Source organism: Streptomyces sp. NRRL F-6492, assembly GCF_001280125.1.
GTDB lineage: Bacteria > Actinomycetota > Actinomycetes > Streptomycetales > Streptomycetaceae > Streptomyces.
On sequence record NZ_LGEG01000057.1, the window covers coordinates 1 to 100431 of the forward strand.

At 72.9% G+C, this 100431-nt stretch carries 97 protein-coding genes and 3 pseudogenes; 55 read left to right on the forward strand and 45 right to left on the reverse strand.

The window, feature by feature from the left end:
• Positions 1-41 precede the first annotated feature (41 nt).
• From ADL08_RS07060 to sucD, 3 genes are all read left to right on the forward strand, one after another.
• Positions 42-1202, forward strand: coding sequence for a VWA domain-containing protein (locus tag ADL08_RS07060; protein WP_063885253.1), 1161 nt, complete (start codon positions 42-44; stop codon positions 1200-1202).
• A gap of 409 nt (positions 1203-1611) precedes the next feature.
• Complete coding sequence (gene sucC, locus ADL08_RS07065; RefSeq protein WP_053641200.1) at positions 1612-2805, forward strand: ADP-forming succinate--CoA ligase subunit beta; 1194 nt, start codon at positions 1612-1614, stop codon at positions 2803-2805.
• Positions 2806-2824: 19 nt separating this feature from the next.
• Positions 2825-3709 (forward strand): succinate--CoA ligase subunit alpha, encoded by an 885-nt coding sequence (gene sucD / locus ADL08_RS07070; RefSeq protein WP_053641201.1) that lies wholly within the window; start codon positions 2825-2827, stop codon positions 3707-3709.
• 118 nt (positions 3710-3827) lie between these two features.
• Here sucD and ADL08_RS07075 read toward each other — a convergent pair whose 3' ends face one another.
• On the reverse strand, positions 3828-5210 hold the full coding sequence (locus ADL08_RS07075) for a helix-turn-helix domain-containing protein (RefSeq protein WP_053641202.1): 1383 nt from the start codon (positions 5208-5210) through the stop codon (positions 3828-3830).
• A gap of 119 nt (positions 5211-5329) precedes the next feature.
• Here ADL08_RS07075 and ADL08_RS07080 point away from each other — a divergent pair, with 119 nt between their 5' ends.
• Positions 5330-6907 (forward strand): DUF6350 family protein, encoded by a 1578-nt coding sequence (locus tag ADL08_RS07080; RefSeq protein ID WP_053641203.1) that lies wholly within the window; start codon positions 5330-5332, stop codon positions 6905-6907.
• Positions 6908-6922: 15 nt separating this feature from the next.
• Here ADL08_RS07080 and ADL08_RS07085 read toward each other — a convergent pair whose 3' ends face one another.
• On the reverse strand, positions 6923-7675 hold the full coding sequence (locus ADL08_RS07085; protein ID WP_053641204.1) for a hypothetical protein: 753 nt from the start codon (positions 7673-7675) through the stop codon (positions 6923-6925).
• Between the two features lie 275 nt (positions 7676-7950).
• Between ADL08_RS07085 and purN the strand changes: the two genes are divergently transcribed.
• From purN to ADL08_RS07100, 3 genes are all read left to right on the forward strand, one after another.
• Entirely contained in the window at positions 7951-8580 is a 630-nt protein-coding gene (purN, locus tag ADL08_RS07090; RefSeq protein WP_053641205.1) for a phosphoribosylglycinamide formyltransferase, read from the forward strand.
• Positions 8555-10120 (forward strand): bifunctional phosphoribosylaminoimidazolecarboxamide formyltransferase/IMP cyclohydrolase, encoded by a 1566-nt coding sequence (gene purH, locus ADL08_RS07095; RefSeq protein ID WP_053641206.1) that lies wholly within the window; start codon positions 8555-8557, stop codon positions 10118-10120. The genes purN and purH overlap by 26 nt, the downstream gene beginning before the upstream one ends.
• A gap of 111 nt (positions 10121-10231) precedes the next feature.
• Positions 10232-11719, forward strand: a complete 1488-nt coding sequence (locus ADL08_RS07100; RefSeq protein ID WP_053641207.1) for a DUF2079 domain-containing protein — start codon at positions 10232-10234, stop codon at positions 11717-11719.
• Between the two features lie 86 nt (positions 11720-11805).
• On the opposite strand, the gene ADL08_RS07105 is transcribed toward ADL08_RS07100, so the two are convergent.
• On the reverse strand, positions 11806-12462 hold the full coding sequence (locus ADL08_RS07105) for an RDD family protein (RefSeq protein ID WP_053641208.1): 657 nt from the start codon (positions 12460-12462) through the stop codon (positions 11806-11808).
• A 250-nt stretch (positions 12463-12712) separates the two neighbouring features.
• On the opposite strand from ADL08_RS07105, the gene ADL08_RS07110 reads away from it, so the two are divergent.
• The 7 genes and pseudogenes from ADL08_RS07110 (at position 12713) to ADL08_RS07140 (ending at position 19954) form a co-directional block, all read left to right on the forward strand.
• Entirely contained in the window at positions 12713-13573 is an 861-nt protein-coding gene (locus ADL08_RS07110; protein WP_053641209.1) for a bifunctional methylenetetrahydrofolate dehydrogenase/methenyltetrahydrofolate cyclohydrolase, read from the forward strand.
• 34 nt (positions 13574-13607) lie between these two features.
• Positions 13608-14003: pseudogene (locus ADL08_RS07115) on the forward strand (DUF3017 domain-containing protein); the annotation flags it as partial.
• Positions 14004-14248: 245 nt separating this feature from the next.
• The gene (locus ADL08_RS38680) at positions 14249-15454 is read left to right on the forward strand and encodes a helix-turn-helix domain-containing protein (RefSeq protein ID WP_053641211.1); all 1206 of its coding nucleotides are present in this window, start codon (positions 14249-14251) and stop codon (positions 15452-15454) included.
• 180 nt (positions 15455-15634) lie between these two features.
• Positions 15635-16624: a malate dehydrogenase gene (locus tag ADL08_RS07125; RefSeq protein WP_053641212.1), complete on the forward strand. Its 990-nt coding sequence runs from the start codon at positions 15635-15637 to the stop codon at positions 16622-16624.
• 232 nt (positions 16625-16856) lie between these two features.
• Positions 16857-18644 (forward strand): hypothetical protein, encoded by a 1788-nt coding sequence (locus ADL08_RS07130; protein WP_053641213.1) that lies wholly within the window; start codon positions 16857-16859, stop codon positions 18642-18644.
• A complete protein-coding gene (locus ADL08_RS07135; protein WP_053641214.1) occupies positions 18637-19017 on the forward strand; it encodes a hypothetical protein in 381 nt (126 codons plus the stop codon). Before ADL08_RS07130 ends, ADL08_RS07135 begins: the two co-directional genes overlap by 8 nt.
• A gap of 1 nt (position 19018) precedes the next feature.
• Entirely contained in the window at positions 19019-19954 is a 936-nt protein-coding gene (locus ADL08_RS07140; RefSeq protein ID WP_053641215.1) for a hypothetical protein, read from the forward strand.
• Between the two features lie 37 nt (positions 19955-19991).
• Here ADL08_RS07140 and ADL08_RS07145 read toward each other — a convergent pair whose 3' ends face one another.
• Positions 19992-20489, reverse strand: coding sequence for a carboxymuconolactone decarboxylase family protein (locus tag ADL08_RS07145; RefSeq protein WP_053641216.1), 498 nt, complete (start codon positions 20487-20489; stop codon positions 19992-19994).
• Between the two features lie 91 nt (positions 20490-20580).
• Entirely contained in the window at positions 20581-21249 is a 669-nt protein-coding gene (gene catA, locus ADL08_RS07150) for a type A chloramphenicol O-acetyltransferase (RefSeq protein ID WP_053641217.1), read from the reverse strand.
• Between the two features lie 69 nt (positions 21250-21318).
• Here catA and ADL08_RS07155 point away from each other — a divergent pair, with 69 nt between their 5' ends.
• On the forward strand, positions 21319-22722 hold the full coding sequence (locus tag ADL08_RS07155) for a PLP-dependent aminotransferase family protein (RefSeq protein ID WP_053641218.1): 1404 nt from the start codon (positions 21319-21321) through the stop codon (positions 22720-22722).
• A 157-nt stretch (positions 22723-22879) separates the two neighbouring features.
• Complete coding sequence (locus ADL08_RS07160) at positions 22880-23251, forward strand: ClpX C4-type zinc finger protein (RefSeq protein WP_053641219.1); 372 nt, start codon at positions 22880-22882, stop codon at positions 23249-23251.
• 168 nt (positions 23252-23419) lie between these two features.
• On the opposite strand, the gene ADL08_RS07165 is transcribed toward ADL08_RS07160, so the two are convergent.
• Positions 23420-24157 carry a 3-keto-5-aminohexanoate cleavage protein gene (locus tag ADL08_RS07165; RefSeq protein ID WP_053641220.1) on the reverse strand — a complete coding sequence of 246 codons (738 nt, stop codon included), beginning with the start codon at positions 24155-24157 and terminating at the stop codon, positions 23420-23422.
• A 33-nt stretch (positions 24158-24190) separates the two neighbouring features.
• On the reverse strand, positions 24191-25075 hold the full coding sequence (locus ADL08_RS07170; RefSeq protein WP_078968577.1) for a hypothetical protein: 885 nt from the start codon (positions 25073-25075) through the stop codon (positions 24191-24193).
• A 129-nt stretch (positions 25076-25204) separates the two neighbouring features.
• Here ADL08_RS07170 and ADL08_RS07175 point away from each other — a divergent pair, with 129 nt between their 5' ends.
• Complete coding sequence (locus tag ADL08_RS07175; RefSeq protein WP_053641221.1) at positions 25205-25507, forward strand: hypothetical protein; 303 nt, start codon at positions 25205-25207, stop codon at positions 25505-25507.
• A gap of 14 nt (positions 25508-25521) precedes the next feature.
• Complete coding sequence (locus tag ADL08_RS07180) at positions 25522-26706, forward strand: glutathionylspermidine synthase family protein (RefSeq protein WP_053641222.1); 1185 nt, start codon at positions 25522-25524, stop codon at positions 26704-26706.
• Positions 26707-26724: 18 nt separating this feature from the next.
• Here ADL08_RS07180 and ADL08_RS07185 read toward each other — a convergent pair whose 3' ends face one another.
• Both ADL08_RS07185 and rocD read right to left on the reverse strand, forming a co-directional pair.
• Positions 26725-27420 carry a polysaccharide deacetylase family protein gene (locus ADL08_RS07185; RefSeq protein WP_053641223.1) on the reverse strand — a complete coding sequence of 232 codons (696 nt, stop codon included), beginning with the start codon at positions 27418-27420 and terminating at the stop codon, positions 26725-26727.
• A gap of 264 nt (positions 27421-27684) precedes the next feature.
• Positions 27685-28899, reverse strand: a complete 1215-nt coding sequence (gene rocD / locus ADL08_RS07190; RefSeq protein WP_053641224.1) for an ornithine--oxo-acid transaminase — start codon at positions 28897-28899, stop codon at positions 27685-27687.
• Positions 28900-29169: 270 nt separating this feature from the next.
• Here rocD and glyA point away from each other — a divergent pair, with 270 nt between their 5' ends.
• The 3 genes from glyA to ADL08_RS07205 all read left to right on the forward strand — a co-directional run bounded on the left by glyA (position 29170) and on the right by ADL08_RS07205 (position 32450).
• Positions 29170-30474 (forward strand): serine hydroxymethyltransferase, encoded by a 1305-nt coding sequence (gene glyA / locus ADL08_RS07195; RefSeq protein WP_053641225.1) that lies wholly within the window; start codon positions 29170-29172, stop codon positions 30472-30474.
• Positions 30475-30735: 261 nt separating this feature from the next.
• Positions 30736-31746, forward strand: coding sequence for a tryptophan--tRNA ligase (gene trpS / locus ADL08_RS07200; protein ID WP_053641226.1), 1011 nt, complete (start codon positions 30736-30738; stop codon positions 31744-31746).
• A gap of 107 nt (positions 31747-31853) precedes the next feature.
• Positions 31854-32450, forward strand: coding sequence for a 2'-5' RNA ligase family protein (locus tag ADL08_RS07205; RefSeq protein WP_053641286.1), 597 nt, complete (start codon positions 31854-31856; stop codon positions 32448-32450).
• Positions 32451-32466: 16 nt separating this feature from the next.
• Here ADL08_RS07205 and ADL08_RS07210 read toward each other — a convergent pair whose 3' ends face one another.
• On the reverse strand, positions 32467-33222 hold the full coding sequence (locus tag ADL08_RS07210) for a decaprenylphospho-beta-D-erythro-pentofuranosid-2-ulose 2-reductase (RefSeq protein WP_053641227.1): 756 nt from the start codon (positions 33220-33222) through the stop codon (positions 32467-32469).
• Between the two features lie 204 nt (positions 33223-33426).
• A complete protein-coding gene (locus ADL08_RS07215; protein WP_053641228.1) occupies positions 33427-34815 on the reverse strand; it encodes an FAD-binding oxidoreductase in 1389 nt (462 codons plus the stop codon).
• A gap of 212 nt (positions 34816-35027) precedes the next feature.
• On the opposite strand from ADL08_RS07215, the gene ADL08_RS07220 reads away from it, so the two are divergent.
• A complete protein-coding gene (locus tag ADL08_RS07220) occupies positions 35028-35972 on the forward strand; it encodes a YihY/virulence factor BrkB family protein (protein WP_053641229.1) in 945 nt (314 codons plus the stop codon).
• On the opposite strand, the gene ADL08_RS07225 is transcribed toward ADL08_RS07220, so the two are convergent.
• Positions 35908-37164, reverse strand: coding sequence for a D-alanyl-D-alanine carboxypeptidase family protein (locus ADL08_RS07225; RefSeq protein WP_234352033.1), 1257 nt, complete (start codon positions 37162-37164; stop codon positions 35908-35910). The genes ADL08_RS07220 and ADL08_RS07225 overlap by 65 nt on opposite strands.
• A 289-nt stretch (positions 37165-37453) precedes the next feature.
• Here ADL08_RS07225 and ADL08_RS07230 point away from each other — a divergent pair.
• Positions 37454-37783, forward strand: a pseudogene (locus ADL08_RS07230) (recombinase family protein); the annotation flags it as partial.
• Between the two features lie 65 nt (positions 37784-37848).
• Positions 37849-38028, forward strand: a pseudogene (locus tag ADL08_RS37550) (transposase family protein); the annotation flags it as partial.
• 77 nt (positions 38029-38105) lie between these two features.
• Here the strand turns inward: ADL08_RS37550 and ADL08_RS37970 are convergent.
• Positions 38106-38345, reverse strand: coding sequence for an SCO4848 family membrane protein (locus ADL08_RS37970; RefSeq protein WP_053641231.1), 240 nt, complete (start codon positions 38343-38345; stop codon positions 38106-38108).
• Positions 38346-38585: 240 nt separating this feature from the next.
• Here ADL08_RS37970 and ADL08_RS07245 point away from each other — a divergent pair, with 240 nt between their 5' ends.
• Together ADL08_RS07245 and ADL08_RS07250 are read left to right on the forward strand one after the other, a co-directional pair.
• Positions 38586-39878, forward strand: coding sequence for a metallophosphoesterase (locus tag ADL08_RS07245; RefSeq protein ID WP_053641233.1), 1293 nt, complete (start codon positions 38586-38588; stop codon positions 39876-39878).
• 194 nt (positions 39879-40072) lie between these two features.
• Positions 40073-41626 (forward strand): ABC transporter substrate-binding protein, encoded by a 1554-nt coding sequence (locus ADL08_RS07250; RefSeq protein ID WP_053641234.1) that lies wholly within the window; start codon positions 40073-40075, stop codon positions 41624-41626.
• 51 nt (positions 41627-41677) lie between these two features.
• On the opposite strand, the gene ADL08_RS07255 is transcribed toward ADL08_RS07250, so the two are convergent.
• The 3 genes from ADL08_RS07255 to ADL08_RS07265 are packed head-to-tail and all read right to left on the reverse strand — an operon-like array spanning position 41678 to position 43340.
• Entirely contained in the window at positions 41678-42415 is a 738-nt protein-coding gene (locus ADL08_RS07255) for a TetR/AcrR family transcriptional regulator (protein WP_053641235.1), read from the reverse strand.
• A gap of 10 nt (positions 42416-42425) precedes the next feature.
• Complete coding sequence (locus ADL08_RS07260) at positions 42426-42899, reverse strand: DCC1-like thiol-disulfide oxidoreductase family protein (protein ID WP_234352034.1); 474 nt, start codon at positions 42897-42899, stop codon at positions 42426-42428.
• Positions 42900-42905: 6 nt separating this feature from the next.
• On the reverse strand, positions 42906-43340 hold the full coding sequence (locus tag ADL08_RS07265; protein ID WP_053641237.1) for a hypothetical protein: 435 nt from the start codon (positions 43338-43340) through the stop codon (positions 42906-42908).
• Between the two features lie 125 nt (positions 43341-43465).
• Here ADL08_RS07265 and ADL08_RS07270 point away from each other — a divergent pair, with 125 nt between their 5' ends.
• Positions 43466-44245, forward strand: a complete 780-nt coding sequence (locus ADL08_RS07270) for an alpha/beta fold hydrolase (RefSeq protein WP_053641238.1) — start codon at positions 43466-43468, stop codon at positions 44243-44245.
• 15 nt (positions 44246-44260) lie between these two features.
• Here the strand turns inward: ADL08_RS07270 and ADL08_RS07275 are convergent, their stop codons facing one another.
• Entirely contained in the window at positions 44261-45481 is a 1221-nt protein-coding gene (locus ADL08_RS07275) for an MFS transporter (RefSeq protein ID WP_053641239.1), read from the reverse strand.
• Between the two features lie 102 nt (positions 45482-45583).
• Here ADL08_RS07275 and ADL08_RS07280 point away from each other — a divergent pair, with 102 nt between their 5' ends.
• On the forward strand, positions 45584-46129 hold the full coding sequence (locus ADL08_RS07280; protein ID WP_053641240.1) for a MarR family winged helix-turn-helix transcriptional regulator: 546 nt from the start codon (positions 45584-45586) through the stop codon (positions 46127-46129).
• Between the two features lie 30 nt (positions 46130-46159).
• Here ADL08_RS07280 and ADL08_RS07285 read toward each other — a convergent pair whose 3' ends face one another.
• From ADL08_RS07285 to ADL08_RS07310, 6 genes are all read right to left on the reverse strand, one after another.
• Positions 46160-46738 carry a hypothetical protein gene (locus tag ADL08_RS07285; protein ID WP_053641241.1) on the reverse strand — a complete coding sequence of 193 codons (579 nt, stop codon included), beginning with the start codon at positions 46736-46738 and terminating at the stop codon, positions 46160-46162.
• Positions 46739-46840: 102 nt separating this feature from the next.
• On the reverse strand, positions 46841-47599 hold the full coding sequence (locus ADL08_RS07290; protein WP_015035718.1) for a succinate dehydrogenase iron-sulfur subunit: 759 nt from the start codon (positions 47597-47599) through the stop codon (positions 46841-46843).
• Positions 47599-49353 carry a succinate dehydrogenase flavoprotein subunit gene (gene sdhA, locus ADL08_RS07295; RefSeq protein WP_053641242.1) on the reverse strand — a complete coding sequence of 585 codons (1755 nt, stop codon included), beginning with the start codon at positions 49351-49353 and terminating at the stop codon, positions 47599-47601. Before sdhA ends, ADL08_RS07290 begins: the two co-directional genes overlap by 1 nt.
• 24 nt (positions 49354-49377) lie before the next feature.
• Positions 49378-49854: a succinate dehydrogenase hydrophobic membrane anchor subunit gene (locus tag ADL08_RS07300; protein WP_053641243.1), complete on the reverse strand. Its 477-nt coding sequence runs from the start codon at positions 49852-49854 to the stop codon at positions 49378-49380.
• Positions 49855-49862: 8 nt separating this feature from the next.
• Positions 49863-50243: a succinate dehydrogenase, cytochrome b556 subunit gene (gene sdhC, locus ADL08_RS07305; RefSeq protein WP_078968206.1), complete on the reverse strand. Its 381-nt coding sequence runs from the start codon at positions 50241-50243 to the stop codon at positions 49863-49865.
• Between the two features lie 192 nt (positions 50244-50435).
• Positions 50436-50909, reverse strand: coding sequence for a 2-oxo-4-hydroxy-4-carboxy-5-ureidoimidazoline decarboxylase (locus ADL08_RS07310; RefSeq protein ID WP_107092027.1), 474 nt, complete (start codon positions 50907-50909; stop codon positions 50436-50438).
• Between the two features lie 442 nt (positions 50910-51351).
• Here ADL08_RS07310 and ADL08_RS07315 point away from each other — a divergent pair, with 442 nt between their 5' ends.
• The 3 genes from ADL08_RS07315 (at position 51352) to ADL08_RS07325 (ending at position 54382) form a co-directional block, all read left to right on the forward strand.
• Positions 51352-52968 carry a beta-N-acetylhexosaminidase gene (locus ADL08_RS07315; RefSeq protein WP_053641246.1) on the forward strand — a complete coding sequence of 539 codons (1617 nt, stop codon included), beginning with the start codon at positions 51352-51354 and terminating at the stop codon, positions 52966-52968.
• 123 nt (positions 52969-53091) lie between these two features.
• A complete protein-coding gene (locus tag ADL08_RS07320) occupies positions 53092-53730 on the forward strand; it encodes a DUF4328 domain-containing protein (protein WP_053641247.1) in 639 nt (212 codons plus the stop codon).
• A gap of 67 nt (positions 53731-53797) precedes the next feature.
• Complete coding sequence (locus ADL08_RS07325; RefSeq protein ID WP_053641248.1) at positions 53798-54382, forward strand: hypothetical protein; 585 nt, start codon at positions 53798-53800, stop codon at positions 54380-54382.
• A gap of 122 nt (positions 54383-54504) precedes the next feature.
• Here the strand turns inward: ADL08_RS07325 and ADL08_RS07330 are convergent, their stop codons facing one another.
• On the reverse strand, positions 54505-55254 hold the full coding sequence (locus ADL08_RS07330; protein WP_053641249.1) for a Clp protease N-terminal domain-containing protein: 750 nt from the start codon (positions 55252-55254) through the stop codon (positions 54505-54507).
• Positions 55255-55636: 382 nt separating this feature from the next.
• Here ADL08_RS07330 and ADL08_RS07335 point away from each other — a divergent pair, with 382 nt between their 5' ends.
• Together ADL08_RS07335 and ADL08_RS07340 are read left to right on the forward strand one after the other, a co-directional pair.
• On the forward strand, positions 55637-56317 hold the full coding sequence (locus ADL08_RS07335; RefSeq protein ID WP_053641250.1) for an RNA polymerase sigma factor: 681 nt from the start codon (positions 55637-55639) through the stop codon (positions 56315-56317).
• The gene (locus ADL08_RS07340) at positions 56317-57480 is read left to right on the forward strand and encodes a hypothetical protein (protein ID WP_053641251.1); all 1164 of its coding nucleotides are present in this window, start codon (positions 56317-56319) and stop codon (positions 57478-57480) included. Before ADL08_RS07335 ends, ADL08_RS07340 begins: the two co-directional genes overlap by 1 nt.
• 151 nt (positions 57481-57631) lie before the next feature.
• On the opposite strand, the gene ADL08_RS07345 is transcribed toward ADL08_RS07340, so the two are convergent.
• Entirely contained in the window at positions 57632-58573 is a 942-nt protein-coding gene (locus tag ADL08_RS07345; protein WP_053641252.1) for a L,D-transpeptidase family protein, read from the reverse strand.
• 187 nt (positions 58574-58760) lie between these two features.
• On the opposite strand from ADL08_RS07345, the gene leuE reads away from it, so the two are divergent.
• Together leuE and ADL08_RS07355 are read left to right on the forward strand one after the other, a co-directional pair.
• Positions 58761-59417, forward strand: a complete 657-nt coding sequence (leuE, locus tag ADL08_RS07350; RefSeq protein ID WP_053641253.1) for a leucine efflux protein LeuE — start codon at positions 58761-58763, stop codon at positions 59415-59417.
• 61 nt (positions 59418-59478) lie between these two features.
• Entirely contained in the window at positions 59479-60300 is an 822-nt protein-coding gene (locus ADL08_RS07355; RefSeq protein WP_053641254.1) for a MerR family transcriptional regulator, read from the forward strand.
• A 124-nt stretch (positions 60301-60424) separates the two neighbouring features.
• Here ADL08_RS07355 and ADL08_RS07360 read toward each other — a convergent pair whose 3' ends face one another.
• On the reverse strand, positions 60425-61768 hold the full coding sequence (locus ADL08_RS07360) for a polysialyltransferase family glycosyltransferase (RefSeq protein ID WP_053641255.1): 1344 nt from the start codon (positions 61766-61768) through the stop codon (positions 60425-60427).
• Positions 61765-62793 (reverse strand): glycosyltransferase family 2 protein, encoded by a 1029-nt coding sequence (locus ADL08_RS07365; RefSeq protein ID WP_053641256.1) that lies wholly within the window; start codon positions 62791-62793, stop codon positions 61765-61767. Before ADL08_RS07365 ends, ADL08_RS07360 begins: the two co-directional genes overlap by 4 nt.
• A gap of 219 nt (positions 62794-63012) precedes the next feature.
• Here ADL08_RS07365 and ADL08_RS07370 point away from each other — a divergent pair, with 219 nt between their 5' ends.
• The 12 genes from ADL08_RS07370 (at position 63013) to ADL08_RS07425 (ending at position 77099) form a co-directional block, all read left to right on the forward strand.
• The gene (locus ADL08_RS07370; protein WP_053641257.1) at positions 63013-64302 is read left to right on the forward strand and encodes a DUF6716 putative glycosyltransferase; all 1290 of its coding nucleotides are present in this window, start codon (positions 63013-63015) and stop codon (positions 64300-64302) included.
• Positions 64302-65567, forward strand: a complete 1266-nt coding sequence (locus ADL08_RS07375) for an acylneuraminate cytidylyltransferase (protein WP_234352035.1) — start codon at positions 64302-64304, stop codon at positions 65565-65567. The genes ADL08_RS07370 and ADL08_RS07375 overlap by 1 nt, the downstream gene beginning before the upstream one ends.
• A gap of 12 nt (positions 65568-65579) precedes the next feature.
• Positions 65580-66473, forward strand: coding sequence for an N-acetylneuraminate synthase family protein (locus ADL08_RS07380; RefSeq protein WP_053641258.1), 894 nt, complete (start codon positions 65580-65582; stop codon positions 66471-66473).
• Positions 66470-67666 carry a hypothetical protein gene (locus ADL08_RS07385; protein ID WP_053641259.1) on the forward strand — a complete coding sequence of 399 codons (1197 nt, stop codon included), beginning with the start codon at positions 66470-66472 and terminating at the stop codon, positions 67664-67666. Before ADL08_RS07380 ends, ADL08_RS07385 begins: the two co-directional genes overlap by 4 nt.
• Before the next feature lie 162 nt (positions 67667-67828).
• Complete coding sequence (locus tag ADL08_RS07390) at positions 67829-69040, forward strand: amidohydrolase (RefSeq protein ID WP_053641260.1); 1212 nt, start codon at positions 67829-67831, stop codon at positions 69038-69040.
• A gap of 346 nt (positions 69041-69386) precedes the next feature.
• Positions 69387-70445, forward strand: coding sequence for a BMP family lipoprotein (locus ADL08_RS07395; RefSeq protein ID WP_053641261.1), 1059 nt, complete (start codon positions 69387-69389; stop codon positions 70443-70445).
• Between the two features lie 107 nt (positions 70446-70552).
• The gene (locus ADL08_RS07400; protein WP_053641262.1) at positions 70553-72268 is read left to right on the forward strand and encodes an ABC transporter ATP-binding protein; all 1716 of its coding nucleotides are present in this window, start codon (positions 70553-70555) and stop codon (positions 72266-72268) included.
• Positions 72265-73383: an ABC transporter permease gene (locus ADL08_RS07405; RefSeq protein ID WP_053641263.1), complete on the forward strand. Its 1119-nt coding sequence runs from the start codon at positions 72265-72267 to the stop codon at positions 73381-73383. Before ADL08_RS07400 ends, ADL08_RS07405 begins: the two co-directional genes overlap by 4 nt.
• Complete coding sequence (locus tag ADL08_RS07410; RefSeq protein ID WP_053641264.1) at positions 73380-74642, forward strand: ABC transporter permease; 1263 nt, start codon at positions 73380-73382, stop codon at positions 74640-74642. Before ADL08_RS07405 ends, ADL08_RS07410 begins: the two co-directional genes overlap by 4 nt.
• A complete protein-coding gene (locus ADL08_RS07415) occupies positions 74639-75043 on the forward strand; it encodes a cytidine deaminase (RefSeq protein WP_053641265.1) in 405 nt (134 codons plus the stop codon). Before ADL08_RS07410 ends, ADL08_RS07415 begins: the two co-directional genes overlap by 4 nt.
• Before the next feature lie 82 nt (positions 75044-75125).
• On the forward strand, positions 75126-76403 hold the full coding sequence (locus tag ADL08_RS07420) for a thymidine phosphorylase (protein ID WP_053641266.1): 1278 nt from the start codon (positions 75126-75128) through the stop codon (positions 76401-76403).
• Between the two features lie 105 nt (positions 76404-76508).
• Positions 76509-77099: a Uma2 family endonuclease gene (locus ADL08_RS07425; protein ID WP_053641267.1), complete on the forward strand. Its 591-nt coding sequence runs from the start codon at positions 76509-76511 to the stop codon at positions 77097-77099.
• Here ADL08_RS07425 and ADL08_RS07430 read toward each other — a convergent pair.
• Complete coding sequence (locus tag ADL08_RS07430; protein ID WP_078968207.1) at positions 77096-77755, reverse strand: HAD family hydrolase; 660 nt, start codon at positions 77753-77755, stop codon at positions 77096-77098. The genes ADL08_RS07425 and ADL08_RS07430 overlap by 4 nt on opposite strands.
• Positions 77756-77818: 63 nt before the next feature.
• On the opposite strand from ADL08_RS07430, the gene ADL08_RS07435 reads away from it, so the two are divergent.
• On the forward strand, positions 77819-78109 hold the full coding sequence (locus ADL08_RS07435; RefSeq protein WP_063885251.1) for an STAS domain-containing protein: 291 nt from the start codon (positions 77819-77821) through the stop codon (positions 78107-78109).
• A gap of 121 nt (positions 78110-78230) precedes the next feature.
• Here ADL08_RS07435 and ADL08_RS37555 read toward each other — a convergent pair whose 3' ends face one another.
• From ADL08_RS37555 to ADL08_RS07465, 7 genes are all read right to left on the reverse strand, one after another.
• The gene (locus ADL08_RS37555) at positions 78231-78557 is read right to left on the reverse strand and encodes a hypothetical protein (RefSeq protein WP_199836966.1); all 327 of its coding nucleotides are present in this window, start codon (positions 78555-78557) and stop codon (positions 78231-78233) included.
• A 343-nt stretch (positions 78558-78900) separates the two neighbouring features.
• Positions 78901-80097 carry a methyltransferase, FxLD system gene (fxlM, locus tag ADL08_RS07445; protein ID WP_063885252.1) on the reverse strand — a complete coding sequence of 399 codons (1197 nt, stop codon included), beginning with the start codon at positions 80095-80097 and terminating at the stop codon, positions 78901-78903.
• 10 nt (positions 80098-80107) lie between these two features.
• Complete coding sequence (locus ADL08_RS07450; RefSeq protein WP_053641268.1) at positions 80108-81259, reverse strand: lanthionine synthetase C family protein; 1152 nt, start codon at positions 81257-81259, stop codon at positions 80108-80110.
• The gene (locus ADL08_RS07455) at positions 81252-84260 is read right to left on the reverse strand and encodes a lantibiotic dehydratase (protein WP_053641269.1); all 3009 of its coding nucleotides are present in this window, start codon (positions 84258-84260) and stop codon (positions 81252-81254) included. The genes ADL08_RS07450 and ADL08_RS07455 overlap by 8 nt, the downstream gene beginning before the upstream one ends.
• Positions 84261-84331: 71 nt before the next feature.
• A complete protein-coding gene (locus ADL08_RS35195; protein ID WP_078968209.1) occupies positions 84332-84457 on the reverse strand; it encodes an FxLD family lanthipeptide in 126 nt (41 codons plus the stop codon).
• A 735-nt stretch (positions 84458-85192) separates the two neighbouring features.
• Complete coding sequence (locus ADL08_RS36480; protein WP_053641270.1) at positions 85193-85549, reverse strand: hypothetical protein; 357 nt, start codon at positions 85547-85549, stop codon at positions 85193-85195.
• Positions 85537-85968, reverse strand: coding sequence for an ATP-binding protein (locus ADL08_RS07465; RefSeq protein WP_159043081.1), 432 nt, complete (start codon positions 85966-85968; stop codon positions 85537-85539). The genes ADL08_RS36480 and ADL08_RS07465 overlap by 13 nt, the downstream gene beginning before the upstream one ends.
• A 205-nt stretch (positions 85969-86173) precedes the next feature.
• Here ADL08_RS07465 and ADL08_RS07470 point away from each other — a divergent pair, with 205 nt between their 5' ends.
• From ADL08_RS07470 to ADL08_RS07480, 3 genes are all read left to right on the forward strand, one after another.
• A complete protein-coding gene (locus tag ADL08_RS07470) occupies positions 86174-87055 on the forward strand; it encodes a helix-turn-helix domain-containing protein (protein ID WP_053641272.1) in 882 nt (293 codons plus the stop codon).
• Entirely contained in the window at positions 87045-87293 is a 249-nt protein-coding gene (locus ADL08_RS07475) for a DUF397 domain-containing protein (protein ID WP_420709611.1), read from the forward strand. Before ADL08_RS07470 ends, ADL08_RS07475 begins: the two co-directional genes overlap by 11 nt.
• Positions 87294-87591: 298 nt before the next feature.
• Complete coding sequence (locus ADL08_RS07480; RefSeq protein WP_053641273.1) at positions 87592-87897, forward strand: hypothetical protein; 306 nt, start codon at positions 87592-87594, stop codon at positions 87895-87897.
• A 12-nt stretch (positions 87898-87909) separates the two neighbouring features.
• Here ADL08_RS07480 and ADL08_RS35205 read toward each other — a convergent pair.
• The 4 genes from ADL08_RS35205 to ADL08_RS07505 form a co-directional block, all read right to left on the reverse strand.
• Positions 87910-88766 (reverse strand): IS5 family transposase gene (locus ADL08_RS35205; protein WP_234352036.1). Its coding sequence is split into 2 segments (ribosomal slippage): positions 87910-88427 and positions 88427-88766, totalling 858 coding nucleotides; the frame shifts between segments, so codons are not numbered across the junction.
• A gap of 37 nt (positions 88767-88803) precedes the next feature.
• A complete protein-coding gene (locus tag ADL08_RS07495) occupies positions 88804-89775 on the reverse strand; it encodes a sigma-70 family RNA polymerase sigma factor (RefSeq protein WP_053641274.1) in 972 nt (323 codons plus the stop codon).
• An 82-nt stretch (positions 89776-89857) separates the two neighbouring features.
• Positions 89858-90565 (reverse strand): L,D-transpeptidase family protein, encoded by a 708-nt coding sequence (locus ADL08_RS07500; RefSeq protein WP_053641296.1) that lies wholly within the window; start codon positions 90563-90565, stop codon positions 89858-89860.
• Between the two features lie 100 nt (positions 90566-90665).
• Positions 90666-91925 (reverse strand): MFS transporter, encoded by a 1260-nt coding sequence (locus ADL08_RS07505; protein WP_053641275.1) that lies wholly within the window; start codon positions 91923-91925, stop codon positions 90666-90668.
• Between the two features lie 62 nt (positions 91926-91987).
• On the opposite strand from ADL08_RS07505, the gene ADL08_RS07510 reads away from it, so the two are divergent.
• Positions 91988-92959 carry a LysR family transcriptional regulator gene (locus ADL08_RS07510; protein WP_078968211.1) on the forward strand — a complete coding sequence of 324 codons (972 nt, stop codon included), beginning with the start codon at positions 91988-91990 and terminating at the stop codon, positions 92957-92959.
• Here the strand turns inward: ADL08_RS07510 and ADL08_RS07515 are convergent.
• Positions 92945-93718, reverse strand: a complete 774-nt coding sequence (locus ADL08_RS07515; RefSeq protein WP_053641277.1) for a dienelactone hydrolase — start codon at positions 93716-93718, stop codon at positions 92945-92947. The two genes, ADL08_RS07510 and ADL08_RS07515, sit on opposite strands and share 15 nt — an antisense overlap.
• 186 nt (positions 93719-93904) lie before the next feature.
• Here ADL08_RS07515 and ADL08_RS07520 point away from each other — a divergent pair, with 186 nt between their 5' ends.
• Together ADL08_RS07520 and ADL08_RS07525 are read left to right on the forward strand one after the other, a co-directional pair.
• Positions 93905-95059 (forward strand): adenosine deaminase, encoded by a 1155-nt coding sequence (locus ADL08_RS07520; RefSeq protein ID WP_053641278.1) that lies wholly within the window; start codon positions 93905-93907, stop codon positions 95057-95059.
• Positions 95060-95237: 178 nt separating this feature from the next.
• Positions 95238-95615 carry a hypothetical protein gene (locus tag ADL08_RS07525; protein WP_053641279.1) on the forward strand — a complete coding sequence of 126 codons (378 nt, stop codon included), beginning with the start codon at positions 95238-95240 and terminating at the stop codon, positions 95613-95615.
• A gap of 85 nt (positions 95616-95700) precedes the next feature.
• On the opposite strand, the gene ADL08_RS07530 is transcribed toward ADL08_RS07525, so the two are convergent.
• The 5 genes from ADL08_RS07530 to afsQ1 all read right to left on the reverse strand — a co-directional run bounded on the left by ADL08_RS07530 (position 95701) and on the right by afsQ1 (position 99479).
• Positions 95701-95904 carry a PspC domain-containing protein gene (locus ADL08_RS07530; protein ID WP_053641280.1) on the reverse strand — a complete coding sequence of 68 codons (204 nt, stop codon included), beginning with the start codon at positions 95902-95904 and terminating at the stop codon, positions 95701-95703.
• Positions 95905-95994: 90 nt separating this feature from the next.
• Positions 95995-96576, reverse strand: a complete 582-nt coding sequence (locus tag ADL08_RS07535; RefSeq protein ID WP_053641281.1) for a VanZ family protein — start codon at positions 96574-96576, stop codon at positions 95995-95997.
• A gap of 49 nt (positions 96577-96625) precedes the next feature.
• Positions 96626-97279: a hypothetical protein gene (locus ADL08_RS07540; RefSeq protein WP_053641282.1), complete on the reverse strand. Its 654-nt coding sequence runs from the start codon at positions 97277-97279 to the stop codon at positions 96626-96628.
• Positions 97276-98805: a sensor histidine kinase gene (locus ADL08_RS07545; RefSeq protein ID WP_053641283.1), complete on the reverse strand. Its 1530-nt coding sequence runs from the start codon at positions 98803-98805 to the stop codon at positions 97276-97278. Before ADL08_RS07545 ends, ADL08_RS07540 begins: the two co-directional genes overlap by 4 nt.
• Complete coding sequence (afsQ1, locus tag ADL08_RS07550) at positions 98802-99479, reverse strand: two-component system response regulator AfsQ1 (RefSeq protein WP_017239746.1); 678 nt, start codon at positions 99477-99479, stop codon at positions 98802-98804. The genes ADL08_RS07545 and afsQ1 overlap by 4 nt, the downstream gene beginning before the upstream one ends.
• Before the next feature lie 169 nt (positions 99480-99648).
• Between afsQ1 and ADL08_RS07555 the strand changes: the two genes are divergently transcribed.
• Positions 99649-100395: a SigE family RNA polymerase sigma factor gene (locus tag ADL08_RS07555; RefSeq protein ID WP_053641285.1), complete on the forward strand. Its 747-nt coding sequence runs from the start codon at positions 99649-99651 to the stop codon at positions 100393-100395.
• The last annotated feature ends 36 nt before the right edge of the window (positions 100396-100431 follow it).

The following is a 100431-nucleotide window of genomic DNA, read 5'->3' on the forward strand; positions in this document are numbered from 1 at the left end:
CCTCCACGCCCCCCACGCCCGCCCTCCCCGCCGACGAGCGGCTGCGCCGCTGGCGGCTCGTCCTCGGCGGGGACGACGCCGACGGCACCGGGCGCGCGCTCACCGGGACCGACGCCGCCGTGGACAGGGCCCTCACCGCCCTCTACGGCCGGAGCCCGGACGACCGCGACCGCGACCGGGACCGCGACCGGGGCCGGGACGCCGCCGGGCGGGGCCGCACGGCCGGGCTCGGCGCCTCCGCGCCCTCCGTCGCCCGCTGGCTCGGCGACATCCGCACGTACTTCCCCGCCTCCGTCGTCCAGGTCATGCAGCGCGACGCGATCGACCGGCTCGGTCTCGCCACCCTCCTCCTGGAGCCCGAGATGCTGGAGGCCGTCGAGCCCGACGTGCACCTCGTCGGCACCCTCCTCTCCCTCCGCGAGGCCATGCCCGAGACGACCCGGGAGACCGCCCGCGCCGTCGTGCGCAAGGTCGTCGACGACCTGGAGAGGCGCCTCGCCGCCCGCACCCGCGCCACCCTCACCGGCGCGCTCGACCGCTCCGCCCGGACCGCCCGGCCCCGCCACCGGGACATCGACTGGGACCGCACCATCCGCGCCAACCTCAAGAACCACCTGCCCGAGCACGGCACGGTCGTCCCCGAGCGGCTCGTCGGCCACGCCCGCGCCGCCCGGGGGGTGCGCAAGGAGGTCGTGCTCTGCGTCGACCAGTCCGGCTCCATGGCGGCCTCCGTCGTCCACGCCTCCGTCTTCGCCGCGGTGCTCGCCTCGATGCGGACGATCGCCACCCGGCTCGTCGTCTTCGACACCGCCGTCGTCGACCTGACCGACCGGCTCGGCGACCCGGTCGACGTCCTCTTCGGCACCCGGCTCGGCGGCGGCACCGACATCAACCGCGCCCTCGCCCACTGCCAGGCGGGCATCACCCGCCCCGCCGACACCGTCGTCGTCCTCGTCAGCGACCTGTACGAGGGAGGCATCCGCGACGAGATGCTCGGGCGGGTCGCGGCGATGAAGGCCTCCGGCACGCAGTTCGTGGCCCTGCTCGCGCTCTCCGACGAGGGCACCCCCGCCCACGACCGCGACCACGCGGCGGCGCTCGCCGCGCTCGGCGTCCCGGCCTTCGCCTGCACCCCCGACCTCTTCCCGGAGATCATGGCGGCCGCCCTGGAGAGGCGCCCCCTGCCGATACCCGCCGCCTGATCCCGGAGGCGCCCCGGGGTGCGGAATCCGTCGCCGCGGACCACCCGCACGAGTGGACGGAGAGCGACTGAGTTCCATATCACAGCGCCCCCCGGACGGCCCTCACTCCGCCGCCCCGCGCGCCGTGAGCGGCCGGAACCCCGGGCCCCGCCTGCCACGACCGCCGCGGGCGGCCCTCCCGCGCCCCCCGCGGCCCGTCCCGCCGCCCCTACGGTCTGTGACCCGTATCACCGCTCTCCTGTGATCTGCGATTTAGGGACCCACGGCACACGGCGATAACCTGCGAGACGGACATGCCGCGTCCACGGACACCGTGTACGCCTCCCTTGTGACAGAGCAGTCACGTTGCCCTTCGCGGCACGCCCACGCAGACAACGAACCGCGATCATCAGAAAAGGGACGGACGCGCGTGGACCTGTTCGAGTACCAGGCGAGGGACCTCTTCGCCAAGCACGGTGTACCGGTGCTGGCCGGTGAAGTCATCGACACGCCTGAGGCGGCGCGCGAGGCCACCGAGCGTCTTGGCGGCAAGTCGGTCGTCAAGGCGCAGGTGAAGGTCGGCGGCCGCGGCAAGGCCGGCGGCGTGAAGCTGGCGGCGAACCCGGACGAGGCCGTCGCCCGCGCGACGGACATCCTCGGGATGGACATCAAGGGCCACACGGTCCACAAGGTGATGATCGCCGAGCTGTCCCCGGAGATCGAGGCGGAGTACTACGTCTCGTACCTCCTCGACCGCACCAACCGCACCTTCCTCGCGATGGCGTCGGTGCAGGGCGGCATGGACATCGAGGAGGTCGCGGAGAAGACCCCCGAGGCCCTCGCGAAGGTCCCGGTCAACGCCGTCGACGGCGTGAGCATCGAGAAGGCCCGCGAGATCGTGGCCCTGGCGAAGTTCCCGGCCGACGTGGCCGAGGGCGTTGCCGAGGCCCTGGTCACCCTGTGGAAGACCTTCGTCGCCGAGGACGCGCTCCTCGTCGAGGTCAACCCGCTGGTGAAGACCAAGGACGGCCGCATCCTGGCCCTGGACGGCAAGGTGTCCCTCGACGAGAACGCCGACTTCCGCCAGCCCGACCACGAGGCGCTCGAGGACAAGGCCGCGGCCAACCCGCTCGAGGCCGCGGCCAAGGCCAAGAACCTCAACTACGTCAAGCTCGAGGGCGAGGTCGGCATCATCGGCAACGGTGCCGGTCTGGTCATGTCGACCCTGGACGTCGTCGCGTACGCCGGTGAGGCGTACACATCGGCGAACGGCGGCGGCGTGAAGCCGGCCAACTTCCTCGACATCGGCGGCGGCGCCTCCGCCGAGGTCATGGCGAACGGCCTGGAGATCATCCTGGGCGACCCGGACGTCAAGTCCGTGTTCGTCAACGTCTTCGGTGGCATCACCGCCTGTGACGAGGTCGCCAACGGCATCGTCCAGGCCCTGGAGCTCCTCGCCTCCAAGGGCGAAGAGGTCACCAAGCCGCTGGTCGTGCGCCTCGACGGCAACAACGCGGAGCTGGGTCGCAAGATCCTGTCGGACGCGAACCACCCGCTCGTGCAGCGTGTGGACACCATGGACGGCGCGGCCGACAAGGCCGCCGAGCTCGCGGCTGCGAAGTAAGGGACGAGGTCAGAACACCATGGCTATCTTCCTGACCAAGGACAGCAAGGTCATCGTCCAGGGCATGACCGGTGCCACGGGCATGAAGCACACCAGGCTCATGCTGGGTGACGGCACCAACATCGTCGGCGGCGTGAACCCGCGCAAGGCCGGCACGACCGTCGACTTCGACGGCACCGAGGTCCCGGTCTTCGGCTCCGTCGCCGAGGCGATGAAGGAGACCGGCGCCGACGTCTCGGTCCTCTTCGTCCCGCCGGCGTTCGCGAAGGCCGCCGTCGTCGAGGCCATCGACGCCGAGATCCCCCTCGCGGTCGTCATCACCGAGGGCATCGCCGTCCACGACTCCGCCGCCTTCTGGGCGTACGCGCAGGCGAAGGGCAACAAGACCCGCATCATCGGCCCGAACTGCCCCGGTCTCATCACCCCGGGCCAGTCCAACGCCGGCATCATCCCGGGCGACATCACGAAGCCGGGCCGCATCGGCCTGGTCTCGAAGTCCGGCACGCTGACGTACCAGATGATGTACGAGCTCCGCGACATCGGCTTCTCGTCCGCCGTCGGCATCGGTGGCGACCCGGTCATCGGCACCACGCACATCGACGCCCTGGCGGCCTTCGAGGCCGACCCGGAGACCGACCTGATCGTGATGATCGGCGAGATCGGCGGCGACGCCGAGGAGCGTGCGGCCGACTTCATCAAGGCCAACGTCACCAAGCCGGTCGTCGGCTACGTCGCGGGCTTCACCGCGCCCGAGGGCAAGACCATGGGCCACGCCGGCGCCATCGTCTCCGGCTCCTCCGGCACCGCCCAGGCGAAGAAGGAGGCCCTGGAGGCCGCGGGCGTCAAGGTCGGCAAGACGCCGACCGAGACGGCCAAGCTGGCGCGCGCGATCCTCGCGGGCTGACGCCGCCACCGCACAGCGAGTGGGCCCCGCCCCCTCCCGGGAAACCGGGCGGCGGCGGGGCCCACTCGCGTACGGGGACGGTGCGGGGCCCACTCGCGTACGAGGCGGGGCCGGGCGGCTATCCGGCCACCGGGACCAGCCGTTCGGGGCCCGGGTTCGGTTCGGAGCGCAGCCGGTCGCGGAGCTTCAGGTCCTCGGGCCTGAGCTTCTCCGGGCCGCCGCGCACCGGCACCCCGTTGACGGTCTCGCCGGGGGCGTTCACCGGGATGTAGCGGGTCGGCGCGGTCACCGCCGTGACGCCGGTCATCACGACGAGGACGGCCGTCACGCCGACCACCGCCCGCGTCCAGGCGCGGATCCGGCGCTCGCTGCCGGTCCGGACCGCGCGCGCCGCCGGGAGCGCCGCCTCCGGCACCTCCGTGACCAGCGCGTTCAGCCGCCGGTGCAGCTCCTCGGTGTCGGCGAGGTCGGGGTCCCGCCGCCCGAGGACCGTGCGCGCGTGCAGCAGCCGGTTGGCGGCGGCGGGGGTGCTCGCCTCCGTCTCGGCCGCCGTGTCCGGCAGGTCGAGGCCGAGCCCGTCGTAGAGCAGCACGGTGCGGCGGTACGCCGGCGGCAGTTCGAGCAGCGCGGAGAGCAGCTCCCGCTCCCCGCGGCCCGCCTCGGCCGGCGGGGCGTCGGGGTGCTTGTGGGCGCGGCGCAGCCGGTGCCAGGGGGAGAGGGCGTACTCGTACGCCGTCGCCCGCAGCCAGCCCACCGGGTCCGCGTCGACCGCGACCTCGGGCCAGCGCTGCCACGCCTGCTGGAAGGCGCGCTCGACGGCCTCGCGGGAGAGCGCCCGGCGCCCGGTGAGCAGGTACGTCTGGTGGACGAGGCCGGGCGCGGCGTGCGCGTAGAGCGCGTCGAACGCCTCCTCGGGGGTGAGGCCCGGCACGGCGGGGCCCTCGGCCGGTTCCGCGGCCTCCGGCTCCGGAGCGCCCGGTTTCAGGCGCTCCGCCGGCATGGAGACCCCGTCACCGGCCGGGACGGCGGGCGGCGGGGAGGAAACCGGGGAGGAGGGGGCCGAAGGAGTGAGAGCGGCCCCGGACACGGCCGTCTCCGCCGCCTCCGACGCCTTCTCCGACGTCTTCTTCGACGCCTTCTCCGACGTCTTGGCCGCGGGCGCCGCTTCCGCTCCGGCCGCCGGGCGCGGGGCTTCCGCCTGCCGCGCCTCCGCTCCCGGTGCTTCCGTCCGCCGGGCCTCCGTACGCCCACCGGGCTTCGGGGACGTGGACGGGGGCGCCCCGTCGGGCCCGCACGCGCCGAGCAGCCTCGCGTACGCCTCGCGCTTGCGGCCCCGGGGCGCCGAACGCCCGGCCTCCCACGCCTTGACCGTGGCCTTCGTGACGCCCACGGCCTCGGCGACCTGCTCCTCGCTCAGGGCGAGGGCCTCGCGCAACCTGCGCCGCTCCCCGGGGGCCGGCAGGGTGACGGAGGAAGGGGAATCCGCGGTGCTCCGGCTCATGGGCGTCGACCTCCCGCAGAGCTTCTCTGGGCGGAAAAGTACATAAACGTATCTTGAGCGACACAACGGATGTTTGCCTGTTACGCGGCGAAAGCGCGTGTCGTTGGGAGCATGGCCCCGTGACCCACGTGACCGAGCAACCCCTGGTCCAGGGCGGGCGCTCCGCCGCCCTCGCCGCCGCCTGCGTCCGGGGCGGGGCCGCCGCCGGACTCGGCCTCGGCGCCCTCGCGGTCCTGGTGATCGCGGCCTGGGTCAGCTCCCCGTTCCCCGACGGCGGCCCCGGCGACGTCCTCCACGCCGCCGCCGGGCTCTGGCTGCTCGCCCACGGCGTGGACCTGATCCGTACGGACACCCTCTCCGGCCTGCCCGCGCCCCTCGGCGTCGTCCCGCTCCTCCTGACCGTCCTGCCCGTCTGGCTCGTCCACCGGGCCGCCCGCGACACCCTCGATCCGGGCGTCGGGGCCCGGGACCGGCCGCGCCCCTCCCCGAGCGGCGCGGCCGCCTCGGTCGCCGGGGGATACCTGCTGGTCACGGCGGCGGTCGTGCTCTACAGCGAGAGCGGTCCGTTCCCCGCCGACCTGGTCACGGCGGGGCTCTGGCCGCCCGTCGTCGTCGCCGGCGCGGCGGGGGCGGGGGTCTGGACGGCGCTCGGCCGCCCCTTCCCCGGGCAGCGGTGGGCGGTCCTCGCGCGCGCGACGGGGCTCGGGCTCGTGACGCTCCTCGTCGGCGGCGCGACGGCCGCGGCGGTCTCGACGGCCTGGCACGCGAGCCGGGCGCAGGCCGCCTTCCTGGGCCTGGCGGGGGAGTGGTCGGGACGGGCCGTGGTCCTGCTGCTCGTCCTGGCACTGCTGCCGAACGCCGCCGTGTGGGGGGCCGCGTACGGCCTCGGGCCCGGCTTCGCCCTCGGCACGGGCGCCCTCGCGACCCCGCTGGGCCTCGCCGGGGACCCGGCCGTACCGCCCTTCCCGCTCCTGGCCGCCGTGCCCGCCGAGGGGCGCGGCGCCTGGCTCCACTGGTCGGCCGCGGCGGTCCCGCTGGTCGCGGCCGTGGTCCTGGGGCACCGGGTGGGCCGCTCGGCGCGGACCTGGACGGCCCGGGACACGGCGTTGGCGGTCCTGGGCGCGGCCGGGGCGTGCGGGACGGCCGTCGCCGCCCTCGCGGGGGCGGCGGGCGGCCCGCTGGGCTCCGGCCGGCTGTCGGCGTTCGGCCCGGTGTGGTGGCAGACGGGCGCGGCGGCGGTGCTGTGGGGGGCCTGCGTGGGCGTCCCGGCCGCTCTGGGGGCACGGGCCTGGGGCCGCCGCTCCCCGCGCCCGGAGCGCGTACCGGCTCCGGCTCCCGCGCCGGACGCTCCGGACGCTCCGGCCTTCGAGGAAACGGGGGCGGAGACGACCGACGGCCGGGAGCCCTCCCGGAAGCGGAAGCGGAAGTGGCTCCCGGCCCGGAGCCCGAGCCTGCTGAAGAGCGGCCGCCTCCGGCGGACCGGAGCGGCGCCCGGGACGCCGTCCCCCGGCGGCGGCTCGCACGGGGACGTGTACGACGACCTGTACGGGAGCGCGTACGGCGGCTCGTACGGCGACCCCTTCGGCGACACCGGCTACGAGCCGTACGACTTCCTCCCGGCGGCCTGGGAGCCCTCCCCGAAGCCCCGGCCGCAGTCGCATCCGCAGCCGAGGCCGGAGCCGCAGCCGGGCGAATAGACCCGCCGGACCCGACTACTCCCGGACCCCGAAGCCCGCCCGCAGCGGCTTCGGCAGGAGGTCGTTGCAGGCCAGCCGGCCCGCCTGGGTGAGGGCGTCGTCGCGGCACTCGTAGAAGTCGCGGTAGACGAGCTGCATGGTGAAGGCGCCCGCCACGATCGCCAGGGCCACGCTCGACGCGACCAGACCGCTGATCGCGGCCGTCCGCATCGCGCGCAGCGGGGCGGTCGCCGGAGAGGCGCCCTGCCCCGGGGTCCGTCCCGAGGACTGGGACGCCGGCTGTGACGTCGGCGACACCGCACCGGCCTCGCCGCCGGTCCCGTCCACCGCCCGCGGCCCGTCCTGCTCCGGCTTGGTGCGCAGCGAGCTGATCGCCCAGTAGAGGCCGAGGGCGCCGAGGAGCAGCGCCAGCTCGGGGATCTCGAAGAGGGCGAAGAAGAAGCCCCACATGCCGGCGAGGATCGCGTACCGCGCCCGCCGCTGCGCCGGGTCCTTCGGGTCCCAGCGGAGCCCCGGGCCGCGCCCGGATCCGCCCTGACCCGGCCCGTCCTGGCCGCCCTGGCGCTCGGGTCCGCGGCCGAAGCCGTCCTGGGAGGGGCCCGGCTGGCGCGGGCTCCAGCGGCCGTCGGACGGGCCCGACGGATCCGGGGCCCCGGACGCGTCGTCGTCCTGGCCCTCCGGGCGCCGCGGCTGCCACGGCTGGTCCGGCCGGCCCTCGGGCGGCGGCGCGAACGGGTTGTTGTCGTCCGTGGACTGGCGTTCCGGCATCTGCTGAACGTCTTCCCTCTGTCGTCTCGACCACGGCCGCACCCGTGGTCTCCGCTGCTGTCTCGTGCTGACTCGTGCTGTCTGCGTGTCGCCCGGTCCCCCGACCGGGTCCGGCCCGGGACCCTGACGCTACCGCCCGGCTCCGCCCCCGTCCCGTGGGGGCCGTCCGGTGTGCCGGTATCGTTGCTGACGGTCGAGCCATTCGTAGGGTTCCCCGTATCGAGCGGCACGATTCGTTCGTACGACCGCACAAACACCACGGAAAGAGTGACCCAGTGGCTGCCGCCCGCCTCGTCGTCCTGGTCTCCGGTTCCGGTACCAACCTGCAGGCCCTCCTCGACGCCGTCGCCGCCGACCCCGAGGGGTACGGCGCCGGGATCGTCGCGGTCGGCGCCGACCGCGACGGGATCGCCGGTCTGGAGCGCGCCGAGCGCGCCGGGCTCCCCACCTTCGTGTGCCGGGTGAAGGACCACGCGAGCCGCGAGGAGTGGGACCGCGCCCTGACGGAGGCCACGGCCGCGTACGAGCCCGACCTCGTCGTCTCGGCCGGCTTCATGAAGATCGTCGGCAAGGAGTTCCTCGCCCGCTTCGACGGCCGGGTCGTCAACACCCACCCGGCCCTGCTGCCCAGTTTTCCCGGTGCCCACGGGGTGCGTGACGCCCTCGCCTACGGCGCGAAGGTCACCGGGTGCACCGTCCACTTCGTCGACGACGGCGTCGACACCGGCCCGATCATCGCCCAGGGCGTGGTCGAGGTGCGGGAGACGGACGATGAAACCGCTCTGCACGAGCGCATCAAGGAAGTCGAGCGCTCGCTGCTCGTCGACGTCGTGGGGCGTCTCGCCCGGCACGGCTACCGCATTGAGGGACGAAAGGTTCATGTCGGTGAACACGGACACCGTTAAGCCCATCCGCCGCGCGCTGGTCAGCGTCTACGACAAGACGGGGCTCGAAGAGCTGGCCCGCGGTCTGCACGAGGCCGGTGTCGAGCTCGTCTCCACCGGCTCCACCGCCGGGAGGATCTCCGCCGCCGGGGTTCCCGTCACCAAGGTCGAGGAGCTGACCGGCTTCCCCGAGTGTCTGGACGGGCGCGTCAAGACCCTGCACCCGCGCGTGCACGCCGGCATCCTCGCCGACCTGCGCCTGGAGTCGCACCGCGAACAGCTCGCCGAGCTGGGCGTGGAGCCGTTCGACCTGGTCGTCGTGAACCTCTACCCGTTCCGCGAGACGGTCGCCTCCGGCGCCACCCCGGACGAGTGCGTCGAGCAGATCGACATCGGCGGCCCGTCGATGGTCCGCGCCGCGGCCAAGAACCACCCGTCCGTGGCGATCGTCACCAGCCCCGAGCGGTACGCCGACGTGCTCGCCGCCGTCCAGGGCGGCGGCTTCGACCTGACCGCCCGCAAGCGGCTCGCCGCCGAGGCCTTCCGGCACACCGCCGCGTACGACGTGGCCGTGGCCTCCTGGTTCGCCGACGAGTACGCGGCGGCCGACGACAGCGGCTTCCCGGACTTCCTGGGCGCCACCTACGAGCGGAAGAACGTCCTGCGGTACGGCGAGAACCCGCACCAGGGCGCCGCGCTCTACGTCGACGGGACGGGCGGCCTCGCCGAGGCCGAGCAGTTCCACGGCAAGGAGATGTCCTACAACAACTACACGGACACCGACGCCGCGCGCCGGGCCGCGTACGACCACGACGAGCCCTGCGTCGCGATCATCAAGCACGGCAACCCGTGCGGCATCGCGATCGGCGCCGACGTCGCCGAGGCCCACCGCAAGGCGCACGCCTGCGACCCGGCGTCCGCGTTCGGCGGCGTCATCGCCGTCAACCGCCCGGTGACGGTCGAGCTGGCCGAGCAGATCGCGGAGATCTTCACCGAGGTCATCGTCGCCCCGGCCTACGAGGACGGCGCGGTCGAGGTCCTGGCCAGGAAGAAGAACATCCGCGTGCTGCGCGCCGAGGGCGCCCCGGCCAACCCGGCCGAGGTCAAGGCGATCGACGGCGGCGCCCTCCTCCAGGTCACCGACCGCCTCCAGGCCGACGGCGACGACCCGGCGAGCTGGACCCTGGCGACCGGCGACGCCCTCTCCGCCGAGGAGCTGGCCGAGCTGTCCTTCGCCTGGAAGGCCTGCCGCGCGGTCAAGTCCAACGCGATCCTGCTCGCCAAGGACGGCGCCTCGGTCGGCGTCGGCATGGGCCAGGTCAACCGCGTCGACTCCGCGAAGCTGGCCGTCGAGCGGGCGGGCGAGGGGCGGGCGCGCGGCTCGTACGCCGCCTCCGACGCCTTCTTCCCCTTCCCGGACGGCCTGGAGATCCTCACCGCGGCCGGCGTGAAGGCGGTCGTGCAGCCCGGCGGCTCGATGCGTGACGAGCTGGTCGTCGAGGCGGCGCGGAAGGCCGGCGTGACGATGTACTTCACCGGCACCCGCCACTTCTTCCACTGAGCCGTCGGCAGGTGAGCGGACCACCCGTTCGGCCGATCGATCGATCGGCCGAACGGGTGGTCTCTGGTCTAATGGGTTGCTCTTCTGTCGGCCGCCGGTAATGGGGACGTGATGTTGGACGTAGGGAACAAGTCCCCCGAGGAGGCCGTCGCGGGCACCCCCGCCGCCGGCGTCCCCGCTCCCGCCGTCTCCCCCGAATCGGGCGGCTCCGGAGCGCCGGACGGCCTCGCCCCCGCGCCCCTCCGTCCGTACCTGATCGTCGCGGGCGTCCTGTGCGTCCTCTACTTCCTGTACTCCTGGGTGCAGTACGCGCACTTCCGGACCCCCTCCTGGGACCTCGGGATCTTCGGGCAGTCCGTCCGCGCGTACGCCGAGCTCCGGGCGCCGGTCGTCGACATAAAGGGGCCCGGCTTCCCGATCCTCGGGGACCACTTCAGCCCGGTCACCGCCCTGCTCGCGCCGCTGTACTGGATCTGGCCCTCGCCGGTCGCCCTGCTCTTCGCGCAGGCCGCGCTCTTCGCCGCCTCCGCCGTCGTCGTCGGCCGCACCGCGCAGCAGGTGCTCGGCAGCCGGGCCGCCGGCCTCGGGCTCGCGATCGCGTACGGGCTCTCCTGGGGGCTCCAGGAGGCGGTGAAGTCCGACTTCCACGAGATCGCCTTCGCCGTCCCGCTGCTCGCCCTGACCTGCCGGGCCCTGGTCCTGGGCCGCTGGACGGCGGCCGCCGCCTGGTCCGCCCCGCTCGTCCTGGTCAAGGAGGACATGGGGCTCACCGTCGCCATGGTCGGCGCGGTCCTCTTCCTCAAGGGCGCCCGACAGCTCGGCGCCGCCCTGGCCGGCTTCGGCGTCGCCGCCTTCGCCCTCACGGTCCTGGTCCTGATCCCGGCGGCGAGCAGCCTCGGCCAGTACGACTACTGGTCGAAGCTGGAGAAGACGGGCGAGGGGACCGGCACCTCCTTCGGGCAGGTCGTCGGCGACGCCCTCGCCTCGGGCGAGCGCTGGGAGATGGTCCTCCACCTGCTCGCGATCACCGGCTTCCTCGCCCTGCGCTCCCCGCTGCTCCTGCTCGTCCTGCCGACCCTGGGCTGGCGCTTCCTCTCCCAGGACCCCAACCACTGGGGGATGCTCTGGCACTACAGCGCGATCCTCATGCCGGTCGTCTTCCTGGCCCTCGTGGACGGCGCCCGCGCGGTGCGCACCTCGCCGCGCGCCTGGCTCGTCTCGTACGGGAGGGTCGTCGTCCCGGTGGCGACGGCGGTCGCGCTCGTCCTCGCCGCGAACCTGCCGCTGAGCGAGCTGCTGAAGCCGGAGACGTACCGGGCGGACGCGCGGGTCGCGCAGGCGCGGGCCGCCGTGGCCGCGGTGCCGGAGGGGGCGAGCGTGGAGACGGACGTCTCGCTCCTCGCCCACCTCACGGCGGACCACCGGGTCTACTGGGCCGGCTCCTCACGGGACGTCGACCCCGACTACCTCGTCTACGACCTGCGCGGCTGGTCGCAGCAGGGCTCGGACCCGGTGCAGCTGGCTTCGCAACTGCATCCGGGGGCCCGGTACGAGCTCACGCACCGCTCGGACGGATTCGCGGTCCTGAAGCGGCGGTGACGCGCGGCGGCGAAACGCCGCGGCCGTGCGGGAGGCCCCGGACATCGGTCGATGTCCGGGGCCTCCCGCACGCGAAGGGGCCGGTGTCAGCCGTTCTCCTTGACGACCAGCGTGCTGCAGACCTTGTCCGCGAAGGTCTGCTTCTTGGAGTCCCAGATCGGCCAGAGGTAGCCGATGTAGCAGGCGATGCCGTCGAGGAAGTGCGCCAGCTGGCGCACGAACGCCATGCCGAAGCCGAGCGGGCGGCCGTCCGACTCGCGCAGCGTCCGGGTGCCGACGATCTTCTTGCCGAACGTCTGGCCCGTCGCGCCCTCCTTGTAGAACTGGAAGAAGAACATGAAGACGAGGTAGACGAAGCCCACCAGGGTGAGGATCACCGCGAGGCCGTTCTCGCCGTCGCTGTTGCTGCCGCTGGTGCTGCCCATCGAGGCGCCGACGCCCGCGAGGATGTAGTACGGCACCAGCATGATGGCGCTGTCGATCAGCCGGGAGAGGACGCGCCAGCCCCAGTGCGCCAGCGGCGGAACGTTCCCGTAGCCGCCCGCGCCCGGGTAACCGCCACCGGCGTACGGGGAGACCGGCGGGGCGGCCGGGTAGCCGTAACCCTGCTGCGGCGGCACGCCCTGCGGGGCCTGCTGGGGGTAGCCGTAGCCGGGCTGCTGGCCCTGCGGGTAGCCGTACCCGGGCTGCTGGCCCTGTCCCTGGGGCTGACCGTAGGGGTTGTTCGGGTCGCCGAAGCTCATCGCGGGATTCCTCCGTGAAATTTCTCTGTGCGGGGACGACGCGGCCGCGCGGAGGACTTTCACGGCATCTCAGCGGATTTCCCCCCGGCACTTTCCGCGGTACTGCGCGGATCATCGTCGTCGTAGCGTCGACTTCTTGTCCAGTCGGTACGTCGCGGAGTTGTGCAAGTGCAACCTTCCGTCCCGCGGCCCGGAGCCCTCGGTGCGAGCGAATTGGAACAAGGCGGGGGACATCCGGGAAGATGGCTCCATGAGCGCCCAGATTCTCGATGGCAAGGCCACCGCAGCCGCGATCAAGTCCGATCTGACCGTCCGTGTGGCGGCCCTCGGGGAGAAGGGCGTCACGCCCGGCCTCGGCACCCTCCTCGTCGGCGACGACCCGGCCAGCCAGAAGTACGTGGCCGGAAAGCACCGCGACTGCGCGGAGGTCGGCATCGCCTCCCTCCAGCGCACGCTGCCCGGCACCGCCACCCAGGAGGAGATCGAGGCGGTCGTGCGGGAGCTCAACGAGGACCCGGAGTGCACCGGTTACATCGTCCAGCTGCCGCTGCCCAAGGGCATCGACGAGAACCGCGTCCTGGAGCTGATGGACCCGGAGAAGGACGCGGACGGGCTGCACCCCACCAACCTCGGCCGCCTGGTGCTCAACGAGCCCGCCCCGCTGCCCTGCACGCCCAACGGCGTCATCACCCTGCTGCGCCGCCACGGCGTCGAGATCAACGGCGCCGAGGTCGTGGTCGTCGGGCGCGGCGTCACCATCGGGCGCTCGATGCCGCTGCTGCTCACCCGCCGCTCCGAGAACGCGACCGTGACCCAGTGCCACACCGGCACCCGGGACCTCGCGGCGCACCTGCGGAACGCCGACATCGTCGTCGCGGCGGCCGGCGTGCCGCACCTGATCAAGCCGGAGGACGTCAAGCCGGGCGCGGCCGTCCTCGACGTCGGCGTCTCGCGCAACGCCGAGGGGAAGATCGTCGGCGACGTGCACCCGGGCGTCGCCGAGGTCGCCGGCTGGATCTCCCCGAACCCGGGCGGCGTGGGCCCGATGACCCGCGCGCAGCTCCTCGTCAACGTCGTCGAGGCCGCCGAGCGCGCGGCCGCGGCGCTCTGACGTGGCGTCCGGGAGCCTCCGGATGCGCCGCGGACCGCGCCGACGGCCGCCCCTCGTCACCACCGACACCGCGCGCCCCGAGGGCGGCGGGCGCGCCGCGCCCGGCGCCGCCCCGGCGCCCGCGCGCCAGTGGCCGCTGCTCACGGTCCTCTGCGTCGCCGGGGCCGGACTGCTCGTGGTGGGCGCGGACGCGTTCCCGCAGTCCTTCCGCGTGGGGACGATCCTGGTCGGGACCGCGCTCCTGCTCGGCGCCGTGATGCGGCGGACGGTGCCGTCCGTGGGCATGCTGGCGGTCCGGTCCCGCTTCACCGACATGATCACGTACGGGGTGATGGGCGGCCTGATCGTGCTGCTCGCGCTCATGGTGCAGCCGGGGCCCTGGCTGCGGATCCCGTTCCTGGAGGACATCCTCCACCTGACGGTGACGTAGGCCTCCGGCCCCTTCCGACGACGGTGCGGCGCCCGCCCTCTCCCCCGTGGGAGGGCGGGCGCCGACGTGATCAAGGGTCATGTACGTGCCAACGCCGGTTCAAGGCCCGTCGGCGCGCTGTGGCACGGAAGTGACCATTCCGGTACCTCGTCCTCCTCATGGGGGCGCGCATCGCCCCCGGAGCTGCCATCCTTCGACGTGGCGGACGGGGCAGGGGACGAGAGCAGGGGACGAGGGGGCCGCACATGCCTGGCTGGAAGGCGCTTCCGGAGGAACTCGACCCGGAAGTCCGCGCGTTCACGGAGCTGATCCGCCGGCTGATCGACCGCAGCGGCCTCGGCGTCGTGGCCGTCGCCGAACGCGCCGGCCACGAACGCGCCGTGTGGGACGCGTATCTGAACGCCCGTCGGCCGATGCCCCGAGGAGCTGTCATCGCCCTCGCGGAGGTGACCGGCGCGGACCCGGCCGACCTCGCGACCCGGTGGGAACGCGCGAGGGGGCGCTTCGCGCCCGGAGCGGTGGATGGCGGCGTTCCCGGGGGCCCGGCCGCCGAAGGCCCCCGCACGGAAGACCCGCGGGGCGAGGCCTTGTACGGGGGTGCTTCCGGCGGCCCGGCGACCGGCGGTCTCGCGACCGGCGGTCCGCGCGGCGGCGTTCCCGGGGGCCCGGCCGCCGAAGGCCTGAACGGCGGTGTTTCCGGGGGGCCGGCCCCCCGGAGCCTCCCTGACCACGCCGACCGACCCGGTGACGGCCTCCCCGGTGACGACCGCACCATGCGGATCCGGCGCGTCGACCCGCCGGGCCCGGCGGAGGCGCCCGTCCCGGCGGAGGCGCCTACCCCGGCGGCCGTACCCCCGCCGGGAGGTGGCCGGCCCGCCCCCTCCCGTCCTCCTGGCGGGGCGCCCCCCGCCCGCCGTCGCCGCACCACCGTGCTCCTCTACGCCGCCGGGATCCTCGGCGCCCTGCTCGTCGTCACCGCCGCCCTCCTCCTCGTCGACCTGGGCGGCGGCGGCGACGGGACGGACGGCGCGGACGGGCGCGCGGCCGCCCCGCCCACCACCACCGCCCCGAGCCCCGCGCCCCGTACCGACCTCCCCGGGGGAGTGAAGTGCTCCGGGGCCGACTGCGCCGGACGGGACCCCGAGGCCATGGGGTGCGGCGGGCCCCTCGCCGTCACCGTCGACCGCGTCCGCGTCGGCACCGCCCGCGTCGAGGTCCGCCACAGCGCCACCTGCGCGGCCTCCTGGGCCCGGATCACCGGCGCCGCCCCCGGCGACACCGTCTCCGTCGAGGTCGCGGGCGCGACCGAGCGCGCCACCGTCCCCGAGGGCGCCGACCCGGCGGCGGAGACCGACGCGTACACCCCGATGCTCGCCGTCGCCCCGCGCGCGGCCGCGCGGGCCTGCGGCACCCTCGCGGACGGCACCGAGCGCTGCACGGCGGGCCGCTGACCGCACCCGCTCGGACGGGTGGCAGTGAGCCGGACCACAACGGGGTGGGGGTTCGGGGGTGCCCGGGTCGGATAGCCTGACCGCTGGATATCTCTTCACGTCGAGACACCGATCGATCAAGAGGGGTATCCCGCACCAGGGGCAGGGACCCCCACCGCCAGCTGTCTTACGGAGATCGCCATGACCCGCACTCCCGTGAATGTCACCGTGACCGGCGCGGCCGGCCAGATCGGCTACGCGCTGCTCTTCCGCATCGCCTCCGGCCACCTGCTCGGCGCGGACGTGCCGGTCAAGCTGCGCCTCCTCGAGATCCCGCAGGGCGTCAAGGCCGCCGAGGGCACCGCCATGGAGCTCGACGACTGCGCCTTCCCGCTGCTCAAGGGCATCGACATCTTCGACGACCCGAGCCAGGGCTTCGAGGGCGCCAACGTCGCGCTGCTCGTCGGCGCCCGCCCCCGTACCAAGGGCATGGAGCGCGGCGACCTGCTCGCGGCCAACGGCGGCATCTTCAAGCCGCAGGGCAAGGCCATCAACGACCACGCCGCGGACGACATCAAGGTCCTCGTCGTCGGCAACCCGGCCAACACCAACGCCCTGATCGCCCAGGCCGCCGCCCCGGACGTGCCGGCCGAGCGCTTCACCGCGATGACCCGCCTGGACCACAACCGCGCGCTGTCGCAGCTGGCGCAGAAGACCGGCGCGTCCGTCGAGGACATCAAGCGCCTCACCATCTGGGGCAACCACTCCGCGACCCAGTACCCGGACGTCTTCCACGCGGAGATCGCCGGCAAGAACGCCGCCGAGGTCGTCGACGACCAGGCGTGGCTGGCCGACACCTTCATCCCGACCGTCGCCAAGCGCGGCGCCGCGATCATCGAGGCCCGTGGCGCGTCCTCCGCCGCCTCCGCCGCGAACGCCGCCATCGACCACGTCCACACCTGGGTCAACGGCACCGCCGAGGGCGACTGGACCTCCATGGGCATCCCGTCGGACGGCTCCTACGGCGTCCCCGAGGGCCTCATCTCCTCCTTCCCCGTCACCACCAAGGACGGTAAGTACGAGATCGTCCAGGGCCTGGAGATCAACGACTTCTCCCGCGCCCGCATCGACGCCTCCGTGCAGGAGCTCGCCGAGGAGCGCGACGCGGTCCGCGAGCTCGGCCTCATCTGAGTCCGGCCTCATCCGAGTCCGGTCTGATCCGAGTCCGGCTCCACCCGAGCCCGGCCCCCTCCGGGTCCGGTTGCTCCCCACTCCCGGCGCCCCCGGCCCGTACGACCGACCGTACGGACCGGGGGCGCCGTTTTTCCCGCCGACAGGGCCCTCCCGCCTCGCCTATGCTGTGCCACCGGCTCCCGGGCAACTCTCCGGGAGCGTCGGACAGTTCCACACCATCGGGGGAGCCTTGGCGCAGTCGTTCGTACCTCAGCAGCCCGGACAGCCACCCAGTACGCCGCCACCCAGTACGCCGCCGCCCGGCACTCCACCGCACGGCACTTCGCCGCCGGGCGCCCACCCGGCCACCAGCGAGGCGACCCGGCTGCTCTGCGCCGGCGCGTACCTCGACGACGGCTTCCGCGACGCGGTCATCGACGAGCTGTACGTCCACGAGGAGCGCTTCGCCGCCCCCTCCCTCGGCTACGACGCGAGCCGCGTCCTCGCCCACGCGCTGCGCGCCCGCCGCGTCGAACTCGGCTGGGCCGCGGGCGTCCTGGCCCTCTGGATCGTCGCGTTCCCGCTCACCAAGGGCCTGGTCGTCCTCCTCGTCGTGCCCTTCCTGGTGCTCGGCATCGCCCGCTGGATCCGCGGCCGGGCCGTCGCCGCCGTCACCCCGATCTACCGCCTCGTACCCGCCTTCCTCCTGCGCTGGTACGGCCGGATCATGCTCTTCCAGGGCGCGCTGTTCCTCCTGCTCCTCGCCCTGGGCGACGAGGAGTCCCGGTGGGAGCTGCTCGGCGACCTCTCCGAGGCGGGCGAGGTCCTCGGCTTCCTGGCCCTGCTCGCCGCCGAGGAGGTGTGGGGCGTCGGCCGGCTGGAGGCGTGGATCACCATCGCCGTGCCGCTGCTCGTGGCCTGGGCGGTGGCGGTCCAGCGCGGCCAGTTCGCCCGCGCGCTCACCCAGGAGCTCTCCAAGGAGCGCTTCCCCGACCAGCGCGCCGACCCGGCCGAGCAGGCCGAGGGCGCCCGCTCCCGCCGGCTGCGCGACCGCATCCGGATCGAGCAGCACGCGCGGCTGGTCATGTACGGCGCCGACGACCCGTTCTGCGGCGCCGGCGAACCGTACGAGCCCTGGTCGCTCTCCATCGAGCTGCGCCCCCGGAAGGACCTCGACGGCAAGGCGCCCGAACCGCTCGACAACAGCGCCATCATGCGGCACGTCGTCCCGCTCGTGGAGGCGCTGCGCGTGCCCTCCCCGCACGGCTCGCCGCAGATCCAGGCGGCCGTACGGGACCGGCTGCGCGACCTGGAGATCGACGAGGTGGTCTTCCTGCCCGTCGACGGCCTCCCGGCCCGCACCGCCGCCCCGTACACCCCGGAGGGCTTCGAGGCGCACCGCTCGGGCTCCATCGAGGAGGGCGGCGAGACCCGCCGCCACTTCCTCCGGATCCGGGTCGGCGGCTGGGGCGAGGAGATCGTCACCACCGTCTTCGTCCGCGTCCACACGCAGGGCGGCATGCTGATGCTGGAGGTCGCCCCGCACGTCCTGCGGCCCGTGAAGCCGCTCTACCGGTACGCCGACCGGATCGCCCACCGCTACCGGCACAACCACCACTTCGGCAAGGCCGTCTGGGCCCTCGGCCAGACCCCCCGCTCCGCCGGCCAGGCCGTCGTCACCCTCTGGCGCGCGCTCGGCCACGCCTGGCGGCTGCTCACCGCGGGCCACGCCCACGCGCTGCCCGAGGGGCCCGCGGTCTCGGTCCGCGAGCTCGGCTCCGACGACGACGCCTCGCTGTTCCAGGAGATGGACGTCAGCCGCTACCTGAAGAGCGTCCAGGACCGGGTCGCGAACGGCGTGACGGTCGCGCTCCGCGAAGCCGGCTACGAGACGGCCGAGTTCGAGCAGAAGATCGTCCACGTCGCCGAGGGCGGCACCTTCATCGAGAACACCAAGGGCAACGTCACCCTCGGCAACCACAACACCGTCACCAACAAGTCCTTCACCACCTCGACGCCCGGAGGCAACCGTGGCTGACACCGACAACACCCCGCGCCGCGACGGCATCCGGGTCTCCAACACCGGCGGCAACGTCACCATCGGCGACCACAACACCGTCACCAGCACCGTGACCGGGAACCAGCCGTCCCGCGACCCCCTCCAGGAGGAGCTGCTCCAGGCGATCCGCCGGCTGCGCACCGACCTGGGAGGCGTCGTCGCCTCCGAGCGGACGACCGCCCTGGACGCCGAACTCTCCGACGCGGAGGACGAGATCGAGGGCACCGGCCGCGCGGACACCGGCCGCCTCACCCGCCTGCGCCGCGCCCTCGCGGACGCCGGCGCCGTGACCGGCATCCTCGCCTCGGGCGTGGCCGTGGGCCAGGCCGTCGGCGCCCTCCTCGGAGGATGAGATGAGCGGGTACGGGGGAGGCGGGGGCGGCGGGGCCCGCTGGAACGACGAGACGCAGAGCTGGGAGACGGGCGCTCCGGGGGCCGGGCCCGCGCCCGGCCCGGCCGGCGGGAGCGGCCCGCTCCTCCCGCCGCTGCCGCCGCCCCCGCCACCGTCAGCGCCGGACCACACCCTCGCGTACGGACCGGAGCACGGGCCCCAGGACGGACCCCGGTACGTACCGGAGACGGGCGACTGGCAGTACGCGCCGCCCCCGCCCCCGCCGCCCCGGTCCTCCGCGCGGGCGGCGGTCGCGGCCGGGGCGGCCGTGGCCGTCCTGGCGGCGGGTTCCGTCGCGGGCTGGCTGCTCTGGGGCGGGGACGACGGGAAGGCCCCGGCGGCGGGCCCGCCGGCCTCGGTGTCGGCCTCGGACCCGGCCCCGGAGGAGACGCCTTCCGACGCCCCGCCCTCGTCGTCCTCCACCGTCGCCACCCCCGCGGACGACGTGCCCCCGCCCGGCTACCGGGCGGTGAAGGACCTCAAGAGCTTCACGATCGCGATCCCCGAGGACTGGCACCGCACCGAGTCCGACCAGGGCGTCTTCTACAACGCGCCGGACGGCCGGAGCCTCCTCCAGGTCTTCGTGGTCACCGAGGACGGCCTGACGCCGTACGAGGCCCTGCGCGGGACCTCGCGGGACGGCATGGCCAACAAGCCCGGCTACGAGGAGATCAGCCTCGAACGGGTCACCGGCGAACCGGACGTCCCGGCCGACACCGTCGAGCTGGTGTACGTGTACGACCGCGACGGGGGCCGCCGCAAGGTGGTCGACCGGGCGTTCACGGCGGCGGACGGCACCCACTACGCGATCCTGGCGGCGGGCCCGGAGTCGGACTGGCCGAAGCAGCGCGAAGTACTGCGGGTGGCCCTGGAGTTCTTCGAGCCGGGCCCGTACTGACCCCGGGAACGGCCCCGGGAACGGCCCGGGGGACTGCCTAGGGGGCGGGCGGGGCGTAGTGGCCGGGCGTCATCCGGGTGGTGACGCCGATCCGGTTCCAGGCGTTGATGGCGATGATCCCGGCGATGACCCGGGCCAGCTCGGTCTCGTCGAAGTGCTCGGCGGCGTGCGCGTACACCTCGTCGGGCACGAAGCCGTCGGTGAGGACGGTGACGGCCTCGGTCAGGGCGAGCGCCGCGAGCTCCCGCTCGGTGTAGAAGTGCCGGGACTCCTCCCAGGCGGAGAGCTGCACGATCCGCTCGACGCTCTCGCCCTCCGCGAGGGCGTCCTTGCTGTGCATGTCGACGCAGAACGCGCAGTGGTTGATCTGCGAGGCCCGGATCTTGATCAGGTGGTAGAGGACGGGGTCGACGTCCTTGGCGGCGGCCGTCTCCAGGCGGATCATCGCCCGGTAGAACTCGGGGGCCCGCTCGGCGAAGGCCATCCGGGGCGCGTGCTCGTGGGCGCGTTCGGCGGTGGTGTGCGTACTGGTCATGCGTCCACCGTAGGAGCCGGTTGGCGCAGGGGTGTGGGCCATTTCCACGGCAGGCGACCGGGCCACTTCGGGAGCGCCGGAGAGCCCGGGTTCAGGACGCCGGGCCCTCCTCCACCCAGGACGGGTCCGCGAGGAGCGCCTGGAGCTCGTTCACGAGCCGTGCCGTGTGGAACCCGTCCGCGGCGGCGTGGTGCACCTGTACGGCGAGGGGGAGCAGGACCCGGCCCTCCCGCTCGCCGTACCGGCCGAGCGTGAAGATCGGCGCGAGGTGGTCCCAGCCGCCGCCGATGTTCAGGTTGAACCCGGTGAACGACGTCCACGGCAGGCTCGACACGTCGAACGCGTTGGGCGGCAGGTCCCCCTGCGGGAAGAAGTCGGTGGCGCGGCCGTGCTCCGCGAGCAGCGGGGCGGCCACGTCGTGGAACGCGCCGAAGTCGGGGTCGTGGGGCGCCCACGCGCACGCGAACGTCTCGCGCTCCGGATGGAAGACCGTGAAGGCCGGGTGCACGACGGGCCAGACGGCCGGCCCGCCCGCCGCGGTGAGGCACATCCTGAACTCCTCGTGGCGGTTGACGACCGTGGAGAGCGCCCAGACCTGCGCGAGGTAGGTCTTGCGCGACGACCCGCGCAACGCGGCGGCGAACGCGGTGACGTCGAGCTCCACCGTCATCGAGTACGTGCACGGGACGGTCCGGCGGTAGTGCTCGAAGTGCTGCCTGCGCGGCCAGGTGTCGAGGTCGATCGGGGCGGGGGCGTCCATCCGCCCATCCTGTCAGCCGCCGGAAAACGGCGAAGGGGCTTTTCCGGCGCGGGGGTATGGTCCGTTCCCATGGCGAACGACTGGGCCGCCTTCGGGGCCGACCTCCATCTGGAACTCCGAGGGACGCGCCTGCGCGCGGGACTCATGGACGCCCTGCGGGAGGCGGTGCGCAGCGGGCGCCTGGCGGCGGGGACCCGGCTGCCGTCCTCCCGCTCGCTCGCCGCCGACCTCGGCACGGCCCGCAACACGGTCGCCGACGCGTACGCCGAGCTGGTCGCCGAGGGCTGGCTGACCGCCCGGCAGGGCTCGGGCACGCGGGTGGCCGGCCGCGCGGAGCCCCGGGACCGTCCGCGCCACCGGCCCCCCACCACCCCTCCGGCCAGGGCCACCCCCACCCACAACCTGAAGGCGGGCACCCCGGACCTCGCCTCCTTCCCGCGCGCCGACTGGCTCAAGGCGTACCGGCGGGCGATCACCGCCGCCCCCGACGAGGCCTTTGGGTACGGGGACCCGCGCGGCCGCCCCGAACTGCGCGCCGCGCTCGCCGAGTACCTGGCCCGCGCGCGGGGCGTGCACGCCCGGCCCGGACGGATCGTGGTCTGCGCCGGGTTCGTGCACGGCCTGACGCTGATCGGCCGGGTGCTGCGGGACCGCGGGGCACGGGCCGCGGCCGTGGAGTCGTACGGCCTGAAGGTGCACGCCGACGTCCTGGCCGGCGCGGGCCTGACCACTCCGCCCCTGCCCTTCGACGAACGGGGCACGGTCGTGGAGGAGCTGTCGTCCCTGGCCGGCTGCGGGGCGGTCCTCATGACGGCGGCCCATCAGTTCCCGCTCGGCGGGGCCCTGCCCCCGGACCGGCGGGCGGCCGTGGTCGACTGGGCGCGGGCCTCGGGCGGGCTGGTCCTGGAGGACGACTACGACGGCGAGTTCCGCTACGACAGACAGCCCGTGGGGGCCCTCCAGGGCCTCGACCCGGAGCGGGTCGTGTACCTCGGCACCGCGAGCAAGTCCCTCGCCCCCGGCCTGCGCCTCGCGTGGATGGTCCTGCCGGAGGGCCTGGCGGACGAGGTGGCGGCGGCGAAGGGGGCCGTGGACTGGGTGTCCGGCGCGACGGACCAGCTGGCGTTCGCGGAGTTCCTGCGCTCGGGGGCGTACGACCGGCACGTCCGGGCGATGCGGCTGCGCTACCGGCGCCGCCGCGACCAGCTCGTGGCGGCGGTGGCCGCGCACGCGCCGGAGACCCGGGTCGGCGGCATCGCGGCGGGCCTGCACGCCGTCCTCACCCTCCCCCCGGGCACCGAAGGCCCGACCCTGCGGGCCGCCGCCCGCCACGGCCTCGCCGTCCAGAGCGTCTCCCACTACCGCCGCCCCACCGCCCTCCCGGCCCCGCCCGCCCTGGTCGTCGGCTACGCCACCCCGTCGGACAGCGCGTGGCCGGGGGCGCTGGAGGCGCTGTGCCGGGTGCTGCCCTGAGGACGGGGGGCCGGAGGGGGTTCCCCGGTCCGCCTCCGGAGGAACCCCTCCGTCCGGACCGCCGCACGGCCTCTCCTTGTCAGGCCGCCCCTGACGCTCCTATCCTGCGTGTCAGGGTCGGCCTGACGGACGGGCCGCCGGTGGAGGAGGGTTCGCGATGCTCCCCGAAACGACGGACCACGACGGCCGGGCGTGCTCGTTCTGCGCCAAGCCCGAGGCCGAGGCGACCAAGCTGGTCGCCGGTCCCGGGGTGAACATCTGCACCGACTGCGTGGACCTGGCCGCCTCGATCGTCGCCGAGTACCGCCCGGGTCCGACCGAGCTGCGGATGCCGATGTGGAGCGAGCTGACCGATGCCGAGATGCTGGAGCGGCTGCCCCGGGTCGCGGCACTCGCCGACCAGATCGAGGCCGATCTGCGCATGTGGGTCACGGAGCTCCGGCGTCGCGGCGTGACCTGGGCCGGGGTCGGCCGGGCGCTGGGCATCACCCGCCAGTCGGCCTGGGAACGCTTCTCCGGGGAGCGGTGACCGGGAGGCCGGCCCCGCCCGTCCCGCCGACCCGGCCCGCGGGAACGAGCGCGTCGCGGCCGGCCGGGCGCGTGCCGGGGCGCGTCGGCGGCGCTCAGGGGGCGCCGGAGGCGGTGCCCGGCCCCCGGCCCGTCGTCGGCCGCACCGGCCCCACGCGCTCGCGCGGGATCAGGGCCGCCGGTCGCCGTGCTCGACGAGGATCTCCCGGGCCGCCCGCACGAGGTGCGCGTTGTCCCGCGCGGTCGAGCCGTCGGGCAGCGCGAGTACGTCCTCCAGGCCGATCCTGGTGGCCAGGCCCAGGCCGGCCGCCGTGCGCAGTACGGGCCAGGCGCCGCCGTCCTCGCCGTGCAGCAGCAGGGGGGACACGAGGTCGTCCCCCAGTTCTCGCAGCAGGGCCGCGGCCGTGGCCGCCGCCGTGGCCGGGTCGGTGTCGGTCACCTCGACCAGGACCCGCAGCACCCGGTGGGCCGACGCCCAGGTGCGGAACCGGCGGGCGCCGTCGGTGCCCGACCAGACACCGGCCTCGACGCCGATCCCGCGCTCCAGCAGCGCGTCGGCCACCGCCTCGGCGCCCTCCTCGTGCCAGTTCACCGAGGCGTGGTCGGGCAGCACCGTCCACGACCGGATCAGCTCGATCCGCTTCCCCGGGTCCGGGACCGCCCAGGCCCCGGTGGTGACCCCGACCCGCACCCCTTCCGGCACGGCGGCACGCACCGCGCCCACCGCCTCGGCGACCACCCGGGGCTCCAGCGAGTCGAGACCGTCGGCTCCTCTGGGGTGGAGGTGGACGTCCTCCGCCCCGGCCTCCACGGCGCGTGCCGCCTCGGCCGCCAACTCCCCGGGGGTCACCGGGACCCGGCGGTTCTCGCTCCGGTTCCGTGCTCCGTTCAGACACACCTGCAACATGCGCCGCACTCTGCCAGGCGCCACGGGCATCCTTCACGGTCCGCGCCGACGGGACCGGAACGGGTCGGCGCCCCGGTCCCCGGAGCCGCTTGACGCCCCAGGGGGTGACACCGGCTCCGGCGCCTCCCCGAAGCGGGCCAGGGTCAGAGAGCCCGCCACCGCCACCGCGAAGCCGGTGACCGCCAGCCAGCCGAGGCCGGGGCGGGTGGTGTCGCCGAGCCAGGCCACGCCGACCGCCGCCGGGCCGATCGTCTCGCCGAGCACCATGCCCGCCGTCGCCGTCGTCACCGAGCCCCGCTGGAACGCCGAGGTCAGCAGGAGGAACGCCGCCCCGCCGCCCGCCAGGAGGGCGTACAGGGCCGGGTTCGTGAGGTCGATCCCGTCGATCAGGCGGACCGCCACCTCCACCACCCCGAAGCCGAGGCCCGCGCCCAGGCCGAGGGCGAGCGCGCGCGGGCGGTCCGGGAGCCTCCCGGCCGCCGCGCCGAGCAGCAGGATCCCGAACGCGACGGCCAGGAGCGCCCAGTCCAGGGCCTCCGGGCCCGCCCGGTGGCCCTCCCGGCCCGAGGCGAGGGCCAGCATCGCGAGCCCCGCGCAGACCACGGCCACGGCCGTCCACTCCACCCGGCTCAGCCGCACCCGCAGCACCCGCGAGGCGACGACCGCCGTCACCGCCAGGCTCGCGGCGAGGGCCGCGCCCACCACGTAGATGGGCAGCGTCCGCAGGGCCACGATCTGGAGGACGAACCCCAGGCCGTCCAGACAGAGACCGGCGAGATATCGCCATTGCCGCACCGCCCGCCACAGCAGCGCGACGTCGACCCCGCCGCCGCTGCCCGGCTCCGCCGCGCGGGCCGCCACCGCCTGGAGGACGGAGGCCGTGCCGTAACAGATGGCTGAAGCAAACGCACAAATCATCCCGAGGAGCACGAAACGACTTTAGGGCGTGCAGCCGGAAAGCACCGGACTGGACTGGCGGTCTCGGCATGTGTGACCGTGAGGGCGCGGCCGTGAGGATCGCGACCGCGAAGGGGGAGGGTGACAGGCATGCGGAGGCTGAGGTCGAGCACGGTGGTGCTCGGCGGAATGGGCCTGCTGGCGGCGACGATCACGGCGTGCGGTTCCGAACCGGACAAGCGCTGCGTGGACCGGCTGAGCCGGGAGCAGCTGCCCCGCTACGAGTGCGAGAGCGGCGGCAGCGGGAGCGGCAGCGGCACCAGCACCACCACTCCCCGCGGCTCGTACTACTACGGCGGCTCCGTCAGCGACAAGAAGGTGAGCGGCGGCAGCTTCGACAAGGCCGCCGTCGACAGCGGCGGCTTCGGCTGCTCCCGCACCGGCGGCGGCTGAGGCGGGCCGGAAGCATGGAACGCCACACCGTCGAACCCCGCCCGGACTGGCAGCGGACGGTCGAGGAGCAGGGGCTCGTCTATCCGCTCACCCGCCACCCGGACGGTTCGCTGCGCCCGTACTGGGACGAGAGCGCGTACTACTCCTTCTCCCTGCCCGAGGTCGAGGCGCTGGAGGAGGTCGTCGAGGAGCTGCACGCGATGTCCCTCGCGGCCGCCGCGCACATCGTCGGGAAGGATCGTTTCGCGGACCTCGGCGTCACCGACCCCCGGCTGGCCGGCCTCATCGCCGAGTCCTGGCGGCGGCGCGACGAACTCCCCTCGATCTACGGGCGGTTCGACCTCCGGTACGACGGCACCGGACCGGCCAAGATGCTGGAGTACAACGCCGACACCCCGACCTCCCTCGTGGAGGCCGCGAGCCCGCAGTGGTTCTGGATGGAGGAGCGGTTCCCCGGCGCCGACCAGTGGAACTCCCTCCACGAGCGGCTCGTCGACGCCTGGCGGCGCCAGGCCCACCTGCTGCCGCCCGGCCCCGTCCACTTCGCCCACTCGGACGGCGACGAGCTCGGCGAGGACCTGATGACGGTCGCGTACCTGCGCGAGACCGCCCAGCAGGCCGGACTGGAGACCGAGGCGCTCTCCGTCGAGCAGATCGGCTGGGACCGGCTCTCGGGCCGCTTCGTCGACGACCGGCTCCGCTTCCTCCGCAGCTGCTTCAAGCTCTACCCGTGGGAGTGGCTGACCACCGACCGCTTCGGCCCGCACGTCCTGGACACCCTCGACAACGGCGGCGGCACCGGCACCACCTGCTGGATCGAGCCCGCCTGGAAGATGCTGCTCTCCAACAAGGCGCTGCTCGCGATCCTCTGGGAGCTGTACCCCGGCCACCCCAACCTGCTGCCCGCCTACCTCGACGGGCCGCGCGAACTCGCCACCACCACCGGCTGGGTCGCCAAGCCGCTGCTCGGCCGCGAGGGCGAGGGCGTCACCCTGCACGAGGCCGGCACGGAACTCCCCGTGCGCGACGGGGAACCCCTCTGCTACCAGGGCCTCGCCCCGCTGCCCGACTTCGACGGCAACCGGGTGGTCCTCGGCGCGTGGGTCGTCGGGGACGAGGCGGCGGGCCTCGGCATCCGGGAGTCGGCGGGCCCCGTCACCGACGAGTACGCCCGCTTCCTCCCGCACGTGATCCTCTGACCGCCCCGCCGCGGCGGGCTACTCGGGGACGTAGTCCCTCAGCGGCGCGGGCCTCAGGCCCGCCGCCGCGGCCAGGTCCAGGGCCCTCTCCAGGTCCTGCTCCAGGGTCTCGTTGAAGTGCAGCAGGACGATGTCGCCGGCCTTGAGCTCCGGGGTCGGCGGCGTCCACTGGCCCCAGGTGGTGAGGTCGTGCGTCCAGGTCACCACGGCCTTCGCCCCGCAGGCGCGCGCGGTGGCCAGGGTGGTCGCGTCGTACGTGCCGTACGGCGGGCGCAGCAGCCGCGGGCCGTCGCCGAACCGGGCGAGGTGCTGGTCCCTGGCCCCGCAGAACTCCGCCTTCTGCCCAGCGGCGTCGAGCGTCGTCAGGTCCGGGTGGTTGACGGTGTGGTTCTCGACGCGGGAGGGCCCGTGGTCGAGCAGGGTCCGGAAGTAGCCGGAGTCGTACGAGTAGGCGCCGGGGAGCAGGAAGAGCGAGGCGGGCACCCGCCGGTCGAGCAGCAGCTTCGCGGCGGCGGGGTCGTGGAACCAGCCGTCGTCGATGGTGATGAAGACGACCGGGTCGGTGGTCTCGACGTGCGAGACCACCGGGACGGGAGCGGGCCAGGCCGTCTCCGGGACGGCGTGCGCGGGCCCCGTGACCGCGCCGACGAGCGCGAGCGGGACGAGGGCGGCGAGCGCGGCACGCACGGCGTGACGCGAGCGGGGTCTCGGCATGGCCGCATCATTGGCCTAGACCAACTGCCGTGTCAATGGTCCGTGTTGCCCTGCCTGGACCGGACTGTCCGGGCCGGGCTGTCCGGACCGCCCTGTCCGGACCGCCCTGTCCGGGCGAGGGCTGGCCGGGCCGTCCGGGCGGGCCCGCACGGACCTGGTCCGTACGGGCCGAGCCCGCCTCGACCGGATGACCGGGAAGCGCACCGGCACGCGCCCGCCCCGCACCGGCCCGCCCCGCGCCCGCCCGGTCCACGATCCCGGCCGTCAGACGCGTCCCTCCGACAGCACCCCCCTCAGCTGTTCGAGACCCCAGTCCAGGTCCTCCTTCGAGATCACCAGCGGCGGGGCGATCCGGATCGTCGAGCCGTGGGTGTCCTTCACCAGGACCCCCCGGTCGAGCAGCCGCTCCGAGATCTCCCGGCCCGTGCCCTTCGACGGGGCGATGTCCACGCCCGCCCACAGCCCGCGCCCCCGCACCGCCTCCACCGCGCCGTCGCCCACGAGGAGGCCCAGCTCCGCGTGGAGGTGCTCGCCCAGCTCCGCCGCCCGCTCCTGGTACTCGCCCGTCCGCAGCATCGCGACCACCTCCAGGGCCACCGCGCAGGCCAGCGGGTTCCCGCCGAAGGTCGACCCGTGCTCGCCCGGCCGGAAGACCCCGAGCACGTCCCGGTCGGCCACCACCGCCGACACCGGCACCACCCCGCCGCCCAGCGCCTTCCCCAGCAGGTACACGTCCGGCACCACGCCCTCGTGGTCGCACGCGAACGTCCGCCCGGTGCGGCCGAGTCCCGACTGGATCTCGTCCGCCACGAACAGCACGTTCCGCCGCCGGGTCAGCTCCCGCACCCCCGGCAGATAGCCGGCCGGCGGCACCAGGACCCCCGCCTCGCCCTGGATCGGCTCCAGGAGCACCGCCACCGTGTTCTCGGTGACCGCCGCCTCCAGCGCCGTCAGGTCCCCGTACGGCACGATCTCGAACCCCGGCGTGTACGGCCCGAAGTGGTCCCGCGCCTCGTGGTCCGTGGAGAAGCTCACGACCGTCGTCGTCCGGCCGTGGAAGTTGTTCGCCGCCACCACGATCTTCGCGTGCCCGTCCGGCACGCCCTTCACCTCGTACCCCCACTTCCGGGCCGTCTTCACGGCCGTCTCCACCGCCTCCGCCCCCGTGTTCATCGGCAGCACCGCCTCCTTGCCGCACAGCTCCGCGAGCCGCGTGCAGAAGTCGGCGAACCGGTCGTGGTGGAAGGCCCGCGAGGTCAGCGTCACCCGGTCCAGCTGGGCCTTCGCCGCGTCGATCAGACGCCGGTTGCCGTGCCCGAAGTTGAGCGCCGAGTACCCGGCGAGCAGGTCCAGGTACCGACGCCCCTCGACGTCGGTCATCCAGGCGCCGTCCGCCGAGGCGACGACGACCGGAAGGGGGTGGTAGTTGTGGGCGCTGTGCGCCTCCGCGGAAGCGATGGCGTCTTCTGTCCTCGACACGGGATCTCCGTTCGTCCTGCGGCCCGGGGCGGGTGCGGCCCCTTTTCCTATCGTCGCTCGCATGCCGGACGGGGAAACCTCCGACACGTCGCGCCCGCTAGGGTGGCGGCACGCACGGCGACTGGCGTACGGGGAAGCGACCCCGGGGAAGTCGTGCGCGGCAGACCACACGAGGCGCCGCCCGCCTGGGCGTCCCGGGACCGAAGTCCCGCGTGGCGCCGCGCCTCACGCAGTGCCCCGGGACCCCGCCCACGCCCGGAGGACACCACCGTGACCACCACCGCCGTTGGAACCACCACCACCGCCGTTGGAACCGCCGCCGCCCACCCCGCCCTCGCCGCCGCCGACCCCGAACTCGCCGCCCTCGTCGGCGCCGAGGAGCGGCTCCAGGCCGACACCCTGCGCCTCATCCCCAGCGAGAACTACGTCTCCGCCGCCGTCCTCGAAGCCTCCGGCACCGTCCTCCAGAACAAGTACAGCGAGGGCTACCCCGGCCGCCGCTACTACGAGGGCCAGCAGAACGTCGACCGGGTCGAGACCCTCGCCGTCGAGCGCGCCAAGGCCCTCTTCGGCGTCGACCACGCCAACGTCCAGCCCTACTCCGGCTCCCCGGCCAACCTCGCCGTCTACCTCGCCTTCGCCGAGCCCGGCGACACCGTCATGGGCATGGCCCTGCCCATGGGCGGCCACCTCACCCACGGCTGGGGCGTCTCCGCCACCGGCTCGTGGTTCCGGGGCGTCCAGTACGGCGTCCGCGCGGACACCGGCCGCGTCGACCTCGACGAGGTCCGCGAACTCGCCCTGAAGGAGCGCCCGAAGATCATCTTCTGCGGCGGCACCGCCCTGCCCCGCACCATCGACTTCGCCGCCTTCGGCGAGATCGCCCGCGAGGCCGGCGCCGTCCTCGTCGCCGACGTCGCCCACGTCGCGGGCCTGATCGCGGGCGGCGCCCACCCCTCCCCGGCCGGCCACGCCGACGTGATCTCCACGACCACCCACAAGACCCTGCGCGGCCCGCGCGGCGCCATGCTCCTGTCCCGCGAGGAGCACGCCAGGGCCCTCGACAGGGCCGTCTTCCCCGGCCTCCAGGGCGGCCCGCACAACCAGACCACCGCCGCCATCGCGGTCGCCCTGCACGAGGCCGCCCTGCCCTCCTTCCGCACCTACGCCCACGCCGTCGTCGCCAACGCCGAGGCCCTCGCCGAGGCCCTCCTCGCCCGCGGCTTCGACCTGGTCTCCGGCGGCACCGACAACCACCTGATCCTCATGGACCTCACCTCCCGGCAGGTCCCCGGCAAGACCGCCGCCAAGGCCCTCGACCGGGCCGGCCTCGTCGTCAACCACAACACCGTCCCCTTCGACCCCCGGAAGCCCTTCGACCCCTCCGGCATCCGCATCGGCACCCCCGCCCTCACCTCCCGCGGCCTCGGCACGGAGCACATGGACCGGGTCGCCGACTGGATCGACCGGGGCGTCACGGCCGCCGCCGGGGGCGACGAGGACGCCCTCGCCGCGATCCGCGCCGAGGTCGCCGACCTGATGGCCGCCTTCCCGGCCCCGGGCCTGCCGGTCTGATCCCGCCTGATCCGGCCTGATCCCGCCTGATCCGGCGACCCGCCGACAGCGCCGGAGCGGGGGCGCGGACCGTCGCGCGCGCTGTGTTCCTGGTCTCATCCACCCCAGGTCACGGCCGCCGCGACCGGAACCGCGCCCCCGCGCGCGTACCACTGACGCATCGGTCGGGCGGGGACCGGTCCCGCACCTGAGAGAATGATGTGCATGGCCTTTGACAGCCCGCCCGTCGCCCACCACCACCCTCAGGGGAATGGCTCCGCCATGCAGCATCGTCCGCGCGTGCTCTCCGGAATCCAGCCCACCGCCGGCTCGTTCCACCTCGGCAACTACCTCGGCGCCGTCCGCCAGTGGGTCGCCCTCCAGGAGACCCACGACGCCTTCTACATGGTCGTCGACCTGCACGCGATCACGGTCCCGCAGGACCCGGCCGAGCTGCGCGCCAACACCCGGCTCGCCGCCGCCCAGCTGCTCGCCGCCGGCCTCGACCCGGACCGCTGCACCCTCTTCGTCCAGAGCCACGTCCCCGAGCACGCCCAGCTCGGCTGGGTCATGAACTGCCTCACCGGCTTCGGCGAGGCCTCCCGCATGACGCAGTTCAAGGACAAGTCCGCCAAGCAGGGCGCCGACCGCGCCACCGTCGGCCTCTTCACGTACCCGATCCTCCAGGTCGCGGACATCCTGCTCTACCAGGCGAACGAGGTCCCGGTCGGCGAGGACCAGCGCCAGCACATCGAGCTGACCCGCGACCTCGCGGAGCGGTTCAACGGGCGCTTCGGCGACACCTTCACGATCCCCTCGCCGTACATCCTGAAGGAGACGGCGAAGATCTACGACCTCCAGGACCCCTCGGTCAAGATGAGCAAGTCGGCGTCCACGCCGAAGGGCCTCATCAACCTCCTGGACGACCCGAAGGTCACCGCGAAGAAGGTCAGGAGCGCCGTCACCGACACCGACACGGTGATCCGCTTCGACCCGGTGGAGAAGGCCGGCGTCTCCAACCTCCTCGGCATCCTGTCCACCCTCACCGGCACGAGCGTCGCCGACCTGGAGAGGGACTACGAGGGCAAGATGTACGGCGCCCTCAAGACGGACCTCGCCGAGGTGATGGTGGACTTCGTCACGCCGTTCCGGACCCGCACCCAGGAATACCTGGACGACCCGGAGACGCTGGACTCGGTCCTGGCCAAGGGCGCCGAGAAGGCCCGCGCGGTCGCCGCCGAGACCCTCGCGCAGACGTACGAGCGGATGGGCTTCCTGCCCGCCAAGCACTGAGTCCGAGGACCCTGGCCACGAGGGTGGTGCAGGCCGCACACTGGCGGCTGCACCACCCGTACACGAGACGCACCGGACAGACGCACCGGACGACGGAGGAGAACGACGTGGGGACCGTAACGCTCGGCGTTTCGATCGCGGTCCCGGAGCCCTACGGCAGCCTGCTCCAGGAGCGGCGCGCCGGCTTCGGGGACCGGGCCGCGCACGGCATCCCCACCCACGTCACCCTCGTCCCGCCGACCGAGGTCCCCCGGGAGCTGCTGCCGGAGGTCGAGGCCCACCTCGCGCGCGTGGCCACCGGATACCAGCCCTTCCCGGTGCGCCTGAAGGGCACCGGGACCTTCCGGCCGCTCTCCCCGGTGGTCTACGTCAAGCTCGCGGAGGGCGTCACCCCCTGCGACCGGCTCCAGCAGCGGATCAGGGACGAGGCCGGGCCGCTCGTGCGCGCGCTCCAGTTCCCGTACCACCCGCACGTCACCGTGGCGCACGGCATCTCCGAGGAGGGGATGGACCGGGCGTTCGAGGAGCTCGCCGGCTACGAGGCGGCCTGGACCTGCCGCTCCTTCGCCCTGTACGAGCAGGGCGCGGACGCGGTGTGGCGGAAGCTGTGCGACTACGAGTTCGGCAGCGGCCACCCGACCCGCGCCGTCCCGGCCCAGGGCGGCAGCCCGGTCGACACCCCGACGACGACGCCGAGCGCCTGAGACCGGGCCCGGGGACCTACACCGGCAGCCGCCGGTACAGCGGCCTCGGCACGTGCCGCACCGCCGACGTCACCATCCGCAGCGCCCCCGGCACCCACACCGTCTCCGAGCGGCGCCGCAGCCCCAGCTCGATCGCGCCCGCGACCGCCTCCGGGGTGGTCGCGAACGGCTCCTCCGGGCGCCCCGCCGTCGCCCGCGAGCGCACGAACCCGGGCCGCACCACCATCACGTGCACCCCGGTGCCGTACAGCGCGTCCCCGAGCCCCTGGGCGAAGGCGTCGAGCCCCGCCTTCGAGGAGCCGTAGATGAAGTCGGCGCGGCGGGCCCGCTCGGCCGCCACCGAGGAGAGCACCACGAGCGAGCCGTGCCCCTGCGCCTGGAGCGCGCCCGCGCACACCAGGCCCGCCGAGACGGCGCCGGTGTAGTTGGTCCCGGCGACCCGGGCGGCGGCGACCGGGTCGGACTCGTCGCGCGCCTGGTCGCCCGGCACCCCGAAGGCCAGCAGCACCACGTCGACGTCGCCCTCCGCGAAGACCGGGCCGAGCCGCTCCTCGTGCGACCCGGGGTCGAGCGCGTCGAAGGGCACGGTCCGCACCTCGGCCCCCAGCGCCCGCAGCGACGCGGCGGCGGCGTCGAGGGCGGGGGAGGGGCGGCCGGCCAGCCGGACCGTACGGGTGCGCCGGGCGATCATCCGGCGGGCCGTGGCGAGCCCGATCGCGGACGTGCCGCCGAGGACGAGCAGGGACTGCGGTGCGCCGAAGGCGTCCTTCACGATCAGCTCCTAGGGGGTGTCTTGTCGATCGGGCCGGATCAGGGAGCGGCGTCCGGTGCCGTGCGTCGCAGGGCGGAGGAGGGAGTCGACGCGGTGGGGGCACCTCCCGTGCCCGAAGGGCTACGGCGGAGTCGGCGAGTGACGGCGACGCGGCGAGGCGCGGTGCCGGGCGCCGCGAGCCCGGCACGGTCGGCAAGACACCCCCTAGAGACCGAGACGGCGGGAGAGGTCCGAGACGAGGACGGACCGGGGGTCGAGCGCGGCCCGCAGCTCCCGGAACGCGCCGAGCCGCGGATACATCGCGGCCAGGACCTCCGGCCGCGCCCGCGCGTCCCCGGCCAGGCTCACCCGGCCGCCCGCGTCCGCGACCTCCTCGTCGAGGGCGTCGAGGAAGGCACCGAGCCCGGGAAGCCCGGTGGGCAGCTCCAGGGCCAGGGACCAGCCGGGCAGGGGGAAGGAGAGGAGGCCAGGACCGCCCGGACCGAACCGCTTGAGGACGGCGGGCAGGACCGGCCAGCGCCGCTCCGCGATCCGCCGCACGATCCCCCGGAGCGTCTCCTCCCGCCCGTACGGGAGGACGAACCGGTACGGGACGCGGCCCTCGGGCCCGTACAGCCGGTTCCAGTGCGGGACGGCGTCGAGGGGGTGGAAGACGCCGGACAGCGGCCGGAGCCGGCCGGTGGCGGCGCGGGGCGCGGCCCGGTGCCAGAGCGCGCCGAAAAGCCCCGCGGAGGCGCCGCCGAGCAGCCCGCCGGGGACGTGCGGCGGCGGGGCGGGCAGCCGGACGGGCCGGAAGGCGAGCGGCGCGCGGCGGGCCGGGTGCCGGCGGGGCAGCGCGTCGTACGGGGTGGGGTTCCCGCGCGTCAGGACGGCGCGGCCGGTGGCGGCGCCCCGGGCGAGCAGGTCGATCCGGGCGGTGGAGTGCTGGTGGCGGTGGTCGCCCCCGGCGAGCAGGGCGAGGAGGGCGTCGAGGTCGCGGGCGCGCTCGGTGTCCACCGTCATCAGGGACGTCTCGACGGCCGGCAGCCGCAGGACGGCGGAGAGGACCACGCCGGTCAGGCCCAGACCGCCGGTGGTGGCGTCGAAGAGCGGGGTGCCGGGCAGGACGGTCCTGACCTCCCCGTCGGCGGTGAGGAGTTCGAGCGAGACCACGTGCCGGCCGAAGGAGCCGGCGACGTGCTGGTTCCCGCCGTGGACGTCGCCGGCGATCGCGCCGCCGACCGTCACGTACCGGGTGGCGGGCACGACCGGGACGAACCGGCCGAGCGGCAGCAGGACCTCCATCAGCCGGTGCAGGCTGACGCCCGCCTCGCAGACGACGAGCCCCGCGCGCGGGTCCACGGCGCGGATCCGGTCGAGACCGGTCATGTCGAGGACGGTGCCGCCGGCGTTCTGGGCGGCGTCGCCGTGGGCGCGCCCGAGACCGCGCGCGATCACGCCCCGGGCGCCGGGGGCCCGGAGGGCGGCGGCCACCTCGGCGACCGCCTCGGCGGGGCCGCGGGGCCGGTGCACGCGCGCGAGGGTGGGGGCGGTGCGGCCCCAGCCGGTGAGGGCTTCGCAGTCGTCGTCCGGGACGCGGGTCTCGACAGCCATGGAGCGACCGTATAGGCGTCGGTGCCCGTTATGTCGGCATTGCTCCGCACGGCTCGACGGTTCGCCGAAAGGGTGATGATCCGACAGGGAGGGGTCCGGAGGGGAATCCCGGCCCCCGTCGCCATGTCGATCACGCATACACCGCCCCGATGGGGGGATTCTCGTACTCCGGTCACCCGCGCAGCGCACGGATCGAGGGGTACACCCATCACATGGACTGGCTGACCAAGCTCCCCGTCATCGGCCCCTGGGTCGCCCGTTTCATGCGCACCCACGCCTGGCGCGCCTACGAGACCCTCGACCGGGCCCACTGGACCCGCCTCGCCGCCGCCATCACCTTCCTCTCCTTCCTCGCCCTCTTCCCGCTCATCACCGTCGCCGCCGCGGTCGGCGCCGCGCTCCTCAGCGACGAGCAGCTCGACCGGATCGAGGACAAGATCGGCGAGCAGGTCCCGGGCATCTCCGACCAGCTGAACATCGGCGCGCTCGTCGACAACGCCGGCACCGTCGGCATCGTCGCCGGCGCCCTGCTCCTCTTCACCGGCATCAGCTGGATCGGCTCCATGCGGGAGTGCCTGCGCGCGGTGTGGGGCCTCGACGACATCGAGGGCAACCCGGTCCTGCTCAAGGGCAAGGACGCGATCGTCCTCGTCGGCCTCGGCGGCGTCGCCCTCGCCTCGCTCGCCGCCTCCTGGCTCGGCTCCACCGCCGTCGGCTGGAGCGCCGAGCGGATCGGCGTCTCCGAGGGCGGGGCGGGCGGCGTCCTCCTCCAGACCGCCGCCGTCCTCGTCGGCGTCGTCGCCGACTTCCTGATCCTGATGTACGTCCTGTCCCTGCTGCCCGGCGTCGAGCCGCCCCGCCGGGCGCTCGTGGTGGCCGCCCTCATGGGCGCGGTCGGCTTCGAACTCCTCAAGCTGCTGCTCGGCGGCTACATGAAGGGCGTCGCGGCGAAGTCGATGTACGGGGCGTTCGGCGTCCCCGTCGCCCTCCTGCTCTGGATCAACCTCACCGCGAAGCTGCTGCTGTTCTGCGCGGCCTGGACGGCCACGGCCGCGGACCGGAAGAAGGAGGCGGACCCCGGCCTTCCGGAGGCTACCGACCCTCGCCCCGGTCCCGGCGACGCACCGCCGCCACGGCCAGCGGCCAGCGGCGGTTGACCAGGAAGCCGGCGCCCGCGAGGAACACGAGGACCCCGCCCGCCACGGCCAGCGCGGTCCCGACCCCGCCGGTCCGCCCGGCCGCGACCGCCTGGACGGGCCGCGCCGAGGCGTCCCCGCCGGACGTGGGGTCCGCGCCGACCGGCGCGGACGTCTGCGTACGGGCCGAGCGCGGCGGCACCAGCTCGCCCACCGGCTTCACCTTCCCGAGCGCGGCGAAGCCCCAGTCGAACAGCCGGGCGGTCTCCCGGTAGACCGCGTGCTGCTCCTTCGAGGACGGGTTCATCACGGTGACGAGCAGCACCCGGCCGTTGCGCTCCGCGACCCCCGTGAAGGTCGCGCCCGCGTGCGTGGTGTTGCCGTTCTTGACCCCGGCGATGCCCTGGTAGGGCGGGACGCCGAAGTCGCCCGTGAGCAGCCGGTTGGTGTTCTGGATCTCGAAGGACTCGCGCTTCTTCTCGCCCGGCTTCTGTATGCCGGGGAAGACGGCGCGGGGGGTGGCGGCGTACTCGCGGAAGTCCGGCTTCGTCATGCCGTTGCGGGCGATGAGGGTGAGGTCGTACGCGGAGGAGACCTGGCCCGGGGCGTCGTAGCCGTCCGGGGTGACCACCTTGGTGTCGAGCGCCTGGAGCTCGGCGGCGTGGTCGTTCATGTCCTTCACGGTCCGCGCGAGCCCGTGGTTCATGTTCGTCAGGACGTGCACGGCGTCGTTGCCGGAGCGCAGGAAGACGCCGAGCCACAGGTCGTGGACGCTGTAGGTCTGCTTCTCCTTGACGCCGACCAGGCTGGAGCCCTCCCCTATGCCCGCCAGGTCCTGAACGGTGACCAGGTGGTTCTGCGTCTTGGGGAACTTGGGCAGCAGGGCGTCCGCGAAGAGCATCTTCAGGGTGGAGGCCGGGGCGAGCGGCCAGTGCGCGTTGTGCGCGGCGAGGACCTGGCCGTTCTCCGCGTCCGCCACGATCCAGGACCGGGCCGACAGCTCCTTCGGCAGCACCGGGGCCCCGGCCCCGAGCCGCACCTGCGTACCGGGCACGCCGAGCAGGGCGCCACCGACCTCGGACATGACGAGGGGCGGCTTGGGCTGCGTGTCCCGGGCGTCCTTCCCGTCCGCGTGGGCGGCGGGCGCGGCGAGGACGAACGGCAGGAACACGGCGGCGGCGACCGCCCAGGCGGCCTTCTTCGAAGCAGACACGGTCGTGAACGTACAGGTACGGAACAGAGATCCGAACTCCGGCAGGCGGTTCGAACCCCCTCGTCCACCCGGACGCGGGGGGCGGAGGGCCGACGGCGATACGGAGGGCATGAAGCTCAGCCGTCGCGTCTCCTGGTTCCCGCTCGGGTTCGGGGTGTGGAGCTGGTTCATCTGGATCACTTTCTACATGCGGCTGACCATTAGGGCTTCAACGACAGAGAAGAGCAGGTGAGAGAGCTTGACCCCCTTCGTTTCGCCCGTGGGAGCCGAGCATCTGGACACGGTGCGGGTGGCTGTCTACGCCCGGCAGCCCAAGGCGCGCCCCGACTCGTCCGAAGCGTCGCCGGAGGCGCAGGTGGCAGCCGGCGAGGCGCTGGCCGTCAGCCGGGGTTGGGAGGTCGTTCACACGTTCAAAGACGTCGGTAGGTCCGGTTGGGATCCCCATGCCGTGCGTCCGGCTTTCGAAGACCTCATGTCCGCCGTGCGCGCGGGTGAGGTCGACGTGGTGGTGGTCAACGAACCGTCCCGGCTGACTCGCAAGGGCGCGCACGACGCGCTGGAGATCGACAAGGAGTTCAAGAAGTACGGAGTCCGTTTCGTCTCCGTACTGGAGCCCTTCCTCGACACCTCGAACCCGATCGGCGTCGCGATCTTCGCGCTGATCGCGGCACTCGCGAACGCCTTCCCGGCGGGGCCCTCACCGCGACCCAGCAGCCGATCAACCGGGTCCTGTCGGCGGCCCGGGCACCGGTCGAACGCAGCAACGCACGGCTGAAGTCGTGGCGGATCTTCCGCCGGGCCCGCTGCAGTCCCCATCGCATGACCGCCATCGCCGCTGCGGTCCCCACCCTGGAGCGTCAACGCCGAAAAGGCTCACCGAGCGGGACGACTCCCCGGCGGCCACGTCTGTGCGCTTCCCCCGCGACGCAGGGGCGGGGTTCCTACCTGCCCGCGTTCGCTCGCACGCCCCTCAGTCCGATCACGCCGACGGCTGTCCCCAGGACGAACGACGTGACGGCGAGGGCGAGGTGGACCCAGAAGTACGCCGTCGGATCCCCCGCGTCGTCGAAGGCGAGACCGCTCCCGTCCTTCCAGAGGTTCTTCGCGAAGGTCACCCAGATCACCCAGGACCAGACGCCGAACGCGAGCAGGAACCAGGAGACGCGGCGGCTGAGCTTCATGGGGTGTCCTTCGGGGAGGGCGGGGCATTCCTTGCCAGTATCGAACGGCCCCCGCCGGGCTCCGAAGGCGGGTCTCTGTACGCTGGGCCCGGCTGCGCGCGGATCGACTTCATCGAGAACCCCCGGGACGACGGGAGCGGCCTCGCCTTCGACGAAGCGGGCGATCCGGCGGCCCTGCGTCCACGGGCCGCGTGGGGTGCGCGCCGCGCGGGCGCCTAGAAGAAGAAGGAGTTCCGGGGCGTGGTCGTCTTCCTGCTGGTCCTGGTCGTGGTCCTCGCGCTGCTCGGCGCCGTCCACTGGTACGTGTGGCGGCGGCTCGTCCGCGACGTGACGGCGCCCGGCGGCCTGCCGCGCCGGCTGGGTACGGCCGCCCTCGTGGCCCTGCCGCTGCTCTCGCTCGCCGCCCTGGTCTCCGCCCGCGCGGGCGTGCCCTTCCGGCTCCAGCAGGTGATCGCCTGGCCGGGGCAGATGTGGCTCGCCGTGCTCCTGTACCTGGTCCTGGCCCTGGTGGTGGGCGAGGCGGTCCGCCCGCTCCTGCGCGCCGGGCTCGCCCGCCGGGCGCCGGGCGCCCCCGCTCCGGCGGTCCCCGAGCCCGTACCCGTGGCGGTGGCCGCCCCGGACGCCCCGACCGGTCCGGTGGACCCGGTCTCCCCGATGGACCCGTCCGCCCCGGCCTTCCCGGACGCCCCGCCCGCCCCCGCCGACCCCTCCCGGCGGCTCTTCGTCTCCCGGGTCGTCGGCGGCGCCGCCGCCGCCGTCGCGCTCGGGACCGTCGGGTACGGCACGTACGGCGTGCTGCGCGGGCCCCGGGTCAAGCGGGTCACCGTGCCGCTCGCCAGGATCCCGCGGGCCGCGCACGGCTACCGGATCGCCGTCGTGTCCGACGTCCACCTGGGGCCGATCCTGGGCCGCGCCCACACCCAGCGCATCGTGGACACGATCAACTCCACCCAGCCCGACCTGATCGCGGTCGTCGGCGACCTCGTCGACGGCACCGTCGAGGACCTCGGCCCCGCCGCCGAGCCGCTCGCCCGGCTCCGCGCCCGCCACGGCTCCTTCTTCGTGACCGGCAACCACGAGTACTTCTCGGGCGCCGACGCCTGGGTCGACCACGTGCGCGAACTCGGCCTGCGTCCGCTGCGCAACGAGCGCCTGGAGATCGCGGCCGGCTTCGACCTCGCGGGCGTCGACGACGTCGCGGGCGAGAGCGAGGGCGGGGGTCCCGACTTCGTCCGCGCCCTCGGCGACCGCGACCGGGCCCGCGCCGCCGTCCTCCTCGCGCACCAGCCGATCGTCGTCCACGACGCCGTGCGCCACGGGGTGGACCTCCAGCTCTCCGGCCACACCCACGGCGGCCAGCTCTGGCCCGGCGAGTACCTCGCCGATCTGGCCAACCCGACCGTCGCCGGGCTCGAACGGTACGGCGACACCCAGCTGTACGTCTCGCGGGGCGCGGGCGCCTGGGGTCCCCCCGTCCGGGTCGGCGCCCCCTCCGACATCACCGTCGTCGAACTCGCCTCGAAACAGGCGTAAAAGGGGCCGGTCACTCCGTGCACCGAGAGTGATACGTGCTGCTCATCGACTTAAATTCTCATATCCCGGACATATACCTGTGGTGTGAAAGTTTTCTCTTCCGCTTGTGAAGACCGTGTGATGGGATGACGCCATCGCGACGTTTCCGGGGGGCCGTCGCACCTGGGGCGGCACCAAAAAAAGGAAGCACGGCAATGCGGTCGACGGTCCGTCTGCGGATCCTCATCACTTGTGGAGTACTGGTGGCGGCCGGAGTGGGGGGCTGGCAACTCCTGCCCTCCGACGGCGTCAGGACCGATCCGATCGCCGTCGGCACCACCGACGAGATCACCTCCCTCGACCCGGCCGGCGCCTACGACGCCGGCTCCTGGGCGATCTACAGCAACGTCTACCAGTCGCTCCTGACGTTCAAGCAGGGCTTCACCGAGCCGGTCCCGGACGCCGCCGAGAGCTGCGGGTTCGCGGGCTCCGGCCTCACCACGTACCGGTGCACGCTCCGCGACGACCTCACCTTCTCCAACGGGCGCAAGGTGACCGCCGAGGACGTCGAGTACTCCTTCGAGCGGATGCTGGGGATGAAGACGGACGTCGGTCCGCAGCCGCTCTTCCCGACCCTGAAGAGCGTCGACTCCGAGGACCGCACCGTCACCTTCCACCTCAGCGCCAAGGACGTCACGTTCCCGCTGAAGCTGGCCACCGGCGCCGGTTCGATCGTGGACCGCGAGCACTACCCGGAGAAGAGGCTGCGTCCCGACGACGCGGTCGACGGATCGGGGCCGTACGTCCTCAAGGAGTACAAGCCCGGCGAGTCCGCCCTCCTGGAGCCCAACCCGCACTACAAGGGCGCCGTCACCAAGGCCGGCCGCCCGGTCCTGGTGAAGTACTACGCCAAGTCCGAGGAGCTCGCCGACGCCTGGAAGGCGAAGGACGTCCAGGTGACGCACCGGCAGCTCCCGCCGGACTTCGTCTCCGGGCTGGAGACCTCGGACGGCACCCGGGTCACCGAGGCCGAGAGCGCCGAGATCCGCAACATCAACTTCAACGTCCGGTCCGGCTCGCCCATGGCGGACAAGGCCGTCCGGCAGGCCGTCGCGGCGGTCCTCGACCGCCCGGCGATCACCACCGGCGCCTACAAGGGCACGGTCGAGCCGCTGTACTCCCTCATCCCGCAGGGCTTCGTCGGCCACAGCACCGCGTTCTACGACCGCTACCCGGAGCCGAGCGGGAAGAAGGCGGAGCAGATCCTGGAGGCCGCCGGGGTCAAGACGCCGGTGGCGTTCACCTTCGGCTTCCGCAAGGACGACACCTACGCCGCCGAGACCACCGAGATCAAGCGGCAGCTGGAGGAGACCGGCCTCTTCGAGGTCGAGACCGTCGAGGTCAAGTGGGAGGACTTCCAGAAGCGGTACGCGCAGGGCGCCTTCGACGCGTACACCGTCGGCTGGCTCCCCGACTTCCCCGACTCCGACAGCTTCACCGCGCCGCTCGTCGGCACCGGGAACACCCTGCACAACGGGTTCTCCAGCAAGCGGATCGACTCCCTGATCGCCTCGACGCAGCAGCTCAGCGACCGTTCCAGGGCGACGGGCGACTTCAAGGAGATCCAGAACGAGGTCGCCGCCGACGTCCCGCTCGTGCCGCTGTGGCAGAAGAAGGACTACGTCCTGTCCACGGAGGCGGTCGCGGGCTCCCAGGCCCTGACGGACGGCACCGGCATCTGGCGCCTGTGGGAACTGAGCTGGATCTAGCGGATCCTCCGTGGGGCCGTGCTCGTGCGAGTGCGGCCCCACGGGCGTTCCCTACGGCTTCGCGCCGGCCCGCTTCGGCTTGCCCGAGGCCGCCATCCCGGCCGCCGTCGGCATGAAGTCGGCGAGCAGCTCGTGGGTCTCCTTGACCAGCGGGCGCAGGATCCGGAAGCGGGAGAGCGAGATCGCGCGGGCGGTGACCGGCGCGAGCCGCTCCACGAGCCGCCGGCTGTTGGCGGCCCCCTCCGACCGGTCGTACACCCAGAAGAGCACCAGGCCCATCTGCTGGAGCCACAGCAGCTGCGGCAGCGCCTCGGCCAGTTCCGGGTCGACCTTCACCGAGGCGCCGGAGATGACGCGCCGGTGCACCTCGATCGCAGCCTCGCGCGGCCCCTCCGACTCGGGCGAGAACGGGCTGAGCGGGCTGTCCGGGTCGGCGGCGTTCTTGAAGAACTGGGCCGCGAACTCGTGGTACGGCTCCGCGATGTCCAGCCAGCCGAGGTAGACCCCGCGGATCCGGGCCGTCAGGTCCTTCTCGCTGCCGGTCAGGATGGGCTCGACGGTCGCCTGGTGCTCTTCGGCGATCCGGTCGTAGAAGCCCTGGACCAGGTGTTCCTTGGAAGAGAAGTAGTAGTACGCGTTGCCGACGGAGACCCCGGCCTCCTGGGCGATGGCCCGCATCGTCGTCTTGTCGTAGCCGCGGTCCCTGAACAGCCGGAGCGCGGTCTCCAGGATGAGCGTGCGGGTCTGCTCGCTCTTGGGGGCCTTCTTCTCTTCCTTCACGTCCTTCACGGGGCCGAGCCTAACCGGGCGGGCCGGGCGCCTCGCAGCGCCCGTCCCCGCAGCCGTCCGGACCCGGGCCTCCGCCGGGACCCTTGAGGGCCTCGCGCCACTTCGCGGCGGCCAGGACGGTCATCCGGGCGAAGGGCTGTCCGGCGGGGGTGGCCAGCCAGTGGGCCCTGGGCCGGTGCTCGGCCAGTGCCCAGAGGCAGACGATCCAGGCGGCGGTCTCCCGGTAGACCTGGCCCCGGTCCCCGACCACGGTGATCTCCCGCAGGGTGGCGGCGTGGTCGAGGGCGGGGAAGCGGCGCCGGGCCTCCTGGGACCCGGCCGGCACCAGGTCGAGCGGGACGAGCTGCCGCTGCCGCAGCAGCCAGTGCCGCAGGTGCACGCAGAGCGGGCAGTCGGCGTCGTACAGCACGGTCAGGCGCTTCACGGGCGTCCGGGGGGCGGGCGCCGCCGGTGCGGGGGCGCCCTGTCCGGGTGCGGTCGGCACGGCGGTTCAGCCCTGCGGCGCGGGCGGGGCCCAGGGGCCGCCCTTGGGGGCCGCGGTCCAGCCCTGCGGGCCGACGGGCGGCACCTGCTCGCGCTCCATGACCCCGCGCCGGCGGATCTTGTTGAGCACGTAGACGTTCCCCAGGTGCATCACGCCGAGGACGAGCAGGACGACCCCGAGCTTGACGGAGAGGGCCTCGAAGAGCGCGCGGGCGTCGAGGACGGCGTCGTCCTGGCTCAGGTAGAGGGCGACGAAGCCGAAGTTGACGAGGTAGAAGCCGACCACCAGGAGGTGGTTGACGGCCTCCGCGAGCTTCTCGTTCCCGTGCAGCACGTCGGCCAGGAAGATCCTTCCGTTGCGGCTGAGGGTGCGGGCGACCCAGATGGTGAGGGCCACGCCGATCAGCAGGTAGACGATGTACGCGACGACAGTGAGGTCCATGCCCCACCCTCCCTTGAACACGTTCAAAAGCTGGCGGTCCTGACTGTAGACCTCCTCTTGAACGTGTTCAAGTCCTGGGGGGAAAGTGGTGGCCGCCCCCGTTCCGGGCGTCTAGGGTCCGGGGGGTGACGCTCTCTCATGACCTGGCCGGCACCGGCCCCTCGACCGTCGTCCTGCTGCACTCCGGGGTCTGCGACCGCCGGATGTGGGACGTGCCGTTCTCCGCGCTCGCCGAGGCGGGACACCGCGTCGTCCGCTGCGACCTCCGCGGCTTCGGCGAGACCCCGGTCGACGCCCCGCACACCCACGCGGAGGACGTCCGCGACCTCCTCGACCACCTCGGCGCCGACCGCGCCGCCGTCGTCGGCTCCTCCTTCGGCGGCGAGGTCGCCCTGGAGTTCGCCGCCCGCCACCCCGGCCGCGTCTCGGCCCTCGCCCTGCTCGGCTCCGGCCTGCCCGGCAGGGAGCCGGGCGAGGAGCTGCGGGCCTGGGGCGACCGCGAGGACGCGCTCCTCGACGCGGGCGACGTCGACGCCGCCGTCGAGCTCAACGTCGGCACCTGGCTCGGCCCCGAGGCCGGACCGGAGGCCCGCGCCCTCGTCCGGGAGGCGCAGCGCCACGCCTTCGACGTGCGGCTCGCCGCCCCCGAGGAGTACGGCCCGGTCGACCCCGGGGTCACCCGGGACGAGATCGCCCGCGTCCGGGTCCCCGCCCTGGTGGCCGTCGGCGCCCACGACCTCCCCGACTTCCGGGCGGTCGCGGACGAGCTGACCCGTCTGCTCCCCGCCGCCCGCCGCGTCGACCTCGACTGGGCCGGCCACCTCCCCGCCCTGGAGCGCCCCGAGGAGACCGCCCGCCTGCTCACCGGCTTCCTGGCGGAGGCCCTGGCGCCGGCCGCGCCCTGAGCCGAACCCCGGGCCCTACGTGAACTTCCGTACGCCCGGCACCAGCGCCGTCCCCAGGCAGCAGCCGCCCACCACCACCGCGGCGGCGAGCAGGGGCACTTCGGGACCCCAGGCCGAGGCGGCGAGCGGGGCCAGGGCGTAGCCGAGGGGCATCGCGGCCAGCGAGAGCAGCCAGTCGTACGAGGTGACGCGGGCGAGCGCGTGGGCGGGCACCGCGCGCTGGACGGCGGTCTGCCAGACCGGCGACAGGAAGCCGAGGCCCGCCTGCGCGAGCCCGTAGGCCGCGATCGTCACCGGCGCGGGCGCGGCGACGGCGAGCAGGACCAGCGGCAGCGCGTACGTGGCGAGCCCGAGGTTCGCGGCCAGGACCGGGCGCCGGGGGGTGAGGCGGTCGGCGAGCAGCGCCCCGACGAGGAAGCCGACGGCGCCGACCTGGAGGAGGACGACCCAGGTGGTGCCGCCGCCGAGCCGCTGCACGGCGATCGCGGGCCCGAGGGTCATCAGGACGGCCGCGGCGCCGTTCCAGGCGCCGTGGCCGACGAGGCTGGTCCAGTACCAGTCCCGGGAGCGGACCTCCCGCCAGCCCTCGACGAGGTCGGCGCGGAGCGAACGGCGGGGGATCGGCACCCGCTTCACCCGGACGGCGGTCAGGAGCAGGGCGCTGGCGCCGAAGGTCGCCGCGTCCAGGACGAACGCCCAGCCGGCACCCACCGTGAGCACCAGCGTGCCCGCGAGCGCCGGGCCCGCGAGGCGGGTGGCGCTCTGGGCCACCCCCATGGCCGCGTTGGCGCGGTGCAGCGCCCCGGTCTCCACCGTGCCCTTCACCAGGGGCGCGCCGGTCGGCACGGCGAAGGCCCCGGCGGCCCCGCCGAAGGCCTCGGCGACCGCGAGCACGGCGAGGCCGGGGGAGCCGCCGAGGAGCTGGAGGCCGACGAGGAGCTGGGTGGCGCAGCGCACGAGGTCGGTGGTGAGCGCGACCGTCCGCGCGTCGAAGCGGTCGCCGACGACGCCGCCCAGCGGCAGCAGGAGCAGCTTGGGGACCATCGCGCAGCCGAGGACCAGGGCGAGCGCCGCGGTGGAGCCGGTGGCCTCCAGGACGGCGAGGGCCAGGGCGGCGGGGATGGCGGCGTCACCGAGGAGGGAGAGGGCGCGGCCGGCGAAGAGGAGGCGGAAGGGGCGGGTGCGCAGGGGGTGGGGGACGGGCGCGGGCGCCGTGGCGGCGGGAGCGGCGGTCATGGCCCGAAGAGTATTTCGGTACCGAATGATTCGTCAACGAAATATTCGGTACCGAAGCATCTGGAGGGGGAGGTGTGCCCCGTCCCGACGTACGATCGCCCCATGGACCCCACCCCCGCGCTTCCCGTCCCCCCGGAACGGCGCGACTGGACCGACGGGCACGTCACCCGCTGGCAGCCCGTCCTGCCCGGCCTCGACCCCGTCGTCGAGGGCGCGGTCACCCGGATGAAGAAGCTCTCGGTCCATCTGCGCCGGGTCAGGGAGCAGTCGCTCGTCGACTTCGACCTGGAGCGCCACGAGTTCGACACGCTCCACAAGCTGGCCGGCCGCGGCGGCAGCGCCGCCCCCTCCGAACTCGCGCAGGACCTCGACCTGGCCCCCGCCTCCGTCTCGGGCCGCCTCGACGCCCTGGAGAAGCGGGGCTTCGTCCGCCGCACCCAGTCGACCACCGACCGGCGCCGGGTCGTCGTCGAGCTCACCGCCTCCGGCCGCGAGACCTGGCTCGGCGCGATGGACGTCCTCGGCCACGAGGAGTACCGGCTCCTGGGCGTCCTCAGCCCCGAGGAGCGCACCCTGCTCAACGACATGCTGCGCAGGGTGATGGTCGCCGCGGAGTCGGGGGACGCCCCCGGCTCCTGGCACGGCTAGACGCTCGCGGGCGGCTCGCGGGACGCCCCGTCAGACGCTCAGCGAGCGCGCGAAGTTGACCTGGCCCATCACCCAGTGGATGGTGTCCGGGCCCGTCGCCGGGATCATCGTCGCGTGGTGGCGGCCCCCGCTGGTCACGGTGACCTGGATGAAGCCCGTGGTCCTCTTCTCCTTCATCAGGAGGAACAGCAGGCCCACCAGGCACAGCAGCGCGAAGACGATCGCGAGCACGATCGCGGCCGTCGGGATCTTCTCCTCGGTCCGCGACATGTCCATCGCGTTCCACACCGCGCCCTTCAGGGGCATCGCCCCGGCCGGCGTGATGATCTGGTCCCCGACCACCGTGATGTCACCGATCGCGAGCACCGGCGCGGCCCCGGCCGGCGGGAACTGCTGCGGCACGGGCGGCACGGCCACGCCCTCGGCCAGCGTCGGCTGGTACCCGGGGGTCTGCGGGTACCCGTACGCCGGGGTCGCGCCCTGCGGGTAGCCGTAGCCCGGGGCCGGCGGATACCCGTACGCCGGGGTCCCGGGCGCGCCGCCCTGGCCCGGCGCCTGCCCCGGTCCCCACTTGTACTCGCCGTCCGCGTAAGGGTTCGGCTCGCTCATCAGTCCCCGCTCTCCACAACGACACACGTGCGCGTGCGGTACGGAAAGGCCCGCCTCCGCACGTCGAGCGTACAGAAGCGGGCCCAACCGCCGTGCCGTGGTTCAGAAGCGACGCGTGATCAGCGCGCGCTTCACTTCCTGGATCGCCTTGGTGACCTCGATGCCACGCGGGCAGGCGTCCGTGCAGTTGAACGTCGTGCGGCAGCGCCACACGCCGTCCTTGTCGTTCAGGATCTCCAGGCGCTGCTCGCCCGCCTCGTCGCGCGAGTCGAAGATGAAGCGGTGCGCGTTGACGATCGCGGCCGGACCGAAGTACTGGCCGTCGTTCCAGAAGACCGGGCAGGACGACGTGCACGCGGCGCACAGGATGCACTTGGTGGTGTCGTCGAAGCGCTCGCGGTCCTCGGCGGACTGCAGGCGCTCGCGGGTCGGCTCGTTCCCCTTGGTGACCAGGAACGGCATGACGTCCCGGTACGCCTGGAAGAACGGCTCCATGTCCACGACCAGGTCCTTGAGGACCGTCAGGCCCTTTATGGCCTCGACCGTGATCGGCTTCTCGGGGTTGATGTCCTTGATCAGCGTCTTGCAGGCGAGCCTGTTCTTGCCGTTGATCCGCATCGCGTCCGAGCCGCAGATGCCGTGCGCGCACGACCGGCGGAAGGTCAGCGTGCCGTCGACGTCCCACTTGATCTTGTGGAGGGCGTCGAGCACGCGCTCCTTGGGGTCGATCTCGATCTGGAAGTCCTCCCAGACCGACGCGTCCGACACCTCGGGGTTGAAGCGGCGGATCCGCATCGTGACCGTGATGTACGGGGAGGCGGCGGAGTCCTTCTCGACCTTGTCCAGTACGGGAGTAGCCATCAGTACTTACGCTCCATCGGCTGGTAGCGGGTCGTGACGACCGGCTTGTAGTCGAGACGCACGGTCTCGGAGCCGTCCTTGCCGACCTCGCGGTACGCCATCGTGTGGCGCATGAAGTTGACGTCGTCGCGGTTCGGGTAGTCCTCGCGGTAGTGACCGCCGCGGGACTCCTTGCGCGCCAGGGCCGAGACGGCCATGACCTCGGCCAGTTCGAGCAGGTTGCCCAGCTCGATGGCCTCCAGGAGGTCGGTGTTGAAGCGCTTGCCCTTGTCCTGGATGGACACGTTCTCGTAGCGCTCGCGCAGCTCGGCGATCTTGTCGACGGCCGTCTTGATGGTCTGCTCCGTGCGGAACACCATCACGTTGGCGTCCATCGTCTCCTGGAGCTCGCGGCGCAGGTCGGCGACCCGCTCGCTGCCCGTGGAGTTGCGCAGCTTCTCGATCTGCGCGACGACGAGGGACTCCGGGTTCTCCGGCAGCTCGACGTAGTCGGCCTTGGCGGAGTACTCGGCCGCGGCGATGCCGGACCGCTTGCCGAAGACGTTGATGTCGAGCAGCGAGTTGGTGCCGAGGCGGTTGGCGCCGTGCACCGACACGCAGGCGACCTCGCCGGCCGCGTACAGGCCCGGGACGACGGTGGTGTTGTCCGAGAGGACCTCACCCTCGACGTTGGTCGGGATGCCGCCCATGGCGTAGTGCGCGGTGGGCTGGATCGGGATCGGGTCCGTGTACGGCTCGATGCCGAGGTACGTACGGGCGAACTCGGTGATGTCCGGCAGCTTGGCGTCCAGCTGCTCCGGCGGGAGGTGCGTCAGGTCCAGGTAGACGTGGTCGCCCTCGGGACCGCAGCCGCGGCCCTCGCGGATCTCCGTGTAGATGGAGCGGGAGACGACGTCACGGGACGCGAGGTCCTTCATGACCGGCGCGTACTTCTCCATGAAGCGCTCGCCGTCCTTGTTGCGGAGGATGCCGCCCTCACCGCGGGCGCCCTCCGTCAGCAGGATGCCCATGCGCCAGATGCCCGTCGGGTGGAACTGGAAGAACTCCATGTCCTCCAGGGGCAGGCCGCGGCGGTAGCAGGCGGCCTGGCCGTCACCGGTCAGGGTGTGCGCGTTGGAGGTCACCTTGAAGAACTTGCCGGTGCCGCCGGACGCGTAGATCACGGCCTTGGCCTGGAAGATGTGGATCTCGCCGGTGGCCAGTTCGTAGGCGACGACGCCCGCGGAGTGCTTGACCCCGTCGACCTCGGTGATCAGCTGGTCCAGGACGTAGAACTCGTTGAAGAACTCCACGCCCTCCTTGACGCAGTTCTGGTACAGCGTCTGGAGGATCATGTGGCCGGTGCGGTCCGCGGCGTAGCAGGACCGGCGGACCGGGGCCTCGCCGTGGTTGCGGGAGTGGCCGCCGAAGCGGCGCTGGTCGATGGTGCCGTTCGGGGTGCGGTTGAACGGCAGGCCCATCTTCTCCAGGTCGAGGACGGCGTCGATGGCCTCCTTCGCCAGGATCTCGGCGGCGTCCTGGTCGACCAGGTAGTCACCGCCCTTGACCGTGTCGAAGGTGTGCCACTCCCAGTTGTCCTCCTCCACGTTCGCGAGCGCGGCGGCCATGCCGCCCTGCGCGGCGCCCGTGTGGGAGCGGGTGGGGTAGAGCTTGGTGAGCACGGCGGTGCGGCTGCGCTTCGTCGCCTCGATGGCGGCGCGCATGCCGGCGCCGCCGGCGCCGACGATGACGGTGTCGTACTTGTGGATCTTCATGAGTGGATTACCTCAGCCCCGTGCCTAGCGGATGTTCGGGTCGAAGGTGAAGATCACCAGCGTGCCCAGAAGGATGGTGAACACCGTGGCGGTGTACAGCAGGCCCTTGAGCCACAGGCGCGTGTTGGCCCGCTCCGCGTAGTCGTTGATGACCGTACGGAGACCGTTGGCGCCGTGCAGCATGGCGAGCCAGAGCATCAGCAGGTCCCAGACCTGCCAGAACGGGGACGCCCAGCGGCCGGCCACGAAGGCGAAGCCGATCTTGGAGACGCCGCCGTCCAGGAAGAGCTGGATCAGCAGGTGGCCGATGACCAGGACGACGAGGACGACGCCCGAGAGGCGCATGAAGAGCCACGCGGCCATCTCGAAGTTGCCGCGGGTCGCGCGCGGGGTCTTGCCGGTGCGCTTGCGGGGGGCCTCGATGTACGGCGCGGGGTTGTCCACGTCGTAGTGGGGGCCGCCCTCGACGGGGCCGATCGCGGAGGTGGTGTCAGTCGACATGTCTGGCGTCAGCTCCCGAACAGTTCACGTGCGGCGTGCCCGAGGATGGGGTACAGCGAGCCCGCCATCAGCACGACCCAGATGCCCACGACGGTCCAGAGCATCTGCTTCTGGTAGCGCGGGCCCTTGGACCAGAAGTCCACGGCGATGACCCGGAGGCCGTTCAGCGCGTGGAAGAGGATGGCGGCGACGAGGCCGTACTCCAGCAGAGCGACGATCGGCGTCTTGTAGGTCGCGACGACCTCGTCGTACGCCTCGGGGGAGACACGGACGAGAGAGGTGTCGAGCACGTGTACGAACAGGAAGAAGAAGATGAGGACGCCGGTGACTCGATGAGCCACCCAGGACCACATTCCTTCCCGGCCGCGGTACAGCGTTCCAGCCGGCACGGAAAAACCCTCCGGGAGCGGGGATCAGGGTCGGCCGGCTTCAGTGTCGGTCTGACCCGGCCGGGTACGGTCCACCGGCCCCGGTCATCGTAGCGACGAGTTGTCGGTTCGCTCGCGCGGGGTCCATAGGTGTGATCAAACAGGCACGGACGGGCTATCGCACGAGCCGGAATCACCGCATTGCGGACGGAATCACGCGTCGGAGTGTCGGGGTGTGCGCCCCTCGGCCAGCCGGAAGGCCAGCCGGGCGCGGGCGAGCCGGCGCAGTTCCTCGGCCGCGATCACCCGCTCCTCCTCCCGTTCGTTGCCGAGACGTGACCGGATTCCGGCCAGGACCTGGTCGAGCCGCTCCCCGGGACGCACCCCGTCGAGGCTGATCACGAACGCGTGTCCGAAGCTGCTCTCGTACGCGGCGTGCGCGGCCCGCAGCGCGGTCCGGGCGGCCGGCGGGGCGCCGGGGTGCGGCAGCGCGGAGGACTCGGCGGCCAGGGCGCCGTCGAGATCGGTGCGCGACAGGTCGTAGCCGGCCTCGTCGGCGGCGGCGAGCAGCGCGTCCACCGTGGGATAGGGGCGGTGGGCCGCCACCCGTTCGGCCCAGCGGAGGCTGTGGCAGCAGGAGAGCAGCAGGGCCACGGCCTCGGCGGGGGCCGCCGCGTTGAACCCCACGAGACCGCCGGCGCGCCGGGGCGCGGAGTGCTGGACGGGTATGGCAGGCGTGTCCGCGGAGCCCGGTTTCCGGTAGGGGGTGTGGGTGTCGCTGCTCAGCGTGGGCTCCGGTTACTCCGGGACGGGTGGGGTGGGCGTGACGCAACGTTATCGACGGGACGGGGGAAGTGTCCGACGGATGCGCGATTTTCACCCGGAAGGGAGAGTTTCGGAACACCTGATGGACTCCGGGATTCCGCTCGCCCGACGGTGGGTGAACACGGCGTGTCGATCGGCCCCGTCGTGGGGGGCGTCGTGGGGGTTGACGGCATCGGGGCCTCCGGCGTTCCCTCCGCGCCGGACGCGGCGATCCGGACGCGAGGGTTCCGGTGGCGCCGTCCTCCCCGGCCCGTCCCGTCGCCCGATTGGCCGGACCGTCATCCGTGGGGGAGGATTTCGATTGATGCGGTACTCCATACGAGGGCCCCGGCGCGGCCCCGCACTCCTGGCGACCTCGGTGGCACTGGCCACCGTGGCGGCCTGTTCCGGCGGCTCCGCGGCGGGCCCCTCCTCCGCCCCGTCCCCCGGCTCGGCCACGGCCGCCGCGCCCACGAGCGCGCCGCCCCCGCCGACACCGACGCCGACCCGCACGTACCCGCTCTCCAGCGCGCCCCGCACGGTCCCGGCCGTCCGCGCCCACGAGCCCGCCCGCGGCCCCGGCTGGAAGCCGGCGCCCACGGGCGGGGTCGTCATCGCCGCGAACAGCGGGGGCCTCGCCGACGAGGGGAAGCTGATCGCGGGCGAGCTGGGCATCCCGTACCGGGGCGCCGTCGCCGCCGGACCCGGGGACGTCGAGCTGGCCCTCGGCGGGACGGGTGCCCCCGAGTCGTACACCCTCGTCGTCCAAGGCGACCGGGTGCGGATCAGCGGGCCCGACGAGGCCGGGGTCTTCTACGGCACCCGCACCCTCAAGCAGTCGGTGAAATCGGCCGGCACGATGCCCGAGGGGACGGTGAACGACCGGCCGGCCAAGCCGCAGCGCGGGCTGAACGTCGACACCGCCCGCAAGCACTTCACGGCCGCCTGGATCGAGGACCGCATCCGCGAGATGGGCGACCTCAAGCTCAACCAGCTCGGACTGCACTTCTCCGACGACCAGGGCTTCCGGATCGAGTCCGACAGCCACCCCGAGGTGGTCTCCGCCCAGCACCTCACCAAGGCCGAGGTGCGGCGGATCCTCGCCCTCGCCGCCGAGCGGCACGTCACCGTCGTCCCCGAGATCGACTCCCCGGGACACCTCGGCGCCGTCATCGCCGCCCACCCGGACCTCCAGCTCCGCAGCGCGACCGGCCGGGCCCCGCGCGGCGCCGTCGACATCGCGAACCCGGCCTCGGCGAAGATCGTCGACGACCTGCTGCGCGAGTACTCCCGGCTCTTCCCCGGCGCGTACTGGCACCTCGGCGCCGACGAGTACGTGGCCCTCATGGCGAAGGACCCCGAGGCCACCTACCCGGAGCTGGCGCGGGCCGCGAAGGCGAAGTACGGGCCCTCCGCCCGGGTCCAGGACCTGGCCACCGGCTGGCTCAACGACCGCGCCGCCGTCGTCCGCCCCACCGGCAAGACCCTCAAGGCCTGGAACGACGGCTTCTTCACGGGCGGCGTCGTGAACGCGGCGAAGGACCTGGAGGTCGAGTACTGGACGGGCAAGGAGATCGGCGCCCGGCCGCCCGTCTCCCACCTGAGCCAGGGCCGGAAGATGGTCAACCTCAACGACGAGTACCTCTACTACGTCCTCGGCGAGCCCAACGACTTCGCGTACCCCACCGGCCGCCGGATCTACGAGCAGTGGACCCCGCTCGTCGTGCGCGGCACCAGCCCCGTCCCGGCGAAGTACGACGCCCAGATCCTCGGCGCCCGCTTCGCCGTCTGGTGCGACCTGGCGAACTCCCAGACCCCGGCCCAGGTGGCGGCCGGCATCCGGCTGCCCCTCGCGGCCCTCTCCCAGAAGGTCTGGAACCCGGCGAAGCCGACGGCGGGCTGGGACCAGTTCCGGGCGCTGGCGGAGCGGGTGCGCGGCTGAGCTGCGCTTTTGACGTGGACGTACCGACTTCGCATCGCGTACGTTCCCCCGGCGGCGGCCGCTCGGCCGCCGCCGGTGCCTCGGGGAGGGGCGCCGACCTTCCCCGGGGGGACCCCTGTCTTCATGCTCCGCAATCCGAACGGCCTTTCGCACGCCGTCGTGGCCCTGCTCGCGGGCAACATCGCCTTCGACGTCCTGTTCGCCGTGATCGAGCTGCGCTTCCTGCTGACCGACGTCGCCGCGGACTCCTTCGACCCGGCCGTCTTCGGCACCCTCGACCTGAACGTGGCCTACAGCATGGCGTTCACGCTGTACGTGGCGACCGGGATCGTCTTCGTCGTCTGGTTCCACCGGCTGCGGAAGAACGCCGAGGTCTGGGCCGGCGACCTCCAGGGCCGGAAGCCCGGCTGGGCCATCGGCGGGTGGTTCGTCCCCATCGCCAACCTGTGGATCCCGCGGGGGATCGCCGCCGACATCTGGCGGGCCAGCCGGTGGCAGCCGTACGCCGCCGACGCCGCGCGGGAGCTGGCGCTCCTCAACGCCTGGTGGACGTTCTGGGTCGCCGACGTGGTCGTGGACAGGATCGCCACGCAGCTCTACAAGGGGGCCGAGACTGCCGGGGCCTACACCACCGCGGCCTCCTGGTCCCTCGCGGGCTACCTGCTCGACATCGCCGCCGCCGTCCTCGCGATCCTCTTCGTCCGGCGCCTCACCTCTATGCAGCACGCCAAGGCCAATGGCATGATTCCGGCCACACAGTGACGAAAAGGCGACTCCCCGCGACGTAAGGGGAAGCGCCGCGTCCGTATCGGGTGGCGAGGAGGCGTCCATGACGTCGGGGAAGCCGGGGAACGACCGGAGCCTGCGGGAGCTGATCGACGGGGCCGACGAGCGGGGACTGGCCGCGGCCGGCCTCGCCTGCCTCGACCGCTGCCTCCCGCTGCTCGCCGCCGACCGGGACGACGCCCTGCGACCCGCCTGGGCGGCCGTCGCGCGCGCCGACGGCGCGGCGTGGGCCGAGGCCGTCGCCGAGGCCCGCGTCGAGCTGGACGCCGGGGACGGCGGGGACGGCGGGGACGCGGCGGAGGCCGTGCGCGGCATGCTGGCGTCCGCCCCCGAGGCCTGGTCGCCGGAGTCCCTGCGCGCCTGGGTCGGCGCGTGCTCCGGCACCGCCCTCGCCCTGCACGGACGGTACGACGCGGCCGGCGCCGACGAGGGACTCGTCGAGCGCTGCCGCGCCGGGGACGAGGACGGCGCGGGCCCGCTGCTCGCCGGGGAGCTCCGCCGTCAGCGGGCCGTCCTCGAATCGGTCGCCCACGGCCCGACCGGACTGCGCCGGGCCCGCGAGCTCTCCGTCGAGGGCGGCCGGGTGCTGCGCGCGGTTGTCTCCCGCCGGGCCCGCACCACCGCCTGAGGAGACCGCCCGAGGAGACCGCCTGAGGAGACCGTCGCCCTGGGCGTACCACCGGCCGAGGAGGCCACTGCCCGAGGCGACCGCCGCCCGAGGGCGACCGCCGCCCACCGTCCGAGGCGCGGTCAGGCCCCCGTTTCCGCCTCCGGGGCCTGGATCGCGATCGAGGCGACCGCCTCCGAGATCTCCCGCTCCGCCGTCGCCTTGTCGAGGCCGAGCCCGCTCAGCACGCCCTCCCCGTCCTCGTGCTCCAGGAGCGCGAGCAGGACGTGCTCGGTGCCGACGTAGTTGTGTCCGAGGCGCAGGGCCTCGCGGAACGTCAGTTCCAGGACCTTCTTCGCCGCCGCGTCGTACGGCACGAGCGCGGGCGGTTCCTCGACGGCCGGCGGCAGGGTCGCGGCCGCGGCCTCGCGCACCCGGTCGAGGGCCACGCCCCGCGAGGCGATCCAGTGCGCCGCGAGCCCCTCGGGCTCGGCGAGCAGGCCGAGCACCAGGTGGGAGGGGGTGATCTCGGCGTTGCCCACGGCCGTGGCCTCGTTCTGGGAGGCCATGACCACGTTCCGGGCGCGGGGCGTGAAGCGGCTGAACCCGGCGTTCGGGTCCATCTTCTCGGTGTCCGGTTCCTTGGGCACGAACCGCTTCTGGGCGGCCTGGCGGGTGACGCCCATGCTGTGGCCGATGTCGGTCCAGGAGGCGCCGGAGCGCCGGGCCTGGTCCACGAAGTGGCCGATGAGGTGGTCGGCGACGTCGCCGAGGTGGTCCGCCGCGATGACCGCGCCGGAGAGCTGCTCCAGGGCGTCGGGGTGGACCTTCTTGATGGCTTCGATGAGTTCGTCGAGACGGACGGGAACGGTCGGACCGACTGGATTCGTCATGAGGCAACCCTAGGTTGACACCCGAGGGGTGTCAACTGTCGGTTGACATGCATGAGGGCGCACCGCGCCCGGGAGGATCCGGCGGCCGGAGAAAGGGGAAAGGGGGAGGGAAAAGGAGAGACGACCGAGGCCGCCACCCCCCACAGGAGAGGCCCCGGTCGTCCTCCACGGAGCCGCAGCACGGCTCCGTACTCCTTTCAGCGCCGGGAGTGCGCTTTCTGTCACACCGGATCCGGCCACTGGAAGGTTGCAAGTTGTACAAGGGGGGGACGCCGCGTGGACGAGGTGCCGGAGCACCACGTAGCGTGCTCGTGTGTTGGACAGCGTGGCGGCGGTGACCGGCCGTGACGAGACGACGCGACCGACGAACAGGGTTTGGGGAGTGCTGGGGGACGACGCGGAGCTGACGGCCGCGGTGCTCGCCGCACAGCACGGGGACGAGGACGCCTTCCGTGCTGTGTATCGCGCCGTGCACCCCCGGCTGCTCGGCTACATACGCACACTGGTCGGCGACGGCGACGCGGAGGACGTGGCCTCCGAGGCCTGGCTCCAGATCGCGCGCGACCTCGACCGCTTCGGCGGCGACGCGGACCGCTTCCGCGGCTGGGCCGCCCGGATCGCCCGCAACCGCGCCCTCGACCACATACGGATGCGCGGCCGGCGCCCCGTCGTCGGCGCGGACGAGACCGAACTCACCGACAAGCCCGCCGAGTCCGACACCGCGAGCGAAGCCCTGGAGGCCCTGGCCACCGGCCGCACCATGGACCTGATCGCCCAGCTCCCGCAGGACCAGGCCGAGGCCGTCGTGCTGCGCGTCGTCGTCGGCCTGGACGCCAAGAGCGCCGCCGACACCCTGGGCAAGCGCCCCGGCGCCGTGCGCACCGCCGCGCACCGCGGCCTCAAGAGGCTCGCCGAACTCCTCGGGGTCGAGGGCGCCCAGGACGGCACCGGCGGGACCGTCGTCCCGCTGGACGGCGTGCCCCCGCAGCGCGGCCGGACACCGGGAGCGGTGGCGCCCGGTCGTGTGACGCAATCGCGTCCGCGTACGCAGAAGGACATGTGATGGCCGACGAGCGGTACCAGTGGCTCGACGCGGAGGCCGCGGAGCGACTGCTGCGCGGCGAGCCCGCCGCCCCCGCCGACGACCTCGCGCGCCTGCGGGCCGAACGCCTCGCGGCGGCCCTCGACGCGGTCCGCGCCCCGGCCGCGGACGCCGCACTGCCGGGAGAGGCGGCGGCCCTCGCCGCCTTCCGCGAGGCCACGGCCGCCCGGGCCGCCGCGGCGCCGGGAAGCACGAGGTCCGCGGCCGGGAGCGCCGCCGGGAACCCCGCCGACCTCGGCCGGGTGCGCCTCGCCCGCGTCGCCGCCCCGCCGCGCCGCTGGGGCCGCTCCGCCCGGTACGGGCTCGCCGCCGCGGTCGCCGCCGTCGCCGTCGGCGGGGTCGCCGTCGCCGCGGGCACCGGCGCCCTCCCGCTGGTGGGCCCCGCGCCCGCCAGCTCCGTCTCGGCCGGGGACACCGCCCGGCCGCTCCTCTCGCCGGAGCCCGACGGCATGCGCGAGGACCTCGGGATACCCGGGCCCCCGCCGCCCGGCGAGGACCGCACGCCCGGCTCGTCCCCCTCCACCGGCACGGACTCCCCGGCACCGACCACCCCGGCCCCGGACGGAGGAGGCGCCGGAGACGGCGGCGGAGAAGGCGACGGGGAGGGCGTGGACCGGCCGAAGCGGGACGTCCCGGAGCCCGGCCGGAGCACGGCGGGCACGGACGGCGCCCCGGACCCGGGCCGCACGGGCGGCCGGGACCGCGACCGGGCCGGGAACGGGAACGGGAACAGGGACGGCGGCACGGACTTCCGGGAGAAGGCCGTCGAGGCCTGCCGGGCGTACCGGTCGGGAAAGCTCGACGACGGCAGCCGCCGCCGGCTCACGGACACCCTGCGCGACGGCGAGACCCTGCGCCGCTACTGCGACCGCGTCCTCTCCGGCGCCACCGGCGCACCCGGAGACGCCTCCAAGGGCGGCTCGAAGGACCGTCCCGGCTCCGGCCCCAGGAACCGCCCCGAGGGCGACGCGAAGGGCCCCCGCCCCGGCGGCCGGGCCGGGGGCTCCTGGAACAGGGACGGAGGCGCCCCGCCCTCGGCGCAGCCCCTCGCCGGACCGGCCTCCGCGACCTCCGGGGACCCCCTGGAGAGCGGCGCGACGACGCGCCTCCCGCTCGCGGTGTAACACTTTCCGGACCGTCGGCGCAGTACGTAATGCCGACTGGTCATCGGCCGCGCGATGAGCCGGGGTTCCCCCCGTACCTACGGCTCGGCGCACCCGGCGCGGGTGGGGCACGTTCCCCCGGTCCCACCCGCGCCCTTCCCCCTTCCCGTCCCTACCAGTGGACGACGACCTTGTCCCCGACCTTCACCTGGTCGAAGAGGGCCGCGAGCTTGGCCCGGTCCCGGACGTTGACGCAGCCGTGCGAGGCCCCCGCGTAGCCGCGGGCCGCGAAGTCCGCCGAGTAGTGCACGGCCTGGCCGCCGCTGAAGAACATCGCGTACGGCATGGGCGTGTGGTAGATCGTCGACGTCCACTCGCGGGCCTTCCAGCCCACGCTGAACGTGCCCTCGCGGGTCGGGGTGTTCTCCGAGCCGAAGCGGACGTCCATCGACGAGACGACCTTGCCGTCGATCATCCAGGCGAGGGTCCGGCTCTCCTTGCTGATGCAGAGCACCCGGCCGGTCGTGCACGCCGGTGCCGGGGCGTCCAGGGCGTTGGTGGTCGCCGGCTTCAGCTCGTCGGCGGTCGGCTTCCGGCTCGCGGCGAGCAGCCGCTGCCAGGTGGTCTCGTCGACCGAGCCGGTGCCGGGCAGCCCCTGCTTCCGCTGGAAGGCCTTGACCGCGCCCCCCGTCATCGTCCCGTAGAAGCCGGTGGGCGCGCGGTCGAAGACGCCGAGCTGCCGCAGCCGCGCCTGGAGCTCGCGCACCCGCTCGTTCTCGTCCCCGTCCTTCAGGAGGACCGGGGACGCCGGCGTCCCGGAGTCCGTGCCGGAGGGCTCCGGGGTGGGGAAGGAGGGGGAGGAGGACGGCGCCTCGCCGTCGGCCGTCGGGGAGGCGCCGGGCGAGCCCGAGGCCGACTCGGAAGCCGACGGCGACACCGAGTCCGACGCCGAGGCCGACGGCTTCGGCGAAGAACTGCCCGAGGGCCCCGCGGAACCGCCGCCCCCCGTACCCGCCGCCTGGGCCGTACAGCCCGCGACGAGCGCCACCGACACCGCCGCCAGCACCACTCTCCGTACGACACCTCTGCGCACGACGGCCGAAGACCGCTTCATCGTTGCCCCCCGGGAAACTCGTTCTGTACGTAGAGGGATGCTTCCCGGGCCCTCGTGGTTGCGCACCACGGCCGGAAACCGCCCCTCCCGCGCAAGTCGGAGCGGGGGCCGCCGGGCGACCCGTGCCGATCTTCCGTGATGCGAAACACGGGGGCGGAACGTCGTACGCGCATGCGACACTCCGCCCATGCTGGGTGTCACCGATCTGCCGACCTACCTCGCCGGGCTCGTCCTCATCATCCTCCTGCCCGGACCGAACTCGCTCTACGTCCTCTCCGTCGCCGCCCGCAAGGGCACCCGGACCGGATACAAGGCCGCCGCCGGCGTCTTCACCGGCGACACGGTCCTCATGACCCTGGCCGCCCTCGGCGCGGCCTCCCTCCTCCAGACCACCCCGCTCCTCTTCACGGTCGTGAAGTACGCGGGCGCCGGATACCTGGCCTGGATGGCGTACGGGATGCTGCGGGCCGCCCGGTCGATGTGGCGCTCGCGCGAGGAGACGGCCGCCGAGGAGCCCGCGGGCGCCCCGGCGGGCCCCGCCGAGCGCCCGTACCGGCGCGCGCTGGTCATCAGCCTCTTCAACCCGAAGGCGATCCTCTTCCTGATCTCCTTCTTCGTGCAGTTCGTGGACCCCGGCTACGCCTACCCGGCGCTCTCCTTCCTGGTCCTCGGCGCCCTGCTCCAGCTCGGCAGCTTCCTCTACCTCACGACCCTCATCTTCGGCGGCACCCGCCTCTCCGCCGCCTTCCGCCGCCGCCGGCGCCTCTCCGCCGGCGCGACCTCGGCGGCCGGCGCCCTCTTCCTCGGCTTCGCCGCGAAGCTCTCCCTCAGCAGCGCCGCCTGACCCCGCCCCGCGGACACCGCTTGACCCTCACACCGTGTGAGGCCGTTCCGTAGGGGGCGTCATGTTCACCATCGGAGACTTCGCCCGGCACGGGCGGGTGTCGGTCCGGATGCTGCGTCACTACGACGCCGTCGGACTGCTGCGCCCGGCCCGGGTCGACCCGCACACGGGCTACCGCTTCTACGCGGCGGAGCAGCTGGCCCGGCTCAACCGCGTCATCGCGCTCAAGGACCTCGGCTTCACCCTCGAACAGGTGGGGGCCGTCCTCGACGAGCGGATCGACGCGCACGAGCTGCGGGGCATGCTGCGCCTGCGCCAGGCCGAGCTGGAGACGGCCCTGGCGGAGGCGCGGGCCCGGCTCGACCGGGTCGGCGCGCGGCTCCGGGCCATCGAGGAAGAAGGACACATGTCCACCCAGGAAGTCGTCGTCAAGAAGATCCCCGCCGTCCGGATCGCCGAACTGAGCGCGGTCGCCGCGAGCTTCGGCCCGCAGGACATCACCCCCGTCATCGGCCCGCTGTACGAGGAGCTGTGCGGCCGGCTCGAAGCCGCGGGCGTCACCGGCTTCGGCCCGGCCGTCGCGTACTACGAGGACGCGGGCCGGGGCGACGGCTCGGTCGTCGTCCACGCGGGAACGGCCGTCCCCGAGGGGACGGCGGCGCAGGGCGTCCTCGTGCACGTCCTGCCCGGCGTCGAGGAGGCGGCGACCGTCGTCCACCGGGGCGCGATGGACGACCTGCTGCCCACCGTGCAGACCCTGGCGACCTGGATCGATGCCAACGGCTACGCCTCCGCCGGGTACGCCCGCGAGCTGTACCTGGAGTGCCCGGAGGACCGGGCGCGGTGGGTGACCGAACTCCAGGAGCCGGTCGTCCGCGCCTGAGCGCGCCCCGACGCGCCGCCGGGCACGCATCCGGACACGCGCCCGAGCGCGCGCCGCGGGACGCGTACGGGCGCGCACCCGCGCGGAGCCCGGGACCCCCGCACGGGTCCCGGGCTCCGGCGCTTCACAGTGGCTGTTTCCTGAGCGCGGCGCGCAGCCGCAGCGCCCGCCGGGCGAGGCGGCGGACCTTCGGGTGCCGGGGGAGGGGCAGGCCGCCGGGGAGCCCCAGGGCGGTGAGGCGGCGGCGGGTGAAGTGGTGCCGGGTGCGCTCGGCGAGCGGCCCCGACAGGTGCCGTACCGCCGCCGTCCGCAGCTCCGGCCGGATCTTCGGCTGCATGGCGAAGCCGACCGCCGCGACCAGGTCGTTCAGCTCCTCCGTACCGATCGCGGGAGCACCGGCCCCCGGGGCGTCGAGGGGCGGGACGACCGCGTCCACGACCGTGAGCGGGATCCGGTTGCTGTTCTGGAACGGGGTGAGCCGCTCCAGGAGGGCGCGCGTGCCGACCCGGGCGACCGGCAGGCCGTAGAAGGTGCGCGCGGTGAGCAGCGCCGTCGAGAAGCAGCCGACGACGAGGGCGGGCCGCAGCTCGCGGTAGAGCACCTCCGCGAGGACGGGCCGGTCCTCGACCGTCAGCTCCGCGCCCAGCTCCTCCGCCGTGCGCACCAGCGTCCGCGACCAGGCGTCCGGCGCCGTCGGGTGCGGCTTGAAGACGAGCCGCCGGTGGCCCAGGGCGACCGCGCCCCGCACCATCCGCAGGTGCAGCTCCTCCTCCTCGGCGGCGGTCAGCAGGTTCAGGGCCGCCAGGTACTGGCCCAGGAGCAGCACCGGGCCCTCCTCGGCGGCCGTACCCGGGTCCGGGCCCGCCAGCTCCTCGACGCACTTGGTGAACGCCTCGACCGGTACGGCCTCCGGCACCGCGCCGAACTCCCCGAGCAGCAGCGGCGCGAGCCCGGGGACCAGGTCCAGGTGGAGCAGCCGGGACACCCGGCCGCCGATCAGCGGGTCGATCTTGTTGCGGGTCGGTCCGTAGCTCATCAGCCCGTCCGCGTACACCGTGACCGGCGCGTCGGGGAGGAGCTGGGCGATCGCGAGCGCGGGCGTCACCTGGATCGACTCCAGGGCCAGCTCGACCCGGTCGTCCCCGAGCCCCCAGAGCCTGCGCAGATGGCGCTGGAGGAGGGGGAGGTCGCTCGCGCGGGGGGTCCAGCCGCCCGGGTGGAGCGGGGAGATCACCTCGTTCCAGGAGAGGACGGAGTCGAAGCGGCCGCGCAGCCGCGCGAAGCCCTCGGCCTCGCCGAGGGCGGGCGTCGTCTCCGGCACGGGCGCGTTGTTGGTGACCAGGAGGATCCGGCGGTCGGCGGAGCCGAAGCAGCCGCTGTCGATCGCGGCGGCGAGCGTCACCGCGCCGTAGAGGGTGGAGGCGCAGAAGACCTGCGTGGTGCGGCGGGGGCGCGTACGGGAGCTCACGCGGCCACCTCCGGCGCGGACGGGGCGGCGGTGCCGGGACCGGACGCCGGACCCCCCGGCGGCGGCGCCGGCCGCCGCCTGCGCAGTCTGCGCAGCAGCGTCGCGCGGTCGCCGCCCATCGCCGTCAGGGCCTCGTCGAGGACGTCCTGCGGCATCCGCCGCAGCGCCCCCGCGCTCATCGCCCTCAACTGCCGGGCCACCTCCGGCTCGAACCTGTCGATCGAACCGACGTGGTGGGAGATCACCGCGCAATAGGTGCGCACGGCTTTCGGGAGGAGGAGATCCGCGTCGCGGTCCCGTGCCGTTTCCGCGATCACCTGGTCGAAAGCGCGGATGAAATCCAATTGCCGCACGTCACCGATCTGCGTGAGGGAAGTCGCCACTCCGCGCCGGTAGAAGACGCCGAGTTCCCCGACCGCCGCGAACGATTCCGCCTCGCGGTGCAGCCGCCAGATCCACGGCCGGTCCTCGGCCGTCCGCAGCCCGTGCGTGAAGTGCAGCAGGCCCCGGTCCAGGAGCCGCCGGTGATAGATCCCGGCCCAGGCGTACGGGTAGTCGACGGAGGTCGTCCGGTGCGCCGGCAGGATCGCGTCCCTCGGGCGCAGCACCTCGCCGCGCCGGGGGACCGGCGCCCGGCGCACCCCGCGCTCGCGGCCGGTCACGGAGACGTGGTCGGTGCGCAGGAAGTCGCAGCCCAGCTCCTCGGCGGCCGCGACGAGCCGGTCGTAGTGCCCGGGGGCGAGCCAGTCGTCCCCGTCGAGGAAGGCGACGTACTCGCCGCGGGCGGCGTCCAGCCCGGTGTTCCGGGCCGTGGCGAGGCCCTCGTTGCGCGCGTGCCGGAGCAGGACGGCACCCGGGATCTCGCGCGCGGCCCGTTCGAGGAGCTCCGGGGTCCCGTCCGACGAGCAGTCGTCGACCAGCAGGAACTCGAAGTCCTCGCGGGCGTTGGCCCGCAGGCTCGTGAGGGTGTCGGGGGCGTATGTCTGCACGTTGAAGAACGGCACGACGACGGAGAGCTTGACCACGCGGCCGACGCTAGGCGCCGGCCCGGCATTCCCTCCGACCGGCGGGGGGACGTCCGGTGAACACCGAGCGGCGGTCCGCTTAACCGCCTTTTCCAAAGAGGGGAATCAGGCCGCGGCCGACCGGATATCGGTCCGCTTCAGAATGCGGTGTGGCTCTGTTCACCGGCTGTTGCGGCCCAGTTGGGCCGGAAAGCGGAATGCCCTTCTAGCGTCCTCGACGTGCCATCACGTACCCGAGAAGCGATACGCGTCGCCGTACTCGCCGACTCCGACACCCGGTGGAAATGGGGCGCCCTCACCGCGCGCCGCATCACGGCGACGGCCGCCGAACCCACCGGCTTCGTCCTGCGCGGACGCGCCACCCCCACCGCCCGCCAGCTCGCCGAGACCGGGGTGTCCACGCACCCCCCGCGCGAGGTGACGGGCGCGGAGTTCCTGCGCGCCGTACGGGACGCGGAGACGCGCGGCGAGGGGTACGACGTGCTCGTCCTCGCCCTCGTCGGCGGCACCGTCCGGGCCGTCCTCCAGGGCCTGGCCGACCTGCGCCCCGCCCGGCGCCCGGTGATCGTCACCGGCTACGTCGGGGTGGTCTACGAGAAGCTGACCGACGGGCTCCTGCTGCGCCACGGCGCCGACGTCGTCCTCGCCAACTCCCGCCACGACGCGGAGCGCTTCCGCGCGGTGTACGAAGGGGTGGGCGCGAGCGCCGAGCCGGTCGTGGAGGCGGCGCTGCCCTTCCTCGGCGGCGCCCCGTACGCCCCCGCCGCCGGCCGCGACACCCTGGTCTTCGCCGCCCAGCCCTCCGTGCCCGCCACCCGCGCCGAACGCGCCTACGTGCTGCGGCGGCTGATCGGGCACGCCCGGCTCCACCCGGGCCGCGAGGTGCTCCTCAAGCTCCGCTCCAAGCCGGGCGAACACACCACGCACCTGGAGGAGTTCCCGTTCCAGAAGCTGGTCCGCGAGCTCGACCCGCCGGACAACTTCCGCCTCGTGTACGGGCACATGGGCGAGGTCCTGGACCGCACCGACCTCCTGGTCACCGTCTCCTCGACGGCCGCCCTCGAAGCCCTGCACCGGCGGATCCCCACCGCGGTCCTCACCGACCTCGGGGTCCGCGAGGCGCTCGGCAACCACCACTTCGTCGGCTCCGGCCTGCTGACCTCCTTCGACCTGCTCGACGAGGGGGCCGTGCCGACGCCCGACGAGACCTGGCTCGCCCGCCAGGGAGTCGCCTCCGACGGCTCGTACGAGGAGGCCTTCGACGCGGCCCGCGACCGGGTCGCCGCCCTCCTGGCGCTGCCCGAACGGCCCCCGGTCACCCCCTACTACACCGCGCGGACGGCCCCCGGCTACCTGCCCGGGATCCTCGCCCGCCACCGCCTGGACGTCACCGCGCCGGAGCCCCGCGAGAGCGGCCTGCGCCGGATCGTCCGGGAGGCCGCGCGGGGCGCGTACCGCCACGGCGTGCAGCGCGTCGCCCCCGTCGTCCGCCGCCTGGGAGAACTCTGATGACCACCACGCCCGCGCCCGGGGCTGCCGCGCCCGCGCCCGCCACGCCTGCCGCGCCCGCGCCCGCGTCCGCCCCCGTCGTGCTCGCCGTGATCCCCGCCCGGGGCGGCTCCAAGGGCGTGCCCGCCAAGAACCTCGCCCCGGTGGCCGGGGTCCCCCTGGTCGGCCGCGCCGTCCACGCCTGCCTCGGCGCCCGCTCCGTCACCCACGTCGTGGTCTCCACCGACGACCCCGCCATCGCGGCCGCGGCCCGCGCCGCCGGCGCCGAGGCCGTGCACCGCCCCGCCGCGCTCGCGGGCGACACCGCCACCAGCGAGGCCGCCGTCCTGCACGCCCTGGACGCCTTCGAGGCCGCCCGCGGCCGCGCCGCCGACGTGGTCCTCCTCGTCCAGTGCACCAGCCCCTTCCTCACCTCCGACGAGGTCGCGGAGACCGCCGGCCGGATCCTCTCCGGCGCCGCCGACACGGCCTTCACGGCCGCCCCGTCGCACGGCTTCCTCTGGCGCGAGGCGGCGGAGGGCGCCGAGGGCGTCAACCACGACAAGGCCCACCGCCCCCGCCGCCAGGACCGGGAGCCCGAGTACCTGGAGACCGGCGCCGTCTACGCCATGGCCGCGCCCGGCTTCCGCGCCCACCGGCACCGCTTCTTCGGCCGCACCGCGCTCGTCGCCACCGACCCCGCCCGGGTCCTGGAGATCGACGACCCGCACGACCTGGCCCGCGCCAAGGCCCTCGCCCCGCTCCTGGACGCGCCCGTCACCCCCGGCTTCGCCGACGTGGACGCGGTGGTCCTGGACTTCGACGGCACCCAGACCGACGACCGGGTCCACCTCGACGCCGAGGGACGCGAGTTCGTCTCCGCACACCGCGGCGACGGCCTCGGCATCGCCGCCCTGCGCCGCGCCGGCCTCCCCGTCCTCATCCTCTCCACCGAGCGGAACGCCGTCGTCGCCGCCCGCGCCCGCAAGCTCCGCATCCCCGTCCTGCACGGCATCGACCGCAAGGACCGGGCCCTCAAGGAGTGGTGCGAGGCCGAGGGCATCGACCCGCAGCGCGTCCTCTACGCCGGCAACGACGTCAACGACCTGCCCTGCTTCCACCTCGTCGGCTGGCCCGTCGCGGTGAGCAGCGCCCACGACTCCGTACGGGCCGCCGCCCGCGCGGTCACCGTCACCCCCGGCGGCGCCGGGGCGATCCGCGAGATCGCCGCCTGGCTCCTCGGACCCGAGCTCGACACCCCCGCACGCACGACCCCCGAACCCTAAGGAAACAGCACCATGAGCACCCGTCTGCGCACCCTCGGCGCCAAGACCGCCGGCCCCGGCCAGTCCGTCTACGTCACCGGCGAGATCGGCATCAACCACAACGGCGAGCTGGAGAACGCCCTCGCCCTGATCGACGTCGCCGCCGAGGCCGGCTGCGACGCGGTCAAGTTCCAGAAGCGCACCCCCGAGATCTGCACCCCGCGCGACCAGTGGGACATCGAGCGGGACACCCCGTGGGGCCGCATGACGTACATCGACTACCGCCACCGCGTGGAGTTCGGCGAGGAGGAGTACCGGGCCATCGACGCGCACTGCGAGGAGCGCGGCATCGACTGGTTCGCCTCCCCGTGGGACACCGAGGCCGTCGCCTTCCTGGAGAAGTTCGACGTCCCCGCCCACAAGGTCGCCTCCGCCTCCCTCACCGACGACGAGCTGCTGCGCGAGCTGCGCGCCACCGGCCGCACGGTCATCCTCTCCACCGGCATGTCGACGCCGAAGCAGATCCGGCACGCCGTCGAGGTCCTCGGCAGCGACAACATCCTGCTCTGCCACGCCACCTCCACCTACCCGGCCAGGGCCGAGGAGCTCAACCTGCGCGTCATCCAGACGCTCCGGGAGGAGTACCCGAACGTCCCGATCGGCTACTCCGGCCACGAGACCGGCCTCCAGACCACGCTGGCCGCCGTCGCCCTCGGCGCCGTCTTCGTCGAGCGCCACATCACCCTCGACCGCGCCATGTGGGGCTCCGACCAGGCCGCCTCCGTCGAGCCCCAGGGCCTGACGCGCCTGGTCCGCGACATCCGCACCATCGAGACGGCCCTCGGCGACGGGGTCAAGAAGGTGTACGAGTCGGAGCTCGGCCCGATGAAGAAGCTCCGCCGGGTCCAGGGGGCCGGCGCCGCATGACCGGGCAGCTGGCGTTCGTCGAGAGCCCCGTCCAGCTCCTCAACGTCCTGGAATGGGCCCACACCCGGTCCACCGGCCCGTCCTCCGCGACGGGCACGGCACCCACCGCCGACGCGCCCGGCACGGGCACGGCCCCCGGCACCGGGGCCCCCGCACCCGTCACGGCGTCCGGTACCGCGCCAGCCCCCGCCCCGGACGCGGCCCCCGCCGCGTCCCCCCTCACGGTCGTCGTCCTCTCGCCGACCGACCCCATGTCGCGTGGCCAGCTGCGCCGGATGGCCCAGCTGGCCCGCGACGAGGGCCTCACCGTCCACTGGCAGGAGGCCCGCGGCGGCCGGGGCGCCCTCGTCCGCACCCTGCGCCGGCTCGCCGGGCCGCTGCGCTCGGCGGAGCGGGTGATCATCGGGGACCCGTTCTCCCGGTACGTCCAGCTGCTCCTGACCCTCTTCGGCCCCCGGCACCTGACCGTGGTCGACGACGGCACGGCGACCATGGAGTTCGCCGCCCAGCTCGGCCGCGGCGAGCGCCTGGTCCGCTGGCACCGCAAGGGCAGCCTGGGTCCGCGCGAGCTGGTCCTCGCCCCCGTGACCACCCTGGCCCGGCGGCGGCTCGCCCCGGCCCGGGGCCGCACCGTCGAGGTCTTCACCTCGCTGCCCGTCCAGGCGCCGGCGGGCGTCGAGGTCACGGAGAACACCTACGCCTGGACCCGCTCCCGCTTCGGCCCGCCGCTGCTCACCGGCGGCGCCGACCTGGTCGGCACCTCGCTGGTGGAGACGGGGGTGGTCGACGCCGGCCACTACACCCGGGTCGTCGGCGAACTCGCCCGGACCCACGGCGCCACCCGCTACTTCGCGCACCGCAGGGAGAGCGCCGAGAAGCTGCACCGGATCGCGGTCGAGACGGGCCTCCAGGTGGTCCGGCCCGATCTGCCCCTGGAGCTGGTCGCCCGGCGCGGCCCGGTCGGCCGCACGATCGTCAGCTTCCCGTCCACGGTCGTGCACACCCTGCCGCTGGCCCTGGCCGGCACGGGCGTGAAGGTCGCGGTCTGCGAGGTGGCGCCCGAATGGCTGCGGGCCACCGCCTCCCCCCGCGCGCAGGGCTTCCTGTCCGGGGTGACGGGCACGGCCGCCCACGAGGTCGACCGGCTCACGGCGCGCAGGACCCCCTCCGTCGACCGGCTGGGATTCGGCTGATGTTTCCCGCCGTCCGTGCGGGGCAATCGGGTGAGGATACCCACACGGGGTGGTCCTTAAGCCCGGAAAATCGAGGTTCTTTCCCCTAACGGACTGAACTTTTCGTGATCAACGGGCAGTTGACCACCCCGAAGGCCTACCCTTCAAAAGGTGAACCAGTTGATGTCCCGTGAGCCAGGCTCCGCCACTCTGCCCGGAAAGCTGCCCGCAACCCTGCGCGACGAACTGATCATGTTCCGCAGGGACTTGCACATGCACCCCGAGCTCGGGAAGCAGGAGTTCCGTACGACCGCCGCGCTCAAGGCCCGCCTGGAGGCGGCCGGCCTCGCGCCGGAGGTGCTTCCGGCCGGCACCGGACTCATCTGTGACATCGGCACGCCGGACCCGGACCGGCCCATGCTGGCGATCCGCGCCGACCTCGACGCGCTGCCCATCCCGGACGTCAAGACCGTGTCCTACCGCTCCACCGTGGCCAACCGGGCCCACGCCTGCGGACACGACGTCCACACCGCCTCCGTCCTCGGCGCGGGCCTCGTCCTCGCCGGGCTCGACCGGCAGGGGCTCCTGCCCAACGCCGTGCGGCTGATCTTCCAGCCCGCCGAGGAGGTCCTCCCCGGCGGCGCCGCCGACGCCGTCGAGGCCGGCGCCCTGAACGGCGTCGGCCGGATCATCGCCGTCCACTGCGACCCCAGGGTCGACGCGGGCAGGATCGGCCTGCGCGCCGGCCCCATCACCTCCGCCTGCGACCGGCTGGAGGTGACCCTGGACGGCCCCGGCGGCCACACCGCCCGGCCGCACCTCACCACCGACCTGGTCACCGCCGCCGCCCGCATCGCCACCGACGTCCCCGCCGTCCTGGCCCGCCGCGTCGACGCCCGCTCGGGCCTCTCGGTCACCTGGGGCCGCATCGAGTCCGGCCACGCCCCCAACGTCATCCCGCAGCACGCCGAGCTCTCCGGCACCGTCCGCTGCCTCGACCTGCCGGCCTGGCGCGACGCGCCCGACCTGGTGCACGCGGCGATCGACGAGATCGCGTCCCTGCACCGGGCCAAGTCGACCGTCACCTACGTCCGGGGCGTCCCGCCGGTCGTCAACGACGCGACCGTCGCCGAACTGCTCCGCGACGCCATGACCGCCCGGCGCGGGGTGCACGCGATCGAGGACACCGAGCAGAGCCTCGGCGGCGAGGACTTCTCCTGGTACCTGGAGCACGTCCCCGGCGCCATGGCCCGCCTCGGCGTCCGCACGCCCGGCGACACCCGCGTCCGCGACCTGCACGCCGGCGACTTCGACGTGGACGAGGACTCCATCGAGACGGCCGTGGAGCTCTTCACGGCGGCGGCCCTGCTCACCGGCGACGTCCCGGAGGCCTGAAACCCCGGGCGGCATCCGGGCGGCCTTGGACCCCGGCCCCACGGGGCCGGGCGCCCGAGCGGCGTTTTCCGGCCGGACGGACCCCTTCATCCGTCCGGCCCACCCCGTCCCCCGCACGGCCCAGCGCCCGGCGTGTCAGACGTACGCCCCCTGTCGCACCGGGCGACCCCACCGGTATAACCGACGGTACCGGGCCGAACGCCCTCGGTCGCCCCGCGCGGCCGGTTCGCGACGATCCGATAACGACTCATGAACGGGTCTTTAACTGACATCTACGCGCGTTACGATCGCCGCGAAACCAGCGCCGGAAGAGGCGCTTTCGGTCAGTCTTGAAGGGACCCTCCTCTTGCGCCGGATCACCAGGATCACGACCGTGGGCATCGCCTCCGCGGCGCTCGCCCTCTCCGCCACCGCGTGTGGCAAGTCCTCGACGGACACCGGTTCCAGCACCGCGTCGGACTCGAAGAACATCACCGCCGCCATCGCGTACGACATCGGCGGCCGCGGCGACCAGTCCTTCAACGACGCCGCGTACGCGGGCCTGAAGAAGGCCGAGGACGAACTCGGCGTCAAGGGCAAGGAGGCCGAGCCCTCGGAGGGCGAGGGCGACGCCGACAAGGTGCAGCGCCTCACCGCCCTCGCCCGCGCCGGGAACAACCCGGTCATCGGTGTCGGCTTCGCCTACGCCCCGGCGATCGCCAAGGTCGCCAAGGCCTACCCGAAGACCACCTTCGGCCTCATCGACGACACCTCGGTGACCGCCCCGAACATCGCCAACCTCGTCTTCAACGAGGAGCAGGGCTCCTACCTGGCCGGCGTCGCCGCCGCCAAGACGTCGAAGACCGGCACGGTCGGCTTCATCGGCGGCGTCGAGGTCCCGCTGATCAAGAAGTTCCAGGCGGGCTTCGAGCAGGGCGTCAAGGACACCAACCCCAAGGCGAAGGTGCTGGTCCAGTACCTGACCCAGCCGCCGAACTTCGACGGCTTCTCCAAGCCCGACCTCGGCAAGGCCGCCGCGCAGGGCCAGCTCGACAAGGGCGCCGACGTGATCTACGCCGCCGCCGGTCTGGCCGGTTCGGGCTCGATCGAGGCCGCCGCGTCCGCGGGCAAGTGGGCCATCGGCGTCGACTCCGACCAGTACAACCAGGCGGGTCTGTCCTCCTACAAGGACCACATCCTGACCTCGGTCACCAAGGACGTCTCGGACTCCGTCTTCAACCTGATCAAGTCGGTCAAGGACGGCAAGCCGCAGACCGGTGAGATCCGCTACGGCCTCGCCCAGGACGGTGTCGGCCTGGCCGACTCCAACCCGGCGTACAAGAAGATGACCGACGTCATCGCCGCCGTGGACGAGGCGAAGAAGAACATCGTCGACGGCAAGATCACGGTCAAGACCGCTCCGTAAGGAACCGCAGGTCAACGACCGCAGGGCCCGGCGACGGTGGGACCCCCACCGGAGCCGGGCCCCGTTCCCGTACGGATTTTCATTTTTCGGCAGTGCTACGCGTGTAGATGTCTCCCTGGCACGATAGCTTCGCCCCGCCCTGCCCTCCCGCTCCCACTCCTTCCGGCCAAGGAGAGTGCGTCATCAACGCGTCCAGCCCCCCTGCCGTAGAACTGCACGGCATCACCAAGCGATTCCCCGGCGTCGTCGCCAACAGGGACATCGCCATCACGGTCCGCAAGGGCACCGTGCACGCCCTCATCGGCGAGAACGGCGCCGGCAAGTCGACCCTCATGAAGATCCTGTACGGCATGCAGAAGCCGGACGAGGGCACCATCGCCGTCGACGGCGAGCAGGTCACCTTCTCCAGCCCCGGTGACGCCATCGCGCGCGGCATCGGCATGGTGCACCAGCACTTCATGCTCGCCGACAACCTCACCGTCCTGGAGAACGTCGTCCTCGGCGGCGAGAAGCTCTACGGCATCGGCTCCAGGGCCCGGAAGAAGATCCGCGAGATCTCCGACCAGTACGGCCTCGGAGTCCGCCCGGACGTCCTCGTCGAGGACCTCGGCGTCGCCGACCGGCAGCGCGTGGAGATCCTCAAGGTCCTCTACCGCGGCGCCCGGATCCTCATCCTCGACGAGCCGACCGCCGTCCTGGTCCCGCAGGAGGTCGACGCGCTCTTCGACAACCTGCGCGAGCTCAAGTCCGAGGGCCTGACCGTCATCTTCATCTCGCACAAGCTGGGCGAGGTCCTGAAGGTCGCCGACGACATCACCGTCATCCGCCGGGGCACCACGGTCGGCACCGCCGACCCGAGGACCGCCACCACCAAGCAGCTCGCCGAGCTGATGGTCGGCAGCGAGCTGCCCTCCCCGGAGACCCGCGAGTCGACCGTCACCGACGTGCCGATGCTCCAGGTCCGCGACCTGACCCTGTCCGAGGCCGGCGCCGCCTCCGCCGCCCCGCTCACCAGCGCGGCTCCGCCGGACCCCGCCCGGGCCACCACCGTCCTGGAGGAGACCGCCGGGGGCCGCAAGCTCCTCGACGACATCTCCCTCACCATCCACAAGGGCGAGATCCTCGGCATCGCGGGCGTCGAGGGCAACGGCCAGACCGAGCTCATCGAGGCCCTCATGGGCATGGCCACCCCCGACGCGGGCACCATCTCCCTCGACGGGCAGGACATCTCCAAGGTCTCCGTGCGCAAGCGCCGCGAGGGCGGCATCGGCTACATCCCCGAGGACCGGCACCGCCACGGCCTGCTCCTGGAGGCCCCCCTCTGGGAGAACCGCATCCTCGGCCACGTCACCGAGGCCCCCAACTCCAGGCGCGGCATCCTCGACCCGAAGGCCGCCCGCGCGGACACCGAGCGGATCGTCCGCGAGTACGACGTGCGCACCCCCGGCATCGACGTCACCGCGGCCTCCCTCTCCGGCGGCAACCAGCAGAAGCTGATCGTCGGCCGCGAGATGAGCCACGCCCCCAAGTTCCTGATCGCCGCCCACCCCACCCGCGGCGTGGACGTCGGCGCGCAGGCGCAGATCTGGGACGCGATCCGGGACGCCCGCCGCGAGGGCCTGGCGGTGCTGCTGATCTCCGCCGACCTCGACGAGCTGATCGGCCTCTCCGACACCCTCCGGGTCATGTACCGCGGCAAGCTGGTCGCCGACGCCGACCCCGCCACCATCACGCCCGAGGAGCTGGGCTCCGCCATGACCGGCGCGGCCTCCGGCCACCTCGAAGGCACCGAAGAGCAGTCCGAAGACGGTGACGCCCGATGATGAAATTCGACAAGGACCGGCTGATCCTGGGCGCGGCGGGACCGGTGCTCGCGCTGGTCTCCTCGTTCGTGCTCACCGTGCTGGTGCTGCTCGCGACCGGACTCGACCCGATCGAGCCGATCCGGATCATGATCGAGAACGCCGGGTACGCCGACATCCAGGTCCTGATCGTCAACCAGACCGGGATCTACTACCTCGCGGCCCTCGCCGTGGCGGTCGGCTTCCGGATGAACCTCTTCAACATCGGCGTCGACGGCCAGTACCGGCTCGCCGCGATGGTCTCCGCCCTCGTGGGCGCCTCCGTCGAGCTGCCGGGCCCGCTGCACATCCTGCTCATCGTGCTCGTCGCGATGCTGACCGGCGCCTTCTGGTCCGGCATCGCCGGCATCCTCAAGACGACCCGCGGCGTCTCCGAGGTCGTCTCGACGATCATGCTCAACGCCATCGCGACCTCCCTGGTGGCCTGGCTGATCCTGCCGAAGAACTTCGGCGTCCAGCCCGCCGGCTCGAACAACCTCACCACCGGTGAGATCTCCGAGTCCGGCTGGTTCCCCGGCATCGACATGGGCCAGGGCAACGGCGTCGTCTACGGCTTCACCTTCGTCGCCCTCGCGCTCGGCGTCGTCTACTGGTTCGTCCTCAACCGCACCCGGTTCGGCTTCGACCTGCGCGCCACCGGCGCCAGCGAGTCCGCCGCCCAGGCCAGCGGCGTCGACGCCAAGCGGATGATCCTCACCTCGATGCTGCTCTCGGGCGCGCTCGCCGGCCTCTCCGGCATGCCGACGCTGCTCGGCGAGTCCCACACGTACAGCCTCGACTTCCCGGTCGGCGTTGGCTTCACCGCCATCACCATCGCGCTGCTCGGCCGCAACCACCCGGTCGGCATCCTCTTCGCCGCCCTCCTCTTCGCCTTCCTCGACAAGGCGTCCTCGTCGCTCGACACCTTCGGATACCCGAAGGAGATCACCAAGATCATGCAGGGCATCATCGTGATCGCCGTGGTCGTCTCCTACGAGCTCGTCCGCCGTTACGGCCTCCGCCGCCAGCAGCAGAAGGTCGGCGAGGAACTCGCCGCCGGCGGCGCCCTCAAGACCGACAAGGAGGTCTCGGCATGAGCACCGCCGCTGCCACCAAGCCGAGCGCCGCGCCCAAGGGCGGCGGACGCCGCAAGCTCACCCTGCCGTGGATCATGCTGATCGTCGCGGCCGGCCTCGTGCTCTTCTCCCTGGTCCGGGTCGTCTCCGGGGCGAACGACCTCACCTCCGTGGGCCAGGTCTCCGGCGCGCTCCAGCTCGCCGTCCCGATCGGCCTCGCCGGTCTCGGCGGTCTGTGGGCCGAGCGCGCGGGCGTCGTCAACATCGGCCTCGAAGGCATGATGGTGCTCGGCACCTGGTTCGGCGCCTGGGCCGGCTACCAGTGGGGCCCCTGGGTGGGCGTCCTCTTCGGCCTCCTCGGCGGCGCGCTGGGCGGCCTGCTCCACGCGGTCATCACCGTCACGTTCAACGTGAACCACATCGTCTCCGGTGTGGCGATCAACATCCTCGCGGTCGGCTTCACCCAGTACCTGTCGAACTTCACGTTCGCCGAGGCCGAGGGCGGCTCCTCCAAGCAGTCCCCCCGCATCGAGGCGATCACCAAGATCACGATCCCAGGGCTCTCCGACTGGTTGCAGGACCTCCAGGCCAAGCACTGGTTCCTGGTCTCCGACCTCGCCGGCATCCTCGGCGGCCTGGTCACCAACCTGTCGCTGCTCACCGTCGTCGCGATCCTGCTGATCCCGGCCACCTGGTGGATCCTGTGGCGCACGGCCTTCGGCCTGCGGCTGCGCTCCTGCGGCGAGAACCCGGTCGCCGCCGAGTCCCTGGGCGTCAACGTCTACAAGTACAAGTACATCGCCGTCACCGTCTCCGGCGCCCTCGCCGGCCTCGGCGGCGCCTTCCTCGCGATCGTCGCCACCGGCATCTACCAGGAGGGCCAGACCGGCGGCCGCGGCTACATCGGTCTCGCCGCGATGATCTTCGGCAACTGGATGCCCGGCGGCATGGCGCTCGGCGCGGGCCTCTTCGGCTTCACCGACAGCCTCAAGCTGCGCGGCGGCGCCGAGAACGTCCACGCGCTGCTGCTCCTGGTCGCGCTGCTCCTGGTGATCGCCGCCCTCTGGCAGCTGTACAGGAAGAAGTACGTGGTCGCGGTGGTCTCCGCCGCCTTCTCCGTCGTGTTCTTCCTCTGGTACGCGCTGACCGACGAGGTCCCGAGCCAGTTCGTCGACGCCGCTCCGTACGTCACCACCCTGCTCGTGCTCGCCCTGTCGGCACAGCGCCTGCGGATGCCGAAGGCGGACGGGTTGCCCTACCGGAAGGGCCAGGGCAAGTGACCGCGAAGCTCTCCGAGTCCGACTGGGAGGCCCTGCGGGTCACGGCGCGCGAGGCGATGTCCCGCGCGTACGCCCCGTACTCGGGCTTCCCGGTCGGCGCGGCGGCCCTCGTGGACGACGGGCGGACGGTCTCCGGCTGCAACGTGGAGAACGCCTCCTACGGTCTCTCCCTGTGCGCCGAGTGCGGTCTCGTCTCGCAGCTCCGGGCGACCGGCGGCGGCCGGCTGACCCACTTCGTCTGCGTGGACGGCCGGGGCGAGCCCCTGGTCCCGTGCGGGCGCTGCCGGCAGCTCCTGTACGAGTTCGGGGGCCCCGACCTCGTCCTGGAGACCCCGGCCGGGCTCCTGTCCCTGGCCGAGATGCTCCCGCAGGCCTTCGGCCCGGACCACCTGTCCCGGTAGTACCTCGGAGCGGCCCTTCCGGCACGATGGAAGGGCCGCTCCTCCTTTCCCCCTCTATGCGCGTAGAAAGAGGCACCACCTCATGGACGTCATCTCCGTCATCCGCACCAAGCGGGACAAGGGCGAGCTGAGCCCCGAGCAGATCGACTGGGTCATCGACGCGTACACCCGCGGCACGGTCGCCGACGAGCAGATGTCCGCCCTCGCCATGGCGATCCTGCTGAACGGCATGAACCGCGACGAGATCGCCCGCTGGACCGCGGCCATGATCGCCTCCGGCGAGCGCATGGACTTCTCCTCGCTCTCCCGCCCCACCGCCGACAAGCACTCCACCGGCGGCGTCGGCGACAAGATCACCCTCCCGCTCGCCCCGCTCGTCGCCGCCTGCGGCGCGGCCGTGCCGCAGCTCTCCGGCCGGGGCCTCGGCCACACCGGCGGCACCCTCGACAAGCTGGAGTCCATCCCCGGCTGGCGCGCGCTGCTCTCCAACGAGGAGATGCTGCACGTCCTCGACACCACCGGCGCGGTCATCTGCGCGGCGGGCGACGGCCTGGCCCCGGCGGACAAGAAGCTGTACGCGCTCCGCGACGTCACCGGCACCGTCGAGGCGATCCCGCTGATCGCCTCCTCGATCATGTCCAAGAAGATCGCCGAGGGCACGGGCTCGCTCGTCCTGGACGTCAAGGTCGGCACCGGCGCCTTCATGAAGACCATCGAGGACGCCCGCGAGCTGGCCTCCACCATGGTCCAGCTCGGCACCGACAGCGGCGTGCGGACGGTCGCGCTGCTCACCGACATGTCGACCCCGCTCGGCCTGACCGCCGGCAACGCCCTGGAGGTCCGCGAGTCCGTCGAGGTCCTCGCGGGCGGCGGCCCGGCGGACGTCGTCGAGCTGACGATCGCGCTGGCCCGCGAGATGCTCGACGCGGCCGGGATCAAGGACGCCGACCCGGCGAAGGCCCTCGCCGACGGCTCCGCGATGGACGTCTGGCGCCGGATGATCGCGGCCCAGGGCGGCGACCCGGACGCGGCCCTCCCGGTCGCCCGCGAGCAGCACGTCGTGACGGCCCCGTCCTCCGGCGTCCTGACCCGCCTCGACGCGTACGGCGTCGGCATCGCCGCCTGGCGCCTGGGCGCGGGCCGCGCCCGCAAGGAGGACCCGGTGCAGGCGGGCGCGGGCGTCGAGCTCCACGCCAAGCCCGGCGACACGGTCACGGCGGGCCAGCCCCTGCTGACCCTCCACACGGACACCCCGGAGAAGTTCGACTACGCCCTGGGCTCCCTGGAGGGCGCCTGGGACATCGCCCCGGCGGGCACGGACTTCACGGCGTCCCCGATCGTCCTGGACCGCATCGCCTGACACCTGGGCATATGCGCCTGACACCTTCAGGTGAACGGGACCGGTGGACCCCCACCGGTCCCGTTCGGCATGCTGGGATCGGTGACGCACTGATTGGAGACCGCCATGAGCGCACTCACCGTCGACCCCGCGTCGGCCAATGGCCGCGACTGGGACGACCTCGTCCGGATCTGGGAAGGGACGGACGCGCCCGAGGGCTGCAAGGTGGAGATCATCGAGGGGATCATCACCGTGTCACCGCCGCCGTCACCCCTGCACAACGACATCGCCGACGAAGTCCAGAGGGCTCTCTACGGGGTGATCCCCCGTGACTGGGGGGTCTACCAGACGCAGGCCGTCACTCTGCCCACGCGTGCGGGGATGTTCATTCCCGACCTGCTCGTGGCTCCCAAGGGGGCCGTGCACGAAGCCCCTCTCGCGATCCAGGCTTCCGACGCCGAACTCGTCGTCGAGATCACCTCGCGGAACAACGCGAACCACGACCGGATCGTGAAGCTGCAGGCCTATGCCACCGCCGCCGTCCCCCTCTACCTGCTCGTCGACCGCTGGCACTCCGGCCGCCCCACCGCGACCCTGTACGGCGAGCCGAAGAAGGGCCTGTACCGGGTCCTCGACGCGGTCGAGTTCGGCCGGGAACTCCACCTCCCCGCCCCCTTCGACCTCACCCTCGACACCGGAACCTTTCCGCTCGGCTAGAGCCCCGTCCCCGCCAGCAGCCCCGGCAGCGTCCGCATGTCCTCGAAGACCACCGTGTCCGGGCCCGCGAGGCGGTCCGCGCGGGTCAGGCCGCCGCAGTAGCCGAAGGCGCGCATTCCGGCGGCGCGGGCCGCCTCGACGCCGTACGGGCTGTCCTCGACGACGGCGCAGCGACCGGGCGGGACGCCCATCGTGGCGGCGGCGTGCAGGAAGAGGTCCGGGGCGGGCTTGCCCCGGGCGACGTCCTGCGCGCTGAAGATCCGGTCCTCGAAGCGCTCCAGGAGACCGGTGCGGCCGAGGTTCCGCCGGATCGTGGGGTGGCTGCCGTTGGAGGCGAGACAGTACGGGACGGACAGCGCGTCCAGGACGTCGGTGACGCCCTCGACGGCGGTCAGCTCGGCGTCCAGGGCGTCCTCGTACCGCTGCCGGAAGGGCTCGTGCCAGCCGGGCCCGAGGGGGCGCCCGACGCGCTCCTCCAGGATCGCGGTCAGGACCTCGTGGGAGGAGCCCACGAACTGCTCCACGATCTCCGCCTCGGTGAACTCCGCCCCGAGACTCGCGAACACCTCCCGGTCCACCCGGCAGTAGATCCGCTCGCTGTCCACCAGCACGCCGTCGCAGTCGAAGATCACCAGTTCGACAGGTTCGAGAGTCATGATCGGGAGCCTAGTCAGCGGGTCCTCCGATGAGTTCCCGCCCCCGCTCCGGTCTCATCGGACGTGGACACCAGTCGGCCGGGCACCAGCCGGCCCCTCGTCGTGACCCTGACCGCCCGGCCCGGGCGGGAGGAGGTCGACCGCCTCTGCGCGGAGCTCTCCGCCGCCCCGCCGACCGAGGTCGTCTGCGAGGCCGGCGCCCTCGTGCCCGCAGGGCTCGCCGCCGTCGACGCCCTCGCCCGGCTGAAGCTCACGGCGACCCGGCACGGCCACCGCATCCGCTTCCGGGGAGCGGGCCCCGATCTGTGGGCCCTGCTCCGGCTGACCGGCCTCGACGAGGTGCTGGAGCTCTAGGTGTCTTGCCGATCAGGCCGGATCAGGGAGCGGTGTCCGGTGCCGGGCGCCGCGAGCCCGGCCTGATCGGCAAGACACCCCCTAGGGCTAACGTCGTTCGGTTTGGGCGGGGGTCGGGATGTCAAGGGCTGCTCGTGAGCATGTTGGTGTTGATGGTGGCCTTGTAGGTGGTCCGGTCGATGGCGGGTCCGCGTGCGTTGTATGTGGAGATCGCTCGTTTGACGATGCGGTCTTTGGTGCGGATCCGCCGGGCGGGCAGGAGGTGGGCCGGCACGTGGCGGCCGATGGCTCCGACCAGGTCGGTCATGGTGTCGGTGATACCGGCGACCAGGACCGGCTGGTCGCGGGCGGCGGTGGGGGCGGAGGTGAAGCCGGCCCGGTCCGGGTCGGTGCCCGGAACACTGTCGGTGGCGTCCGTCATCGCGGTCCGCAGCGCCTGGCGGGCCACCGGTTGCGGTCTCCGGCCGGACGTGCAGTGCACCAGCAGGTCGGTGCCGGTGGCGGTCCAGTGGTTCAGCAGTCCGGCGGCGGCGAAGTTCCGGTTGCCCGGCAGTAGCGTTCCCGCCGGCAGATCCGCCGCCGAGCGGCGGGCGTACTCCGGCTCACCGGTCGGTGATCGGGGCCGATGACGGCCCCGATCACCGACCGGGTCCCGCAGGCCACCAGCGCGACCAGCCGCAGGTGCGGATGGTGAGGATATTTTGGAGGACAAACCTCTTCTACAGCAGCTCCGTTGCCTCGTTCACCAGTCTTGACGAACAGCGACCACCCCAAACTGAACGGCGTCGGGGCTAGAAGGCCAGCACGACGACGCTCTCGTCCTTCGCGATCACGTGGCCGTCAGCACCCCCCACCAGAGGGCCGACCCTCCGGTGGATCGTCATCGTCGGCACAGCCGTCCGATCCGCGCCCCAGGCGTCGATGTGACCCACCAGCCGCCGCGCCAGCGCCGCCCCCTCAGGGCCGTAGCCAGCCGCACCCAGACGCCACGGCCGCTCGGCGTCCACGTCCTCCCGCAGAAGGATCATGTACGCGAGCGAGCCGCCCTCCACCAGAGCGGGGGTCCGGATCGGAATCGCCGGACGCCGCACGCCCGCCTCCAGCGCCTCGGGCGTGACCTCCAGCCGGCACACCGAGTCATCCGAGACGGTCGCCCGGAGCCAGACTCCGTCGAACGGCTCCTGGCCGCCCACACGCGCCTGCGACCACACCTCGTTCAGGGGAGTGGAGAACACCTCCCCGAGGGCATCGCCGACGACCGCCTGGTCCTGGTCGAAGTGAAGACGGATCGTCCCGTCGGAGAGCTTGACCGTCCGCTCGCCATCCTGGCCGATGATGGGCACGAAGCCGCACAGCTCCATCCCGTCGGACACGAGGGTGTTGCCCCGACGATTCAGCGCGACGGACCGGGTCTGGCCCCGCCACCGGAACGGCAGCACGAGCCGCCCTCCATCAGCGAGCTGCTCCCACCACGCTTCGGGAATGTCCCAGAGCCCGACGGTGGCGATCATCCGGTCATAGGGAGCGTTCTCGGGCGCCCCCAACAGGCCGGTGCGCTCGATCACCGTGACGCGCTCGTACCCCGCCTTGTCGAGCATGGACCGGGCGTGCAGGGCCGCGTCGCTGTCGATGTCCACGGTCGTCACCGAGCCGTCCGGCCCCACGACCTCCGCCATGAGCGCCGCGTTGTAGCCGGTGCCCGCGCCGCACTCCATCAGCCGCTCCCCAGGCTTGGCGCCGAGCTGGGCCAGCATCATCGCCACGATGGACGGCACGGACGCCAGGGAAAGCGGCAGCGGCCCGTCCGGGTTGTCCTTGATACTCACCGCCTCGTCGGTGTAGGCCCGAGACGGATCGAGACCCGGGAGGAACTGGTCGCGCGGGACGGTGCGCATGGCCCGCTCGACGGCCTCCGGGAGTTCGCGGGTGGCAGTGATCTCGTTCACGAGCTGGTTGCGCCGCTCGTCGAGCGTGGGTGTGTCGGTCACAGGGTCCCTTTCAGATGAGGAGGAGGCAGGTCGCCCACCCTGATGCAACGGGATGGGACGTGTTGAGGGTGTGAACCGTCAGGAGCACGCCGTCAGCTCCCGTGAGCAGGCCGGCGCCCTCGGGGAGCTCGCCGCGCTCCAGGCGGGCGGTGAACTCGTCGCGGAGGCTCGGCAGCATACGGCGCAGCGGGCTGGTGACGGAGGCATCGGCAGCGGCCTGTTCCGCCGCGAGGCACAGTCCGGCCCAGCCGTGGCAGACCGTCAGGTCGGTGACGCGGTCGAGCTGCCTGGGGTCGCCCAGACATGCGGCCAAAAGATCCTCTGCCCGAACACGGCTGTCCTTCATGTCACAGGCCACAGAAGCCAGTTGGAGGGCACGGGCGATGCCAGGCGTCCCGTAGCACCACGAAGGCCGGCCCGCGCGGTACTGGGGCACCGGCCCGTCCAGCCATGCGTCCAGGCCCAGGGTCTCGGGCCATGCGGCGCCTCCCTCCGGGGCGGGCAGCGCCCAGCGTTCCAGGAGCCGGCACGCGTCCGTCAGTGCTTCCTGCTGGCCCGGCACGGACAGCCCCGCGCGGGCTGCCAGCGCCAGGAGCGTGATGGGGCCGGCAACACCGTGCGCCACTCCCCAGTTCGCGTGCCCGGACGGGAAGGCGTTACCAGGCCGTCCGGAGGGCCCGTCGGAAGTCCACCACCCCGGCACCTCGTGGCCACGCACGCTGACCGGTTCTCGAAGGAGGCGCACCAGGTACCGCAGGACACCACACAGCAGCTCAGGGCTTGACCCCCGGTGCAGGAGATACGCGCCCAGCCCGCTCAGGCCGGAGATCAGGTCGTACTCCCGCATCCGGGCCGGCCGACGGCTGTCCAGGCGCTCGTGCGCCGCCGCCAGCCGCGCGGAAACCATCTCGACCAGAGGCTGCTCCAGGCTCGCGAGAGCAGAGCGGTAGGCCGGGTGCCCCACGGTGTGGAGAGCGAAGGCGACGGCGGGCGCCCCGTAGAACAGCCCCGCACTATCCGGGTGGGCGGCTGCCGGCTCGCCGGCCATCGCGCGAGCGGCGCGGTGCGCGGACTCCCACCGGCCGGTGCGCTGTGCGAGGAGCCCTTCGTGGATCACGGAGCCAGGCAGGCCGCGCCCGAGGTCGTGTGTGAGGTCACCCATCGAACGCCTCCCGCGCGATGAGCGACCGGCACGCCTGGCGGGCCGCGTGACGGCACGCCGCCTCCGACTCACGGTCCGGGCCCAGCAACCGGTTGTGGTGCATGTGGAGCAGGGACTCCAGCAAGGGGCCGAGCGGACGGTCGCCGACCTGCGCACGGTAGGCGCCCAGCGCTGTGTGCCGGCGTTCCCGCGCGGTGGTGCTTCGGTCGGTCCATCCGGTGCGGCGTCCGAGAGGGCCCACGCGGACCTCGTCCAGCACGGCCCGAGTGACGTCCTGCTGGCCGGTGGTGGGGGCGCCGGCGGCAGCCAGCCAGCGGACGCCGTCCTCGCCCCCCAGCAGTCCACGCGCCGTGTCGACCATGCCGAGAGCGCACAGAACGAGGCGATCGGCCTTGGGCGCATCGGTGAGCAGGGCGCGGACGACGTCGCTGTCCGCGACGAACACCGCCTCGGCACGTTCGAGGGCCAGCCCGGTTCCGTAGCGCCCGAATTCGGGCCGGTAGCCGTCGATGACGAGCCGGGAGGCCAGCGCGGCGTCCTGGAGCTGCTCGGTCCAGGCGGCCAGGGCCTGGGTCACCGCAGCGTAGGTCTCAGGGGTGGCGGCGATCCGGAGACGAATGTGCTCGTCCTCCTGCGACGTCCGGTAGCGGATGTACCAGCACTGTGGGTCGCCCAACGCATCGAGCAGTGCGGGCAGTCGGCGAGTCAAGATCTGGTCCATCACCGTGGGGTGGGTGAAGATCTTGGCCTGTGCCCAGCGTCCGTCGGCGCCCGGCGGCGCCAGCATCCGGTTGTGAACCACGGGAGCTGCCGAGAGGTCCGGGTGGGGCAGAGGGGGCCTGGCAGAGGTCATGGACAGGGTGAGCTCGTGAGCGTGGCCGATCCAGCTCATCTCACCGTCGTCGGCGGCCTCCGTCATCTCAGCCCTGTCGTGACGCTGAAGGTGGGCGTGCAGCAGCCGTGCGTGCACCGGCTCGGCGAGATCCAGACGTAGGTACCGGTCGTCGGAGAACAGCTCCAGGCGGCGGGGGCAGTTCCACTGCCTGGCCCACGCGGACAGCGCCTCGTGCCAGACGTCGGTGAATTCGCCGGTGGGAAGGTCTCCGACAGTCAGCCGCCAGCGTGCCGGCGAGAGGACGGCTCGGCCGTACCGGACCCTCGGCAGGTACGAGAGGCCCGGTGCCAGCGGTCCCCAGTCGAAACGGGTCCATGCAGCGGCGAAGCTACGGGAGAGCAGGGCTACGAACCGGGCGATCGGAGGGGCCTGCTTCTCCAGGGCCAAGGGGTGCAGAACCACGGGCTCGACCACACAGCGCCTGGAAAGGCTCACGAGGAGCATCCGCCGCCCCGTGGAATACACCGCGAGATCTTCGAGCGGAATCACATCGTCGCCCGGCGCCCGGTGCTCACCCACGGGAATGACGTACGGGAGGAACTGGGGAATGCGCGCGATGTTTTCCGCGTGCGGATGCGGCGCGGCAAAAGAAAGCTGCGCAGAAAGGGCGCCGTCGACCAGCGTCGGCAGCTTGCCGTAGGCCGCCCCGATGGCTTTCTCGTCGAGCGTCGCGGCGAAGCGGCCGGAAAGGGTTCCAGTACTCCACGACGGACGCACGGAAAGCGTGAAATTTCCTTGGTCGACGGCCTGGGGCGTCGCGGCGTGAATCCGAACGGCCATCTCCATGTGCGGGACGATGGGGACGTCATCGATGTCCACGGTGCACAGATCGTCAATGTCGGAGTCCGTGAGCCGGATCTCGTCGTCCCCTTGGAGGGCGGCCTTCCACGCCAAGCGCATCAGCAGCTCATCACGCGGGAGCACACGCACGGGCGGCTCGGAGTAGAGGGACATGGGGAAGCCCGCCGGCAGGCCGGCTCCGGCAGCCAGGTCGGCGGCCTCACGTACGGGGACGAGACTGCCCGCGCCGTACCGTTCCCAGAACATCTCGTGATACGCGGACCACGGGGGCTGCTCCCGCAGGTTCCTGGTGAGCCGGAGCAACGCCTCCCCGGCACGCTCGGCCTCCCGAATGACGACGGAAGGGACGCGGACCGAGGCGTCGAGCCGCAGATCGATACTGAGTCGCGTCCTGCCCTCGTCGCAGATGGCCGTCATGGTGGCGGCAGCGGTACGCCGCAGCTCTCGGGCCGGCACGGGGCTGGTGCCCGAGTTGTGGTCGGCGAGCAGGCGGTGTACGTCGTCCAGCTCCCCGAGCATGGCGCCCGTCTCGGGGTGCAGGTTGACCAGGTGGGGCACCAGCAGTCGGAGGATGTGGCCGAGAGGATCGGTCTCGGTCATCGGGGCCGCCAGCGAGCTCGTGAGCGCACCCGCTTCCAACGCCTGGCCGAGGAGCTGGGCGGCCTGACTGGGTGTGGCTCCGAGCGTGGAGAGGTGTTTCACGATGTCGCGACCGAGGACCGGGGTGGCGGCGAGTCGGAGCACGGTGGCGAGCGGCCTGCTGATCCGCACAGTGGCCAGGCGCCCCCCGGAGAGCTGCCTGTCCAGGACGTCACCGTGTCTGACGGCGAGGGGGTCCGCGTGGAACGAGAGATGGGGCAGTACGTCTGGGCGGACCGCGAGGCTCTTGCGCACGTGGTCCAGCCACAGAGTGTCCGGCCGTGCAACGGGTTTGTGTGCCGCGCCGATCGCCCCGGCACACGGGCCGCACTCGGCAGTGGCCACGCCGGCGAAGAGGCCGAACGGAGTCGGCCGGCCTGCGGCCCGCAGAAAGTACCGGGCCGTGGAAGCCACGACTTTCCGGAGCTCCTTCGGCGGGGTGTCGTCGCCGCGCAGGACGCGGTCGACGGCGTGCGCCAGTCGGGGGCTTGCCGACCGGGTGGCGTCGGAGAAGTCGGGGATGGCCCAGACTGCCTTCAGCCAGCGCTTGTAGTCGTCCGGCTGATCCCTCTGGGGCCAGCGGACGCTCTGGGAGGCCAGGGGCAGTACAGCGGCCCGGACGAGGAGCACGTCACCGCTGCGCAGGAGTTTGGTTCGCGTCGTCATGGGTTCCCCTTCCGCCGGGCCCGTGCGGGACGGGCGCGCCGCCCCGCACAGACCTCAGCTCAGCTCAGGTGTCAGCTCGCGCAGGCGGAGGCGCAGGTGCTGCCGCACCCGTCGCCGCTGCCGCAGTCGACGGGGACGGGGGTGGGCGAGCTGGTGATGCTGATGTCGAGGTCCCAGTCGTCTTCGATGCCGGGCATCGCGACAGCGGCAGTGGCGGGAGTGGTGATCTGAGGAGACAAGGCTGTACCTCCGAGTAGGACAGCTCGCGGAGTGCGAGCGGAGAGAGGACTTCTCTCGCCGAGAAAAGTAGAGCTGCAACCCCCTCGATAGGAAGCCGGTAATCCCCAATTCAGGAAAATGGCATATGCGTTTCATGGTGAAAGGAATTTGGGCACGCCGAATTCCGGAAGTGTCAATTAGATGCTTCCGGATTGTTGGATTGAGTCGTTCTGGAATGATCCCAATGCGACGCCGGGGTACCCCCTTTCTGGTGTACCTATTTCGCTCCTGGGTACGGTGGGTGGGGCGCCTGCTCACGAGACCTGTGTGAGCAGGTGCCCCGTCCGCCCCGCTGACCGTCAGGGATCGAGGCGGAAGTAGGAGTGCGCGACTCCGGGGGAATTGGTCACGGGTCATTCCCGGTGCCGCGCACGATCAAGGCGTGACGCAGAGCGTCACCGGGGGGCTGGCCCCTCCTCGGCCGGCAGCCGTATGCGGCGGACCCCATACAGCGGCTCATCGCCTTGGGCGGTGATGAGGAGCACGCTGATGAGCTGCACCACGGCGAGTAGGGCCGTCATCGTGACTGACTCCAGGGAAGAGAAGGGGGGGTGGGTCCGGCCGGCCGGGAGCGGTGCCGGCCGGACCGTCCTCGCTGTCTCCTGTCGGCAGCGAGGGGCGCGACTCGATGAGGAGGGGGATCGAGTCGTGGGCTAGCCGGGGCAGGCGTCGGGAAGGCGGCGCAGGCCGCCGACCACGCGCCGCAGCAGGACCTCGTCCGGAGGCGCCGGCTGCGTGAGTGCCTGCTGAGCTACCGCCTCCTCATCCGCCTCGTCGGCCTGGCGCCGACGCTGGACGGCGAGGGAGGCTTGAGCCGCTCGCCCCTGGGCGAGAAGGCGGGCCAGAGCTCCCGAAGTCGTGCGGTAGGAGAACTCGGTCGCGGGATGCTCGGGGTTGCCGCTGTCCCGGGCCAGGACCGATAAGGCCACCGGGCGGTCGGGGTCGTCGGCCGCCTCCTCGGGGGACAGCACGCGCAAGCTGAAGTCCTCGAACTCCCCTACATCGCCCATGAGACGTCCTCGGGGGCGGGGGTGAAGGTCAGGGTCTTGCCGGTGGCGTCGAGAGACCACTGCATCCCGGACGAAAGCCGGCCGATGAGGTCCAGGCCCCGCCCGCTCTCGGCGCCGGGGCGAGGTGTGCCCATGGGGATGGGCACGACGTGGGAGGCGTCCCACACTTCGACGCGCATGTCCGGTGTGGTGATGCGCACCTTGAAATCGGCACCCTGGGCGTGCCGTACGGCATTGGTGGCGGCCTCGCTGACCAGGAGTACGCACACCATGGGGTCCTGGGCGAGGCCCGCGTAGACCTCCTTGACGAAGCGACGGACTTCCGAGATGGACTCGGGGGCCCGGCGAAACCTCCGCTCGTGAGTGGTGTCGCTAGGTAAGCGTGATGCTGCTGCTGTGACGTGCTGTTCCAGTTGCATGGAAGCCTCCAGCGCGCGGCCGGTGACGGCCACGCAAGACGATCACATCCGGCAACGAAACCGCACCGGTGCGTGACGTAAAGAGTGGTGCGTACGCAGGTGCGTACGCAAGTCCATGTGCTGAAATACCCTCGGAAGTGCCGTCAGTTGATCCCTTCGCGCTACCCTGCGCAGGACGCCAACCGGCGCAGAAGGGAGGGACACCATGGCAATCAACACCGCCGCCTTGGTCGCGCGCCAAAGGTTCGGTTCTGCGCTCAAGGACGTGCGAACCAACGCGGACGGCGGCCCGATCAAGCAGGCCGACGTCGCCAAAGCGATGGGCCTCGCCCGGTACGACCGCTACAGCCGCATCGAGCGAGGCGAGTCCTGGCCTACCGACAAGGAATGGCCGGCGATCGTCAAGTGCCTCCAGATGGACACCGAGGACCGCGTCCGGCTGACCACCATGCTGAAGGAGGGCCAGTCCATCGGCCGCGCCTGGTGGAACGAGTACGAGGGCGAGCGCCCGGACTCCCTGATCGAGTTCGTCGCTTACGAGGGCAGCGCCGCGAAGATCACCACGTGCGCAGGGAACGTCGTCCCGGGTCTCCTGCAAACCCCGGACTACGGGCGAACCCTGCAAAGCGCCCTCTCCGGTGGAGCGATGAGCGCCCTTCAGATCGAGCGGAACGTCGATTTCCGTGACAAGCGGCGCCAGATCCTGGCGAAGGAGAACCCGCCGGCCGTCGAAGCGGTCATCGGCGAGGCAGCACTCCGTCAGAAGGTCGGCGGCGCCGAGGTCATGATCCGCCAGCTCGACAGCCTCCTCGACGACGCTGCCCATCGGCACGTCAGCTTCCGAGTCGTCGACTTCGGCGCCCCGGCCACACTGACTTACTTCTTCCACCTGTTCGAGTTCGGTGAGAAGAGTGAGAACCCCATCGCGGCATTCGACGCCGTGACGGGGATGACTTTCAAGAAGAGTCCCAAGGAACTGCGTGAGGTCCGCGACTTCATCGAGTCGCTGCGGTCCATCGCGCGCACGCCAGAGGACTCATTGGAATTGATCGAGACGATCAGGAAAGAGCTGGCCCGTGAACACTGAGGGTGCCCGTACCGACAACCTGAACACCCCCGCCGCGATGGCGTACGACCTGTCGGGCGTCCAGTGGACCAAGTCGTCGTACTCCGGCGGCGGCGGCTCGGGTGACTGCGTGGAGTACGCGAGCGTTGGCGGCGCCGTGGCCGTACGCGACTCGAAGAACCCTGAGGGCGGCAAGCTCTTCCTGGGCGTTCAGCAGTTCGCCGGCCTCGTCGCCATGGCCAAGGGCGCGCAGCTCTAGGTTCCGGTTGCCCGGCAGTAGCGTTCCTGCCCGCGGATCCGCCGCAGGGCGGCGGGTGTACTCCGGCTCACCGGTCGGTGATCAGGGCCGAAGACGGCCCTGATCACCGACCGGGTCCCGCAGGCCACCAGCGCGACCAGCCGCAGGTGCGGATGGTGAGGATGTTTTGGAGGACAAACCTCTTCTACAGCAGCTCCGCTGCCTCGTTCACCAGTCTTGACGAACAGCGACCACCCCAAACTGAACGGCGTCGGGGCTAGGCAGTGTCCCGTGGATCACCACATGAGGTAATTGATCAATGAGCTACTTCATGTACGACGTCATGGGCGGGACGGTCGACGAGCCTGACTCGGAGACGATGAAGCGAGTGCTCGACGGTCTGGCACAGGCCGATGACGAGCACCCCGATGTCTCACTCACCCATGAAAGCGGGTGGTCCCTCAGCGCCTTCGGTGACGGTCTGCTGGTCTGGGAGAACCCGGACGAGGACTCGATGGCTCCGGGGGAGATGCGCGATGTCGCCCGCGAGGAGGTTCTCCGGCTCTTCGGACTGCTGGCGGCGGGTGACATCGCATCGGTTGAGGCGCTCTCCTGGCAGAGATGACCGGCCTCAGCGTCAGGTTCGGACCCAGAGGAAGATTGCTGCGACCTGAAGTGCCGCGAGGTAGTGCACGGCGAGCTTGTCGGTGCGCATGGCGATACCGCGCCACTGCTTGAGCCGGTTGATGCATCGCTCGACAGTGTTGCGGTGCTTGTACGCCTGGCGGTCGAAGCTGGGCGGGCGGCCGCCGCGTGATCCGCGCCGCTTGCGGTTGGCGATCTGGTCGGCAGGTTCCGGGATCACCGTCGTGATGCCGCGACGGCGCAAATAGGAGCGGATCGCGCGGGAGGAGTACGCGCGATCCGCGCTCACGCTGGCCGGTCTCGTCCTGGGTCTGCCGTTCCCGATCCTGGGCACGCGGATGCCGGCCATGACGGCCTCGAAGTAGAGAGAGTCGTGGCGGTGCCCAGCCGCGACCAGCAGTGACAACGGACGGCACCGGCCGTCGGCTGCCAGGTGGACTTTGGTGGTCAGCCCGCCGCGGGACCGCCCGAGAGCGTGATCATCCGGTTCTCCTGATGGAGCCCCCTTTTACGGGCGCCGGCAGCGTGCTGATGAGCGCGCACGGTGGTGGAGTCCACACTGACCAGCCAGTCGATGTCTCCGGCTGCGTCGGCCTGGGCCTGGAGTTCGGTCAGGATCCGCTGCCAGGTGCCGTCCCTCGCCCAACGCCGGAAGCGGTTGAAAACCGTCTGCCAGGGACCGAACCGCTCAGGCAGGTCCCGCCATGCGTTGTTGCCCCGGTACTTCCATGCCACCGCGTCGATGATCACCCGATGGTCCCGCCATCGACCACCGCGCGGCGGATCCGGCGGCAGCAGTCGCCGAATCCGCTCCCAGCCCTCATCGCTCAACCCACCCCTGGACTCCACATCGGATCAAACGATCATCTGATCCACGGGACACTGCCTAGGCCTCCAGCCTCGCCGGCAGGTCGAAGAGCGGGAACCAGCGCTCGGTGTCCAGGAAGAAGTCCATCCCCGCCACCTTGCCCTCCCGCACCTCCAGGACGATCAGCGCCCACGGGCCGAAGCCGCCCGCCGGGTCCGGGTGGTACTGGGCGAACGCCGGCGAGCCGTTCGCCACGGTCGGCACCAGCTTCGAGCCCGCGCAGACCTCGCCGACGCCCAGCATCCAGCCCACGATGTCCTCGTGCCCCCGGAGCCACAGGTCGTACGGCGGCATGGACATCGTCGCGTCCTCGTGGAGGAGCGCGGTCAGCGCCTTCATGTCGTAGCCCTCGAAGGCCGCGACGTACCGCTCCAGGAGCGCCTTCTGCTCCTCGTCCAGCGGGTCCGCCGGGTCGGAGGCGGCCGGCGCCTGCTCGGCCAGGGTCGCGCGGGCCCGCTGGAGCGCGCTGTTCACCGAGGCCACCGAGGTGTCGAGCAGCTCCGCGACCTCGCTCGCCCGCCAGGCGAGCACCTCGCGCAGGATGAGGACCGCCCGCTGCTTGGGCGGCAGGTGCTGGAGCGCGGCCACGAACGCGAGCCGCACGGTCTCCCGGGCGACGGCCGCCTCCGCCGGGTCCGCCACCGAGGGCAGCACCCGTCCGTCCGGCACCGGCTCCAGCCAGGTGATCTCGGGCTGCTTCACGAGCTGCGCCCGCTCCACCGGCGTGGGGGAGGTCAGGTCCATCGGCCGCGCCCGCCGGTTGCCCGCGCTCAGCGCGTCCAGGCAGACGTTGGTCGCGATCCGGTACAGCCAGGACCGCAGCGAGGAGCGGCCCTCGAAGGAGTCGAGCGCCTTCCAGGCCCGCACCATCGTGTCCTGCACCGCGTCCTCCGCCTCGAAGGAGGACCCGAGCATCCGGTAGCAGTAACCGGTCAGCTCACGGCGGTACTCGTCGAGTTCCTCGGTCGTCGCGACCACGGTGTCGCTCATCGGTCCACACCCCGCTCACCCTCACCGGCACCCGTCCGGTGCCGATGAGAGCGAAGCTACCGCAGCGCACTGACAGCCGGGGTCACGTTCCCGGCTTGCGCCCGTACACGTAGACGTCGTCCCCGTTGCGCAGCAGGTTCCAGTACGCCTTGGCGTCGGCGGACGTCATGTTCACGCAGCCGCCCGAGCCCGGCGGGTTCCACATGGACTTGGTGGTCGAGTGGAAGGCCTGGCCGCCGTCGAAGAACTGCGAGTACGGCATGGAGACGTTGTAGAGCGTCGACCAGTGGTTGATGCTCCGCCAGTAGATCTTCTTCGCGCCGGTCCGGGTCTCGGTCCCGTCCTTGCCGGTGCGCACCGGCACCGGACCGTACTTGAGCGTGGCGCCGTCCTGGATCCAGCTCAGCTGCCGGGTCAGGTCCACGCAGGCGATCCGGCCCTTGTTGGTCGGACACCTGCGGTCCTTGTTCGGGTTCTTCCCGGCCGCCTTCTGCTGGAGCATCGTGTTCATGGTGCGCCAGGTGATCTCCCCGGCGTACCCGGCGCTCGGGGTGATCCCGTGCTTCTTCTGGAAGGCCTGGATGGCCGTGCAGTCGGCGGACGACTGGCGTCCGTCGACCGTCCGGCCCAGGAACTTCTCCACCTGCTTCTGGTACGGCCCGGTCGTCGCGTTGCAGGAGGCGGCCTCCGCCGTCCCCGTCCCGAGCGCGACCGTCAGCGGCACCACCAATGCCGTCAGACCGGCCGTGACGGCCGCCTTCCGGCCCGTCCGTCGTATGACTTCCCTCATGATCCTCTGCACCCCCTGGAGTCCTGTCCCTGAAGACGTACGGGGGAGTCTGGCGGTTGCGGGCCGTCGCGGGAAGTACGGGTCCGGGGGAGCGGGCCCGTCAGGCGGTCGCCGGACGGATCCGCCGCGCCTCCACGCGCGCGCTGTGCGTGCCGTACAGGGTGATCGAGACGACGCCGAGGACCGCGACCAGGCCGATCAGGACCGTGCCCGCCCAGCCGCCCGCGTGGAAGGCGACCGCGCCGAGCGTGCCGCCCGCGCTGGAGCCCAGGTAGTACGCCGACTGGTACAGCGCCGAGGCCTGCGCCCGGCCCGTCTTCGCCGTGCGGCTCACCGAGGAGGACGCGACCGCGTGGCCCGCGAAGAAGCCGGCCGTGATCAGGACGAGGCCCGCCAGGACCGCCGGGAGCGCGTCCGAGAGCGAGAGCAGCAGGCCCGCGGCCGTGGTGGAGACCGCCAGGTAGAGCGCCCCGCGCCGGCCGAGCCGTCCGACGAGCCTCCCGGCCGCCGCCGAGGAGACCGTGCCGACCAGGTACACCAGGAAGATCGAGCCGATCACGCCCTGCGGCAGCGAGAACGGGGCCTCGACCAGGCGGTAGCCGATCACGGTGTACACCGCGCCGAAGACCGTCATGAACAGGGCGCCGATCGCGTAGAGCCGCATCAGCAGCGGGTCGGCGAGGTGCGTGCGGACGGTACGCGCCAGCGCCTTCGGGTCGAGCGTGCCCGGGGTGAAGTGCCGGGCCTTCGGGAGCAGCGCCCGGAAGGCGAGCGCGCACGCCAGGGAGAGCAGGCCGACGGCGGCCAGGCCCGCGCGCCAGCCCCACAGCTGGGCGACCCAGCCGGACACGATCCGGCCGCTCATGCCGCCGATGGAGTTGCCCGCCACGAAGAGGCCGATCGCGCCGATCAGCGCCTTGGGCCGCACCTCCTCGGCCAGGTACGCCATCGCGGAGGCCGGGAGGCCGGCGAGCGCCGCGCCCTGGAGGGCGCGCAGCACGACCAGGGACTCCAGGTTCGGCGCGAGCGGCACCAGGAGCGCCAGGGCGACCGCGACCGCGAGGGAGACGGTCATCAGCGTGCGCCGGCCGAAGCGCTCCGAGAGTGCGCTGAGCGGCAGGACGCACAGGGCGAGGGCGCCGGTCGCGGCGGAGACCGTCCACGAGGCGGCCGACGCGGTGGCGCCGAACCCGGCGGAGATCGCCGGGAGGAGGGCCTGCGTGGAGTAGAGGAGGGTGAAGGCGGCGAGTCCGGCGGCGAAGAGCGCGAGGCTCATGCGGCGGTGGCCGGGGGCGCCGGGGGCGAGACGGGTGTCGGCGGACGCGAGGGTGGCGGCCGCCCTGGTACTGGCGGAAGGCATGCCACGAACGTAGGACGCCGGGTTTCATGCGTCCAATGCACGGAACTGCTGTAATCGTTCCCATGGCGCATGAGTACAGGTCACAGCCCCGGCTGTCACCGAGTAGTAACGAAGAAGACATGGGGCTGCTGCTCGCGCCCCGGCTCGCGTACTTCGCGGCCGTCGCCCGGCACGAGCACGTGACCCGGGCCGCGGCCGAGATGGGCGTCCCGCAGTCCACGCTCTCGCGGGCGATGGTCCGGCTCGAACAGGACCTCGGCGTGACCCTCTTCGCCCGCCGGGGCCGCACGGTCTCCCTCACCCCGGCCGGCCGCCGCTTCCTCACCGCCGCCGAGCGGGCCCTCGCCGAGGTGGAGCGGGCCGCCGACACCGTACGCGCCGACGCCGACCCGGCCGCCGGGCGGGTCGCCTTCGGGTTCCTGCACACCATGGGCTCCGAGACCGTCCCCGGGCTCATCCGCGCCTTCCGGGTCGACCACCCCCGGGTCCGCTTCACCCTCGTCCAGAACTACGGCGAGGCCATGATCGAGCGGCTGCGGGCCGGCGACCTCGACCTCTGCCTGACCTCGCCGGTGCCGGACGCCCCCGACCTGGTGGCCCGGCGCCTCGACGAGCAGCGGCTGCGGCTGGTCGTCCCGGACGACCACCGGCTCGCGGGCCGCAAGCGGGTGCGGCTCGCGGAGGCCGCCGACGAGACCTTCGTGACCCTGGAGCCGGGGTACGGGCTGCGCCGCATCACCGACGACCTGTGCGCGGAGGCCGGGTTCAAGCCCCGGGTGGCCTTCGAGGGCGAGGAGGCCGAGACCCTGCGCGGCCTGGTCGCCGCCGGTCTCGGCGTCGCCCTGCTGCCCCCGCCGGCCGTGCCCCGGCCCGGCGTCGTCGAACTGACCGTCACCGCCCCGCGCGCGGTCCGCGAGATCGGCGTCGCCTGGCTCGACGGCCACCCGGACACGGCCCCGGTGGCCGCCTTCAAGAAGTTCCTCCTGGGCCGGCGCGGCCACCTGCTCCCGAAGGAGCCCTCACCGGCGGAGTGAACCGCCGAACCCCGCCGCCAGCGGCATCCGCAGGCCGAGCGGCGGGGGCGCGGCGAAGGCGTCGGTCAGCGGGCGGGCGACCGGCCGGGCGAAGAGGGAGCCGAGGACGAAGTCGGCGGCCAGGGCCCGGACCTCGTCCGCGTACTGGCGCAGCGCGTGGCCGTCCGAGTGCACCTCGAAGCGGCAGGTCTCCCGGTTCGCCTTCTTGGCCCGCTGGGCGAAGCGGAACGACAGCTCCGGGTCCGTACGGGCGTCGTTCGTGCCGTGCACGAGCAGCACCCGGCGCCCCGCCAGCTGCCGCACCGGCTCCGGCTCCGCCGCCACGTCGTCCTCCGGCAGCCAGGGCGCGAGCGCCAGGACCGCGCCTACCGCGTCCGCCCCGGCCGCCCGCAGCGCGGCCCGCCCGCCGAGCCCGTGCCCGGCCAGGCAGACGGGGACGTCGCCGTAGCGCCGCACCGCCTCCGCGACCGCCCAGGAGGCGTCCGCCGCCAGGTCCGCGTCCGCGCCGTTCCAGCCGCGCGCCCGGTAGCGCACCACGTGCGCGACGAGCCCCTCCGGCCGGCCCGCCCGCACCAGGGCGCGCCCGAGCGGGACCATCGCCGCGTGGGCCCGCGCGGAGGCCCGGCGCCTCGACGACGGCTCGCCGTCCGGCAGGAGCAGCACCACGCCGCCCGCCGTCGACGTGCCGGAACCTCCAACGGGCCGTCCGAGCCGGGGTCTCCGTGCGTCGGGCGGTCCCACGAGTGCGAAGTGCGCCATGGCAGAACAGTCTCAGAAGCCGAGGTGTACGCCGGCCGTACGGGCGGTCACTGTTGCGTATCGCCGCCCGCGTTTCGAACGGACGTGCCCGGCAAGCCCGTTCGAGCCCGGGGATGCCGCCGCGAACGCGCGGAGAGCCGGGCGTGACGAGGGGCGCTCTACGCGCGTAGGGGCTAGAGTGCGGCAATGACGAGCCAGACCCACAGCGTTCCCACCGCGGACCAGATCCGCCGCGCCCCGAAGGTGCTGCTCCACGACCACCTCGACGGCGGGCTGCGCCCCGGCACGATCGTCGAACTCGCCCGCGAGCAGGGCTACGAGAACCTCCCCGAGACCGAACCGGACAAGCTCGGCGCCTGGTTCCGGGAGGCCGCCGACTCCGGGTCCCTGGAGCGGTACCTGGAGACCTTCGCGCACACCTGCGCCGTCATGCAGACCCGGGAGGCCCTCTTCCGCGTCGCCGCCGAGTGCGCCGTCGACCTCGCCGAGGACGGCGTCGTGTACGCGGAGGTCCGCTACGCCCCCGAGCAGCACCTGGAGGGCGGCCTCACCCTCCAGGAGGTCGTGGAGGCCGTCAACGCGGGCTTCCGCGAGGGCGAGCGGCGGGCCAGGGCCGACGGCCACCGCATCCGGGTCGGCGCCCTGCTCACCGCCATGCGGCACGCCGCCCGCTCCCTGGAGATCGCCGAACTCGCCAACGCCCACCGCGACTCCGGCGTCGTCGGCTTCGACATCGCGGGCGCCGAGGCCGGCTACCCGCCCACCCGCCACCTCGACGCCTTCGAGTACCTCAAGCGGGAGAACAACCACTTCACGATCCACGCCGGCGAGGCCTTCGGGCTGCCCTCCATCTGGCAGGCGCTCCAGTGGTGCGGCGCCGACCGACTCGGCCACGGCGTCCGGATCATCGACGACATCGAGGTCGCCGAGGACGGCTCGGTGCGCCTCGGCCGCCTCGCCGCCTACGTCCGCGACAAGCGGATCCCGCTGGAGATGTGCCCCTCCTCCAACCTCCAGACCGGCGCCGCCGCCTCGATCGCCGAGCACCCCATCGGGCTGCTCCGCACCCTGCACTTCCGCGCCACGGTCAACACCGACAACCGCCTCATGAGCGGCACGAGCATGAGCCGGGAATTCGAGCTCCTGACCGAGGCGTTCGATTACACGCTCGACGACATGCAATGGTTTTCCGTCAATGCGATGAAGTCGGCGTTCATTCCTTTCGATGAACGACTCGCCATGATCAACGAGGTCATCAAGCCCGGGTACGCCGAGCTCCGGTCCGAATGGCTGTTCCAGCAGACCGCCGCGACCAGCGGATCTTCCGGTACGGAGGACTGAGCGGCGGCTCCGGGAAGGAGCGGGGGCGGCCGGGCGGGCGCGACACCCGGCCGCTTTCCGGTGTTTGCGGAGGAGATCCCCGCTGGTTAGGTTGCAGAGCCGCTCTGCGTTCCCCATTCCCGGATTTCCCCGTACGGCTTTCCCGAAGCCCCCGGATTCCCCCAAGGAAGATTCTCAGATGAAGCAGTCCGCCAAGAAGCTCGGTGTCGCCGCCCTCGGTGCCGCTTTCGCCGCTGCCGCCGCCGGCACGGCCTCCGCCGCCCCGGTCGCGCCCGCCGCCCCCGACGCGCTCGGCCTGGTGACCCAGACCGTTCCGCTGGGCGACGGCCTCACCGAGCTCCCCAACGGTGCCGCCGAGTCCCTCGGTGCCGGGCAGGGCGCCCTCGGCCAGGGCCTGGAGCAGGGCGTGAAGACCCTCCCGGCCGCCGCCGGCCAGGCCACCCAGAACCTCCCGCTCGCCGCCACCGCCGGCGCCCTCGGCGGCACCCCGGTCGGCGGCCTCCTCGGCGGCCTGCCGCTGAACGGCCTCCCCCTGAACGGCCTGCCGCTCGGCTGACCCGGCCCGTACGACTCCGTGCCCACGCCGAAGGGGCGCGCACCCGGAACCTTCCCGGGTGCGCGCCCCTTCGGCGCGTCGGCGCCTACCAGGCCCCGGCCGCCGTCTTCCGCTCCGACGGCAGCAGCAGCCACAGCGCCAGGTACAGCAGGAACTGCGGGCCCGGCAGCAGGCAGGACGCCAGGAAGATCACGCGCATCGTCGTCGCGGAGGTGCCGAAGCGCCGGGCGAGCGCCGCGCACACCCCACCGATCACGCGTCCGTCACGGGGGCGGATGAGTGCGGCCATGGTGGGCTCCTTCGGAGTCGGTCCGGGAGCCGCTCCGTCGGGCTCCCGATGACTCCATACTGCCGCCGGAAAGGGAGACGAAGCGTCGGTCTACCGGGCGATCGGGACCCTGGAAATCGTCGGGGTCGCACCCTGAGAACCCTCGTTCCGCAGCAGGGCGGAACCCCGGCCGCGGCCGGTCCCTCCGGAGGACCCCGGACGGCCCGCCTCCGACCTGCGGCGCAGCCAGGTCCGCCCGGCCGGGACGAGCAGGAGGTGCGCGAGCGCCACGCCCGCCGTGTTCAGGAGCACCGAGTCCACGTCCACGACCTGCCCCGGCACCGCGGTCTGCAGCAGTTCCACCGCGAGCGACACCAGGGCCCCGGCGGCGACCGTCCGGACCAGGGAGGCCCAGCCGGGGACGTCGAGCCGGCCGTCGGCCATCGGGAGCAGCACCCCGAGCGGGGCGAGCAGCAGCAGGCCCTCGCCGATCAGCCGGGCCGCCTCGGCGGAGCCCAGCGCCAGATCGGCCCGCAGGCCGTCCAGGGGGATCGTGTTCGGCGCGGTCACCCAGGCCACGTCCCGTGGCCGCAGGCTGACCCAGGCGACGAGCAGCAGATGCGCGAGGAGGAGGAGGAACCCCGTCGCGCGGACGACCACGGCGGCACTGCCGCCCGAACCTTGACGCTGCACGCCCCCCAAGACGTCCCCGGGAGCGACATCGGTTCCGCCGGGCGACGACTCAGCCGGTCGGGGACCCCGGAACCGACCCCGAGGCCGAAGCCGAAGCCGAGGCCGTCGCGGTCGGCGGCGGGGCCGTCGGCGGGGCGGACTCCGGCCGCTCGCGCAGCTCCGTCGTACAGCGGTAGCGCTTCGGCGCGTACGGGCCCGGGCCGCCGAGCAGGACCGTGCGGTCGCTCGTGCCCGCCGAGCTCTCCGCGAAGGAGCAGACCAGCTGCGACAGCGCGACCGGCGCCAGGTCCTCCGGCTGCCGGCTCAGCCGCAGCGTGCCCGCCGGATCGTCCCGGTGCCCGCCGCCCACCGTCAGCGGACCGCGCACCGCGGTCGTGAACCCGGCCCGCCGCTCGCTCTCCGAGGGCACCGCGAGCAACTGCGTGAGCAGCAGCCGGGCCGTCCGCACCGGATCGGCGTCCGCCTTCCCCTCCGGCAGCGGCGACCGGCGCTCCACCGTCTCCAGCTGCGAGCCGCAGACCAGGAACACCCGGACCGGCACGCCCGTGGTCCCCGTCGTCCCGTCCTCGGCCGTGCTGCACGGCACCCGGGACGGGGCCGCGCCCGCGTCCACCGGGACCGACGTCGTCCTGATCCCGCAGCCGGCGACCAGGGCGGCCAGCACGACCGCGCCGGCCGTACGCCCGTAGGTGCGGCGCCTCACGCTTCCTCCACCTCGCCCCGGCCGCTGCGGGTCCTGACCTCGCTCGTGATCCCGGAGGCGTCCAGCGGCAGCCGCAGCACGAACACCGCGCCGTCCACCTCCCCGTCCTCGCCCACCGAGTTCGACGCCGTGATCGAACCGCCGTGGATCAGGGCGTTCTCCATGGCGATCGACAGTCCGAGACCGCTGCCCTCGGACCGCGGCCGGGACGCGCTGGCCTTGTAGAAGCGGTCGAAGACGTGCGGCAGCACCTCCTCGGGGATGCCGGGGCCGTGGTCGCGGACCGCGATGACCAGCTCCCCGTCCTCCGTGCGCACCGACACCCGCACCGGCGAACCGCCGTGCTTGAGCGCGTTCCCGATCAGGTTCGCCAGGATCACGTCGAGCCGGCGCGGATCGAGCGGCACCACGATCCCGCGCTCGGCGTCGAGGTCCACCGCGTCCAGCCACGCGCGCGCGTCCACGCACGCGGTGATCTGGTCGGCGATGTCCACCTCGTCGAGGACCAGCCGGGCGGTGCCCGCGTCGAAGCGGGTCACCTCCATCAGGTTCTCCACCAGGTCGTTCAGCCGCCGGGTCTCGCTCACCACGAGCGCCACCGCCGGCGCGATCATCGGGTCCAGGGAGTCCTGCTCGTCCTCCAGGACCTCCGTGACGGCCGTCAGGGCGGTCAGCGGGGTCCGCAGCTCGTGCGACATGTCGGCCACGAAGCGCCGGCTGGACTCCTCCCGCGCGCTCATGTCCGCGACCTTCTTCTGCAGCGACTCGGCCGCGCCGTTGAACGTACGGGACAGGTCGGCCAGTTCGTCCGCGCCGGTCACCCGCAGCCGGATGTCCAGCTTGCCCTCGCCAAGCTGCCGGGCGGCCTCCCCGAGCCGGTGCACCGGACGCAGCACGGTCGTCGCCGCGACCTGCGCGAGCAGCACCGAACCGGCCACCGAGAGCGCGGTGGCGATCCCGAGCGACCAGGCCAGCGAGTTCAGGTCGGCCCTCTCCGCCGCCAGCGACTTGAACATGTAGCCGGCCGGGCCGCCGCCGTCGATCCGCGTCCCGCCCACCAGGTACGGCGTCCCGTTGCGCTCCGTACGCTGCCAGAACAGGTGGTACGGATACGGGTTGGCGTCCGTCACCGGCCGCCGGGTGTCCACGGCGTCCCGCAGCGGGCGCGGCACGTCGGCCAGGGTGAAGTCGTCCGGGTCCGAGGCGCCCACGATCGGCTTGCCCTCGTCCCGCTCGCCGAGCAGCAGCACCTGGTAGCCCGCGCTGCCGCTCGCCATCTGCTCGGCGGTCCGCCGCAGGTCGTCCTGGCCGGGCCGCAGCGGCAGCGTCGCCACCCGGTTCTGCATCTCCTGCCGGAAGTCGTTGAGCGCCCCGTCCTGGGTGCGGGTGAGCACCGCCTCGCGGTTGAGCCAGTACGCGATGCCGGAGGCGGCGACGGCCGCGGTGAGCGCGACCAGGGCGAAGACGACGACGAGCCGCAGGCGCAGGCTGGAGAGGCGCAGCCGCGCGAGGATCCCTCTGCTCACGCAGGGACGTCCAGCCGGTAGCCGACGCCGCGCACGGTGCGGATGAGGGTCGGCGAGGACGGCACGTCCTCCACCTTGGCGCGCAGCCGCTGCACGCAGGCGTCGACGAGCCGCGAGTCGCCCAGGTAGTCGTGCTCCCACACGAGCCGCAGCAACTGCTGCCGGGACAGCGCCTGTCCGGGCCGCCGGCTCAGCTCCAGGAGCAGCCGCAGCTCGGTCGGGGTCAGCTGGAGGTCCTCGCCGTTCTTGGTGACCGTCATCGCCGACCGGTCGATCACGAGCGAGCCGTACGTCGCCGAGTCCGTCGACTCCCGCTCCCCGCGCCGCAGTACGGCCCGGATGCGGGCGTCCAGGACCCGGCCCTGCACGGGCTTGACGACGTAGTCGTCGGCCCCGGACTCCAGGCCCACGACCACGTCGATGTCGTCGCTGCGCGCGGTCAGCAGGATGATCGGCAGCTGATCGGTCCGGCGGATCCGCCGACAGACCTCGAAGCCGTCGATGCCGGGCAGCATGACGTCGAGCACGACCAGGTCCGGCCGCTGCTCGCGCAGCAGCTGGAGGCCGTCCTCGCCCGTGGCGGCGGTGGCCACCCGGTGACCCTGCCGGGACAGGGACAGCTCAAGGGCCGTACGGATGGCGTCGTCGTCCTCGATCAGCAACAGAAAAGGCACGGCAGCATTCTGTCTCATTCGGCCGTCCGAGTTCGACCGCCAGGGACCACGCTTCCGCGACGGCCCCTGTGACACGCCTGTGACAGTCGGCGGACAACGCCATGAAGTCCCGGCGGCAAGCTTCTTGGCACACGGACCGAAACACACTCCAGCCGACGGGGGGCGCGAGATGAACGCACTGCACAGCACCAGCTCAAGCGCAGTTGTCACGCGTCTCCACGACGTCGTGCGGAGCACGGAGAAGTCCGGCGCGGCAACCGGGGGTACCTCCCTGCTCGGGGGAGGACGGGGGTGCGTTCGCGGCGTCGGACGTCAGCGCAAGGCGCCGCACATGGTGGCCGTCGCTGACGGGGGAGCGGTGTACGGGGAGGCCACGGGGGAACGCCCCGGTTGTTCGGAGGCCGAGTTCACGGCCTACGTCCAGGAGCGTCGGGCCTCCCTGTACGCCACCGCCTACCACCTCACCGGTGACCGTTTCGAGGCCGAGGACCTGCTCCAGAGCGCGCTGTTCTCCACGTACCGCGCCTGGGACCGGATCAGCGACAAGGCCGCGGTCGGCGGGTACCTCCGCCGCACCATGACCAATCTGCACATCAGCGCCTGGCGCCGCCGCAAGCTCAACGAGTACCCCACCGAGGAGCTGCCGGAGACGGTCGGCGAGACGGACGCGATGCGGGGCACGGAGCTGCGCGCGGTCCTGTGGCAGGCGCTGGCCCGGCTGCCCGAGCTCCAGCGCACGATGCTGGTGCTGCGGTACTACGAGGGCCGGACCGATCCGGAGATCGCGGAGATCCTGGACATCAGTGTCGGCACGGTGAAGTCGAGCATCTGGCGCTCGCTGCGGCGACTGCGCGAGGACGAGGTGCTGAGCTTCGGCCGTGACGAGGAGGAGTCCTTCGGCGAGCTGGTGGCCTGAAGGTCGGGGGGAAACGGGGGAAGGCAGGGGGGGAAG

What these genes read in the sequence shown, in the direction of transcription:
- ADL08_RS07140 (WP_053641215.1), top strand. Translation starts at nt 19,019, where the DNA reads ATGAGCGGGTACGGGGGAGGCGGGGGCGGCGGGGCCCGCTGGAACGAC.
- ADL08_RS07450 (WP_053641268.1), bottom strand. Translation starts at nt 81,259, where the DNA reads ATGGGTGACCTCACACACGACCTCGGGCGCGGCCTGCCTGGCTCCGTG.
- ADL08_RS07430 (WP_078968207.1), bottom strand. Translation starts at nt 77,755, where the DNA reads ATGACTCTCGAACCTGTCGAACTGGTGATCTTCGACTGCGACGGCGTG.
- ADL08_RS07250 (WP_053641234.1), top strand. Translation starts at nt 40,073, where the DNA reads ATGCGGTCGACGGTCCGTCTGCGGATCCTCATCACTTGTGGAGTACTG.
- ADL08_RS07165 (WP_053641220.1), bottom strand. Translation starts at nt 24,157, where the DNA reads ATGTTGCAGGTGTGTCTGAACGGAGCACGGAACCGGAGCGAGAACCGC.
- ADL08_RS07410 (WP_053641264.1), top strand. Translation starts at nt 73,380, where the DNA reads ATGAGCACCGCCGCTGCCACCAAGCCGAGCGCCGCGCCCAAGGGCGGC.
- purH (WP_053641206.1), top strand. Translation starts at nt 8,555, where the DNA reads ATGTCGGTGAACACGGACACCGTTAAGCCCATCCGCCGCGCGCTGGTC.
- ADL08_RS07085 (WP_053641204.1), bottom strand. Translation starts at nt 7,675, where the DNA reads ATGCCGGAACGCCAGTCCACGGACGACAACAACCCGTTCGCGCCGCCG.
- ADL08_RS07425 (WP_053641267.1), top strand. Translation starts at nt 76,509, where the DNA reads ATGAGCGCACTCACCGTCGACCCCGCGTCGGCCAATGGCCGCGACTGG.
- ADL08_RS38680 (WP_053641211.1), top strand. Translation starts at nt 14,249, where the DNA reads ATGCCTGGCTGGAAGGCGCTTCCGGAGGAACTCGACCCGGAAGTCCGC.
- ADL08_RS07390 (WP_053641260.1), top strand. Translation starts at nt 67,829, where the DNA reads ATGTCCCGTGAGCCAGGCTCCGCCACTCTGCCCGGAAAGCTGCCCGCA.
- ADL08_RS07145 (WP_053641216.1), bottom strand. Translation starts at nt 20,489, where the DNA reads ATGACCAGTACGCACACCACCGCCGAACGCGCCCACGAGCACGCGCCC.
- ADL08_RS07220 (WP_053641229.1), top strand. Translation starts at nt 35,028, where the DNA reads ATGGACTGGCTGACCAAGCTCCCCGTCATCGGCCCCTGGGTCGCCCGT.
- ADL08_RS07495 (WP_053641274.1), bottom strand. Translation starts at nt 89,775, where the DNA reads ATGAGCGACACCGTGGTCGCGACGACCGAGGAACTCGACGAGTACCGC.
- trpS (WP_053641226.1), top strand. Translation starts at nt 30,736, where the DNA reads ATGCAGCATCGTCCGCGCGTGCTCTCCGGAATCCAGCCCACCGCCGGC.
- ADL08_RS07400 (WP_053641262.1), top strand. Translation starts at nt 70,553, where the DNA reads ATGTCTCCCTGGCACGATAGCTTCGCCCCGCCCTGCCCTCCCGCTCCC.
- catA (WP_053641217.1), bottom strand. Translation starts at nt 21,249, where the DNA reads ATGGACGCCCCCGCCCCGATCGACCTCGACACCTGGCCGCGCAGGCAG.
- ADL08_RS07530 (WP_053641280.1), bottom strand. Translation starts at nt 95,904, where the DNA reads ATGGCCGCACTCATCCGCCCCCGTGACGGACGCGTGATCGGTGGGGTG.
- ADL08_RS36480 (WP_053641270.1), bottom strand. Translation starts at nt 85,549, where the DNA reads ATGGGCGATGTAGGGGAGTTCGAGGACTTCAGCTTGCGCGTGCTGTCC.
- ADL08_RS07265 (WP_053641237.1), bottom strand. Translation starts at nt 43,340, where the DNA reads ATGGACCTCACTGTCGTCGCGTACATCGTCTACCTGCTGATCGGCGTG.
- ADL08_RS07330 (WP_053641249.1), bottom strand. Translation starts at nt 55,254, where the DNA reads ATGACGAATCCAGTCGGTCCGACCGTTCCCGTCCGTCTCGACGAACTC.
- leuE (WP_053641253.1), top strand. Translation starts at nt 58,761, where the DNA reads ATGCTGGGTGTCACCGATCTGCCGACCTACCTCGCCGGGCTCGTCCTC.
- ADL08_RS07355 (WP_053641254.1), top strand. Translation starts at nt 59,479, where the DNA reads ATGTTCACCATCGGAGACTTCGCCCGGCACGGGCGGGTGTCGGTCCGG.
- ADL08_RS07275 (WP_053641239.1), bottom strand. Translation starts at nt 45,481, where the DNA reads ATGACCGCCGCTCCCGCCGCCACGGCGCCCGCGCCCGTCCCCCACCCC.
- ADL08_RS07320 (WP_053641247.1), top strand. Translation starts at nt 53,092, where the DNA reads ATGCTCCGCAATCCGAACGGCCTTTCGCACGCCGTCGTGGCCCTGCTC.
- ADL08_RS07100 (WP_053641207.1), top strand. Translation starts at nt 10,232, where the DNA reads ATGTTGGACGTAGGGAACAAGTCCCCCGAGGAGGCCGTCGCGGGCACC.
- ADL08_RS07125 (WP_053641212.1), top strand. Translation starts at nt 15,635, where the DNA reads ATGACCCGCACTCCCGTGAATGTCACCGTGACCGGCGCGGCCGGCCAG.
- ADL08_RS07170 (WP_078968577.1), bottom strand. Translation starts at nt 25,075, where the DNA reads ATGATTTGTGCGTTTGCTTCAGCCATCTGTTACGGCACGGCCTCCGTC.
- sdhA (WP_053641242.1), bottom strand. Translation starts at nt 49,353, where the DNA reads ATGAAGATCCACAAGTACGACACCGTCATCGTCGGCGCCGGCGGCGCC.
- ADL08_RS07555 (WP_053641285.1), top strand. Translation starts at nt 99,649, where the DNA reads ATGAACGCACTGCACAGCACCAGCTCAAGCGCAGTTGTCACGCGTCTC.
- ADL08_RS35195 (WP_078968209.1), bottom strand. Translation starts at nt 84,457, where the DNA reads ATGCCCGGCATCGAAGACGACTGGGACCTCGACATCAGCATCACCAGC.
- ADL08_RS37970 (WP_053641231.1), bottom strand. Translation starts at nt 38,345, where the DNA reads ATGAAGCTCAGCCGCCGCGTCTCCTGGTTCCTGCTCGCGTTCGGCGTC.
- ADL08_RS07455 (WP_053641269.1), bottom strand. Translation starts at nt 84,260, where the DNA reads ATGACGACGCGAACCAAACTCCTGCGCAGCGGTGACGTGCTCCTCGTC.
- ADL08_RS07470 (WP_053641272.1), top strand. Translation starts at nt 86,174, where the DNA reads ATGGCAATCAACACCGCCGCCTTGGTCGCGCGCCAAAGGTTCGGTTCT.
- ADL08_RS07510 (WP_078968211.1), top strand. Translation starts at nt 91,988, where the DNA reads ATGGCGCATGAGTACAGGTCACAGCCCCGGCTGTCACCGAGTAGTAAC.
- ADL08_RS07500 (WP_053641296.1), bottom strand. Translation starts at nt 90,565, where the DNA reads ATGAGGGAAGTCATACGACGGACGGGCCGGAAGGCGGCCGTCACGGCC.
- ADL08_RS07465 (WP_159043081.1), bottom strand. Translation starts at nt 85,968, where the DNA reads ATGCAACTGGAACAGCACGTCACAGCAGCAGCATCACGCTTACCTAGC.
- ADL08_RS07175 (WP_053641221.1), top strand. Translation starts at nt 25,205, where the DNA reads ATGCGGAGGCTGAGGTCGAGCACGGTGGTGCTCGGCGGAATGGGCCTG.
- ADL08_RS07420 (WP_053641266.1), top strand. Translation starts at nt 75,126, where the DNA reads ATGGACGTCATCTCCGTCATCCGCACCAAGCGGGACAAGGGCGAGCTG.
- ADL08_RS07505 (WP_053641275.1), bottom strand. Translation starts at nt 91,925, where the DNA reads ATGCCTTCCGCCAGTACCAGGGCGGCCGCCACCCTCGCGTCCGCCGAC.
- ADL08_RS07340 (WP_053641251.1), top strand. Translation starts at nt 56,317, where the DNA reads ATGGCCGACGAGCGGTACCAGTGGCTCGACGCGGAGGCCGCGGAGCGA.
- ADL08_RS07515 (WP_053641277.1), bottom strand. Translation starts at nt 93,718, where the DNA reads ATGGCGCACTTCGCACTCGTGGGACCGCCCGACGCACGGAGACCCCGG.
- ADL08_RS07385 (WP_053641259.1), top strand. Translation starts at nt 66,470, where the DNA reads ATGACCGGGCAGCTGGCGTTCGTCGAGAGCCCCGTCCAGCTCCTCAAC.
- ADL08_RS07380 (WP_053641258.1), top strand. Translation starts at nt 65,580, where the DNA reads ATGAGCACCCGTCTGCGCACCCTCGGCGCCAAGACCGCCGGCCCCGGC.
- ADL08_RS07075 (WP_053641202.1), bottom strand. Translation starts at nt 5,210, where the DNA reads ATGAGCCGGAGCACCGCGGATTCCCCTTCCTCCGTCACCCTGCCGGCC.
- ADL08_RS07160 (WP_053641219.1), top strand. Translation starts at nt 22,880, where the DNA reads ATGCTCCCCGAAACGACGGACCACGACGGCCGGGCGTGCTCGTTCTGC.
- ADL08_RS07155 (WP_053641218.1), top strand. Translation starts at nt 21,319, where the DNA reads ATGGCGAACGACTGGGCCGCCTTCGGGGCCGACCTCCATCTGGAACTC.
- ADL08_RS07280 (WP_053641240.1), top strand. Translation starts at nt 45,584, where the DNA reads ATGGACCCCACCCCCGCGCTTCCCGTCCCCCCGGAACGGCGCGACTGG.
- ADL08_RS07345 (WP_053641252.1), bottom strand. Translation starts at nt 58,573, where the DNA reads ATGAAGCGGTCTTCGGCCGTCGTGCGCAGAGGTGTCGTACGGAGAGTG.
- ADL08_RS07300 (WP_053641243.1), bottom strand. Translation starts at nt 49,854, where the DNA reads ATGTCGACTGACACCACCTCCGCGATCGGCCCCGTCGAGGGCGGCCCC.
- ADL08_RS07315 (WP_053641246.1), top strand. Translation starts at nt 51,352, where the DNA reads ATGCGGTACTCCATACGAGGGCCCCGGCGCGGCCCCGCACTCCTGGCG.
- ADL08_RS07520 (WP_053641278.1), top strand. Translation starts at nt 93,905, where the DNA reads ATGACGAGCCAGACCCACAGCGTTCCCACCGCGGACCAGATCCGCCGC.
- ADL08_RS07480 (WP_053641273.1), top strand. Translation starts at nt 87,592, where the DNA reads ATGAGCTACTTCATGTACGACGTCATGGGCGGGACGGTCGACGAGCCT.
- ADL08_RS07375 (WP_234352035.1), top strand. Translation starts at nt 64,302, where the DNA reads ATGACCACCACGCCCGCGCCCGGGGCTGCCGCGCCCGCGCCCGCCACG.
- ADL08_RS07110 (WP_053641209.1), top strand. Translation starts at nt 12,713, where the DNA reads ATGAGCGCCCAGATTCTCGATGGCAAGGCCACCGCAGCCGCGATCAAG.
- ADL08_RS07180 (WP_053641222.1), top strand. Translation starts at nt 25,522, where the DNA reads ATGGAACGCCACACCGTCGAACCCCGCCCGGACTGGCAGCGGACGGTC.
- ADL08_RS07525 (WP_053641279.1), top strand. Translation starts at nt 95,238, where the DNA reads ATGAAGCAGTCCGCCAAGAAGCTCGGTGTCGCCGCCCTCGGTGCCGCT.
- ADL08_RS07185 (WP_053641223.1), bottom strand. Translation starts at nt 27,420, where the DNA reads ATGCCGAGACCCCGCTCGCGTCACGCCGTGCGTGCCGCGCTCGCCGCC.
- ADL08_RS07290 (WP_015035718.1), bottom strand. Translation starts at nt 47,599, where the DNA reads ATGGCTACTCCCGTACTGGACAAGGTCGAGAAGGACTCCGCCGCCTCC.
- ADL08_RS07215 (WP_053641228.1), bottom strand. Translation starts at nt 34,815, where the DNA reads ATGGCTGTCGAGACCCGCGTCCCGGACGACGACTGCGAAGCCCTCACC.
- sucD (WP_053641201.1), top strand. Translation starts at nt 2,825, where the DNA reads ATGGCTATCTTCCTGACCAAGGACAGCAAGGTCATCGTCCAGGGCATG.
- ADL08_RS07325 (WP_053641248.1), top strand. Translation starts at nt 53,798, where the DNA reads ATGACGTCGGGGAAGCCGGGGAACGACCGGAGCCTGCGGGAGCTGATC.
- ADL08_RS07285 (WP_053641241.1), bottom strand. Translation starts at nt 46,738, where the DNA reads ATGAGCGAGCCGAACCCTTACGCGGACGGCGAGTACAAGTGGGGACCG.
- ADL08_RS07405 (WP_053641263.1), top strand. Translation starts at nt 72,265, where the DNA reads ATGATGAAATTCGACAAGGACCGGCTGATCCTGGGCGCGGCGGGACCG.
- ADL08_RS07105 (WP_053641208.1), bottom strand. Translation starts at nt 12,462, where the DNA reads ATGAGCTTCGGCGACCCGAACAACCCCTACGGTCAGCCCCAGGGACAG.